This is a genomic window from Seramator thermalis, assembly GCF_004138125.1.
In the GTDB taxonomy this organism is placed as follows: domain Bacteria; phylum Bacteroidota; class Bacteroidia; order Bacteroidales; family Dysgonomonadaceae; genus Seramator; species Seramator thermalis.
Window position 1 is genome coordinate 115,344 of record NZ_RXHS01000002.1, and the last position, 115,343, is coordinate 230,686.

The window sequence follows — 115,343 nt, forward strand, 5'->3', positions numbered from 1 at the left end:
ACAACACTAATCCATTTGTTTTTATTTGTCGGAATAAAAATGATGTAGATAAGAATTACTCTCCACCCAATTTTTTATTCCCGCACAAAGAATATAAAAAACCTATTGAAGGAAAGCCTAATTCATTTTACACATTCACTGGGTTTAAATATTTTAACATTGAAACGATTTACCCTTATTCAACTGAAAATGCAAAAGCTACTCAGTTCTGCAAAATAATAAGAAAAGGGAAAGATTGGTCTGCTCTTCATGATGGCATTTATGACAATCTTCTTATTCCAATGATTAAATGCTTAGATTTTTATAAAAAAGAGGATTCTTCGATGATTAGAAATACAGAATGGAAAAACTACGTTGTATATTACCCTATTATCGTTTTAAACTCTGATTTATACTCAATAAATGCCAATGTAGATACAGAAACTATAAATAAAATAGACTTCGTTCATTTTACAAGAGAAATAAATTCCAAGAAATTGAAAGATAGATATTTAGTTGATTTTGTAACAAAAGAAGGTTTGCAAAATTATATCGAAAATAATATTTCCTACTTCATGGATATGTTTGTTAAAAAAATGACAGAGTCTGTATAGTTTAATTTTTAATTCATTACATGATCAATGAAAACACTCGCATTAATCATAGGAAACAACGAATATCACGAGGGAGCAAAATTAGCGAATGCGATTAATGATGCGACCTCAATTAATCAGGTTTTTGAAAGACTTGGATTTGATGTAATTTCAAAGTACGATTGCACAGCAAGTGATTGTTCTGATTTACTTGCAGATTTTGAAAATAAAATAGCAAACTACGATGCTTCTATTTTCTATTTTGCAGGACATGGATATGAGTTAGATGGAGAAAATTATTTAGCTTCGATTGATTGTCAAATTCCCCCTTCCGATAAATATCATGCTGGGCGAAACAGTATTAGATTAAGTGAAATTTTAGATATATACAAGAAAAATACTAATAAAATTAACATTGCAATAATTGATGCATGCAGAAGGGCTTTTGATAGAGGCGGAAATGCTACTTTAGCTCCAATGTTTGCACCAAAAGGTACTCTTCTCGCTTTTTCCACATCTCCTAATGAGGGAGCAAGCGATGAGGGTTTTGAGGGGCATAGCGTTTATACAGGTGCACTCTTAAAATATATTGGGAGAGAACATCTTTCTGTAGAAGAATTATTCAAAAAAGTCCGCAAAACTGTTTATGCGTTAAGTGAAGGAAAGCGGACAACATGGGAACATACTTCGTTGATTAATGATTACTATTTCAATACAGGACAATTAGTTCATTCTATTGCAATTCCATATGATGATAAGGTTGTTAAAGATATTGATTATGGAGAAACTGATGAGTTTGGCAATCTTATAATGGATGTAAGGTCACAGAATTGGAACAAACAAAACCCAGCATTAGACAAACTATTATCAATACCTGCCAGTCAATTAAACAAAAATCAATTATTTATATTAGGGAGAAATATTCTTCAAGCAAGTGGTGCTGCTCGCAGTGCGGTTAATTTTATGGAATCAATAAGCACAAACATATCAAAATACTCTATAGCTGGGGAAAATCATCTTTTAAATGGAATTCTTTTTGAGATATATTTTAATGCACATGGCGAATTTAGAAAGGAGAAAACAAAGAATTATTTTTTGCAAAAGATATTGGCATTAAGAAAAAGCGTAAATTTAAAATCATCGTTTGATTTTATTTCCAAGTTATTAGAAAATACGAATTACAAATTGATATACATACCTAAATCATCAGATGAATATATAGACATTAATGTTGTTTCATCAACACACAACACCACAAATGTAATAGGCGAAGATATTGCGTATCAGGTAATAAGTAGCATTACCTATGACGGATTAGATATTACAAAAAAAATAGAGAATTATAATGTTACTGGACTTAACGAAAATGGATTAAAGCAGGCACTTGCTAATTTTTTTACAGCACCAGAAGGATTAATCCAAATTCACAGCAATTTAGAATTAAAAAAAATAGCCTTTATAAAGGCTATAACAGAAGAAATAGATTGGTAGAAAACACAATCTATATTTCGGTTTTTTGCTTCTTTTTCGACCGCTCAGGCTCACTGTAAAAAGAAGTCGGGCGGAAAAACCGCCCGTCCTTGTTACTCTTGTTTTTTAGAAAGCCATTCATCCCGTTCTTTCCGGCATTGCCCCAATGATTTGGCGACCGTTGAGAAAAGTTTCCCATCCGTGTGTCGGTAATCGTATTGGTAGTATTCCGCCCCTCTGAATGCTCCTGCAATAAAGGTGGTGTAGTTCTCTTTTCCCTGCTCACAAACGGAGCAACCATTCTTGTTAATTGAATTTGTTTTCATTTTTATGTCGTTTTGTAGGGCGGATTGCTCCACCCTATGGTTATTATCGTTCTACAATCTCTAAGTTTTCGTTTTTCAAGAATTTCCTGCCACATTCGCAAATGACGTGAGTATCAGTTATGCGAGTAATAACTCTTGTGATACTTTCAATGCAGATATAGGGCTTTCCGTTAAAAAAGCCATTTTCTAAGTCGCCCGAAATGTGGCAATACTTGCCGATTAAATTTTCGTTTATTTCTTTTGTTTTCATATCTATTGCTGATTAAAAAAATGATAATTGTATTGCCTTACGTCCTGTGATTTCATCAAACAGGTTCTTCGCTTGTTTCAAAACGGATAAGGTGTATTTGTCGGTCTTACTGCTGTCCCGATTAAGCCCTATCATCATTTCATTGAGGGCAGAGGTAAGGCAGTCTTTCCGATTGTCGAAAATTTTACCCCATACGCCCAAGCCGTAACCTGCTCCGCCTGTGCTGTAAGAATAACTCATTCCGTATGTCCATTTGCCGTTTAAGCCCTTGCCCAGTGTGATATAATTGCTAATTGCCCAACCGTCCCTATGTGGAAATTTTATTTCTTCACGCTCCAAAAAATCGGGTCTTTCCAACCAACCGTATTCGTTAAACGCCTTTTTGGTAAAACCGAACAGCAAATGTCGTTCGTACTCCCGTTTGTTCATCAATAACTGGCGTGGGCTATCTCCAAAACTCTCGTATTCCTTGATTATAGCCCTGTCGTTCCGTCTTAATGCGTTCAGATATACGGCTGCATTGTGGCGTTCTGCTCGGCAGAAATTGACTTCCTGCATTTGTTTCAGTTTTTCGTATGCTGATAAATCTTTGTATTCCATAACTTTTGATTTTGTGGGGCAGAAAAAGCTCTGCCCCTTGTTATTACTTAATCCAATCCGAAGTAACAGGCTAAACGTTGTTCCTGTGATTTTGAAAAAATCCAACCTGCCAAATTCTTACCGTTGAATGTCAATCGGCTGTTGAAGCGTCCGCCCATTGCCTTGAGTTCGTCTTTTATGGCTCTTGTTTCCCCGAATACCGCTACCGCTTTGGCTGAATACTCTACCAATGTGCAACCGCCTTTGCTTTCTGTCGTTGGTTGATTTGTTTGCGGCTCTTCCTCTTTGTTTGGTGTTGCTGTTGGTTTACCGATATGGATATTTTCTTCGCTCCCTGCTGTGTATGCAAAATCCTCAATCGTGCGTTCACGGTTATATACTGGTACTTTCTCGATTATCCAACCGCTGTACTTGCTTTCGCCCAAATAGTAACCGTTGCCCATGCTGTATTTCTCACGGTGTTCGTAATCCTCGTTAAACTCGGCTAAATAGGCGGTTTCTTCTAAATTGGGTGCGTGTTTACGCATTTCGGAAAACAAGTCCCTTTTGTGCTTGGAAAAGCCTATGATAACCGTCCGTTGTGTGCTGTGTGCGTAATAGTCGGTCATTCTATCGCTATCGTCCTGTTGGAGACGTGCCACAATAACCGCCTGTGCATCTTCGGGAAATATCTCGGCAAAGCGTTTCCGTCCGATTTCCCGTACTTCTTCCACTCGTTTGCGTTCCTGTTCGGCTTCGGCGTTCTCTGCTTTTTTCTGTTGTTCTGCTTCCTGAAGAAGTATTGCCACCTCAAAACTGTCCATAAATTGAGGGTTCTCGCTGTCGTAATAATAACCGATACCGAATTTTTCTTTCAAGGGTCGGATAATGTCGGCAGTCTGAAACTCCTTTGTCCGCAGGTTTACCAATTTGTAGGCAATGCCCCATTGATTTTTTGTAATGTCATACACTACATACCTGTCGTAGCTGTAACCCTCCATTTGGATAATCTGCCCCACCTCTACCACTTGTTTGGCTCGGTCGATTTCCTTGTTTGCTTCTAATAAAAATACTTTGCTCATAACTTTGAATTTTAATGATTTACAAAAACGAGAAAAGAAAGAGAATAAAGAGAATTATAGCCCCTAAACCCACGAAGAAGGAGAGGATACCCCGAATAACAGGAAGAAAGAGATACAAGCCCACCAACGCCCAAATAAACCCTGTTCCCCACACGGAAAACCCCAAAGCCACTAATGCGATTTTTACCACCAATTTTATGCTAATTGGAAGGTTACTACCTTGTTTCCTATTTTTTACTATACTTCTCATAATTTCTGACTTTTTTTTTATGCCGTATCGGTGAGGTGTACTGACCTATGTTTCGGGATACTTAAAAGGTCGGCTAAAATCCGCCGAAGACAAATTTGGGGGGAATAAATACGCTCGCCCGAAGAATGAGGGAAAGAGGAAGATTTTTTCAACAACAATTTGGCGACAGGATTGCCGAAATACCTTTGTATCCTGAACATGGGGCAAAAAGTAACCTCTTAGATACTCGCTAATGAGGAAGAAATTATACCCAAGAGAAGTGTAGTAAAAAGAAATTTGGTCGGATACTTTGCGTTTATCATTGTAAAACGCAGATTTCCTTTGCCTGAAAAGGAATACAATTAAGGACTTGCAGAAGTCCTCAATACTTAAACATTAAAAATGATGATATATCTTACAAAATCAGTATCTTTGCGAAGTAAAACATGATAGTATAATTGTAGAAATCAAGATTCTACAATTCATATATATAACATAACGTTCGCTGAACGTCTCGATATAGAAAACTGGTAATTTTCAATCGGAAGAGGCTGATGCGCAATGTTCATGCTATACATTGTATAGCGTGGACTTGCCTGTTTCTTCCAAGGGCGTACCAGTGCCTCTATGTCGGAATGGTGTGAGTTCCACGCTTCTTTTTTGTCTGGCGAATGTTCTTAAAAGGAGAATCATTAAATAGAAAGGATTAAGGACATGAGAAAATTGAAATTGTACATCACGGCATCCTATGATGGTTTTATCGCTCCGCCTGACGGCGATTTAGATTGGTTAATCGGCTATCCCGTTCCCTCAAAAGAGAATCATAAAAATTTTGTAGATTCGGTCGATACCGTTATAATTGGCGGTAGAACTTACTGCAATATGCGCATAATGGACATTCTCTGGCCATACGGGGATAAAAGTGTCCATGTTGTTACCCGCAATCCGATGATGGAAAAGGAAGGCGTGAATTTTATCACGGAAAATGTCATTAAAGCCATTTCTAAATTAAAAAAAGAAAACGGAAAGGACATTTGGCTCGTTGGCGGTGCGGAACTGACAGCAATGCTGCTTGATGGCGACTTGATTGATGAAATGATAATTACGTATATTCCCGAAACGCTTGAACAGGGAATATCTTTATTTACCGATAAACCCGAAGAAATGGGCTGGGCGTTGAAAGAGGAAATTCCATACGAAAATAATGCCGTTAGAAAAACGTATCAAAAGACGCTGCAATACGCTTGATAACAGAAAAAGCCTGCTTCATTTCAGAAACAGGCTTTGTTGCATTAAAATTGGATTCGATTATTTGGCTCTTGTTTTTCCGTAACATTTACTTCCGTCGGGAGATAAATAGAAATCAAATGTTTCTTCAACGAGAGTACCCGCAAGTTGGATTGAATACTTACACCGTACTATTTTCGCAAGTACATCACTCGCATTCCGGTTGTCGTATCCCCGCAGGTTATCCGGCGCAAGGTTTTTAAGCGAATCTATACGGACATTCATCACGGCAATATCAGCATTATACTTGTCAATATCGCTCTGTTTTTTGGTTTTAGCCAATAGTTCTTCACTCATTTTCTTGGCAAGTGAAACACGGTCAATGATAAGCTGCTTATCTTTCCTAAATTCATCGGTAAGATAAGTAATACTGTCGGCAACTATAACAGTACCATGTTCGTTCATCTCAACAATTTTAAAATTGAGATTTTCTTTTGTGTCGCTGCCTTTCAGTAGATAATCAGTAATGGGTTTTTCATAGTTGCTCTTTGACGAATTAGAACCACCGCAGGAAACCATTAAAACCGCAATGAATAAATAGATTGTATTTTTCATAACTGAATGTATATTACTGTTTGACTTAATTTAATGTAATGGCAGGGAGTTTTGATGAGAGATTATACACAATCAAAACATCTGCTTCTCTTTTGGGTTTCGTTCGGGTAAATTCGCTTAAAGCCGTCATTACCCATTCTCTGAACGCTCGTGCTTCAAATGACGCTATGCGATAACTGACAAAAATTAATGCTTCCAGATTGTATAATGTCATTTCGCACTGGCGACCGTTGTGCTCGTATTTGTGTATTCGGGTTACATTTTCTTCCCGCAATAGTCCTGATTTGAATATAGACCGCAGGTTATTACCGACCGAACTAACAAACACATTGAATAAATCAGCTATCTCGTGCTTTGTCATCCAAAGGGTGCAATTTACGAGTTTTGCTTCAACAATAAGCTGATTTTCACTATTTTCTTTGATTTTGATATATCCGTGTTCCATAATCTCATTATTCTTCATCTTGTTGTACATTAAAACCTATACGTTTTCGGGGCTTGTTTTCAAGTTCCTTTTGCGAAGCCAGTTCGGTAAGAGCCTGATAAATGTCGCTGAACTGCATATTGGTTTCTATCATAAAATCCTCCAACTTTCGGTTTAACTCCGCATAACCGAGTGCGTATTGACGCAAAGTTACGAAAGCTCTGATAATTGAGATATTTACTTGAATAGCCAAAGGGCTGTTCAGCACACTCGAAAGTTGGGCAACCCCTTGTTCGCTAAATGCGAATGGGGGATAGCGGCTACCGCCCCAACTTGAGGTGCCAAAATTGCACCTCAAGTCTTCGTTCTCACTTTCCGTCAGTTCAAACATAAAGTCTTCGGGGAAGCGTTCTATATTACGCCTTACAGCACGTTTCAGATTTTTTGTTTCTACCTGATACATGTCTGCCAGATCAAAATCCAAGAGGACACGAATCCCTCTGATTTCATAAATCTTGCTTTGAATGATTTGTAATTCCATGATATTGTGCTTTATTGATTAACAGCTAACTTTTGTACTTTCATCATCGGTTTGAATGAGAATGCTTCTTCTTTTTCAAACGTATTAGCCCAAAGAGAAGATTTTTCTTCTTCTGAAAGGCTTTGCCACATAAAGGAAATACGTTTCACTCTTTCAGGGTCATTTGAAAGGGTAGTAGGGAGATTGAATAACGCCATTTTTTCGCCCAAAGAAAGGCACTCGAAATGTTTATCCAAATTAGATTTGGACTTAACCTTTTTTTCTTCCATTTTTTCAGCAAATGAAGCCATATCATTGCTGACCTTAACATCTGTAATTCTTGCGTAGATTTGGGTCGTTTTGATATTCGTATGCCCCAACATTTTTGATACGCTTTCGATAGATACGCCTTTGGTCAGCGTAAGGGTCGCAAACGTATGTCTTGCAAGGTGATAGCTTAAATTTTTATCAATTCCACAGACTGTTCCGATTTCTTTCAGGTATTCATTCATTTTTTGGTTGCTCATGACAGGAAGTACCTTTTCGTCCGGCAATTTGCCTGAATATTTTTCTATAATTTGTTTTGGGGTATCAAGTAGGGGGACATTATAATTAACACCCGTTTTTTCCCGTTTTCCCATAACCCACAATCCGTCATCGAAAGAAGTACGGATGTTGGATTGGCGCAAGTTCTTTACATCTATATAAGCAAGTCCCGTGAAGCAACTGAAAATAAATATGTCTCTTACCCTTTCAAGGCGTTCGGAAGCGAATTTCTTTTGCATGATAATATCTATCTCCTGCTGTGTTAGGTAGCCACGATCTGTTTTCTTGAAACGTATCTTGAAGTTGGCAAATGGGTCAATATGAATCCAACCGTTGTTTTTTGCCATGATAATGATAGTACGGAAACGCTGAAGGAACTTTGCGGTGGTATTTTCCTTGCAGTTGCAGGTGGTCATCAAGTAAATCTCAAAATTGTGCAGGAACATATGATTTACCTCTTTTAAGGAAATGTCCGATACATGATAATACTCCTTAATGAAGCCTTCCATACGTTTATAAGCGACTTCATATTTTTGGAGCGTTTCTTTGGATTTGCTTATGCCGACCAATTTAGCAACATCGTCATTGTGGCGTTGGAATAATTCAAGGACAGTTTGGTGCTTTACTTCAATGCCCAAAAAGATATTCTTAACTCTTTCGGCATTGACGTTATTTTCCTTCGTCTGCAATTCGTGATATACATTATGAATACTTGTTTTTATGGTATTCAGTAAGGTATTGACTTCAACGGCTTCGTTAGATTTGCCGATTGCGACACCTGCTTTTGCATCCCAAATATCGGGATTGACATTTACTTTCGTGTTAAAGCGGCACGGTTCTCCGTCGATGGTAATGCGACACATAACAGGATAAGTGCCGTCTGCTCTCTTTTTGTCTTTCTTTACATAGAAAAGAATGCGAAATGTACTTTTCATAAACTCATTTTTTAATGTTACAAAATTACTGATAACTATCTCAAAATGAATTTTATGCACTGTGCCAAATCAGGACAACTCCCTGCCAATTCTGGACAAACTGTACCCCCTTCGCTTCGATTAACTGTACCCCCTTGCGTTTTTTCGGAAAGGGGGTACAGTTTAGGTTAGCTGCTTTGTCGTATTTTGTCTTTTTCTTGGCTTTCGACTAAGACAAAATAAATAGAAAAAGCCCCTCATATTCACTGAATATGAGGGGCTTGTCTTACTTTTGGCTGCTCTTGTCTTAGAGCCTCTGCGGTATGGACGGGACTCGAACCCGCGACCCCCTGCGTGACAGGCAGGTATTCTAACCAGCTGAACTACCACACCATTGGCTATCATTCCCGGATAGCGAGCGCAAAGGTAAGGAAATTTTTGTATAGACAAAAATTTTATCTATATTTTTTTCTGTAAAAAATTATTTGCTTCCGCCATTTGGAAAGCATTTGTTTCTTTATTTAGTCGGAGTTGTTTTCTGAAGAAGGCATCAGCCATTCATCGAACCATCTTTTGAATTCACGTTGAAACAAGATTCCGTTTTGAGGTTTCGAAATCCAATGATTTTCGTCAGGGAAAATCAACATTCGTGAAGGGATATTGCGCATTTGTGCCGCATTGAATGCCATCATCCCTTGCGAAGCAAGTATGCGATAATCGAGCTCGCCATGACTGATCATAATTGGGGTATCCCATTTATCAACGAAAAGGTGAGGAGAATTTGCATACGTACGCTGCGCTATCGCATTCGATTTATCCCAATAAGGGCCACCCATGTCCCAATTGGCAAACCACATCTCTTCGGTTTCGAGATATTGGGCTTCGAGATTGAAAATGCCGGCATGGGCCCAAAATGCTTTAAATCGTTTGTTATGATGTCCGGCGAGCCAATAGACAGAAAAGCCCCCATAACTTGCTCCGGTACATCCCAAATGATTTTTGTCCACATAAGGTTCTTTGGCAAGCGCATCGATGGCAGAAAAATAATCTTTCATATTCTGCCCTCCATAATCGCCACTAATTTGTTCGAGCCATTCTTGGCCAAAACCGGGTAATCCTCTTCGATTGGGAGCTACTATGATATATCCGTCAGAGGCCATCATCTGCATGTTCCATCGATACGACCAGAACTGACTGACCGTGTTTTGAGGTCCGCCCTGACAGTATAATAAAGCCGGATAAACCTTAGTTGAATCAAAATCGGGTGGGAAAATTACCCAGGTAAGCATTTTTTTACCATCAGTAGTCGGAATCCAACGCTCTTCCACACGCCCCATCTTGAGTTGATCGAGAATATCTTTATTTTCGAACGACAATTCTGTGGCTTTGCCCGAAATAATATCCACGGAATAAATCTCGTCGGGTTTGGACATCGATTGCCGTTTGGCAATCAATTTGCCTTGCCCACCCAATGCTACGGAAAGATAGTCGTGCTGCCCCTGTGTTACAGGCTTCACTTCTTTCGTTAAAAAGTCGGCAACAAAAATTTGTGTTTTAGCTTCGACACAAGCTATCAGATAAATATGCCGGCTATCATCAGCCCATTGAATAGCATCGGTGTTATAGTCGAAATTTTCGGTAACGTATGTTTTCTGCCTTGTTGCCAAATCCATTACCATTAACCGATTTTTATCGGCTTCATAGCCATCACGTTCCATGCTTTGCCAAGCAAGATATTTCCCATCGGGTGAAAATCGCGGATTTGTGTCGTAACCCATCATCCCTTGAGTCATATTGGTTGTTTTGCCGGTTGCTAAATCATAAAAATAGATATCGGAATTAGTAGAAATGGCGTATTCCTTACCCGTTTTTTTTCGACAAGTATAAGCGATAATTTTTCCGTCCGGACTCCAGGCAAGTTGCTCAATGCCTCCCCAAGGAAGCATGGGCGATTCGTAGGGTTCACCTTCGAGCAAATCTTTTATATTCTGTAATTTTCCGTTTACAACATCCGCAACAAAGGGATGAGGAACTTCAGTAACCCACTGATCCCAATGTTTATACATCAAATCGTCTATAATGCGGCCCGATGCTTCAGGCAGATCGGGATAACGAGCAGATACGGGTTGTTTAATCGTCACATTTTTCACAAATAAAACTTTCTTTTCGTCAGGCGAAAACAAAAAACCATCAATTCCTTTTTCATCTTCGGAAAGTTTGGCAAGATCGCCTCCGTCAAGATTCATCGTCCAAATCTGCGAAGTGTCTCCTTCGTTACTCAAGAAAGCTATTTTTTTGCCTCCATCGAGCCAGCAGGGATTGCTTTCGCGCGAATTTGTATGTGTAATTTGTTTTTTATTGGATCCATCGGCATCCATCACAAAAAATTCGGGATTGGTTTTGTTTTGCTGAATACTAACATAGGTTACCTGATACAAAATCTTCGAACGATCGGGTGAAACCCGTACATCCCCTATTCTGCCGAAACTGTAGAGCACCTCGGGCGTCATTAAACCATTTTCGATTTTTGGAACAGATTTTCCTATTATTTCGGATTTTCCGCTTTTGCCTTTTTCAGATTGTTGCGTACATGAGAGCAATGCTCCTCCTGTTATTATTCCTGCCATGAGAATTGTTTTTACTTTCATAAAAATATAGATTTTGGTTTGTTTGAATGTCTAAAATTATTGTGCTGAAGCAATTTTGCCGTCAATCAGATGAATGGTTCGATCGGTAATCGATGCCAATTGTTCATCGTGCGTAACAATGACAAATGTCTGATCAAGTTTGTCGCGAAGTTCGAAAAAGAGAGCGTGAAGTTCGGCTTTGTTATCACTGTCCAGACTTCCCGATGGTTCATCGGCAAAAACCACACGCGGACGATTAATTAACGCCCGAGCGACGGCTACGCGTTGTTTTTCGCCCCCTGAAAGCTGTGCGGGTTTATGCTCCATTCTATCAGTCAAACGCATGAGTGATAGCAACTCTTTAGCATTTTTTTCGGCTTCCGATCTTTTGGCGTTTCCTATCAACGCGGGAATCATGACATTTTCGAGTGCTGTGAATTCAGGCAGCAATTGATGAAATTGAAATACAAATCCGATATGCTGATTGCGAAAATCCGACAATTTTTTTTCGCTCAACCGGCTCAAATCAATTTCATCGATCCAAATTTTTCCTGAATCAGCTTTTTCCAAAGTACCCATGATCATGAGTAGAGTTGTTTTTCCGGCCCCACTCGGACCTACTACCGATATAATTTCACCTTTTCTAACTTCCAAATTGATTCCCTTGAGCACTTGCAATGCTCCAAAACTTTTATAAATCTGTTCAACTCTTATTATTTTTTGCATGATTGCCGATCAATGAGTAAAATGAGTGTTATAAAACAACACGAAGATAATGAAAAAACTGCTCTTACGACGTATCTGAAAAATTTTTCTTTTTCAGGATATTTAGTGAATATTAACTGATGCATTCTTGCAATTTCTGTTTTTGATATCGTATATTTGCCGGAAATAAATTATTTGAAACGAAACTAAATTACAATGATTATGAAAAAAATGATTTTATCGGCTACTCTGTTTTTTGCTCTTTCTTCATTAGCAGGAGTTATAGCTCAAGATAACAAAACAACTCAGAAGAATGATAAAGCAAAAACAGAGTGTTGTCAAAAGACCGATGGTGAAGGAAAGTCCTGCTGCGACAAGAAGAGTGAAGAGAAAAGCAAAGAATGTTGTTCAAAAAAAACTTCAGATAATAAGGAGCAGAAAACCGCTACAAGCACTCCTAAAAAATAAACTTTTTCATCAATTTTATAGAGGTTGTTTACATCAAAGCAAAGTTATGTAAGCAGCCTTTTTTTATATTAAGACGGATTACTATGACTGACTTATCGGGTTTTCGAAAAGAATATATTGGGAATGTGCTTTTAGAAAGTCAAATGGAAAGCAATCCGATGCTTCAGTTCGAACAGTGGATGGAGGATGCAATCCGATTCGGAATGCCCGAACCCAATGCCATGATCCTTGCCACATCCACCCCTGAAGGAAAGCCATCAGCCCGATGCGTACTTTTGAAAGAATCGAATGAACGTGGTTTTGTGTTTTTCACTAACTATCGGAGTCGTAAAGGAATGGAACTGAATGCCAACCCTTTTGCTGCATTGGTTTTCGACTGGCACGAAATGGAACGTCAAATTCGTATAGAGGGACGCGTCGAAAAACTTTCTAACGAAGAATCAGACCTATATTTTCATTCTCGCCCTGTTAGCAGTCAAATCGGTACATGGACTTCACCTCAAAGCCAAATAATCGAAGACAGGGAGACATTGGATAATTCATTTCGTGAATATGAAAAAAAACTAATGAATAATCTACCAATTCCTCGTCCCTCACATTGGGGCGGATTCATTGTCATTCCCCAGTTGATTGAATTTTGGCAAGGTCGCCCCAATCGATTGCACGATCGCATAGCTTATTACAGAAATAAAGAAATCTGGCAGATGAATCGTCTTGCTCCCTAAAAATGGCTACAGTCGCGGCATTTTCAGAACCACTTCTTCCGTTTGAAATAAATAAGCATGAAAATGGCAATGACTATCATCACTCCCCATAAAACAAAATAGCCGTATTTTGTATGCAATTCGGGCATATTGTCGAAATTCATTCCGTAAACGCCGGCCAAAAAGGTGATCGGAATGAAAACAACCGAAAAAATTGTAAGTACCGCCATAATATCATTCAGTTTGGTACTCATGGCCGAATGGTAGGTATCGAGTTCATCGTAAAGCACTTCGCGGTAATAATCGAGCATCTCGGCAGCCTGATTGATATTTTCCTGCAATTCACGATAATGTGTTCGATTTTCGTCCTGAATGTAATCGGTATCCAATTTCACCAAATTCATCACCATCTCTTTGGCCGGCCTAATATCCCGCCGCAAATTGTTAAGCTCCCGCTTAAAAATATTCAGAATACTCAGCACGTCCTTACCCGTAGCATTCAATACAAGCCGTTCTTCGAGCGTCTCTACCTTCTCGCCGTAAACGCCCAAAATATAATTATAATGATCGATGACGACATCGAGCAGTGCAAAAGCCAAATAGTCCGATCCGCCGGTTCGAATTTTGGTTTTATGTTTTCTGATGCGTTCACGAACCGGATCAAATAAATCGCCTGCCTCCTCCTGAAACGAAATAAGCAATCGATTCATTACCAAAAGACATAAATTGTCCACTTTTACGATATTCGACTTTTCGTCGTATTCCAACATTTTTATCGAAGCAAAAATTCCGTTGTCAAAATCTTTAATTTGAGGTCTTAGCGAAGGATCCATCACATCGGACATAATGTTGGCCGGAATATTGAATAGGGCAGAGATTTCGCGCATGACAGCTTCATTGTGCAACCCATCAACATTTAACCATGTTGTAGAATCGGAATCGACAAATTCTTTCAATTGCTCTGTCGATTCGATATTTAACTCGCGAACTTCATCGAGTTTTATGTCGAAAACCGTCATGCGTATTTTCTCACCTCGCTTTTCGCCCCGATATTTCAATTCATAAGGCGAAAGTCCGATATATTCTTTTCGTTTGGAATGTGAGTTGGACATATTTTGGGAATTAATAAATGCAAAGATAAGTGATTGCGATTATTGTGAAGCCGAAAGTCCATGAAAAAACCGTCTCGAATGGGAGACGGTTCCTTTTATAGAAATAAATGAAAAAATCATCATTCGTTCTCATCCAAAAGGATATGCATAATTTCGCAGGCCGATTTGGTAACAGGACTACCGGGCCCAAAGATGGCTGCTACTCCGGCTTTATAGAGAAAGTCGTAATCCTGAGGTGGAATTACGCCTCCGGCAATAACAATGATGTCGGGACGACCAAGTTTTTTCAGTTCTTCGATCACTTGCGGAATCAAGGTTTTGTGACCGGCAGCAAGCGAAGAAACGCCCAACACATGCACATCGTTTTCAACGGCTTGACGAGCGGCTTCTGCAGGAGTTTGAAACAAAGGTCCCATATCTACATCAAATCCACAATCGGCATAACCGGTTGCAACTACTTTAGCACCACGATCATGGCCGTCCTGCCCCATTTTTGCAATCATAATTCGAGGTCTGCGGCCTTCTTTTTTCGCAAATTTGTCGGTGAGAGCACGTGCTTCTTCGAGCAGTGCGTCTGATTTCGATTCTGATGAATACACTCCTGAAATTGTTCTAATTACGGCATTGTATCTGCCAACTACTTTTTCGCAAGCATCCGATATTTCGCCCAATGTAGCGCGAACGCGTGCCGCTTCTATCGAAAGTTCGAGAAGATTTCCTTCACCCGTTTCGACACATTTGGTGATGGCATCGAGTGCTTTTTTCACGGCATCGTTGTCACGTGAAGCTCTAAGAGCTTTCAAACGTTCAATTTGCTGTTTGCGTACTTCGGTGTTATCCACTTCCAAAATGTCGATAGGCTCTTCGTGATCGAGACGGTAGCGATTGACGCCGATAATAACTTGTGCTCCCGAATCGATACGAGCCTGAGTGCGAGCTGCAGCTTCTTCGATGCGCATTTTCGGAATTCCGGTCTCGATGGCTTTAGCCATACCGCCTAGCTTTTCGATTTCCTGAATCAAATCCCATGCCTTGTGTGCCAGTTCGTGGGTAAGCGTTTCTACGTAGTACGAACCTGCCCATGGATCGATTTCTTTGGTGATGTAGGTTTCTTCCTGAATGTAAATCTGGGTGTTGCGGGCAATACGCGCCGAAAAATCGGTCGGCAATGCTATTGCTTCGTCAAGAGCATTGGTGTGCAGCGATTGGGTGTGTCCCAGAGCGGCAGCCATAGCCTCGATACAGGTACGTCCGACGTTGTTGTAAGGATCCTGCTCGGTGAGCGACCATCCCGATGTTTGGCTGTGAGTGCGCAAAGCCATTGATTTTGGATTTTTGGCACCAAAACTTTTTACAATTTTTGCCCACAACAAGCGAGCTGCTCTCATTTTGGCTATTTCCATGAAATGATTCATGCCGATTGCCCAGAAAAACGACAGACGGGGAGCAAATGCATCAATATCGATGCCGGCATTGATGCCTGCACGCAGATATTCGATGCCGTCGGCCAATGTATACGCCAATTCGATATCGGCCGTAGCACCTGCTTCCTGCATGTGATATCCCGAAATGGAAATGGAATTGAATTTCGGCATCTTTTGTGACGTAAATTCAAAGATATCGGCGATAATTCTCATCGAAAAATCGGGCGGATAAATATAGGTATTGCGCACCATAAACTCCTTGAGAATATCGTTCTGAATGGTTCCGGCCATTTCGTCGAGTTGAGCACCTTGTTCCTGAGCTGCAACGATATAAAAGGCAAGAATTGGAAGAACAGCTCCGTTCATCGTCATCGATACAGACATTTTGTTGAGAGGGATGCCATCGAAAAGCACTTTCATATCTTCAACCGAACAAATGGATACACCGGCTTTGCCTACATCGCCTACCACGCGTTCATTGTCCGCATCGTAACCACGATGTGTAGGGAGGTCGAAGGCAACGGACAATCCTTTTTGTCCCGAAGCCAAATTACGACGGTAAAAGGCGTTCGATTCTTCAGCAGTCGAAAATCCGGCATACTGACGAATCGTCCACGGGCGCATAACGTACATCGTAGAATACGGCCCACGTAAAAACGGAGGAATGCCTGCAGCATAGTTGAGGTGCTCCATGCCTTCCAAATCTTCTTTTGTATATACAGGTTTCACCGGAATTTGTTCCGGAGTCAGCCAATCGGCTTTGATCTCATTTTTCTCGGCCCATTCGGCAGCATTCGTTGTCTCAAAGCCGGCCGATTTAATGTCGATGTTGTTGAAATTAGGTTTCATAAATTTTATTTTATCTTCCTCAAAAGAGGAGTTTGATGTTATTTCAAAAATTGTAATTCTGCCCTTTCGCGAGATTAACTCACAATATCGGGAACAGCACGAATACCGAAACATCCCACAAAGCATGTGAAACGATCAGTGTTACCAGATTTTTATTGTATTTATAAAGCAAGCCCCAAAAAATTCCGCATACCAGCGCCGACATGATGAGCATGAAATTGAACGACCAGATATGCACCAACGTGTATATTAAAGCTGTAGCTATCATAGCGGTCCATCCTCCATATTTTGGTTCGAGCGATCGCTGGATGTATCCACGCCAAAAAATTTCTTCGGCAGGACCTACAAGCAGAATGAGCAGTAACCCGAGATAAAGTTCGTTTTCGCCTTCTTTCATTTGATAGATGTTTGCTACCTGACCGGCCGCAAAATCAAACATCAATTTCGAAAGAATATCTCCGATGTAAAAAATGCCATATAATACAACGGCCGAACCTATACCAATGAGAATATCCTTAACAGAAAAAGAAAACTGCCGCTTGAGATTTTCGCCCCAAAAGTAGCTCATCGAAATGAGGACTAAAGCCGAAAAGCCCATCGTGATCCAAAAATTGACATGATCTTTCGTCCATGGCGAAAACATGACGAACCACAAAAGAGCAGCAGTAAATGCGGCAAAAATAACTTTTTTCATAATACGGGTGCAATAAAGTTGGCAATGGACAATAATAAACTAAATATCAGCACAAGTTGCGCCGAATTGGCATCCAAATCTTTAATCAGTTCGGGCTTTTCGACCTCTGCCGTCAACATTAGCTTTATATTCTTCATTTCGATTGGGGCTGAAAGAAAAACGATAAGGGTAAGAGGATGAAGCATACCGAGAACGACCATTACAATAATGCCTAAATATGCTCCGACAGCCAATACAAGATATTGAATTTTGGATTTTTTTATTCCCATTACCATAGCGCGAGTCTTGATGTTGGCTTTACCATCATCACGAATGTCGCGCATATTGTTTGAATGAAGAATGTTTACCACTAAAAAGGCAACCGGAATATTAAGGAGCACGGTGTTCCACATCAATTGATCGGTCATCACAAATGCCGTTCCTAACCCGATTAACGGGCCATAAACGATAAAAATGACGAAATCGCCTAATGCGGCAAACTTCAATTTATAATAGAAATAAGTGGCTAACGCGCCGATAAATCCAATCCAAAGCAGTTCTACACCCGTTTTGGCAAAGAGAAACAATCCAAGTGCTATCCCAATAAAAAGCAATATGATTCCGAAGCGAAGTATGGTTTCGGGACGAAAAATTTCATCAACCAACATACGGCTCGATCCGAAAGATTCCTTACGATCGACCCCATGCCGATAATCAAAATAATCGCTTATCAGATTGCCACTTGCCTGAAAAATTGCCGCTCCCAAAAATGCGAGTACTCCATATACCCAATTTATATTTACCATCAATTCGTTCCGCACGAAAAAAAGGTAAGAAATGGTAATTAATGCGGGCATTGTGGAAGCGGGAAACGACCACGGACGTGTTGCAATTATCCAATCCTGTATGTTTTTCTTTCCGCTCATGCTTTTTATTTTATCCCTAACAAAGTATTAAACATTCTCAATGTTTCGAGTATATTACTGCGAACATTGATGAAATACTCAATACCCTTTGCTTTGAGTTCTTCCATGCATTCGGGAGCTCCGGCCACAACAAAAATTTCCTTTCCGCCTTTGATCAATTCAAAAGCTTCAGGAGCCAGAGCGGCATATTCATCGTCGCTCGAACAAAGAACAACGATATCGGCATTTTTTTCGCGTGCGGCATTAATTCCATCTTGCACTGTGTTAAATCCAAGATTGTCGATAATCTCATAACCGGCACAGCCGAAGAAATTGCTCGAAAATTGTGAGCGTGCCGAGCGCATAGCCAAATTGCCAATGGTAAGCATGAATACTTTCGGGCGTTTGCCGGAGCGTTCGGTTGCCAATCGCAACGTGTCAAAGGGATCGGACAAACGAGTCATGTTAAGTTTCTTAAGCTGAGTATTCTCGCCATTGCTACACCCACATGAATGATCGTCCGACTTCTGCATTTTTTCAGCCATCGATTCCGAAAAATTAGGATATTGATTTGTTCCAAGCAAAATTTCCTTTCGATTGGCCAAAGCTTTTGCACGAGCCTGTGCAGAAGTATCAATGGCATCCTGTATTTTGCCCAATTTCAGTGCCTGATAAAAGCCGGTCTCTTCGGTTTCGAGAAAGAGCTTCCAAGCTTGTTGGGCAAGTGAAAATGTCAGATTTTCTATGTAATACGAACCGGCAGACGGATCGGTGATTTTATCGAAATGCGATTCCTCTTTAAGCAACAATTGCTGATTTACGGCAATTCGTTCCCCAAATTCGGTAGGTGTTTCAAATGCTTCGTCAAACGGACGAACCGTGAGCGAATCTACAGCGCCAATGGTTGCCGACATCGATTCGGTTTGCGTGCGAAGCATATTAACATAAGGATCGTATATCGTTTGATTAAATTTCGAAGTAATAGCGTGTATATTCATTTTAGCGGCACATCGGCAAGTGCCGTCGGGTGCCTTGTTATCGCAATCGTTGGGACATACCGGCTTGTAAGCATTTACGATTTCGGCCCACAACCAGCGTGCAGCACGAAATTTGGCAATTTCCATAAAATAATTGGAACCAACCCCAAATTCAAATTTAATTTTTTTGGCTGTTAAAGTCGGGTTCAATCCTTTCTCTACAAGAGCACTTAATACCTGATTCCCATAAGACAAGGCATAACCCAATTCCTGATAACTATATGCACCGGCATCGTTGAACATGTTTCCGGTAATCGAGATTGCTTTGAATCGAGGCAGTGGAGCAGCGATTTGCACCATTTCGGCAGCCTGTTCCACCCAATCAGGAACGTCCTGACCTTTTTTCAGAATTTTTCTGAAAGGATCAAACTCGATTGATCCAAAACATTTCATTACATCTACATTGCGGGAAAGAATGTAATTTACAACTACTTTTGCCAGTTCAACCGTTCGACTGATGCACGTTTTGAAGTTCAATTCTACTTTTTCGGGTGAAATTCCGTCGAGAAGTGTTGCAATGTTTTCGATCGAAATCGCATTTTTAGGAATGTGAAATCCAAGCGAAGTGACGCCTCTTTCAAGCAGCTTTAATGCCTTTTGATTGGCTTCGACAAAGTCTTTTACGTCAATTTCGTGACGAACATACCAGATGTTGTTTTTACGCGTGCTTCGCACATAGGGGAATTGGCCCGGCAGATTGTCGAGCCATGAAAAACCTTTGATGTTTTCTTCCCGATAAAAGGGATTTACATCAAAACCTTCGTTCGTTCTCCATACCAATTTCTTCTGAAAATCGGCGCCTTTGAGGTCGGCAGTGATTTTCTCCATCCACTCCTGCGTGGAAACGGGAGGAAATTCGGTAAAGAGTTTTTCTCTCTGATTACTCATAATTACTTGTTATTTATTATATTGGGTTTCTATAATAGCTTTTTGTCCGCTTCCTGAACGATTTCTTAAGAAAGTGAGTGAAATCATTCTATTTCAGCACTCAATGAAAGCGCAAAATTACGACAAAATGTTTAGTTAAAAAAACGTTTCGAGAGTTTATTCCGGCCAAAATGAGATTCGAAAATGTGGAACTTTGACAAATCGATTTTCTCATTAAAAAAATCTTATTAGCGAGAAACACATACAAAAAAATAAGATGAATTTTAATCGGTTTTTAAATCTAATGAATTGAGCTCGATGAGAAGTTCTGCTATTCGTTCTATGACGGCTTTTGCATAGCGTCCTCCCTTTTCGCCGGTTGATTTTTTAGGATTTCCGATTCCTGTATCCCGGGTTGTGTAACTCCAGTTTCGGGGTGCCCATCCGGTTTTTTTGTTTAGCTCATTAACCGGCCAAAGACGGGCATTGCCTTCACCTGCATTTTCGAGTTTCACCCATTCGGGATGATAATAAAGCATGACGGAAGTTTCTTGTTCGCCGGCATGTTCGTCGGGAAATTCTTCGAAATAATCGGTTGTTGGGATGAAATCGTACCAATTCGCGACAACGATAAAAAAATCGGGATAGACTTTTGCCAAGTCGCGAACTATAGATTTGAAGCTGTTGCCCCCGTGCCCGTTCACGATAACCATTTTGCGAAGACCTTGCACATAAAGCGAATCTATGATATCCGAAAGAATTGCTTTTTGGGTTTCTGTATTGGTATGTATGCAAAACGGCAAATTCCATTGGCCGGGATTTTGCGAGCCGAAATATACCGGAGGCATTACCATATTTTTCGTTCCTGATTTTTCGAAGGCGAGATTTGCACTGTCGACGGCTATTTCGTACGAGAGGATGCAGTCTGTAAGATAGGGTAGGTGAAAATTGTGTGGTTCTATGGCTCCCCAGGGGAGAATTGCTGCATCATATCGATGCGATTTGATTTCGCCCCAATTGCTGTGAGCTACGTCAAGAAAGCTGAGATTCGAATCTCGTTTCATAATTTTTCAATTTTATTTATGAGGTCGTTCGGGAATAAAGTCGGGCGACAACAGTCCGTTTGAAATGCAGTAAAACGTAAGTCCCGAAACGGTTTTTATTCCCGTTTTGGCAATGATATTTTTGCGGTGTGTCAACACCGTATTAAGACTTATATTGAGCCGGTCGGCTATCTCTTTATTCAAATAACCGGTAGCTATAAGTTTCAAAACTTCTTCTTCTCGTGGAGTAAGTTTGATTTTCTTTTCCTCCAAATTTTCTTTCGGAGCGTTTGCCGAATGCTTCAAAACATCCAATTCTTTTTCGTTAAGTTCTTTTAGTTTAGGATCGAGAATTTTTGTTTTCAATCGATTATGAATGAATAGATCTTTCTGCAAACTGTTGATCGAAAAAATCACGGCATAACATAAGTTCTGATTGCAAGAGGCAGAAACAAGCCTGATAAGAATATTTTTCAAATCGTTCAACAATTCATGCGGATAATCCACTGTCCGACTCATTTCTTGCTGAAGAAGCAAAGTAAGTTCCGTTTTGAATTGCAAGAATATCTCATGCAACAATTGCAATTCTTTATGATCAGTTCCGCCACTAACGGCAATAAGGGCATTTAGATGTTTCTCGATATTGGGAACAGAATCTCGAATGTAAGATTCGGCGGTATGTTCGAAGTATTCGATTACCGGATGAATCGCGAATGACGAAAGTTTTTTTTCCGGAAAATAGTTTTCGTCGATATACACATTAAATAATGTAACAATAAAATCGGCGTTCAATTGGTTTGCCTCGCAAAGCTCCTGAATCGTTTTGTCGCCTACACCCAAATGAATTCCAAATCGTTGAGCTACGGGAATCAATTCGATATGTTCCGATAAAATATCTGCCAGTATTGCATTTTTGGTAAGTGTCGTCATATTTTTATCGCCGCTATTTTCGGCTAAAAAAGCCTTTTTCGTTTGTATTCTTTGCGAAAATGTTTCAGTGTTTCAATCGGATGAACGAACAGCATACGAGGTCCGGAGAAACGCATTACTTCTTTTATGCGTACTTTCATATCTCGTCTGTAGCAGTGAATGGGGCAAGTATTGCAGGTGGGTTTGTTATCGCCGTAAGGACAATGTTCGAGCCTCGATTGTGCATAGTTTTTTAGTTCCTCACATTCATAACATAACGTGTCTTTATTGCCGTGTTTGGAACGACAATATATGTGGATCATGATAGTTACAACTTTTTTTCCCGATTCGTTCATGCCTATTATGACAGAAGTAAATGTAAAAATGGTTTGTTCGAAATTTTCGCGCAACCCAATTTGAGATTATTTTCTTTGCTCCTATAAATATGATAGATGAATAAATAACAACAACCCGTTATCTTTTTATGGATACTCGGGTTGTTGATTAATGTGCAGATATCCACAAATCTATTGCTTACCCGATACGCTAACGTTTGAGTCGATTTTCGAAATAAGCCCTTGTAACACATTACCCGGTCCGAATTCAACGAAATGGGTCGCGCCATCGGCAATCATGTTACGAACTGACTGCGTCCATTTGACGGGAGCTGTTAATTGTGCAATCAAATTAGCCTTGATCACCTTAGGATCAGTTTCGCCAATCGTAGAAACATTTTGATAGACAGGACATGCGGGTTTCGAAAACGAAGTAGATTCGATAGCTTCGGCCAATTCTTGACGAGCCGGTTCCATCAGTGGCGAATGAAATGCACCTCCCACTTTAAGAGGCAATGCTCGTTTTGCCCCTGCTTGTTTCAACAATTCGCAAGCCTTTTCAATTCCTTCCAATGATCCTGAAATGACGATTTGACCGGGACAATTATAATTGGCCGGTACAACCACTTCATCAACGGATGCACAGATTTCCTCAACCTTTTCATCGGGAAGTGCAAGGATTGCAGCCATTCCCGAAGGTTTTACTTCGCAGGCTTTCTGCATTGCCAATGCACGTTTGTAAACCAGTTTTAGTCCATCTTCGAAAGATAGAGCACCGGCTACGACTAATGCCGAAAATTCGCCTAATGAATGACCTGCAGTCATGTCGGGTTTGCCGGAATCGTCCGATGTAAGGGCCAAAATAACGGAATGAAGAAAAACGGCCGGTTGGGTTACCTTCGTTTGACGCAGATCTTCTTCTGTTCCGTTGAACATAAGATCTGTAATACGAAATCCTAATATTTCGTTCGCTTTTTCGAACAATTCTTTCGCCTTCGGCGACGATTCATATAGCTCTTTCCCCATACCCACGAATTGGGCGCCTTGGCCGGGAAAAACATAAGCTGTTTTCATTCAAATTTGTTTTAGTTGATTTAATCTTACTGACGTGCAAAAGTAATCATTTTTTTATACTTTTGCTGCCAAACCTTCAATAGTTTGTGATCAATATCAACATTTTGAGCCAAATAACAAAAAACAACCATCGATTTGAATGATGGTTGTTTTTCGAGAAATACAAAATATATCCTATCTTACTTCCCATCCAAGCGCGCTTGCCCCTAAAACGGCTGCATCGCTTTCTTTAAGTTCGGAGAAGAGAAGCTTAACTTTGTTTCTGAAAATAGGGAGCAAATTTCTTTCCATGCTCTCGTGAATGGGATCCATGATGAGATCTCCGGCTTTGGATAATCCGCCAAAAAGGATAATTGCTTCAGGACTCGAAAACGCGACAAAATCCGCGAATGCTTCGCCAAGCATTGATCCTGTGTAATGGAAAATTTCCTTTGCCAGTTCGTCTCCGGCATTGGCGGCTTCGGCAACATCTTTTGATGTGATGTCTTCAACAGGAATATTTCGAAGTAATGTTTTTGCATCCGGTCGGATTTCGAGGTATTCGCGTGCAGTGCGGGCAACGCCCGTAGCCGAAGCATAAGCCTCTAAACATCCCGTACGGCCGCAACCGCACAAGCGTCCGTTGTTTCGGCGCATGATTACATGGCCGAGTTCTCCTGCAAAACCATCATGACCGTAAACAAGTTGTCCGTTCACGACAATTCCGCTTCCAACTCCCGTCCCAAGCGTAATAACAATGAAATCCTTCATTCCGCGTGCGGCACCATAAGTCATTTCGCCAATTGCAGCTGCGTTGGCATCATTTGTTAATGCTACGGGTATGCCTGTACGATCTTCCAACATTTGTGCGAAAGGTATCACTCCTTTCCAGGGGAGGTTTGGCGCAAATTCGATACTTCCGGTAAAATAATTACCGTTTGGTGTGCCTGCTCCGATTCCCTTAATTTGATCTTTGGTAGTTGTTTCAGAAATCAAATCATTGATAAGCTCGGTCAGTTCGTCCAAATAATTTTCAACATTGACGTGTTTTGCGGTTTTGATGCTGCCGCCTTTTAATATTTGTCCTCGCTTGTCTACGATGCCTACTACGGTGTTTGTGCCGCCTACATCGATACCTACTACATAGGGTTTATCCATGATCATTTTTTTTGTTAGAAAGTTATTCAATGAAATTAGTGTTCGCAAATATACTCTTTTTATAAGAAATTATTTGATAAAAACGAAATATTTCGCCAATGGTGAATTTATTTGTTGTTGTTTTGCCGAAAAAATCAGACTCGATATGATTAACGGTAAATTCGCCATCAAGAGTTTTTTCGACCAAAACTGTCGTTGAAAAATGAAATTATTGTATATTTGCCAACTCCAAAAACTAATTCTAAACATATAAGAAATGACGTTTAATATCATTGTGTTGGCCAAACAAGTGCCCGACACCCGAAACGTGGGAAAGGATGCCATGAAGGCCGACGGAACTGTAAATCGAGCCGCTTTGCCCGCAATCTTCAATCCTGAGGATTTAAATGCCTTGGAACAAGCTCTTGAAATTAAAGATCAATATCCCGGATCTAAAATTACCGTTTTGACGATGGGACCCGGACGTGCAGCCGACATTCTGCGCGAAGGTTTGTTTCGGGGTGCTGACGATGGCGTTTTGCTCACCGACCGTGCTTTCGCCGGTGCCGATACGCTGGCCACATCCTATGCGTTGTCGATGGCTATCCGCAAAATCGGAAATTTTGATATTATTATTTCGGGTCGTCAGGCTATTGATGGCGATACGGCTCAAGTAGGTCCTCAGGTGGCCGAAAAGCTCGGGATTCCACAAATCACCTATGCCGAAGAAATTTTGAATATCGGCAACGGAAAAGTTCGCGTGAAAAGACGTCTCGAAAATGGGGTCGAAATTGTTGAAAGTCCACTGCCGGCCGTTGTAACTGTTAATGGTTCTGCACGTGCTTGCAGACCTCGAAATGCCAAATTGCTGCAAAAATACAAACACGCGAAAACCATTACCGAACGTCAGAACGAAAACATCGATTACATCGATATCTACAGCAGTCGTCCCTATCTCAATCTCACCGAATGGAGCGTGGTAGATGTCGATGCCGATGTCAAACAGTGTGGTTTGTCGGGTTCGCCTACCAAAGTGAAAAAAATCGAGAATGTAGTTTTTCAGGCGAAAGAAAGCAAACGCCTCACCGACAACGATTACGACATCGAAGAGCTCGTTAAGGAACTTATCGAAAATCACATGATCGGCTAATGCCTTCTGCGAAGTGGAATTTTCTTACAGTGTGTATGCGTTTTCATTTTGGAGCATCATAATCCGCACTGACTCTGCTTCGTAAATCATTTCTTATTTTTTAAAATAAAAATCGAATTAAAATATGAACAATATCTTTGTATATTTGGAAATTGACGAAGGTGTGGTAGCCGATGTAAGTCTCGAACTGCTCACTAAGGGCCGTTCGCTGGCCAATCAGTTAGGCTGCAAGCTCGAAGCCATTGCTGCAGGCGATAAATTGGACAGCATCGAAAAACAAGTTTTTCCCTATGGCGTTGACGTGTTGCACGTGTTTTATGATTCCCGCCTTTCGCCTTACACAACTTTACCCCATACCTCTATTTTGGTAAACCTCTTTAAGCAGGAAAAACCGCAAATTTGCTTGATGGGAGCTACCATCATCGGTCGCGATTTGGGCCCGCGTGTTTCATCAGCACTCGGAAGCGGACTGACTGCCGATTGTACTTCACTTGAAATCGGGAACCACGAAGAAAAGAAACTCGGAAAAGTTTACGAAAATCTTCTTTATCAGATTCGTCCCGCTTTTGGTGGAAATATTGTAGCCTGGATTGTCAATCCCGATCATCGTCCGCAAATGGCAACCGTGCGCGAAGGCGTGATGAAAAAGGAAATTTATGACGCCAATTACAAGGGCGAAACTGTAGAACATACGGTGAACGATTATGTGAAAGATACGGATTTTGTAGTTTCCATTATCGATCGTCATATCGAAAAATCGAAAATCAATATCAAAAATTCGCCAATTATTGTTTCAGGAGGATATGGTGTTGGTTCGAAAGAAAATTTCCAATTGCTCTACGAACTTGCCGATCTGCTCGGAGCCGAAGTCGGAGCTTCGCGTGCTGCAGTAGATGCAGGATTTGCCGAACACGAACGTCAAATCGGACAAACCGGCCTTACCGTTCATCCTAAAGTGTATATCGCATGTGGTATTTCCGGACAGATTCAGCACATTGCCGGAATGCAGGACAGTTCGCTGATTATTTCTATCAATAGCGACCCGAATGCACCTATCAACTCGATTGCCGATTACGTGATTACCGGCGAAATTGAAAAGGTGATTCCGAAAATGATCAAGTATTATAAGAAGAATTCAAAATAAAAATCGTTAAGAATCGAGAAATGGGAAATAAGAAGCGATAAGAGAAGAATGGAGCATTTTTCCCGACTTTCATCTTCTAGTTTTCCGGTTCTTAAAAAAATAATTCAAGCTATGCCAAACTTTTATACCGATACGCCACAATTCAAACATTATCTTCAGCATCCGCTGATGAAGCGAATTGTAGAATTGAGAGAACGCAATTATGCAGATGCCGAAAAATATGATTATGCACCTATGGATTTCGAAGATGCAATGGACAGCTACGACAAAGTCCTCGAAGTTGTGGGAGAAATTTGTGGTGAAATTATTGAGCCTAATTCCGAAGAAGTGGATCATACCGGACCTACTCTTTCGAATGGAAGAGTTACTTATGCTCCTCAAACACAGGACAATATCGATGCTCTCAACAAAGCCGAACTGATGGGGATGGGGCTTCCTCGACGTTTCGGGGGACTCAATTTCCCGATGGTGCCCTACATGATGTCGGCAGATATCGTTAGTCGCGCCGATGCAAGTTTTCAGAATATTTGGATGTTGCAGGATTGTGGCGAAACCATTTATGAATTTGCCGATGAATCGCAACGCGAAAAATATTTGCCACGCATCGTCAAGGGACAAACCATGTCGATGGACCTTACCGAGCCAGACGCCGGATCGGATTTGCAGGCTGTGATGCTCAAGGCAACCTATAACGAAGCCGAAAAGCAATGGTATTTGAATGGCGTTAAGCGATTCATCACCAATGGCGATGCCGATATTCATCTGGTGCTTGCCCGTTCTGAAGAAGGCACGAAAGATGCGCGCGGCCTTTCGATGTTTATTTATGATAAAAATAGTGGTGGCGTTACGGTGCGCCGCATCGAAAACAAAATGGGTATCAAGGGCGCGCCTACCTGCGAATTGGTTTTCAAAAATGCCAAAGCCGAATTGGTAGGTACGCGACGTATGGGACTGATCAAATATGTGATGTCGCTCATGAACGGAGCTCGTTTGGGAATCATGGCTCAGTCGGTAGGAATTTCCGAAGCTGCAACACGCGAGGCGTACAACTATGCCATCGAACGTCGCCAATTCGGGAAAGCTATTATCGAATTTCCGGCCGTTTACGAAATGCTTTCCAATATGCGGGCCAAAACTGACGCTTCGCGTTCGATGCTTTACGAAACCTGCCGATTCGTGGATATGTATAAAACACTCGAAGATATTTCGCGTGAACGCAAACTCACGCCCGAAGAAAAAGACGAATTGAAATATTATTCGCGTTTGGCCGATGCATTCACTCCTCTCGGTAAAGGTATGACCAGCGAATATGCCAATCAGAATGCTTACGATTCTATTCAGGTGCATGGTGGTTCGGGCTTTATGAAAGATTACAAATGCGAACGCCTCTATCGCGATGCCCGCATTACCAACATTTACGAAGGAACTACACAACTGCAGGTCGTTGCAGCCATTAGGCACGTTACTACCGGCACTTACTTGCAACGCATTCGCGAATATGAGGCAATGCCTGTATCGCCCGAATTGGAATCCCTCAAACGCACCTTGTCGAAAATGGCGCAAATGTATGAAAAGCTGGTCGAAATCGTAACTTCGCCTAAGGATGAAGAATATCTCGATTTTCATGCACGTCGTTTGGTAGAATGTGCCGGCCATATTATTATGGGACACTTACTCTTGCAGGATGCGAATGCTGATCCCGAAATGTTTCGCAGATCAGCCGAAGTTTATATTCATTACGGACAAACCGAAGTTATCAAAAATTACAATTTCGTTACCAAATCGCGCATCGAGGATATGGCTTACTACAAACCTGATCTGAACGAAAATGCCTGATCCCGAATAGTTTTTGTAAATTCGGTTTCTACTATTCAATAAGAATAAATCATCATAAGTGGCGGCATAAAAAGTCGTCACTTTTTTTGTCGGCGTATTTTCATTATTTTTGTGGAAAGTTTAGATAAACATTCGGTATGTATTTTCGCGACGTAATAGGATTGCACGATGTGAAACGACAACTTATCGACTCCGTTCATCGGGGATTTGTTCCCCATGCCCGTATGTTCTACGGGCCCGAAGGAGTGGGTAAGCTGCCGTTGGCTATTGCTTATGCCCGCTATCTCAATTGCCAAAATCCCGGAGAAAATGATGCCTGCGGCAAGTGTAGATCCTGCATTCAATTCGATAAGTTTGAACATCCCGATTTGCATTTTGTGTTTCCGGTGGTCAAATCGAAAGTTTCCGACGAGTATTTACCCGAATGGCGAGAATTTCTCTCTCAAAATGTTTATTTCAATCTCAATAAATGGCTCAACTTTATTGATGCGCAGAATGCGCAGGGAATGATTTACGCCAAAGAGAGCGACGAAATTATTCGCAAACTCAATCTGAAAGTGTATGAGGCAAAATACAAAATCATGATTGTATGGTTGCCCGAAAAAATGCACGAAGCCTGTGCCAACAAACTGTTGAAGATGATCGAGGAGCCACCCGGAAACACCGTTTTTCTGCTGGTTTCTGAGGATTTGGAAAATGTGCTGCCAACCATTCAGTCGCGTTGTCAACCGATTCACATTCGGGCTATCGAACACGATGAAATGCTCCAAGCTATTCGTCAACATTATTCTCTTTCGCCCGAAGAGGGCTTTTCTGTAGCACATATTGCCAATGGCAGTTTTTCGAAAGCTGTCGAAATTATTGAATCCTCGGACGAAACAAAAAGGTTTTTCGAATTGTTTGTTTCAATGATGCGCGCTTCTGTATCGCGAAACATCAAAAACGTGAAGACGGTTGCCAACGAAATTGCCGGAATCGGTCGTGAAATGCAGAAGAGTTTTTTGCAATACTGCCTGCGCATGTTCCGCGAATATTTTATCAATAATTTCAACGAACCGCAGATGGTTTATCTTAATAGCGACGAAGCGGAGTTTGGTGTACGTTTTTCTCCTTTTGTCAACGAGAGAAACGTGGAAGCTCTCAACGATGAGTTTTCGCTTGCCTATCGGCAAATAGAGCAAAACGGCAACGCAAGAATTATTTTTCTCGATCTTTGTCTTAAGGTTACTGTCTTGCTTTTAAAATAATTTCATACCTTGCAACGGTTTATCGAAACTCTTTTTTCAACCTTTTCCCGATAGCGGGAAACTCAATATAAATTTTTCAAATTATGGACAACGAATTCAATTCTTATGATTTTTCGGACGTTGTGCCCGAAAAGGAAACTACGATACGCAACACTAAGTGTTGTCACGGATGCACCCGACATGCCAATAAACTTCATACCTACGACTGGTTGCACGATTTTCCCGAAATGCAGGCTGCGACCGATATGGTTGAAGTTCAGTTTAAAAATACGCGAAAAGGTTATTATCTCAATAGCAACAAACTCGATCTTCACCAAGGCGATATAGTTGCAGTAGAGGCTTTTCCCGGGCACGATATCGGGACAGTTACGTTGACCGGTAAACTTGTGGAATTGCAAATGAAGAAAAACAATTATCGCGAGGATGTCAATGGCGGTGTGAAGCGAGTGTATCGAATTGCTCGGCACAGCGATATAGAAAAATATGAGCAGGCAAAAGCCAAGGAGCATTCCACGATGATTCGTTCGCGTCAGATAGCCGAAGAGTATGGCTTGCAAATGAAAATTGGCGATGTGGAATATCAGGGTGATGGCAGCAAAGCTATTTTTTATTATATTGCCGATGAGCGAGTCGATTTTCGCCAACTTATCAAGGCGCTGGCTGCCGAGTTCAAGGTCAAGATCGAAATGAAACAGATCGGTGCACGACAAGAAGCCGGTCGAATTGGCGGAATCGGACCATGTGGTCGCGAGTTGTGTTGCAGTGGATGGATGTCCAATTTTGTTTCGGTTTCAACCTCTGCTGCTCGTTATCAGGATATTTCTATCAATCCCCAAAAGCTTGCGGGACAATGTGGCAAACTCAAGTGTTGCCTCAATTATGAAGTGGATGCGTACGTCGAAGCACAAAAAGGTTTGCCGTCGCGGGAAATTGTGCTTCAAGCACAAGATGGGGATTATTATCATTTCAAAACCGATGTTTTTTCGGGTATGATCACATATTCGTCCGACAGACATAATGCTTCCAATCTGGTTACGATTCCAAAGGAACGTGTATTTGAGATCATTGCAATGAATAAGAAGGGTAAAAAGCCCTTAAAGTTGGAAAGCGATTCTCCGGATACACAATCCAAACAATCTTCTTTCACGAACGATCTTCTGGCAGATCAAAGCATTACTCGCTTCGATAGAGAGACTGGACGGAAGCCGGTCAAACGGAAAAAGCGTAACAAAAGGGATAATTCTCTTTCTTCGGAGAGTCAGAATGGGCAAGATTCTTCACCCGATGAGAAATAGTTTTTTGTCGTTATTGATAATATTTTTAATCGTTCTGTTGGCCGGTTGTGGTCAACAGAACGATATTTTTCGGTATCATCATATTCCAAACGGACGCTGGTCGAGCGATCAGACATTGGTCTTTATTTTCGATAGTATTTCCGACAAGGGGGATGCTTATCGAGTGGACATTGAGTTGTCCTTTTCCGATTTTTATCCTTATCGGAATCTGTATCTTACCGTCGGACGTAATCTCAATGATTCGGTCATGCATATCGATACATTGCAGTTTGCATTGGCTGAGGCCAACGGAAAATGGCTCGGAAGCAGTGCCGGAAGGCTTCATCAAATCACCTTGCCTTATTTGCAGCATGTTCGTTTCGATTCGGGGAAAACTGTTCGTTTTACCATTCAGCAGGCTATGACCGACAATCCATTGAAAGGGATCGAAAAGGTTGGCATCCGAATTTCCGGCGAATGATTGCAGTTTCCCGCTATTTTCCCCTCAACGTCCAACTATCTTCAAAATCTGATGTTCGCACCTCCCGATAGCCAAAATCCGGCTTGCGGAATATTGCCTAAATCGATGTATTTCTTATCGAAAATATTGTTGGCATCCACAAAAAAGCTCATTTTCTTCCATTGATAGGCTATTTTTGCATCGAGCACCGAAAATGGTTTGAAATGTACCGTTTCGGCCGGTTTCAAATCTACGTATCGCACATAGGTGCCGACACGGTCTTGCCAACGAAAATTCCACGAAAGGGACAAATTCTTCACGATTTCGTGTTGCAAACTTGCCGTGAATTTGTTTCTCAGACAGTTTAACGCATAATTAGAGATCAGTTCGTCTTTCAGCAAATTTTGACGGATATGCATATATCCGATCGAGAATGTTTGCAATGGTTGTTGTGAACCGAGCCATTCGGCCAAATTCAAGTTCACTGATGCTTCGAATCCCGTTTTGTCGAGTTTCGTATGATTGCGCGATTCCCACAAGGCATCCGGCGATGTTTTCACCCAATCGATCAGGTTGCGGCCGCGCATGTAAAATGCGGCCAAATCCGTTCTGAATATATTTTTTCGGTAATGCAGGCCTACTTCGAATGCCTCCGATCGTTCGGCTTCGAGGTCGGTATTCCCGATGTGTGTTTGGGTAGTGTAATAGAGTTCGGTGAAAGTTGGCATGCGAGTGGCAATGTTCCACGAAGCATAGAGTCGGAGTTCGCTTATTGGCCTGAAAGAGGCGTTGATAGCCGGATAAAACGAGAATTGATCGGGTAGGGCAGTGTTGTGGTTCAGCAGTCCTCCCACCGATAGGGTGTAGCGATCGAAAACAAAGTGATGTTCGGCAAAAAAACTGATATTCGTGCGATTATCCGAAAGCGTATAGTTGTCGATGGAGTCGCTCATGGCTTTTCCCAGCACATTGCTTAAAATACCTTCGTTGCGCATTTCTGCTCCAAAACTTGTGATTCCCAGTTTTGAAGCATATTGCATATTGAGATTGGCGCCAAAAACATCGCTTCGATGATAGTTATGTCCTTTATACCACGCAGGAATGTTGGGCGTGCCATCCCTAAAGAGTTGAAACGTGTCGTAGTGTCGGCTCCAGTATATTTGTGGCATTAGCTTCAACTTGCCCGTCGATTCTCCTTTCACCGAAAAGAAAATGCCTTTCGTATCGTCGAACTGATGAGGATATGTTGCCGAATAAAAGGTATTGGCTCCATATTTTTTATCGTTAAATCCGGCTTGAATGTCGATAGCTGCATCGTTTGTTCTGAATTGACTTTGCCAAAGTACATTGGCAATTTTGTAGTCGCTGTTGTCCATATACCCGTCAGAACGCTGATAACCGGCCGAAATAGTGTTCAACCAGGGTTGCGATTTTACGGCCAATCGTGCTTCAGCTTCGGCCAGTGCGTGCATACCGGCACCTGCTTCTATGAAAGCGTTGGAATGCGCATCTTTTTTGGTTATGATATTGATGCCGCCGGCAAAGGCGCTTGCACCATATACGAGCGATGAAGGTCCCTGCACGATTTCGATATGATCGATGTCCGAAAGATTGATGGGAATGTCGAAACTGTAGTGTCCGGTTTGTGGATTTGAAAGGTTAACGCCGTTTAGCAGAATGGCTACCTGATCGAAAGTGCCACCTCTAAGCGAAATGTCGGCTTGCACGCCATGCGGACCTCGTTGCTGAACATCTACGCCGGCAATATGTGTCAGCAAGTCCTGAATACTGCGAATGGGCGCTCGCTCAATATCAGCGGAAGTAATCAGAGTTACCTGCTTTGATGCCAGATTGAGCGGCAAATCGGCTTTCGTGGCAGTAACCACAATTTCATCGAGTTCCACCTCTTGAAGTGTGTCAGGGGCGATTTGTAATTCCGATTTTTCTTTCGGGTTCACCGAGACAGCGTGGGCGCTCGCCAAAGCACATCCCGATAAAACCCCGATCGTTACGGCTTTACCTAAACTGTTGAAAACACTGAATTTTTTGCGTGCAAATCGTTTGAAACGAAATGCCATGCCTGGTGATTTAATACTTTTTCTCATAACTTCTTCAATTAAAAAAATGTGAGTAAAATTTACAGATTATCAATAATTTATTCCTTATTATCAATTACTTTGGTGTTCTGAATGATAGCACACCGATGACACTGATTATACGGGCTAACGCCGATAAATCCGTTCCCATCTGTAACATCCGTGTAATTCGTGTTCTATTCAATAGCACACCTATAACACTGATTTGTGCGGAGTAATACCGATAAATCCGTTCCCATCTGTAACATTCGTGTCGTCCGTGTTCTATTCAATAGTACACCGATAACACTGATTATACGGGCTAACACCGATAAATCCGTTCTTATCTGTAACATCCGTGTCGTCTGTGTTCTATCCAATATACAGCACACCGATAACACTGATTATACGGATTAACGCCGATAAATTCGTTCTCATCTGTAACATCCGTGTATTTCGTGTTCTATATAATTTATCTATATCATCGATGTTACATCCTTTTCCTATCATTCGTAAATATTTTCCTTTTAAATTCCGGCCTTTTCCCAAAGTTCAACAATAAGCCTATTTCCTTATCGGTTGCCTTCAAATAATTGATAAGTTGCAGCTCATGCTCTTCAATCAAACACTCGGCAGCCTTTAGTTCTATAATAATAGTATCTTCAACAATGATATCGGCAAAATATTCACCTACAACACTTTCTGAGTAATATACGCTGATCGGCCGTTGTTTTTCGGCATATATTCTCTGTTTATAAAGTTCGACCATCATCGCATTTTCATATACTTTTTCAAGAAACCCAAAACCAAGTGTATTATAAACGGTATAAAAACAACCCAGTATTTTGTTTGTAAGCTCTTTATGTAATATTTCGTCCATAATTTATTATTTCCATATTCTGCCAATAACATTTGTCTCCGTGTTTTGAATAATAGCACACCGATAACCCTGATTATACGGATTAACGCCGATAAATCCGTTCTCATCTGTAACATCCGTGTAATTCGTGTTCTATCCAATATACAGCACACCGATGACACTGATTTGTACGGATTAATACCGATAAATCCGTTCTTATCTGTAACATCTGTGTCGTCCGTGTTCTATTCAATAAATTCAATAAATAGCACACCGATAACACTGATTATATACGTATCAACACCGATAAAATGTGTTCTTATCTGTTCTATCTGTGTTCCCCTCGCAAACTTTTCCTCTTCCAATTCACATAATCAAATTCCTTGTGTTGACAAATTTCGCCAAAGTTACTTCAGCCATTCAAAATAATATTAACTGAGAGCCGTAAAATTTCGTCAAACTTGACGAAAAAACTTTTTATTCGGTTAAATAATTCATAATGGCTCACGAGTTTTTCTCGCACTCGTCTGACAAAAAGAATGATTGTCTCGCTATTTTCCCTGTTTTTACCTCCGACGCTCCTCCCAGTCTCCTCCCAGTCTCCTCCCACTCAACCATTACCTTCAATTATAGAAGTCGGTGCTTCCAACAGAAATTGACGGTTCGAGATAATTTTCACATTTTTCGTATCCTTACCCCTCTGACAAAATGGCATTCACCTTTCTCGAGAATCAGATGAGCTCTGAATCGAGTAGGGAGGATATTTTCTTCAAGGTTTGGGCGATTTATTTCGTCCCAAACTTCGTTGGCAAATTTTACCAATTCTTCCTCAGAGTAATCCGCATAACGGTGAAAATATGACTTCGGATCTTGAAAAGCCGTCTGCTGAAGTTTCTTGAACCGATCGATATACCATTGACGTAAATCTTTTTCACTTGCATCCACATATATTGAAAAATCGAAAAAATCGGAAACGAATACTCTTCGTCGTGGTTTCTTATTCATCGGAACTTGCAACACGTTAATACCTTCAACAATCAGAATATCCGGCTTTTGAATGATTTGCACTTTGTTGGGAATCACATCGTAGTACAGGTGCGAATATACGGGCACTTCCAATTCATCGCGTCCCGATTTTACGCTCGCCAGAAACGATAGAAGGCTCTTGGCATCGTAGCTTTCGGGAAAACCTTTTTTGTTAAAAATACCTCGTCGTTCGAGTTCGGCATTCGAAAATAGAAAACCATCGGTTGTTATCAATTCAACTTTCGGGTTTCCCGGTGTCATCGACAACAATTTTTGGAGCACGCGTGCCGTAGTACTTTTGCCTGCAGCTACGCTCCCTGCAATTCCGATGATATAAGGAATTTTCAGACTATTGTCTTTGAAAAACTGATCGCGTTCGTTGTGAAGGTTTTGGTAGTGCGTAAGATGAATTTGCAACAGACGCACCATTGGCATATAAATTTCTTCGATTTCTTCGATCGTCAATGGTTCATTGAGTGCCTGCAATTGCGTGAGATCGATTCCCGTAACGGGGAACATGGGATGTTCTTCGAGTTTGCTCCATGCTTCACGCGTAAAACTTCGAAATGGCGAATAGGTAACCTCGTAGGTTTTGTTCATTGGTTTCTCGTTTTGTGGCGTAAAGTTACGGAAAAAGGAATTTACACAAAAAAACCGATAAGCATTTTTTAGCTCATCGGTTTACTCGAATAGTATAGGTGCGTAGTTGTCTCTCTTACATTAAATCGATACTTCGTTTGATGAAGTCGCTCAGAGCTTCGCCTTTCAGCATTCCGTTCGAAAGAAGCGCCAAGTCTATCATCTGTTTCAATTTTTTATTTTCCGAAGCATACGCTTTCATGTCGTCTTTTTCCCTGTTTTCAACTTCGTTTATCACTTGTTTGATGAGTGGGTGATTTACATTCAGTACAACCTGAAACATGTCGGGCATTTCGCCATAAAAAGCCATTCCCGGCTGCATAGCCGACATTTCTTTCATCCGTCGCGAAAATTCGTTTTGGGTGATTTGTACCGGCTTGTCATTTTCGCTTAATGCCTTGAAATCGACATCGAATTCAGCTTTTGTAACTGTTGGCAGTAACGATTTTACGGCTTCCGTCATATTTTCTTTTTGCTTGTCAGTCAACTCTACGTTTGCCACATCCTCCTTTTGAATGAGATGATCAATCGTATCGCTATCCACTCTCACGAAGCGGGTTTTTCCGAATTTTTGCTCGATCATTCCCATCCAGTGGATATCGAGTTGCCCATCCATAATCAATACGTCGTAGCCCTTGCTTTTAGCTGCATCGATGTGAGCATACTGATCGTCCTTGCTATTGGCATAAAGATAAACCAATGTCCCGTTTTTGTCAGTTTGTGCCCCTTCGATGAGGGTTTTATATTCATCGAGGGTAAAATATTTATCGTCGATATTTTTTACAAGACAGAAATTCACTGCTTTCTCGTAGAATTTGTCTTCGGTCAGCATTCCGTATTGTACGAAAAGCTTCAGACTATCCCATTTCTGTTCGTATTGTGGCCGGTCTTTCTTAAACAGTTCTTCGAGTTTATCGGCTACTTTTTTGGTGATGTGATTCGATATTTTCTTGACGTTGCTATCGCTTTGCAGGTACGATCGTGATACATTCAGCGGAATATCCGGAGAATCGATTACGCCGTGAAGCAAGGTCAAAAATTCGGGTACGATGCCTTCCACCGAATCGGTTACGAATACCTGATTGCAATAGAGTTGTATTTTATTTTTTTGCAGGTCGAGGTTACTCTTTATGCGCGGGAAATAAAGAATTCCGGTGAGATGAAACGGATAATCTACATTGAGATGGATCCAGAACAGGGGTTCATCCATGCTCATCGGATAAAGTTCGCGATAAAATTTCAAATAATCTTCGTCTTTCAGCCCTGCCGGTTTTTGTTTCCATAAAGGATTGGTATCGTTGATGACATTATCCTCATCCGTATCGACATATTTCCCGTCTCTCCAGTCTTGTTTTTTCCCGAAAACAATAGGTACGGGCAAAAATTTGCAATACTTGTTGAGCAAATATTCAATTTTTTCTTTTTCGAGAAAGTCTTTGTTTTCGGAATCGATATACATAACAATATCTGTTCCGCGATCGGCTTTGTCTGCCGCCTCAATTTTGTATTCGGGAGTGCCCTCACTGGTCCATTTTACGGCTTGCTCGCCCTCTTTGTATGATTTTGTAATAACTTCTACCTTTTTGGAAACCATGAAAGTAGAATAAAATCCCAGTCCGAAATGGCCTATAATGGCATTAGCATCCGATTTATATTTATCGAGAAATTCATTTGCCGACGATAAGGCAATTTGATTGATATATTGATCTACTTCATCGGCTGTCATGCCGATTCCGCGATCGGAAACGGTGATGGTTTTTGCCTTTTTGTCCACCGAAACACGTATGGAGAGATCGCCTAACTCACCCTTGAATTCACCTATGTCCGCCAATGTTTTGAGCTTTTGAGTAGCATCTACGGCATTTGAAATCACTTCACGCAAAAATATTTCGTGATCACTGTAAAGAAATTTTTTGATGATGGGGAAAATATTTTCTGTAGTTACCCCGATTTGGCCTTCTTTTATCATAGTTGAAATGTTTTTTTGTTTCTGTGTTAAGCTTTTGCAAATAGTGTGCCATTCGGTTTTCGAATTCTTCTTGATCTCGAATTAATTCTATTTGGGTATTTATTGAGGCTCAATCGGTTAACTTAGTTTGTTAAATTCGAGTTTTTGTAGTGTATTTTCTGTATTTATAATTTAGATCCAATTTAAATTACAAAGATATTTAAAGGTATTTGAATAATTTATCTGCTATAATTGTATTATAAATAAAATCAATCGTTAATAAAGGGTGCTTCTTACGCTTAATTATATATTTAAATATCAGAATATCAGGAATAAATAAACTGTTAAATTTTTATTAACACTATTTAGGCGTTTTAAGATAAAAAACAGTTGGGATATTCGGAAATATATATTATCTTTGTTGAGGATGAAAGAAAAATGAACAGCGAAAAATCATTTTTTCTTGATTCAATAACACAAAAAAACATGTCTTATGAAAGCAAATGATTCCTTCGAAAACAAGCTTCTTGGATTACAGGACAACATGCTTAATTTTGCCTTAACTTTAACTGCGAATCGCGAAGAAGCAAAAGATTTGATGCAGGAAACTACACTTCGTGTATTGGACAACAAGGAAAAGTATTACGAAAACGTGAATTTTAAAGGATGGGTTTTCACCATCATGCACAACATTTTCGTAAACAACTATCGAAAAGTAGTGAGAAGCCAAACCATTATCGACAAATCGGAAAATTTATATCATCTCAACTTGCCTCAGGATTCGGGCTTTGATACTCCTGACGGAGCTTACACTATCAAAGAAATAAACAAAGCGATTAACAGTTTCACGGATGAGTATAAGATTCCATTTTCGATGCACGTTGCAGGCTACAAATATGAAGAGATAGCCCAGCATCTTGGCCTTCCCATCGGAACTGTCAAAAGTCGAATCTTTTTTGCACGCAAACGTTTACAGGAAATTCTGAAAGATTTTCGTTACTACAAAGAAATTTAAAACGTAATATCCCGCGTGATGACTGAAAGCGTCAATTTGGCGCTTTCTTTTTTTGCTCCTTTTGTCCAAAATTCATTTATAAACCCTACTCCTAATCGGCTAATAATAATGAAAAAGACACGAAAATTTTACCCGTTGTCGGCAAAGTTTTTAGTTAAATTCAATTTTTTTGTTTGATTATTTATTTAGACCAATATCTTTGCAAAATATATCATTTTCACACTCGTTTTTTATGGGCATAGATTTTTTCAAGCGCACGAGCTACCAAATCTCGAAACTGATAACTCGAAAGTATAGCACTTCATTTTCTTTGTCCGTTTCATTGCTCGACAACGCCGAACGCGACGCTATTTATGGCATTTATGGTTTTGTGAGGCTTGCCGATGAAATTGTCGATACCTTCGATGCTTCTTTCGATCGTAAATATCTTTTGGATAAACTGAGGGAAGATGCTCAATATGCCATTCTACATGGAATCAGCGCCAATCCGATCATTTTGTCGTTTGCCGATACAGTCAATAAATACAAAATCGATTGGTCATACATCGATGCTTTTTTGCGAAGCATGGATTATGATTTGGTAAAAACGGACTACAGTACTCGGGAAGAATTGACAGACTATATTTATGGTTCGGCCGAAGTTGTGGGTTTGATGTGTTTGAAAGTTTTTTGCAAAGGGGATGAAACTTTGTATGATCAACTTTTCAAGTACGCCAGAAGTTTGGGGTCGGCTTTTCAGAAAGTTAATTTTTTGCGAGACATTAGCTCCGATACCAACGAGTTGGGTAGGATTTATTTTCCGGAACTCACGCAATCACATTTGAACGAAGAAGTTAAATCTATCCTCATTCGTTCCATCGAGCAAGATTTTGCTCATGCCAAAATTGGGATAGACCGATTGCCCGGAAATGCAAAAATTGCCGTATTGCTGGCATATCGTTATTACCTGAGTTTGCTCGAAAAACTGAGAAAAACACCTGCCGATCAGATTTTGCATCGACGTATTCGAATATCGGATACAAAAAAAATGCTTATCCTTTCGAAAGTTATTATTTCTAACAAATTAAAAATTGCATGATAATCAATCCTGGCGACTTGGTTGTTCTGGTTGACGAAAACGACAATGAAATTGGCTTGATGGAGAAACTTCAAGCTCATACTGTCCCGGCTTTGCATCGGGCTGTTTCGGTATTTATTTTCAATTCGAGAAAACAAATGCTTCTTCAGCGCCGAGCCGAAAGCAAATATCATTCTGCGAGCTTGTGGACCAATACTGCCTGCACGCATCCTTATCCGGGTGAATCCAATTCTGTAGCTGCTGCTCGACGATTGAAACAGGAGATGGGGCTCGAAACCGAATTGAGGGAGATATTCCGTTTTATATATCGGGCCGAAGTGGGGAAGGGGCTGATTGAATATGAATACGATCATGTTTTTATCGGATTTTCCGACGAATTACCCAAACCTAATCTCAACGAGGTATGTGAATATGAATATATCGATCTTGCGGATTTGAAAGAAAGATTGCAGAACGATCCCAACCGGTTTACCGTGTGGTTTCGCAAAATAATGGATGAGTTCTCGACTCATTTTCAGGAAACTTCAGAAATTAAATCGGCCATTTAATCGTCATACCTTCATATTTCGAATTTATGGAATGGAACATCTTCCCCAAAAATAAAATTCCTCTTGGAGAAGTTAAGCGATTCGTTTTACTGTTTTACGCCATTGGCTTAATTGGTTTTATTCTGCCTTTCTCGCGAGAGATTTTCTCGGCCATTACGCCATTTGCGATGTTGTTGGGGATTTATCTGCTCGCCGTTTATCATACCGATTATAATCGCAAAGCGATGATTGCATTTTCAATCATTTTTTTGCTGGGATTTTCGGTTGAGGCCATTGGCGTGAATACGGGAGCAGTTTTTGGAAGTTACACATACTTAAGTGCAATGGGAATAAAAGTATGGGGTACTCCGCTCATTATCGGACTCAATTGGCTCTTCCTGAGTTATACGGCTACTTCCATCCTCGATGAAGCCAAATTGCCCGCTTGGACGGTGTATTTTTTAGCTCCTTTGCTGATGGTCGCTTATGATTTTTTTCTCGAAAAATCGGCTCCGGTGCTTGATATGTGGTATTGGTACGGTGATACGGTTCCTTTTCGAAATTATGTGGCATGGTATGTGATCGGTTTTTTGTGCGTTGCGATTTTGAAGATGTTTGGAGTTAATACGCAAAATATCCTGTCCAAATTATTGTATTTTGTCCAATTTCTATTTTTTGTGCTTTTGTCGATAATTGTTTGAGAGAAATATGCTCGAAGCAAAACATCATTTCTTTTTCTATCCATTTTTTCAACATTATTCAAGCTGGAAGATTGGACGAAATTTTCACGAAGTGAAAGTGATCGGGGCATTTGAAGATCAACAACTTCCGATTTTGCTTCTGGCAAACCATGTGAGTTGGTGGGATGGCTTTTGGATCATGAATCTCGATGTAAAGTTGCTGAAGCGGAAATTCCATTTCATGATGCTCGAAGAGCAATTGCGCAAACATTGGTATTTTAGACTGAGTGGGGGATATTCGGTGCGAAAGAATTCGAAGAGTGTTATCGAATCTTTGCAATATACAGCCGATTTGCTTCAAGATTCGCAGCATATGGTCTTAATGTTTCCGCAAGGGAAAATAACATCTCTCTATCAATATTCTGTTGATTTTGAGAAAGGACTCGAACGTGTGTTGCAAAAATGCAAAAATCCGATACAGATTGTTTTTTTGGTCAATCTGACCGAATATTTTGTGAACCCTAAACCCACGTTGTTTATGCACATTCAATCGTATGAAGGAGAGAACGATTTTACAGCTGTTCAAACGGCGTACAACGCCTTCTATCATTCGGTTTTGATGTATCACCAACAAATTTACTACTGATGAAATTTATAGCTTGTTTTGTGATTTTGGTTACGTTTATTCAGTTCGTAAACTCGCTGATAAATGCCTTTTTGCCGGAAAAACTGCGGCCGTCGGGCAAAAAAAGTTTTTCGCACAACGAGATGGTTTCAATCCTGATTCCCGCTCGCAACGAAGAGGCACATATCGGAAATTTGCTCGGCGATATCGAGAGACTGACTTATAAAAATGTGGAAGTTATTATTTACGATGACGAATCAACCGACAGAACGGCAGAAATCGTAAACGATTTTGCGCTGCACAATCAATACATTCGACTTGTAAGTTCGGAAAAATTGCCGGAGGGATGGCTCGGTAAAAATCATGCTTGTCACGTATTGGCATCGCATGCTAAGGGTGATTACTTTTTGTTTGTGGATGCCGATGTGCGGCTTAAAAATTCCGTAATCGAAGATTCTATCGACTTTGCAGGCGAATATCAGACCGCATTGCTCTCGGTTTTCCCTAAGCAAATTATGCTTACATCCGGTGAAAAAAAGAGTGTTCCGATCATGAATTATATTTTGCTGACTTTACTCCCATTAGTTTTTGTCCGCAAGTCGCCTTTTTCATCTCATTCGGCTGCAAATGGTCAATTCATGTTTTTTCGTTCTTCGGTTTATCGGAAATACGATTTGCATCGGGTATTCGGAAATTCACCTGTGGAAGATATTGCCATTTCGCGTTATCTGAAAAGAAAACGGGAAAGAATTGCATGTCTGGTTGGAGATGAAAGAGTGCAATGTCGCATGTACGGCGGTTATGAAGAAGCATTAAACGGCTTTTCGAAAAATGTACGGATGTTTTTTGGCAATTCCGCGTTTCTGGCATTTATTTTCTGGTTTGTAACTACGCTCGGTTTTATACCAGTGGTGGTTTCGCATTTCAACTTCATTGTCCCGGTTTTGTATTTTACCCTTTATTTGACAACCAAAGTGTTGGTTTCGCTCGTCAGCAGTCAAAGTGTAGTCGATAATCTGAAATATATGTTGATGCAGCATCTGTTTTTAATTCAGGTAATTATAAAATCTGTTTCTTCATCACATTCTAAAAATCTTTTATGGAAAGGTCGAAAAATTTATTCCTAATTTTTGTTTGTATAGCTTTCAGTTTTCATTCTAAAGCTCAAAACAATCCTCAAATTTATCAGGCATTTATTACCGGAAATATGAATTTGTGGAAAGCTACACTTGACAAGTTGGAAGCTGCTCCGCAAAAATCGGATAAAGAACGTCTCGATTTGATCAATTATTATTATGGATACATTGGCTGGAGTTTAGGTCAGAAAGAAAACAAGAAAGATGTGCAAATGTTGATGAAAACTATGGAGAATCATCTTGAGACTTTGGAAAAGAAAAATTATGCTCCGTCGATGGTTTATTTTTATAAATCGGCATTAATCGGTTTCGAAATCGGCTTGCACAACTACAAAGCGCCTCTCATCGGCAAAAAAAGTTTGGATTTTGCCGATCAAGCGCTAAAAAAAGATCCTCAAAATCCGTTTGCCTTCTTGCAATTGGGAAACATTAATTATTATACGCCGCCTATTGCGGGGGGTTCAAAGCAGAAAGCATTGGAGAAATATTTACAGGCGCTTGCACTGGCAGAAGCAGGAAAATGGCAGATCAGGCAAAATTGGAATTATCTGAATCTTTTAGCAACGCTTGTCAACGCTTATTACGAGATGAAAGAATATCAAAAAGCAGCGGCGTTTTGCCAAAAAGCACTCGAAGCCGAGCCTGAATTTGAATGGGTGAGAAATACGCTATATCCACAAACTTTAAAAAAAATCAATTCATAATTTATGAAGAATACGAAAAAAGTATTGATTGTCGGAACCGGCATGGGCGGTCTGTCCACCGGATTGCGATTGGCATCAAGAGGTTTCGACGTTACTTTCGTCGAAAAATATCGTCAAGCCGGCGGGCGATTGAATCAAATCAAACAGAATGGTTTTACATTCGATACAGGTCCGAGTTTTTTCACCATGCCGTATGAATTTGAAGAACTTGTAGCAGATTCCGGAATTAAAATGCCATTCGCTTTCACCGAACTCAATCCGTTATACACAGTTAATTTTAATGGAAGTGATCGAAATTTTTTGCTGTATAAAGATTTACAGAAACTCACCAAGCAATTTTCTGATATTGAGCCCGATTTTCAACGGAAATTCACTGCTTATCTCAATAAAAGCGAGGCATTGTATAACGATACGGTGGATATCGTCATTAAGCGCAATTTTGATAATATCCCGCAGTATCTGCGATCGCTCATGCAGGTGAACCCCAAGCATATCGATGTACTCTTTCGAAGTTTTTGGCAACAAGTCGGACGTTATTTCGATGCTAAGGAGAGCCGTCAGATTATTTCGCTCATCGCGTTTTTTCTCGGGCGCACCCCGTTCGACACCAATGCCGTTTACACGTTGTTATCTTATATCGAATTCAAACACAAGGGATATTATAACGTTGAAGGTGGCATGTACACGATTGTTTCGAGTTTGTTGTCGGAGCTCGAAAAAATGAATGTGAAGTTTCACTACAATACCGAAATAGTCGATTTTGAAGCTCGCGAAGGTAAATTGATTTCGTTGATCGACAAAGATGGGAAGAAATGGAATGCAGATATTTTTGTAATTAATTCCGACGCAGCTTATTTCAGAGGAAAAGTGCTGAAAAGAAATAAGTTTTCAAATGAGAAATTGCAAAAAATGAGTTGGACAATGGGTTATCTGACATTTTATTTGGGTGTCGATACGAAATTACCGCAAGTGGACCATCATAATTATTTTTTAGGAAATAATTATGAAGAGTATGCCAAAAATGTGATGCAAAATCCCGGAACGCTCGAGAAACCATATTATTATGTAAATGTAGTTTCGAAATACAATCCCGATTGTGCTCCTGTGGGTAATGAAGCCCTGTTTTTTGTGTGTCCTGTACCGAATCTTTTGTACAAAACCGATTGGGTGGACAAAGAGGATATTATTGATAGTATCGTTGCCGATTTTTCAAAAAGAATACATCAGGATATTTCGAAAAACATTGTTTTCAGAAAAAGTTTTACACCGGAAGATTGGCAAGATCGTTTTAATCTATATAAGGGTGCCGGGCTGGGATTATCGCATGCCATGAACCAGATTGGAGCTTTTCGACCGAAAAATGCCGATGAAGAATTCGACAACACGTTTTACGTGGGCGCATCTACAGTGCCGGGTGCAGGACTGCCGATGGCCATCATCAGTTCGAAGCTCGCAGTGGAACGCATCTTGAAAGCTGCAAACGAATAGTGATTTGCCCGAAAGTTGTTGGTTATAATTTGAGAACTATCAAAAGAAAAGAGGGAAAAGACTTCGAAATCTTTTCCCTCAGCTTTTTGTCATCAATTATTTCAAGTCGTATTATTATTTCACGGACAAATCGACCGGATTTTTCACCTTTTCTTTCAAAAGAGCAAATTCGAGAACTTCACGTACATCATTCACATAATGAAACTTCAGTCCTTTCAGGTACGAAGGCTTGATTTCTTCGATATCCTTTCGGTTTTCTTCGCTCAGAATAATGTCTTTGATACCTGCACGCTTTGCAGCCAGTATTTTTTCGCGAATTCCTCCAACGGGAAGCACTTTGCCGCGAAGCGTAATTTCGCCCGTCATTGCCAGGTTGGCTCGTACTTTTCGTTGCGTATAAACCGATGCCAGCGAAGTTATCATCGTAATACCCGCTGAAGGGCCATCTTTGGGAATTGCACCTTCGGGAACATGAATGTGAGTGTTCCATTGTTCGAAAACTTTTGGATCGATCCCTAACTCATCGGCGTGCGAGCGGATATATTCCATTGCTAACATGGCCGATTCTTTCATCACGTCTCCCAGATTGCCGGTGAGTGTCAGCTTTGATTCTTTGCCGCGACTCAGTGAGCTTTCCACGAAGAGAATTTCACCACCAACGGCTGTCCATGCCAGGCCGGTAACCACACCGGCATATTCATTGCCCTGATACCGATCTTTCGTATAACGCTGTACGCCTAAATATTCCTTCAAATCCTCCGGTTGCAGCTGAGCTGGATAAGGTTCGTTGGTGGCAATCTTAAGCGCTACGCGACGCAACACTTTGGCTATTTGCTTGTCCAATTCGCGGACGCCCGATTCGCGAGTATAGTTTTCGATCATCAGTTCGAGCGTTTTTTTCGGAATCGTGAATGCGTCGAGAGGTATGCCGTGATTGGCCATTTCCTTCGGAAGCAGGTGGCGGGCGGCAATTTCTATTTTTTCTTCGGTGATGTATCCTCCCACGTTAATCAGTTCCATACGGTCGAGAAGAGGTTGCGGAATGCTGTTCAAATCGTTTGCCGTAGCAATGAACAGTACTTTCGACAAATCATAGTCGATGGAAAGATAATTGTCGTGGAAAGCCGAATTTTGTTCCGGATCGAGCACTTCGAGCAATGCCGAAGATGGATCGCCTCTGAAGTCGTTCCCGATTTTATCCACTTCATCGAGCACAAAAACGGGATTGGATGAACCGGCTTTGGCAATATTCTGAATAATACGTCCCGGAATTGCCCCAATGTAGGTGCGACGATGACCACGAATTTCGGCTTCGTCATGCAATCCTCCCAGCGAAATGCGGACGTATTTGCGGTTGAGTGCTTCGGCAATAGACTTTCCGAGTGATGTTTTGCCTACGCCCGGAGGTCCGTAGAGACACAAGATTGGCGATTTCATATCGCCTTTTAGCTTTAAAACGGCCAAATGCTCGATGATGCGTTCCTTTACTTTTTCCATTCCGAAGTGGTCACGATCGAGAATCTTCTGAGCATTTTTCAGGTTGAAATTATCCTGCGTATATTCGTTCCAAGGCAGCTCGAGAATCGTTTGCAGGTAGCCATATTGCACGGAATAGTCAGGCGATTGTGGATTCAGTCGCTCAAGTTTCTTGACCTCTTTCTCAAAAGTTTCGGCTACGTCGGCATTCCATTTCTTCTCTTTCGCCTTTTTGCGAAATTCGTCGATTTCGATTTGCTGAGTGTTTCCACCCAATTCTTCCTGAATGGTTTTGAGTTGCTGTTGCAGGTAATACTCCTTTTGTTGCTGACTCAAATCTTCGCGGGTTTTCATCTGGATATTCATTTTCAGTTCCAGAATTTGTATTTCGCGGTTGAGTATCATCAACAAGCGGTAAGCCAAATCTTTTTCGTTGTCGATGTTCAGCAATTCCTGTTTTTCGCGGTTGTTGATGGGCAGATTGGTCGCGCAATAGCTCACCAGCATATTCGAAAATGATTCGTTTTGAATGGTCGCCATCAGCTCTTTTGGCGGCTCGCCCAACATATTGAGCATCTGAATCATTGCATCGCGTATGCTGTCCAGAATGGCTTTATATTCCTTATCGTCGTCGGCTGCTTTTATGGTGTCCCGAATTTTGTAAGTTGCCACGAAAAACGGATCTGTTTGAACCATTTTGGTCCATTCGAAACGTTTTTTGGCCTGAATGATAATGCTCAAATTATCGTCGGCCAATTCGATCACCCTCAAAACTTCGGCAATGACGCCAATATGATAGAGGTCGTCGGGCTCGGGATTGTCAATGTCAGTGTCTTTTTGGCATACCAGGCCGATATATCGATGTTTTTTACCGAGAGAACGAACCAGATTCAACGATTTGCTTCGTCCGACCGAAATGGGCAAACCACTTCCCGGAAAGACAATCGTATTGCGCAATGGCAGAATAGGAATAGTTTCCAACAGAACCGATTCGTCCAATTCACTTCCATCGTTAGAAAAATCACCTGTTATGAACGACACAACGTTCTGATCCGATTCGTCACTTCCCTGTGTATATAATTTTTTTGGTAACATATTTTTCCTTCTTGAATTTTTCTTCTTTAAACTCTTTCAAACAATCTTACGTTGGATTTTCGATTACATTTGCAATGTTTTTGAGTCTTTATTCCAAAATTCGTGCCAAGTTTATAAAGTACGGGAAATGTCAAACAGTTATTTTCAATTTAAGCAATTTGTTGTCCATCAAGATCGGTGTGCCATGAAAGTTGGTATCGATGGGGTTTTGCTGGGAGCTTGGACAAACGTGGAACATGCACACCGAATTTTGGATATTGGCACAGGAACCGGTTTAATATCTCTCATGCTTGCTCAGCGGAACGCAGATGCTTCGATTGTGGCCCTCGAGATAGATGAGGACGCGGCCGATCAGGCAGAAGAAAACGTTCGTTTTTCACCATTTTCGGAGCGAATTGATATAAGACGGATTCCTTTTCAGGAATTTTCGGCAAAGTCAACCCAAAAATTCGATCTTTTGGTCTCTAATCCTCCTTTCTTTGCCGATTCATTACGTTCCCCCGATCATTCACGTTCGCTTGCCCGACATTCGGACACGCTTAGTTTGGAAGAATTATTTTGTGGAGCGAAACAAATAGCCACCAAACATGCCCGGTTTTCGATAATCATTCCTTATTTGCAGAAGCGGCGAAGTTTGTTTGCTGCAAGCGATTTTGGTTGGCATCCTGCGCGTATAACCCATGTTTTCTCTTTGTCTCATTCCAAATTTCCCAAAAGGATACTCGTCGAATTCACGAACGATGTGCCCGATCTTATTTTCGAAAACGAATTGACCATCGAGATCCGGCCAAAAGAATATTCGCCTGCATATATCGATTTGGTGAAAGAATTTTATCTGTTAAGTTCAACTTAGAAGTGCAATTTTTTGCGGAAAGGTTGAGCCGTTTTTTTCTATTTTCTATAGTTTATTCGTTCTATGTTTCCGTCGTATTTGCGTCGTACTTGCGTCGTATTTGGTTCGAATGATTTTTTATTTCTATTTTGTCTTTTTTCATGAGTGCAAAAACTATATTTCTCGATATTTCTACTATCAACTCAATTCTCAAAAATAATCACAATTGCGAGATTATTTGGAGAACAACATTCAGATCGACGTTATATCTTAAAAAAGTAAGATCAGAACCATGATATTTCAAAAAAATATAAATAACCGATTTAATTTTTCCTCTGTAAATCGACAAAAAATAGTAATTTTGCCTCTTTATTTCAACCATCATATATCAATTAACGGATGAAAAGTGTAAAAATCAAGGATAAAGAGTTCGAGCTCTTCATTCAATCCAACGAAATAGAAAAAAATATCGAACGGATTGCCCACCAAATCAATCACGATCTCGCGGGAAAAAATCCCATCTTTGTGGCAGTGCTCAATGGTGCATTCATGTTTGCAGGCGAACTCATGAAGAAGGTTTCGATACCGTGTGAAATTACATTTGTGCGTTTGGCCTCCTATCAGGGAACTTCGAGTACCGAAAAGGTTAAGGAAGTTTTGGGATTGAATGAATCCATCGAAGGACGTACAGTCGTCATTGTAGAAGATATTGTAGATAGTGGAAATACGATGGTGTCACTGGTCGATGAACTTGGGTTGCAACATCCTCTGGAAATAAAAATCGCTACATTATTATTTAAGCCGGATGCTTTGAAACGCGATTTGAAACTCGACTATGTTGCGATGGAAATTCCGAGTGATTTTATCGTCGGCTATGGACTCGATTATGATGGATACGGACGAAATTTGAATGATATCTACAAGCTAAAATCCTGAGTTTCGAAATATCTTAAGATGTTATCCTTCAATTGTTTCAGGTCGATATGGTAAAAATTGGAATGGGTGCGTTTTGAAAATGTTTGTTTTTTTTAAGGTTTTGAGCTCAAAAGAGAAGGATATATGCTGTTTTTTTTAAGAATTTTATTCGCGAAAAACAACGTGATAATAAAAAAATACCTATTTTTGCAACGAAAGACAGAAATCGAGAATTAATTGACACATAAAATATCAAACAATGGACAAAGACGAAATCAAAAAAACACCGAGGGCTAACATTGAGAACCAAAAAGATACGGCGATCCTTATGGGAATGGTATTGGCATTGGCTCTTGTGTTTGTAGCTTTTGAGTGGTCAACGAAAACCAGCAAAGTGGATCTATCTACGGTAGTTCAGGATGTTGTGGCTGAAGAAGAAATAGAAATCACCCGTCGTGATCCAACTCCGCCACCGCCACCGCCACCTCCTGCACCTGAGGCTCCTGAGATTATCCAGGTAGTAGATACCAAGGTCGAAACCCGTATCGATATCAATATGGAAGACGATCAAAGTAAGGCTCAAATCCAAACTTATACACCGCCCCCACCACCCAAAGAGAGAGAAGAAGAGGAAGAAGAAATTTTTGTGGTTGTTGAAAATCAACCCGAATTCCCGGGTGGTCAGGCAGCTATGATGAAGTTCTTGAGCGAAAACATCAAATATCCTGTTATTGCTCAGGAGAATGGCATTCAGGGGCGTGTGATTTGTAACTTCGTGGTCGAAAGAGACGGTAGTATTACTGATGTTCAGGTAGTTCGTGGTGTTGACCCTTCTCTCGACAAAGAAGCCGTCCGCGTGATTCAATCGATGCCGAAATGGAAACCCGGTATGCAGCGTGGAAAGCCTGTGCGCGTCCGCTTCACACTACCTGTTGTATTCCGACTCCAACAATAAAAAATATTTTTACAAATCAATGAGTAAAAGCTGCTTTTGTAATTAAAGGCAGCTTTTATTGCAAAACACGACTTATTTGCCGATGATCTACAAAATCTCCGCTTTAGAAAAAATAATCAACGATTCTATTCAAAATCTCTCATTCGAAAAATCTCCAAATACTTTGTTTGAACCAATCAGGTATATTTTATCGTTGGGAGCGAAAAGAGTTCGACCGGTGTTCACACTTCTCGCAGCAAATCTTTTTTCCGAAGAAGTTGATCATGCTATTTCTCCCGCATTGGCGATCGAAATATTTCACAATTTCAGTCTCTTGCACGATGATTTGATGGATCGTGCCGATTTGCGGCGAGGACATGCTACTGTGCATACAAAGTGGAATGAAAATACGGCTATTCTTTCGGGAGATGCAATGCTGATTGAGGCTTTTTTGCAAATAGCCAAAGTATCTTCCGAAAGGTTATCCCAAACCTTCGACTTGTTTTCTAAAACGGCTCTCGAAGTATGTCGGGGACAGCAATACGATATGGATTTCGAAACGCGTACAGATGTTTCTGAGGATGAATACATCGAAATGGTGCGTTTAAAGACTGCTGTACTTATTGCCTGTGCGCTCAAAATTGGCGCATTGGTTTCGGGTGCTCCCGAAATAGATGCTGACCTTTTGTATCGCTTTGGGATAAATATCGGAATTGCCTTCCAACTTAGGGATGATTTGCTTGACGTGTATGGAGACAGTAAAACTTTTGGCAAAAAAATTGGAGGAGATATCGTTTGCAACAAGAAAACTTTTCTACTCATCAAAGCACTCGAAAAAGCCAACAACTCTCAACGAAAAGAACTCGAAAAATGGTTTAACGACGCAGATTCTGATTCGGATGCCAAGATTGAAGCTGTTCGAAATATTTATGATGCTCTCCATTTGAAGACCGTTTCCGAAAATATTATCGAGCAATATTACTTGATGGCGATGGATTGTTTCTCGAGTATCGATGTTCCCGATTGGCGAAAGAGTGAATTACTGACTATGGCTGAGAATTTAATGTACCGGGAGAAATAGATCCGGTGAAACGTTAGAACATGTTTTGAAAAATGCCTTATCGACGATTACCAAATACCGATCTTGCTCGCATTCGTGCTTTGAAAACGGCTGTCCAAAAAAGCTCCGGCGAAGAGTTTCGACAGTCGTTAATCGATAACAAAACATTATCTGAAGCCGAAACTTTGCTTTTGCTCTTCGAGCGTAAATGCAAGCAATATCGTCAATACTACGAAATCTGGGTTAAGGCAGGAAAACAACTTCAACTGAAAGCAAAAAATGCGCGAATATATTTGTCGCATTTCATTCAGGTTTTATATATGTGCGTGATACGTTCTGAAATTAAGTCAGAGCAACTTGCTTTGTATGGTCTTGAAAACCATAACTTAATCGTACCCGAGTTAACATCCAACGAATTGCTTCTTATCTGGGGCAAAAAAGTGCTGCAAGGCGAAGAACTACGAACTGCCAAAGGTGGTGTTCCAATCTTTAATCCTTCCTTGGCTAAGGTAAAAGTTATTTTCTCTATCTTCGAAGAAGAATATGCCAAACAAACAGTTCGTCATCAAAATACTTTGCGAGCACTGAAAGAGGTTGAAGCATTGAGAGAAGACGTTGACAGGGTGATCTGCAACATCTGGAATCAAGTAGAGAAATATAACGAGAAAAATACACTCGAGGATCGCCTTCGGAAAAACAGAGAGTATGGCATCATATATTATTATCGAAAGGGAGAAAAATCATAGAAATGAATCTGATAGATACACATTCGCACCTTTACGAACCTGATTTTTCAGAAGATTTGTCGGCAGTAGTGGACAGAGCGCTTGGCGCAGGTGTGAGCAAAGTACTCCTACCCAATATCGACGACCAATCGATTGATCGATTGAAAAAAACTTATCGGGAAGATCAATCCTTTTTTATTCCGATGATGGGTCTTCACCCATCAAGCGTAGATATAAATTGGGAAAGACGGTTGGAAACCATTTATGGTGAGCTTATCTCCGAAAAATATATTGCCGTTGGTGAAATAGGTATCGACTTGTATTGGGACACTACTTATGAAAAAGAACAAATTTTCGTTTTCGAAGAACAACTCCGATGGAGCATCGAAAAAGAGCTGCCGGTTTCAATTCACTCCCGCAATGCAAGCCAAGAGGTATTGCGAAGCATACGGAAGGTTGGTGCGGAGAAACTCAAAGGAGTATTTCACAGTTTCGCCGGAACTTTTGAAGAGTTGTCGGAGATACTTCAATTGCCTAATTTTTACGTTGGAATAAACGGAATAGTTACGTTTAAAAATTCAAATTTGGCCGAAACACTCCGACACTGCCCGATCGAACGTCTTGTAATAGAAACGGATGCACCTTATCTTTCTCCGGTTCCTTTTTGCGGCAAAAGAAACGAGCCTTCTTATATCAGTGCGATTGTCAACAAATTGAGTGCAATATATAATTTAGAACAAGAAGAAATTGCAGAAATTACAAAAAAAAATGCCGACAAACTTTTCCAAATTTTTTTATGGTAAAAGAAATTTTTTTTTCTTTGTGCTCGAAAATGTTTTATTATTTATAAATAAGAGAAAACAAAGAACGATATTAGATTTAAATCTATATTTTTGTATCCGGAATAGCATGTGAATGAAATAAATTTATTAATTTGCACCCGTTTTCATAAAATCTCCCTCAGGAGAGATGCTCGAGTGGTTGAAGAGGCACGCCTGGAAAGCGTGTATACGTCAAAAGCGTATCGCGGGTTCGAATCCCGCTCTCTCCGCTAAGGCACTCAGCACTTAAAAATGACATAGAAAGAAATAGAAGCTAAACAAAAACAATAAATTCATTAAAAACAAAACAAAACAAAATCATTAATCCTAAAAAATTAAACACACAATGAAAAAGTTATTTGCAATTTTCGCCATTTTCGGTATGATGACTGTAGGTCTGCCGTCGGTCATTTTAGCTCAAGACGCGACTGCCCCTGTAGATTCTGCTTCACAAACCACAGAAGTTCAAGCTCCCGCCGAGAGTTCCCCTGCGGAAGCTGAAGCAATAGCAATTGCGGAATCTAATGGCGGTTTACATCAAGCTCTAAAAATCAAATTCATCGAAGGTGGAGCAGGTTTCATGAGCTCAATTGCTATCGTATTTATCTTAGGTTTGGCTTTCGCCCTCGAAAGAATCATTTATCTTAGTTTGGCAGATGTTGATCCCAAAGGATTGCTTTCAAAAGTTGGAGATGCTCTCGCACAAGGTGATATTGAAGGTGCCAAGAACATTGCGCGCGACACAAAAGGGCCGATCGCATCCATAGTCTATCAGGGGTTGCTGCGTATAGATCAAGGACCTGATGTTGTTGAACGTTCGGTAGTTTCTTATGGAGGCGTTCAAAGTGGTTTGCTGGAAAGAAATTTGTCCTGGATCACATTGTTTATCGCCATTGCTCCATCTCTGGGATTCTTGGGAACGGTTATCGGTATGGTGCAGGCTTTTGACGATATTCAGAAAGCCGGCGATATCAGTCCTACCATCGTTGCTGCCGGTATGAAGGTTGCTCTTATTACGACGGTGTTTGGTCTTATCGTTGCTATTACTCTTCAAGTATTTTATAATTACATTCTGAACAAACTTGAAGGAATCCTCAACAAAATGGAAGATGCATCCATTACTTTCCTCGATCAAGTAATTAAATACAACGGTAAAATACAAAAAACTTTGATAAATCATGGCAGTAACGAAAATACACAAAACTTCCAACAGGGTTTTATACATCACAATTGGAATCACGCTTATTGTAGTAGCCTTGTTCTTTTTGGGAGGTAACGTATCGGCAGAAAAACAACTGCCTCAGTTAGTCGGGTTGCAAGAACCACGCAATACCGATATCCTTATTTATTGGATTTATGCATTACTTTTTGCTACAATCGTAACGCTTCTTTTGTTTGCTATTTCGGGTTTCTTTTCAACTCTAAAAACAAACAGAAAAGGAGCTATTGAGTCATTGTTGGTATTATTAGCAATGCTTGCTTTATTTGGAATTACCTATACAATAGGTAGTGGCAAACCACTGAATATTGTGGGATATACAGGGCCGGATAACGTTCCAGGTACACTCAAAATGACCGATATGTGGATTTTCAGTATCTATGTCATGCTGACGTTGGTCATTTTGGCTATCGTATTTACTCCGTTATTAAGTAAATCGAAGAAAAAGTAAATAATTATTGATAAAGTTATCCCCTTAAGGGGAAGTAAAAAAACAAATTAAAAATGGCAAAAACGAAAAAAAAGGTTCCCGGGCTTAATTCGAGCTCAATGGCCGATATTTCATTTCTTTTGCTTATTTTCTTCCTGGTGACTTCTTCGATGGATACTGACACTGGTTTGGCGAGACGTTTGCCTGCGCCACCTCAGGACGAACAAAATCTTCAAGAAATGGAAGTTCAAAGACGAAACTTGATGGTGGTATTGGTAAATAGCCAAAATCAAACAATGGTCAGAGATCAGTTGGGCGATGAATGGTATGCAAATATCACTGAAATGGTTGGTAGAGGTGGAAAAGTAGGATTGAAGGACAAAGTGAAAGAATTTGTAACAAACCCAAACAACAATCCAAACTTGCCCGAGCTCATTGAACAAGATTTTGGAGAGCCTATTGGGCGAGTAATGACAACGGCTGATCACGTGATTTCACTTCAGAATGATGCCACTACCAGTTATAAAGCATATATTGCTGTTCAGAACGAATTGGTAAAAGCTTATAACGAATTGCGAGAAGAAGCGGCGCTCAAGTACTTCAACAAGCACTACGCCGATTTGCTTCCCGATCAACAGGAGAAAATCAATAAGCTTTATCCGCAACGTATATCGGAAGCAGAACCCAAAAATTACGGAGGAGGAAATTAATATGGGAAAGTTTAATAAGTCTGGTGGCAGAACAATGCCTGAACTGAACACGTCCTCGATGCCCGACATGATTTTTGCGATATTGTTTTTCTTCATGGTTACAGTAACAATGCGATCGGAAGAATTGCAAGTGAAATTTAAATTACCATCGGCTTCTGAAGTCCAAAAATTGGAGAAAAAATCGCTTGTGACCTATATTAATATTGGTATTCCCGTTGATCCGAGACTCGGAACAGGGACTCAGATGCAGTTGAACGACAAACTCGCAGGGATAGACGATATTCAGGATTACATTGCTCAGGAAAAAGCAAGTTTGAATGAGGCCGATCAACAGTTTATGACTGTTTCGATTAAGGCAGATGAAAATACCCGAATGAAGTATATAAGCGATGTCAAGCAGGCATTACGAAAAGCTTACGCCCTAAAAATCAATTATTCGGCTCGAAAGGCTGAGAATTAATCGGAACATGGGTACATAATAAAAAAACCAGATCGTTTTGATCTGGTTTTTTTATTATGGTTTTCCTTTTTTAATCCATTCCATTACATTGGCCGGAGCTCGTTGAGCTAAAAGTTCCTGTTTCATGAAATCCATGTATGGTGCTACGTGAGTAAAAAATCGGTAGTAGCCTTCGCAAAGATAATTCAAACCAGGCTCACCGTATCGATCATTTACGAACCGATTTTTGGGACATTCTCCGTAACAAGCAAAAAGCATATCACATTCTCTACATTGTCGCGGCAGTTTATCAAATTTATCGTTGCCGAATTTTAGCTGTTGATCTGAATACATCATTGAAGTAAGTGTTTCGGAATAGATATTCCCCAACTTATATTCCGGGAATACAAAATGATCACAAGAATACACATCTCCGTTGAATTCCATAACGCCTGCATGTCCACATGTTTTGGCCATTGTGCATAATCCAGGTTGTTCGCCCACCCAATTGGCAAGGGTAGAATCGAATATTTGCACGAATGTTTTACCCACGTCTTCGCGAACCCATTCGTCGAATATGGCACACAAAAAATTGCCCCATTGTTTGGGTTTGATACTATAAGGCGCAAGGTCAGCATCTTTTTCGGATGCCGTAGCTGTAGCTAATGTCAAGGGTGAAGGATGACGGTTAATCCTCTCGACAATGGGTGTAAATTGCAGATATTGGCAACCGATTTCCTTGAAAAAATGATAAAATTCTAATGGATAGTCGGCGTTATAATCGTTTACTACAGCCATGCAGTTAAATTCCACATCGTATTTTTTCAGTAATTCAATGCCGTGCATCACTTTAAGAAAAGATGGACGACCCATCTTGTCTCGGCGATACTCGTCGTGGAATTCTTGGGGACCATCGATAGAAATTCCAACGAGAAAATTGTTTTCTTTAAAAAACTTACACCATTCATCCGTGAGCAGAGTGCCGTTTGTCTGAATAGAATTATCGATTTGTCTGCCGTTCGCATATTTTTTTTGTAAGTCAAGGGCTTTCCGATAAAATTCGATCGGACGCATCAATGTCTCTCCTCCATGCCAGGTAAAAAGCACTTGGCCCATGGTTTGCGACTCCAGATATTCTTTTACAAATCTCTCCAAGAGCGTATCGCTCATTACTCGATGTTTATTTTGCGAGTAGAGTTTTGTTTTTTCAAGATAATAACAATAATCACAAGCAAGGTTGCATGATGAACCGCAGGGTTTCAACATTACATATAATGGTTTTGAGAAAGGGGCAAATGTAGTCATATAGATTTTATTTATAGTTGAAAGATAAACCTTTTGTTTTTAAACATAGTTAAAAGGCAGAAAAATGATTACTAACAATACAAATTTAATTGCAATGGAATTAAAACAAAAATTTTTGCACTCCGGTTTATTATTTTTAAGAGTCGCATTGGGTATCTCCATCTTCTTACATGGAATACCTAAGATGATGGGTGGAGTTGAAACCTGGTCATATTTAGGTAGTTCGATGTCCTATTTCGGAATTACGTTTGCTCCTGCTTTTTGGGGATTTTTAGCGGCCTTTGCCGAGACTGTTGGCGGAGTTTTATTGGCACTCGGATTGTTTTTTCGTCCTGCAGCTATTCTCCTTGCCGGAAATATGACAGTAGCTCTGGCAACTCATTTGTTTGCCGGCGATAATTTCATGGTTTATGGTCATGCTCTTGACCTTTTGATTGTTTATATTTCACTGATATTCATCGGAGCCGGAGAATATTCTCTCGACAAAAAGTTTTTTCCAAAAATCGCTTAGAACTGCTTTTTCGCAGTTTTCCCCAAAGCCTTTTCCTTTTATCCAGGGGATAAGGCTTTTTTTACAACAAAAAAAAGGGTAAGCTTACTATATCGCGCCGCTACAACCAATTACCCTTGCTTCGGTCAAGACCTGGGGGATTCGTTGGGAGCTGGCCGTATAGGACTTACCCGAAAGCAAAGATAGATATTTTTTTGTAAGCTTCAAAAATTAAAATAGATTTTTTCCTTTTAAACCCTTTGTTTATCTTTGTAAGAGATAAAGAATACAACCCGCCGGGCGATGTATAATAAATAAATGTCTTTATTATGAACCTTATAGATCGATTTATTTCGTACGTAAAAATTGATACACAATCTGATGAAAACAGTGATCAGACTCCAAGCACCTCAAAACAGTTTAATTTAGCCAAAGAGCTGGAAAGAGAATTAAACGATATTGGTCTTTCGGAAATCTCACTTGACAATAATTGCTACCTGATGGCCACTCTTCCCGCCAATACTCACAAAAAAGTTCCAACGATAGGATTTATTGCCCATCTCGATACAAGTCCGGATATGAGTGGCCAAAACGTAAAGCCACGCATCGTGAAAAATTATGATGGCAACGATATCATTTTAAACGAGGTATCGAATATCGTTCTTTCGCCTAACGATTTTCCGGAATTGTTGAATCATAAGGGCGAAGATTTGATTGTTACCGACGGGAATACTTTACTCGGTGCTGATGACAAAGCCGGTGTTGCAGAAATTATGACAGCGATTGAATATCTTTTGGATCATCCTGAGATCAAACATGGTAAAATTCGTATCGGCTTTACACCAGATGAAGAAATAGGTCGTGGTCCGGATAAATTCGATGTCGAAAAATTTGGTGCAAAATGGGCTTATACGATGGACGGGGGAGAAATTGGCGAGTTGGAATACGAAAATTTTAATGCTGCTTCGGCCAAGATTTCGATTCAGGGACGAAATGTACATCCGGGTTATGCTAAAAATAAGATGATTAATGCTCTGCATATAGCTAACGAATTGGTGTCAATGCTTCCGGCGAATGAACGGCCCGAATATACCGAAGGGTATGAAGGTTTTTTTCATCTCACTTCTATACAAGGTACTGTGGATGAAGCTACTGTTTCGTATATCATTCGCGATCATGATCGGACAAAGTTCGAAAATCGAAAGAAACAGATGGTAAATGCAGTGAATTTTTTGAACACGATTTATGATCACCGCATCAAGCTCGAGTTGAAAGATCAATATTACAACATGCGTGAAAAAATAGAGCCTGTGCCTCATGTGATCGATTACGCATTTCGTGCGATGCAAGAGGTTGGCGTGACACCAATTGTACGACCTATTCGTGGAGGAACAGACGGAGCGCGCTTGTCTTTTATGGGCTTGCCTTGCCCAAATATATTTGCCGGAGGCTTGAATTTTCACGGGCGTTATGAGTTTATTCCTATTCCTTCTATGTACAAAGCTGTTGACGTAATAGTAAAAATAGCCGAATTGGTAGAAAAAGATTGCAAATAAACAATTTATGTCATATCGGTAGAAAATTTTAAATCGATAATCTTTTAATTATAAGATAATTATGAAAAAAACACCCTTTACAGATTTCCACATTGCTCTGGGAGCAAAAATGCATGAATTTGCCGGTTATAATATGCCGATCGAATATTCGGGAATTATCGACGAACATTTGACGGTAGTCAATTCGGTAGGCGTTTTCGATGTTTCGCACATGGGCGAATTTTGGGTTAAAGGTACAAAGTCGTTTGATTTTGTTCAGAAAGTATCGAGCAACGATGTTGCTTCCCTGTCGGTTGGGAAGGCTCAATATACGTGTTTTGTGAACGAAAACGGTGGAATTATCGACGACTTTCTTCTATATCATTACGAGCCCGAAAAATATATGCTGGTGGTGAATGCGGCCAACATCGAAAAAGATTGGGCTTGGTGTCAGAAACAGAATACGATGGGTGCCGAAATCGAGAATGCCTCTGATCACACGGCGCAATTGGCCGTGCAAGGGCCTAAAGCCAAAGATACGCTGCAGAAACTTACCGATGTCGATCTTTCTTCCATTCCGTATTATTCTTTTGTTACAGGGAAAATAGCCGGAGTGGACAATGTCATTATTTCCAACACGGGATACACCGGCGCCGGAGGTTTCGAGCTTTATTTTTATCCCGAGTTCGGGAAACAGATATGGGATGCTATTTTCGATGCGGGGAAAGAATTCGGAATAAAACCTGCCGGCTTGGGTGCACGAGATACCTTGCGCCTCGAAATGGGCTTCTGCCTCTACGGTAACGACATCGACGATACGACAACGCCGCTACAGGCTGGATTGGGGTGGATAACGAAATTTGTGGATGGAAATAATTTCATAGGTCGTGAAGCGCTCGAAGCTGAAAAAGCAGCCGGCATACCTCGCAAACTTTGTGGCTTTACCATGATTGACAAGGGTATTCCTCGTCATGGATATGAAATAGTGAACGAGCAAAATGAAATGATCGGCAAAGTAACATCGGGCACCATGTCGCCTGTTTTAAAAGTTGGAATAGGTCTAGGCTATGTGAAACCCGAATATGCCAAGCCCGGAACACCCATTTATATCAATATCCGTAACAAACCCGTTAAAGCAGAAGTTGTAAAACCGCCTTTTAGGAAATAGCCCTCTCTTCATCGGTTTTCGAAAATCGAAAAATGAACATTGCCGTAGCTGCGTTTTTCGACAAATAAGGGCAGATCGGAAAAATCGACTGATTTAGAATGCTCCATGATAAATATTCCTTCCGGTTGCAGCAATTGTTTTTGCAGAATAATGAGGGGTATCGTTTTGCCCTGAGGAAGATCGTATGGAGGGTCAGCGAAAATAAAGTCAAATTTTTCGTTCGTTAATTGGAGATACTTAAATACATCGGTCTTTAGAGGATATAACTCTTCAGCATTCAGTAAATCTTTTGTTTTGCAAATAAACTGATAATGAGTAGGATTTATCTCGATGCTCGTTACCTGTGGGCAGCCACGCGACACAAGTTCAAAGGCGATGCTTCCTGTTCCCGAAAAAAGATCGAGGGCAGTGGTTTTTTCCCATTCGATCCGATTGTTCAGGATATTGAATAAGCCTTCTTTGGCAAAGTCAGTCGTGGGACGAGCTTTCAGATTAGGTGGAACTTGTATTCGACGAGATTTGTATTTACCGCTTATTATTCGCATATAATTCAGTCATCAGGTCAAGAGGTATTTGTTCACGGTTTACTTCTCGGAAAATCGTATTTGTTTGGATGTCGAGTTTCGACGTGTTTCTAATATGTTTTTTAAGCGTATCGAGTACTTCCATGTGCATTGATATATCTCCGCATGCATAGAGCATATCATTCGTCTGATCAAGACGAAGCTTTTCCCAAACCCCAAAGAGATAATAAAGTGGATCGGACGAGTGTTCTATCGGAAAAGTATTGATTGATAGGAGTTGCTGCTTATGAAAACAACAAACGTCGAGCATCCGATTGTGGAAGTTGGCCAAACAATATTTTTCGTCCTCTACGACATCTGCAGAAGTGGAGAAAAATCGGATCAACGTGGCGGCATGATGCGTAAATACCGGATTGCATAAGTTGCGTGAGAGAAAATAGTACAACTCCGGACCGATGTCGAATAACACATGGCATTTGATTTCGGCTATTTCGTCCGAAATTATTTTCCCTTCATTGTCTTTCACGTTGAAATCGAAAAACTTGTCCGATTGTTCGGCGTCAAAAAAATGATCCGGAACGATCGTGTATTTAGGAGAAACGATGGTTACACGTGTATGGTGGAAGGGTAGTGTGAAAAAGTTGTAGTCGAATATCAGTTTTTTAATGCTTTCGTTATAAGAGAAATGATCTCTAAAAGTTGTTTCCTTATAGAAAAAAACTTCGGGATCGGATGGGCAATAAAGAGCAAAAGAAAATCCACCCGGCAATAGCCGGATGGATAGATTGTATTTTTCGGACGAAGATAAATCGATATTTTCGGGTAAAAACATGATTTGATACTTTTTCGACCGGAAAGTTATTCCCAGTTTCCTGCGTTGTTGTTGGCAACAGTGAGTGATCCGACCTTCAACCCCGGATAATTGCGATCACCCGGACGATCTAACACTTCCTGAATCTTTTGTCCCAACAGTTTTTTGTCCAGATCTCCCAAGAAGGTCGTATATGGAGTTTTGGCTTCGAATACCTGAACGGGATATCCTGAAGCAGTTTCGAGTACTGCGGTTCCCATTTCAAATTTTGCGCCGTTCCCGTAAGGTACGTAAGGAAGTGAATCTGCCAATGTTTTGGGACGATTTGGGAAAAGAACCTCGAATGCAGGAGCATAAATAGAATCACGTCTTAGTTGTGGACGGTTGTTTTCTTCATCCCACAGTCCGGCCGCACGAATAGCTTTTTCATTGCCGGTGCGAATGATTTGCATCGCTTTTTCTTCCGTCATTCCACTTTCGAGCTGTTCTTCCGTCAAATCGCCATAACGACTGAGGGTGACAACCTTCCCGTTTTTTACGAAATCTACCAAACTGTCAAAACTCGCCGTATATCTACCATTTACATCGCGGAAAGCGACTTGAGATGTACGAATGTCAATCAATCGTTGAATGACAGCTTTTTCGCGTTTTGCTACTTCTCTCTGAAACTCGATAGGGGCTTGGATACTTCTCCAGCAAAGAAACCCTAAAAGTAGGATGGCGGCAATCAGAATCGCCCTTAATACAACTTTCATGGACTTGTTCTTTTTAATTTTATGTTTTGTGAATTTTGATTTTCTGAATTTCGACTACAAATTTAGAAAAAGAATAATAAATGTACTATTTTTACGGAAAAAAAACAGAGAAAAAATGATAAATCGATTTTTTATCGATAAAATCAGTGCGAATTTTGCTTATACATTCACAGAGGATCAACGTAAAGCTATTGAAAAAATTGTAGATTTCCTCTTTTCAAAAGATGATGACCATATATTTGTTCTGAAAGGTTATGCCGGCACCGGCAAGTCTTCACTGATTGGAAGTTTGGTTAAAACGATGAATGATTTCGATCAAAAAACAGTGTTGCTGGCACCAACCGGAAGGGCAGCTAAAGTGTTTGCCGGATATGCCGGACAACAAGCTTCAACCATTCACAAAAAAATCTATAGACAACAAAGGGTGACGGACGCCGGCTCACGTTTTAAACTGTCCGAAAACCTTCACAAGCACACTTTGTTTATCGTTGATGAAGCATCAATGATTAGTAACGAGTCGGGTGAATTTTCGATTTTTGGATCGGGACGTTTGCTCGACGATTTGGTTGAGTATGTTTATTCGGGTGTTGGTTGTCGTCTGTTGTTTTTAGGTGATACCGCTCAACTTCCTCCCGTTATGCAGGAAAATAGTCCTGCACTCGATCTGCCTACCTTGCAATCTTACGGATTGAGTGTGACGGAATGTATGCTGACCGAAATTGTTCGACAGGAAAAAGTATCCGGTATTCTTTTCAATGCTACCATGCTTCGTAATGCCTTGCGCGATGAGGCAGTGGACGATTTTCCGAAGTTGCGCCTGAATTCATTTCACGATGTGAAAAAAATCGGTGGCGGCGAACTAATTGAAGAAATATCCGATGCTTATCGTCGCGACGGAATTGAAGAAACTATTGTAATTTCGCGATCCAACAAGCGTGTGAATGTTTTCAACAACGGCATTCGAAATGCTGTGCTCTATCGCGAAGAAGAGTTGTCGAATGGAGATTTGCTCATGATCGTCAAGAATAATTATTTCTGGACAGAAAATTTTGAAGAAACCGATTTTTTGGCCAATGGCGAGTTTGTGGAAGTTGTACGCATTCGCAATACGGAACAAATGTACGGTTTCAGATTTTGCAATGTGCTTTTGCGACATAGGGATTACGGAATCGAATTCGAAGCAAAAATCAATATGGATGTCCTCCACACCGAAGTGCCGGGTTTGACTCGTGAACAAAATGACGCATTGTATGCTGCCGTGTTGGAAGACTATGCCGATATCGTTCACAAACGCGACCGTTTGAAGAAAATAAAGGAAAATCCATATTTTAACGCGTTACAGGTCAAATATGGATATGCCGTTACCGGCCACAAAGCACAAGGTGGTGAATGGAAAAATGTTTTTCTTGATGTTGGCTATATCGATAGATCCTATATGAATTCATCCTTTTATAGATGGCTTTATACCGCAATCACACGCAGCTCGCAAACATTATACCTCGTAAATTTCCCAAACGATTTGATTGCTCTTGCCAAATAATTGCTACTTTTGCATCGATTAAGCAATTGAAACTCGGTCGCAAGATCGCAAAACAATACTCGTGTTGGACAAGAAAAAAGAATATTCGAATCTACTCCTGTCAACCGTCAGACGGTTGGAACAGAACGTTGAATCTTCAATAAATGAAGATGTGTTTTCGTTTTCATTCTTCAAAGAGTCTTTCGATCAAACCGAGAAAATTATGCGTTTGCTGCACGAACTCGAAAATATGCAGGTGGACGAAATGAAAATGCAGATGGAGAAATTGGTGAAATTTCTTTCCGAAACCGAAAACAGAATGCAGGATAAATCGATTGATCGGCAAGAAGAAAAATATAATAATGAAGAGGAAAAGCCGGGTGAAAAAAACTCGAAAGTTGACGATCGCTCAAATCAGATTATAAAACCGGAACTTTCATCCGATTCAACACATCAGCACAATAAATATGCGGAGAATATCGTTTTTCCTCAATACATGAAGCCGGAAAATCGAAAGGCTGATGTTGATGCCGTTTCCGTTTCTCCTAAAAATATTGAAAGCGCCAAAGAAACAGGTGATGCGTCCATAAAATCATTCAACGAAACGATTGGAAAGGAACCTGCCGTTATCGATCTGAAAAAGGCCGTCAGCTTAAACGATCGTTTTTTGTTTCAACGTGAGCTGTTTGGTAATAGTCGAGATGCAATGAATGATATGATTACCAGATTGAATTCTTTTGGTAATTTTAATGAAGCCGAAAAATATCTGAAAGAAAACACTTCGTGGAACTTCGACGATTCTGTTGTACAAGATTTTTTGTTTGCTATCAAAAAAGGCTTTGAATGATCAATCAGTCGTTTATCGAAACCGGATATTTTTTATGGGAAAATTAATACTGGTGCCAACCCCGGTGGGTAATATCGAAGACATGACCTTGAGAGCAATCAAGACCCTCAAGTCGTCTGATTTGATTTTGGCAGAAGATACGCGCACGAGTGGTTTCTTGATGAGACATTTCGAGATTGAAACGCACCTTCAGTCGCATCACAAGTTCAACGAACATCAAATGCTTCCACAACTCGTCGAACGACTTAAAGGAGAAATTACGATTGCTTTGATTACCGACGCCGGTACACCCGCTATTTCCGATCCCGGTTTTCTTTTGGTGCGCGAATGTGTGAAAGAGGGTATCGAAGTAGAATGTTTGCCTGGTCCTACGGCTTTTATTCCGGCTCTTGTTGTCTCCGGCATTCCTTGCGATCGTTTCGTTTTTGAAGGTTTTTTACCTCAAAAAAAAGGACGGCAAACGCGAATGAAAGAGTTGGCCGACGAAACCCGAACAATGGTTTTTTACGAATCGCCCTTTCGAGTTGTGAAAACATTGGCTCAATTTGCAGATTTTTTCGGTGAAAATCGTTATGCGTCGGTTTCGCGAGAAATTTCAAAAAAATTCGAAGAAACCGTTCGCGGCACACTTTCGCAGTTGATTGCTCATTTCTCTGAAAATCAGCCCAAAGGAGAATTTGTTATTGTTGTGAGTGGAAAAGAAAATTAAATTGACGTATTATAGCATCAAATATCGAAATCGGATAAACATTTTAATTGTTAATTCGTTGAATAGTGTAGTGAATAAGTACATAAAAAGAAATAGTAAATAACCAAATAAGTGAAGCAGACAGGCGTTAGATTCATAAAAATTGATGTTGGTTTCACGAAGAATTACAAATAATACAACAATATGAAAAAAGGATGGATTTTATTTCTTAGCATGGGATTGATATTCTCGTGCACAAATGTGAAGGAATCGAAAGAGTATAAGGCACTTGAGGCCGAGCGCGATTCTCTATTGCAGTTGACGGTTACGGCTGATGCCGAAGTTGCGGAAATGATGTCGGTAATTAGCGATGTGGAGGCTAATTTTGACAAGATCAGAGAGGCCGAAAAGTATATTTCGACACAATCATCGCAAAGTGGCGAGATGAGCCAGGATACAAAGCAGCGTGTGGAGGATAATTTTAAAATGATAAACGAAATTCTTCAAAAGAATAAAGCTCAACTCAATTCGTTGAACCAGAAGCTGGCCGGTAGCAATAAACAGGTGGCTGCGCTCAAGAATACCATCGAGCGCCTTAATCGCGAAATGCAGGAAAGTGCTGCGCGCATCGATGATTTACAAACCGAACTCGCCAAAAAAGACATTGCTATTGCTCAATTGTCGAGTGATATTTCTTCACTCGCCGAAGAAACACAAACACAGGCTCAAACTATTCAGGAACAAGACAAAACCCTGCATACAGCCTATTACGTTTTTGGGACTGCCAACGAGTTGAAAGAGCAGAAAATTTTGTCAGGTGGCTTCTTGCAATCGACAAAAGTGATGAAAGACACCTTCAACAAGGACTATTTTCTGAAAATAGATATTCGTGAGGTTACACAAATTCCACTGTATGCAAAAAAAGCCAAACTTTGGTCCACTCATCCCGAAGGAACGTATGAGTTTGTGAAAGGAAGTGACGGAAATCTTACTTTCCATATCACGGATACGCAACGTTTCTGGAGTCTGACCAAGTTTTTGGTGATTGAAGTTTCATAGGATTTTTCCAAAAAAATAAAATTAGTTCGCGGAGCGACTTTTGCACTGCCTGTTTCACAAGGCGGAGAGTGAAGCCGCTCCGTAATTTTGTTGCAGTGATGAAATATAAGAATCTGTTTATCGATCTCGACGATACGCTTTGGGATATTCACCAAAATGGGAAAGAATGTCTCGAAGAAATTTTTAGCGATTATCGTTTCGATCGGTTTTATTCCACGTTCGACGATTTTTATAATGTTTATATGCCCTCAAACAATCATTTGTGGGGATTATACCGACTCGGTCAAATCACGAAAGATGAATTGATTGTCGAGCGATTTTTAGTTCCGGTGCGTCCGTTTGGTATCGATGATCCTGAATTTGCGAAGAAACTGAGCGACGATTTCCTCGAACGAACGACCCACAAAACCGGACTTGTGGAAGGGACAAAGGAGTTGCTCGAATATTTAAAACCGAAATATCGAATGCATATTCTCTCCAATGGTTTTCGAGAAGTGCAGTATAAGAAAATAGAAAATTCGGGATTGCGTCCCTATTTCGACAAAATCATTCTTTCGGAGGATGCAGGCAAAAACAAACCTCATCCCGACATGTTTACGTATGCCCTCAAAAATACCAATTCGCGACGTGATCAGACGTTGATGATCGGCGATAGTTGGGATGCCGACATTGTTGGCGCCCACAACAGTCGCATCGATCAGATATGGTTTAATCCTTCGGGAGCAGGAGCGGTAGGTTTCGAACCAACTTTTACAGTGAAATCGTTGAGCGAGATAAAAAATATTCTATAAACGCACGGTTTGTAGGGATTATTCTTTCTTCGCAATAATTTTGTTAATCAATCGACTTTCTTCATGATTTTGGAAGCTACAGAACCACAATTCTGTCTTATTAGGATACTTTTGCAATTTGCCGAATGACCATTATTCTGCTGCATTATAGGGTCTCCCTTTTGCGGAACGACCAATCGCTATTCGAAAAGGTTACCGGACTGTTAAAGGAACGATAATTTTCTGCCGAAAATTACGACTTGTTATCACGAGGAACGGCTTTTGTGCACAGACAAAACCTACTTTTCGCGCTGAGGAACGACTTTTTACCGGTAAAACACCCCTTCCGCAGGATGCGGAGTGACCTGTTTTTACCGTTTTGCCCACTCCGCATTGCGAGGAACGACCTTTTACTATCGAAACAACTCACTCCGCAAAATGCGGAACGACCTTTGTCCTCCTAAAAAGGTTATTCGGCGTTAAGACGAACGACCTTTGCTCGCAGACAAAACTCACTCGTCGCCGTGAGGAACGAGTTTTGTGTCTGCACAAAAGCCACTCTCCCTTAAAAATAGTTATCGAAAATGGAGAAACATTGCATAATTTGTTAACGAAGCGGGTCATGTAAATCGTAAAAGGTCGGTCGTCAAAGTGAAAAGCGACCATTTTGGGTTCACAAATGCCATTCCGCATTTTGGAAAGTACGTTTTGTGTGAACACAAAGGTCACTCGTCAAAATGGAAAGTGACCAATATTATGACACAAAACCTACTCGTCGCGTTATAAAGTGTAAAAAGTGATATAAAACAGCCGTTTCAACTTAACGACTATATCCAAATGTGAATGAACGTGAACATATTTACGAATTAAAAAGAATGTGATATTAAATAAATATTGATGGTTATTTTCAGTAATTAACTATGTTTTATGAGTGAAAAAGTTTGATATGAATTTATACGGGTAAACGTGAAAACACTATCTTAAGAGGTCGCAACTTTTCTGCTCAACTCATGTTTTTTGCTCAACTCATGGTGTTCATTGACTTTTGCGAGTTTGCCCCAAACCCCACGTTTTTTTGCCTTGATGCCAAAAAGATCAAGACTGCATCTCCAAAAAATAATGTACAATGTATAATTAAGAATTGATAATTAAAGAAGTAAAGAAATTTAGAATTTAGAAATGGGAATTGTGAATTGATAATTACAAATAAGTTGAATTCAAAAGTTGTGAGCTTGTAGCTGCTTGTTCGCTAAAAGACAAACAACTCTCCGTCAGCTGACGGATCAAACAGCTTGTCTTTTGCCCGACGGAACGCTCTCTGCGCAGATCGGGTACCCCGATGATGTGATGAGGTCGAGAAATTAATTGCTAATGTAAAATAGGGAATGGAGAAGGAAGAGCGGAATTGTCGTAATAAGCCGGCTATCCGTAATTCATGAGGCACCCTCAATTTTATCTACTCACTCTATTTCAGATAGAACCAAGAAAACGAATCGATTTCGAAAACTTGTTTGATCCGAAATGTCATCATCGACTAATCTATACATCATCAAATCGGCAAATTATTTAGCCTCTTTTCAGTGGCATCGTCATACAGCGAGGGCCACCTCCGCCACGGGGAAGTTCGGAACCTTCGAGCGTGATCACACATTTGCTTTCGGCGTTGATATCGTATTTGTCATTGATGATATCCCACGCCGAAACGATTTCGTATCCATTCTTATTCAACTCTTCCAGTGTGTGAATATTTCGAGCGTATGAAATGACTTTACCGGGTGCCAATGCCAAAAAGTTGGCACCGCTATGCCATTGTTCGCGTTCCTGATCCCAATCGTCAGATTTACCGCCGCAAATGATCGGTTCGATTTCCATTCCCAGTTTTCGCAGAGCGGTCGGAATATTGGCAACGGACGATATCTTGGTTACCTTTCCGTTATCGATTTGAATATGGACGGTTCGATAGGGAGTGTTCCCCAAAATGAGAGGGCGATATACCATTGCCGTATTGGTATCGAGCATCGTGAAAACCATGTCGAGATGAATAAACGATTCGGGACTGTCGGGCAGTTGCTGGACGATGATGTGTTTTTTCGCCGGATCATTTTTGCACAACTGCTGAATCAGCAGGTCAATAGCTTCCGGACTTGTGCGAACGCCGCTTCCTGCCAACAAAATATCGTCGCGAAGAACAAGAATATCGCCTCCTTCGATTTTCACCGTCGGATTGTTTTGCGAGACATCGTACATATTGATTTGGTTCCCTTCGAAAAACAAATCGCTTTCGAAAATGGCATTCATGATGAGCGATTCGCGTACGCGGACGGCATTCGCCATTTTGCAGACAAGTGCATTGTTGCCGATCACTCCTGCCGGATCGCGGGTGAAATAAAAGTTATAAAGCGGTTTGAGGGCATAATACTCGTCTTTCAGAAAATCGGTCAAACTTTTGATCTGCAACGGAAGGCCTTCAATCAATACTTTGGCCGTTTGTTGAGGTGTCATTTCGAGCAGAAAGTCCAAGTAATCTTCAGCCTGTTCGGCAGCACATACTTTCCGAAGCAACGAAAGTTTCATCTCGTGGTTTTCCAGCACTTTCTCCAATAGCTGCGCAACTTCAACCACGGTGGAAGTCTTTTGCAGCACGCCTTGCAGTTGTGCGTATTCCCTTTGAGCAATCGAAAGGTTGAGGATGTCGCTATACAAAGCCCGTTCGGCATATTTCGGGGTCATGTTTTCGACTTCGGGACCCGGATAATGAATGAGTACCGCTTCCAATTTGCCTACTTCCGATTGGATATTCAGTGTGATTTTTTTCTTTTCTTTCATCGATTATAAAATATTAGATTCGCAGGCAAATATACTAAAAGTTTGTTGATTTTTCAGATTCTCTCTTTTCGAACAAAAAAATCCCCTGCCTTGGTAAGGCAAGGGATAACGTCAGTGTGTATGGATTTTTCATTATAGCGGTTTGATGCTGATGGCATATCCTCCGCCCGGAGCGCAATAAAGCGACAGTTTCGATTTGCTCGAAACTTTCATTTTCTTTATTTGATAAGCTTGAGGATTGGTTTTGTAGTTTGCGTCCTTCGCATCGGAATAGATGGTGGCTTCGTATGTTGTGTTTTTGGGGAGAAAATCGAACACAATATTAGAAGTGCGGGCGTCGTAGCCGTTGGTGTTGCCCACAAACCATTCGTTTTCACCCTTGGCCTTACGGGCATAGGTGATGTATTGTCCGGGCTCGGCTTCGAGCACACGCGTTTCGTCCCAGTCAATCGCCACGTCCTTGATGAATTGGAAAGCATCGGCAAAACGCTCGTAGTTTTCGGGCAGGTCGGCTGCCATTTGCAGCGGACTATACATGGTAACGTACAATCCCAATTGGTTGGCAAGAGTTACGTTGGCATGCGAATCATTTTCGGGATTGATTTTGGCAATATCCATTTCGAAAATTCCGGGCGTGTAATCCATCGGACCGCCAATTAATCGTGTAAAAGGAAGAATAGTCGTATGATTGGGTTTGCTTCCGCCAAAAGCCTGATATTCCGTTCCTCGAGCCGATTCGTTTCCGATCAAATTCGGATAGGTGCGGCATAGCCCTGTCGGTCGAACGGCTTCGTGCGCATTGACCATGATATGATGTTCGGCAGCTTTTTGCACGGCATACAGATAATGATTGTTGATCCACTGTCCGTAGTGATGCTCACCCCGTGGAAGTATATTGCCCACATAACCACTTTTGACGGCATTATAGCCGTATGTGTTCATCAGAGCGTATGCTTCTTCCATGTGTCGTTCATAGTTGCGGGTTGATGAAGATGTTTCGTGGTGCATCATCAGCCTCACGCCTTTACTGTGGGCATAATCGTTGAGTGCTTTCAAATCGAAATCGGGGTAGGGGGTTACGAAATCGAATACATAATCTTTCGACTTTCCGAACCAGTCTTCCCAACCAACGTTCCAACCTTCAACGAGCACCTGATCGAATCCGTTTTCGGCTGCAAAATCGATATATCGACGCACATTATCGTTGTTTGCGCCATGTTTGCCATTGGGCTTAACTTTGGTGTAATCCGTTAAATCCAGTTTAACGCTTGGCAGATCACAATAAGCCCATGTACTTTTTCCGGTGATCATTTCCCACCATACGCCAACGTATTTCACCGGTTTGATCCACGAAGTATCTTCGAGTTTGCATGGTTCGTTCAAATTGAGCGTAATGCGCGAAAGCAGAATGTCGGTGGCCTTGTCGCTCACGATGATCGTTCGCCAAGGTGATACGCATGGGGTTTGCAGATATCCTTTCCGTCCCTGTGCATCGGGCGTGAGATGCGATTCGAAAACGAAATTTTTATCGTCCAGATCGAGATGCATACATGAATAGTCCACAAGCGCAGCTTCATGCAGATTAATGTATAAGCCGTCGGCTGTTTTCATCATGAGCGCCGTTTGCACGCCGGTAGGCGAAAACGGAGTTTGGGAGGCGTTGGGTGTGATGGCTTTTTGCATCAGGCTGCGTATTTCGGAAAGATGCGAAGTCGTATAATCGTATTCCTGCGTATCGTAATCGCCCGGAATCCAAAAAGCCGTATGATCGCCCGTCATGGCAAATTGCGTGCGCTCTTCTTTGATCACGAAATAGGTCAGTTCGGATTGTTCGGGAAATTCGTAACGAAAACCCAGTCCGTCGTCAAACAATCGAAACCGCACAATCATTTTTCGTTGGGTATTCTCTTGCTGAAGCGTTACTGCCATTTCGTTGTAATGGTTGCGGATTTTCGATTCTTCGCCCCACACAGGTGTCCATGTTTCGTCGAAAGAGGAGGTCTGCGTATCGATAATCGAAAAATTGTGGATCAAATCGGGACTGTCAAACAACTCCAATCCCATTTTGGAAGGTTTGATTACCGTTTTTCCTTTATACGAGAGTTGATAAGTTGGTATGCCGTCATCAACAGAAAATAGGACCTGTAACTGTCCGTTGGGGGACGAAAGTGTTTGTGCGTTTGCTTTCAGCGTGAACAATGCGCAGAGCGAAAGCAAGCAAAGAAAGATTTTTTTCATCTGCTATTTTTTCTTCTAAGTTTTATGATATGAATATTTTGTTAATCAAAAACTGGTGTACATTTTGAAACTGTTTGCCGGCAGCGTAATACCATCCATTGTGGTGGATGAAACGTCGAGGCTTTCCGACGGATTCATGTAATTATTCCATGTTCCGGTTTTTGGGAATGTAGTTGAGGTAGTGATAGCTTCATTCGTGAAATTGCCGATCACCACCACCTGTTTGGCATTGCCAAACGATGACAGTGTCAGAAATCGGCCTTTCTCCCAATCCGATTCGGATACTTTCCAACTCATGGTTGCCGTCGAATTGAAAAGTTCGGGGTTGTCGTTTCGGAATTCGATCAGCTTGGTGTACGTGTCATACAATTTTTTTCGCTCAGGCACATTGAGATAATCCCATTTGACCGGTTTTTTGCCCGTGCGTCCGTTATAGTCGATGGATACGTCGTAGCCCATTTCTCCGAATTGCCATACCATTTTCGGACCCGGAACGGTGAAAAAGAAGGCCGCATTGGCTTCAAGTTGCGACATGCGTGCACCGAGATCGGTTTTCAGAATGCCGTTGCCCCATTGCGTTTGCTTGTATCCGGCACGTTCTTCGTCGTGACTTTCCATATACGATACCAAACTATTCGCAGGACGTGATGCGGTTCCATAATACGCCGGAGAAATATCCGAATTATCAGTCTTGTATCCCATTGCCGATTGGCAATATTGCCAATTTACGTTTCGCCATACCATCATTCCGGCATTGGACAATTCGGTTTCTTCCCTGTCGTCGGCAAAATGTTCCAAAATAACAAAGGCATCGGGTTTTACGGCTTTGATAGCAGTATTGTAATCTTTCAGGATGGCAATGCGTGAAGCATCGTAATTGGCAGCAGTGGCCTCAGTACTCGATTTCTGCGTAAATCCCTTTGACAAGTCGAACCGGAAGCCGTCGACCTTGTACTCCTCCAGCAAAAACTGCAAGTTGCGTTTCACAAATTTGCGCACCAGTGGCGATTCGTGATTGAAATCGTTGAAAACACTGTAGGGGTGTGGTGCCGTTACGTTGAAATACGGATTGTTGGCAGCAGGTCGGTTGTTGACCGAATCCCACCACATTTTCGCGAATGGATTGTTTCCCGTAGCGTGATTGTATACTACGTCGAGGATGACGGCCATGCCGCGTTTGTGGCACTCGTCGATGAATTGTTTGTACATCTGGTCGGTTCCATAGGCCTTGTCCATGGCGAAATAAAAACAGGGATTGTAACCCCAGCTGTCGTTGCCGTCGAATTCCTGCACCGGCATCAGCTCGATGGCCGTTACACCCATCGATTTCAGATAATTGAGATTTTGCAGAGCTCCGTTGATATCACTTGAGGTGGTGAAATCGCGTAACAGCATTTCGTAAATCACCAGATGATCCACCGCCGGAGGCGTGAAGTCGGGTACTTGCCACGAATAGTTATCGGGTTGGATTTTAAATACAGATACAATTCCGCTTGCTCCTGCGGACGGATAGGTTTTGTTGTCCGAATAGGTGGACGACGGAATATACGGATCATTTGCCGGATCGAGAATCTTGCGCGAATAGGCATCGGCAGTTCTCACTGTTTCGCCGGTATTCTTCTTGAGCACATACTGGAAAGCATATTCCTTTGAAGGATCCAGCCCTGAAATCGTGAGCCACCAAAATCCTGATGCATCATCGCGATTCATCATCGATTTGTCGTCGTCAGTTTGTTGCCAGTTGTTGAAATCACCTACAACGTAAGCGTAATCGTAACTCACGCCATTTTTGTCCTTGTCATACAGCACGAAAGTTACCGTTGAATTGTTGATCACGTTTATTCCTTCTATCAAGCCGGCAGGCAATGGAGTTTGCTTCGGCGTATCAACATTAGGCGTATTGTCGCTACAAGCCCATGCCAAACACAGCCACAAGAGCGAAAAAAGAATCAGTTTATTATATTTCATATCCCACAATTAATGCGATTATATTTCGAAAATCATAATTTGGCGCGGCGACATAACCAATTTATCGGCAAACTGAATTTGCTGACCTGATATGATGTCGTTAGCCGTTTTTCTGTTCTTAATAGATTCTGTGTACCGACCAAGGTCAATCGAAGCTTCTTTGGAAGTTCCATTCATGAAAACGACGATGCTTTTGTCGTTCAGATAGCGTTCATACACATAAACTCCGTTTTGCGGCACGTAGTGTTTCATTTTGCCTTTGGCAAGAATTTCGTTGCCTTGACGCCATTTCAACAACTTTTGCATGAAGTTGAACGCTTCGTTTTGCAGTTCACTTCTGCCTTCGGCCGTAAATTGATTGACCGAATCATCCGGCCAGCCGCCCGGTACATCTTTGCGAATATCGCCATCACTTTTGCTCTTGTTTCCATTCATCAGCAGCTCCGTTCCGTAATAAATTTGGGGAATTCCCGGAATGGTGAGCAGAAAAGTAATTCCTTGCTTAAAGCTGTCGAGATTTTTCGGCATTTCGGGCAGAAAACGATCGGTGTCGTGATTGTCGAGAAACCGCAGCACGTTGTAAATATCGGGATAAACGTAATCCGTAGTCATGTGTTCGTAAATATTGCGCAAGCCGCCTCCCCATTCTCCGGTTTCTTCGAAAAAAGCGGAATGAGCCAGTCCCATCAAGCGGAAATCCATGACAGATTTCAATTGGGTATTTTCTTTATTGTTGAGTTTGCTGTTTTTTTGCCAAAAAGCCGTGCCAACGGGATTGTTGTACCATGCTTCACCTACGATATTGTAATTCGGGTACTCCTTTTCAATAGCCCGACACCAATCAATCATCATCTGATAGTCGGCATAGGGGTAAGTGTCCTGACGTATGCCGTCCACACCCGCATATTCGATCCACCAAATACTGTTTTGAATCAGATATTTGGCAACATGTCTGTTGCGTTGGTTGAGGTCGGGCATGGAAGGGACAAACCAACCGTCGGTCATTTGTTTGGTATCGTATTTCGATGCATACAGATCGTAATAAACCTCTTTCACATGGGTGGTTTGCACATAAGGATCGAGGTTGTTGAACCAGTCTTTCGAAGGAATATCCTTCATCCATGGATGATCGCTGCCGCAATGATTGAAAATCATATCCATCACCACCTTCATGCCTTTGGCATGAGTATCTTTGATAAGTTTTACATACTCATCGTTGCTTCCGAATCGCGGATCGACGCGATAATAATTGGTAGTTGCATATCCGTGATACGAGCCGCCATCCATATCGTTTTCGAGCACAGGATTTAGCCAAATGGCCGTAACGCCCAGATTATGAAGATAGTCTAAATGATCGGAGATACCTTTCAAGTCACCTCCATGACGTGCGTTTGGATCGTTGCGATCTACTTTGTAGGGCATGCGCATCGACAATTGGTCATTCGTAGGATCACCATTGGCAAACCGATCGGGCATAATGAGGTAGAGTACATCCGATGAGTCGAACCCTTTTACATTCTTTCGCGATGGGTCGCGTTGTTTGAGTTCGTAATGAATGGTAATTTTCTTTTTGCCGTTGGTGAAAACAATATCGAACGTTTCGGGAATGCTTTTCGAGATGTCGAGATAAAGCAATTTATAGTTTGGGCTTTCGAGCGCCACCGACTCTTTCAGATAAACATGCGGCGAAGTGATCGTTGCCTTGTAATCGGCTATATTGCTGCCGTAAACCAGCAACTGTAATTCGGATTCCTGCATGCCGCTCCACCAGAAGGCCGGCTCGATGTTTATCTGTTGGGCACTGAGTTCAATGGATAAGAAAAGTAAGAGATAAAAATATATTTTTTTCATACTGAAAAAGCTAAAAAAGTCAGAAGCTGCCATTTTCAACAGCTTCCGACCTTTCTCGTATTAATCTAATTTGTTAGTTGATTGACCCTTTATTGTCATCGAAATGAAGTGTAATAATCTGACCTGCGGTACCTGGAACGGCGGCCTGGTCGCCACCATCGTTTCGATAGATGATATCGGTGCCAAACACATTGAATTCGGCATTCCACCAATCAGGAATCCATGGATGAGAAACGTACATGCGAATATTGCCATTCGCTTTCAACGGCGGCGATACAAGAGTCTTCGCAGTATTATCGGCAGTGAACTTATTTGCTGCCACGTCTTTATCCCAGCCTCCAAAAGCATCGCCAATTCCATAAACTGAAGCTTTTACGACAGAAAGTTTTTTGGCATTGTTTCGCAAATCGAGAACTATGGTGTACATTCCCGATTCCGCAACGGACATATTGCCTCCACTGTTCGATACGGTTCCGCCGTTTGGATCAAATTCAGTTATTTCACCAAAGCCCAAGTTGGGATCGCTCCAATTGGCATTTGATACTTTGAATCCTTTTCCTCCTTCGAGGTAAAGAATTTTCCAATAGATTCCCACATTTTCACCTCCTCCGGCAAGTTTATGCATTTCGGCAGCGGCATGCGTTCCGGGTGAGTCCCATCCATAAGCAGTAGCATCACCAACCAAATAGACATTTTCAGGATAAGTTGGAGGAATAACAGGGCCACCAATCAATACATAGGTTGCATTGAATGTTCTTGATCTTAAATCATACTGTATAGCAAATTCGAATTGGCCGCCGAAAGAGGTTGAGAAATTTGCGCCGCCGGGTTTAATTTGAGATAGAGAGTTTTCAATCAAAGGGGCTGCAGAAGTTCCTATGTTGCCCAAGTCAGTAAAAAGACGAGCTGTTGTGCCATCCGATACATTTACATAATTTCCCCAATCACCGCCATATCTGAATTTATATTCGCCGGAAGTCAGATTAACAGTTCCTTTCCAAGTTACGGTAAGTTTTCCATCGAAAGTCGGCGTATCAAAAGGCGTTTCAGCATTCCAACCTTGAGCAGTTGCTGCTCCGATAATCCCATAATTGACAGGAAGTATATTGATCTCTTTCAGGCTGGTATTTACGACAATAAAATAAAATCCGTCTTGATCGACTTTAAGAGGAGTGGCATCTTGTACGAGAGAATATACGGCAATATTATTTGTTTTTTTCACCTCGTCACCTTTACCATATTTGACAACTTGATTGAGATCGGTTGCGATGGAAATGGTGAAATCGCCATCGGCGTTGAGCCAAGTGTATATACCCACTAATTCGGATAGACCATCAGCATTTCCATCTAACGGAAAAACTTTAAGAGCGGATGCCGGAGCTTCACCACTATACATGGTTGCCGAACCCGTAATATATGTACCGGGTTGAACATCCGTGACTATGGTCCAGTTTTCGTTATCGCTACAATTCGCAAGGAATGGGAGCAATAAGAATACGAGATATTTATATATATGTTTCATATTTTTTTGATTTAAACGTTTGAATTAGTATCCCGGATTTTGAGTTAGGTTAGTATTTAACGACAAAACATCTGCCGGAATTGGGAAAACAGTTTTAGTAGGAGCTGAAGTAGGTCTATCCGATATCGGTTGAGTATATTTTCCGAATCTGATTAAATCCTGGCGACGCCAACCTTCCCAAGCAAGTTCGAGCAATCTTTCGTCCAAAATATTGTCGAGTGTTGCTACCCGTGAAGAAGCGCCCGCTCTTGTTCTGACTTTACCCAAATCGTCGTCTCCACTTTGTCCCATACGAACCAAAGCTTCCGATTTCATCAACAATACGTCGGCATAGCGGAATAGTACCCAATCGTTATGTGGAAGTTGTCCGGCAGCCTGGGCAGTAGGATCTGTTTCGTATTTTGCCATACGCGCTCCTGCCGTCTTCTCGAAAGTCGTTCCACTAACATCCAATGCGATTGCATCGGGTTTGTATTCCAAGTCGGCATCGCCGTCTTTGATGAAGTTTCCGTCCGGCCCTTTCACTTTGCCTGTGAAATATGTTTTTCCCATACGTGGGTCTTCAGTGCCTTTTCTGAAGATAGCTAATGCTTCTTTCGTAGCCGAAGAACCATTCCAACCATCTTGCGAATAAGCTTTGCCGTGTGCGTAGTGACGCGAACGAACCAAATTCATGTTACGTGCCGTGAAATTTATCGGATCCATCGGTATCACAAAGATATTTTCTTTGGATGATTCGTTGCTGATGCTGAAATTCGCTGAAAAATCGCTTTCGAGCTCATATCCGAGAGCCGTAATAGAATCGCAATAGGCAACCGTAGCTTCCCAGGGGGTTTTCGTTGCCCCGTTAATAGTAAATGTGGCTGTTCCGTTTGGAATTCCGTTATTGTCCGTCCAATCGTCATCAGCATAAACCTGTGCATTTAAGGCGAGCTTGGCCATCAGGAAAAATGCGACGGGTCGTGTCATTCGCCCGTAGTATTCTCCGGTTTTCGAACTGTTTGCTGTCGAAAGATATGGAATAGACTCCTGCAATTCTGTGACCACGAAGTTAAATACTCCCGAGCGCGTAGATTGCTGAACGTCAGATATCTGAGTCGTAGCAGTTTCCACAATGGGTACGCGTCCAAACAAATCCATCAAGTAATAGTAGTACATGGCACGCAATGCTCTTATTTCTGCTTTGTAAACTGGAAGATAGGTGTTTTCGGGATCTTGCTCGATAAGACTGTTTAATTTGTCGAGAGACATGTTTATTTTTCCGATTACGCGATATAGATAATTCCAGCTGTTTAAAATAACAGAATTGTCGGATTTCCAATTGTGTTTGAATAAGTCTTGCCATAGGCCTCCATCGAACCAGTCGCCACCACGCGTGGGAAGCATCACTTCATCTGCAGTAAAGGTATTTAAGTCGTAAATGCCCCTATCCGTTCCGGCTAATCCGTTACCTCCACCGGATCCGCCAATTTCCGTATATAAGTTGGCGACAGTGTTCAGATAGATGAGCGAAGGACTTTTATAAGCTTCGTTTTCAGGTAACTGGTCGATTGGAGTTTCATCCAATGAGCACCCGAAAAGAGCGAGTGAAAATGAAAGTATTAAACTGTATTTTAAAAGATTCCTTTTCATGATTTGGTGAGATTTAGAAATTAATACTTAATCCTAAAGAGTACGTACGTGTCAGCGGATAGAATTGTTTATCGTCAAGTCCAAGTGAGCCGTTGACAGTAGTGCTGTTAATCATCGGCGAAAGGCCGGAATAGTTTGTGAACGTATATAAATTGTTCACAGAAGCAGTAAGGCGAATACTGTTAACCCAGTTTTTTATTTTTTCGACATCAAAATTATATCCCATAGTAACATAAGCAATATGAACATAATCTCCTTTTTCCAACCAGTAATCGGTAACTGTGCTGTCAAAAATTTTCTTTTCGGGAGCATCCGGTAATACATTATATGTTGGAAAAGTATTCATATTCATATAAGAGAGAGAGGTTCCATTATATATTTTGTGTCCAAAAGCACCATTTAATTGAGTTTGAATGTCAAAGGATTTGTATCTAAAATTGATATTAGCGCCCATCAATACTTTCGGCATAGCCTGACCTGCAAAATAGCGATCTCCGCCATCGTTCAAATTAATATTTGGATCATCATCCAAATTGAGTAGATTATAGGTGTAACTTCCCAATCCGTCGTTAATCAACCCATTTGATTTAGGTAAGTAAAACACTCCCAACGGTTGTCCTACAACTTGATAAGTAACATAAGTATTGCCTCCCTGAAATCCCGCACCATTGATACGGGCGAGCTTCATATATTCTGCAGCATTTAATTCCTGACCCATATATGTTCCACTGAGTGACAATAACTTATTCTTTTGATAAGCTACGTTGCCAGAGATGGTAAGATCCATATCTTTGCTTCTTATGGGTGAATAACCAACAGTAAATTCTAAACCGCTGTTTTCCATTTCTCCCAGATTGGCTAAAAGCTTAGGATGAACGAATGGGGGAACAGGAACATCATAGTCATACAACAAATCTTCGGTTCTCGAATAGTAGTAGTCTATGTTGGCTGTTAATCGGCGATTCATAAAAGCCATGTCAACTCCGACATCGAACATATTTTTCGTTTCCCATTTCAAATCCGGATTTGCATTTCTGTTGTAGCTATAAGTTACAGTTGGAACTCCGTTAACTGAAGTTATACCTGAAGGGCCCATCAGCAAGAGAGAATTATATGCACTAATAGCATCCTGATTACCGGTTCTACCATATCCGGCTCTTAATTTGAATTCATCGATAGCATCGATATCTTTCATGAAATCTTCTTCACTCATAACCCATGCAAGCGAAGCCGATGGGAAAAATCCCCATTTATTATTTTCTCCTAATTTGGATGATCCGTCAAAACGAATATTAACGGTTGCTATGTAACGATCTGCATACATATAATTAACACGTCCCAAAAATGAACTTAAATTATATCCGTTTTTATAAGACGAAACATCTCCATACTTCACAATTGCCCCTGCTGCCAAATTGTTGTAAAGAAAATAATTGGTGTCGAATCCTCGAGCATTTGCTGAAAATCCTGTGTAATCATATTTCTGACCTTCAACAAGTGCTAATGCATCTATGCGATGTCGCTCAACAATCTTTTTGTAGTTCAGGCTCAAATTTCCCATAAGGATATTGCTTTTGTTCTGTCCACGATAAGCTTTTCCTCGTCCTTCACGAATGCCAGCCTTAATATTGGTAGGAATATAATTCAAATTTTCTTTTGCATTATATGTGTATGAACCAAATGCACTGAAATTTAAATTTTCATTTATATTCCATGTCAAACGACCGTTGGTTGCAAGATATGCGTTATCTTCGCGGTCGTCAATTGTCAGACGGCCTAAGGGATTGTCCACTTCATTGGCATTAGGATCTTCGGGCCAACTTCCATCCTCGTTTTGCATTGCAGGAAGAGTAGGATTGAATGAGGCTGCAGAATAGAAAGTCTTTTGATAGTCGTTTACGTATCTACTTTCCTTTTTAGAACCAAATACACCGATATCCAACTTTAATTTGTTGTCGAATAATAATTGACTACCGTCTATTTTAACGGTATAGTTTTGCATCCCGTTGTTTTTGATAATCCCTTTTTGATCGATAATTCCGAGAGATGCTCTGAAGTTAGTCTCTGCCGTACCACCGCCAAAAGAAATTCGATGATTCTGGGTGTAGCCTGTTTGGAGCATTTCTTTCATAAAATTAGTACTTGCTCCTCCGTCGAGAGCATTCACATAACCGCCATCTATAACCGCCTGCCTGTAGCCTTCAGCACTCAGCATGTCGATTGTTTTATAAGAGTCTTCTATTCCGAAAGTTCCCTCATAATTGAGAATTTTCGTGCCGGCTTTTCCTTTTTGAGTTGTTACTACAATTACTCCACTGGCACCCCTTGAACCATATTGGGCTGTTTCGGAGGCATCTTTTAAGATAGTGAAACTTTCAATATCCCCTGGAGATAAGGCATTGAGAAGTCCTAAATCGCCAAACATACCATCGATTACAACCAGAGGATCATTACCCCCTGAAAGAGAAGTTGTACCGCGTACACGAATAGAGCTTCCTGCAGTTGGGTCTCCTCCGGTCTTCTGTATGTTGACACCGGCAACTTTGCCTTTCAAGGCATCTAATGGATTGACAACCACACCCGCATTCATGTCTTTTTGACTCACTTTTTGCACAGCTCCCGAAATGGTGCGTTGACTTCCGGTTGCATACCCAATCACTACCACTTCATCCAATACTTCTGTATCTTCGTGTAGAACGATTTGGATGTTTGTGCGATTTTCGATGGGGACAACCTCCGACTTGTAGCCAATGTAGCTCACTTCAAGTACACCATTGCCGGGGGCTTGAAGTGAGAAATTGCCATCCATGTCCGTAGCCGTTCCCACGGTAGTTCCCTGTAAAAGAATTGTGGCTCCGATGATCGGTTCGCCGTTCACATCTCTTACCGTACCTTTCACGTTTGTTTGGCCGGTTTGGGCAATTGCCGAAACAGCCATCAATAGTCCTATCATTGACAATAAGACTGTCTTCATACTTTTTTTGAATTTTAAAACCATGTTACTAGCGTTATTAGATTACTGAATCAAATAATTTCATTTTCTCTGTATTTAGAATTAGTACTCAATTTAATATCGCAATGAAGGCTAAAATGTTTCATCATTCTATTAAACTTTACTTTCGTAACAAATGTATGGGGAACAAAGTTATCAATATGAAAAAAAAATGATAAATCGTCATTTTTTAACATGCAATCGTTTGCACTCAAATGATGAGTGTAAATAATACTATTATAGATATTTGTCTTTATTTATTGTTCAATGGATATAAAGAGTTTTGAACATTTGATAACCTCTCCCGACTTTCAAAATGATTCGTTTCGGTTTCTTTCATCTTGTTCAGTCTAAATTTATCTGTGATAGATATTTCATAATTTGACCATTTTGTGAGAAATAGAATGAGATTATCTCAATTTATTTTTAGATTGATTCATAAAATAATCTCGGCGGTTGGTATTTAAATATTTGATATATAGTATTTTGAAAATTATCAAATGGGTGTTGATAACTTTTTTGAAAAAAATGTGTAGAAATGTGGGGGAAAGTGGATTATTTTGTACTTTTACGACGTTGAAAGTTGTAAATCAATGATAAAATAATTTATAGAATGCAGTTTTTGGGAAATATGGAAGCCAAAACAGATGCCAAAGGACGTGTCTTTGTTCCGGCATGTTTTCGGAAAACCCTGCAAAACGCAGGAGAAGATTATCTTGTGCTTCGTAAGGATATTTTTCAGGACTGTCTTGTGTTGTATCCCGGTTCGGTGTGGGAAAAAGAAATAGAGGCACTGCGCCGCAGATTGAATAAATGGAATAGTGATCAACAGCAGATTTTCAGACAATTTGTGCTCGATGCAGAACGTATAGAAATAGACGCCAGCGGCAGAATACTCATTCCGAAACGTTATCTTCAATTGGTAGGAATCGATACAGATGTGCGATTTTTAGGGGTGGACGATACTTTTGAGATATGGGCGAAAGAAAAACTCGAAAAGCCTTTGGTTTCGCCCGAAGAATTTTCGACAAAAATTCAGGAATTAATGCAGTAGAAATATTTTTTTGTAACTCATAAAATGGCAGACACATATCATACACCGGCTTTGCTTGTCGAAAGTATCGACGGACTCGATATCAAGCCCGACGGAATATATGTAGATGTTACTTTCGGTGGTGGCGGGCATTCGCGTGAAATACTTTCGCGATTAGGGCCTAATGGCAAATTGTATGCATTCGATCAGGATGCGGCTGCTTACGATAACCGCATCGATGATCCGCGTTTTGTTTTTATTAGAGGAAATTTTCGCTATCTCAGGAATTTCATGAGATATTATGGAGAGAATTGTGTGGACGGGATTTTGGCCGATTTGGGCGTTTCATCTCACCATTTTGATAGTCCCGGTCGCGGTTTTTCTTTCAGATTCGAGGGCGATCTCGATATGCGGATGAATCGATCTTCGACAAAGAATGCAGCAAAAATTCTCAACGAGTATCCCGAGAATCAGCTTTCGTCGATTTTTTCGCGATACGGCGAATTGAATAATGCGGGCAAAATAGCTGCAGCAATCGTTCGTTCCCGAGATATTCATCCGGTATCTACCATAGAGGATTTCGTAAAGATTCTGGAACCATTCACTTTCAGGGATAGAGAAAAGAAAATTCTCGCGCAAGCATTTCAGGCTTTGCGTATCGAGGTCAATGATGAAATGGAAGCTCTCCGAGAGATGTTGCGTCAATCGTTGCAAATACTCCGAAAAGGAGGGCGAATGAGTGTTATCTCCTATCATTCACTCGAAGACCGAATGGTGAAAAATTTTTTCCGATCGGGCAATGTCGAGGGAAAAATTGAAAAGGATTTTTTTGGAAATGCGTTTACTCCTTTTGCTCTTGTCAATCGAAAGGTTATTGTTCCGCGCGAAAGTGAACAACAAAGTAACCCTCGGTCGAGAAGTGCAAAATTGAGAATTGCAGAAAAAATAATCGAATAAACTTTTTTGTTTATGAAGCTTGATCGTATCCGAAAGTCGTTTGTCCACGTTTTTGGAGGAAGCGTGCTGACCGAAGGTGTTTTTGTGAGAAATTTGCGTTTCATCATCACGCTGTTGTTCATCATGTTTATCTTCATCAGTTATCGTTATTCCGTTCTGAGGAAAATGGCTGAAGTGGAGTCACTCGAACGTCAGTTGAAAGATGCAAAATACGAAGCCCTTTCCATTTCGGCCGAACTCACCAAGGCGAGTCGTCAGTCCGAAATCGAACAGCGTATTGCCAGGGAGGGTCTTGATCTAAAGGTTTCAGATCAACCTTTTTATGTGATAAAAGCCGATAAACAGAAAAAATAAAAACTTGTCTGAGGATGGAACAGCCAAATAAGAAATTGGAAAACAAAGGTGTTATGTCCCGCTATGGACTAATCGTCACTTTTTTAATTCTTTTTTCCGTTATGATCGTGTTTTCGGCCGGAAAAGTAATTTTTTCTGACGAAGGCAAAAAATGGCGTGAAGTTGGCGAAAAGGAAACGGTAATCAAAGATCGCGTGATTCTGCCCACACGAGGCAATATTTATACCTGTGACGGTAAACTTTTGGCTACGAGTGAACCGCTTTACAGTATTTATATGGACTTTTGGGCCGACGGCATGCAAAAAGATACACTCGAAAAATATGTAGGACCTCTCTCGAAAGCATTGGCAAAAAAATTTCCCAGTCGTTCGGCAAATCAATATCGAAATCTGATCCTCAGCGGATGGAAACAACGTGAGAAGGAAGAACGGCAGATCGAAGATTATCGGTCGCGTGGAATCGACAAGAAAGTTACCCTTCGTTCGCGCTATATTCGTATCATCAAAGAAGATATTTCGTATGTCGATCTTAAGGAAATTCGTACTTTTCCTTTTTTTAATTTTCGTTCAAATAAGAGCGGACTTATCGCTGAAGAAAAAAATGCCCGTCAAAAACCTTTCGGAAATTTGGCAACACGTACGGTAGGTAGTGTTTATAAAGATTTGGAAAAAGGTGGGGCAAGTGGATTGGAGCTTAAATACGATTCGTTGTTGCGGGGAGTTCCCGGTGTGAAAAATCGTCAGAAAATTCAGGGTAAATGGATTGACGTAGTCGAAATTCCTGCTGAAGCCGGTTGCGATGTGGTAACGACGCTCGATGCCTCTATTCAGGATATTACCGAAAAAGCCCTTCGGGCAAAACTGATCGAAACGGATGCAGAATCGGGAACAGCCATCATTATGGAAACAAAAACGGGTGAAATAAAAGGAATTGCAAATCTCGATCGGGTTGCACCCGGAACTTATTACGAAGGCAATCCCAATGCTTTTTCGTATATGAACGAACCCGGATCGACATTCAAGACTGTAACCGTGATGGCGGCACTCGACGACGGACTCATCACCCCGACAGATTCTTTTTATGTTGGCAACGGGTTGTTTCAATACAATGGGAAGTGGGTGAGAGATCATTATTGGCGTCAGGGCAAGGACAGAGGATACCTTACCGTTGCCGAAGGACTTGCTGTTTCGTCGAATGTGGTGATGAGCAAAATTGCGCTTAAGGCTTATGAACATAATCCTCGAAAATTTGTGGAAGCCATCGACCGTATCGGTTTGCGCAAACAGCTGAAGTGGGACGTGCCTCTTAATGGAATCGAGGGGACATCTGTGATCCGGTATCCCGACGATAAAAAAAATTACTGGTCGAAAACCACTTTGCCCTGGATGTCGTTTGGCTACGAAACGCAAATACCTCCTATTTATATATTGATGTTTTATAATGCTATTGCCAACAATGGGAAAATGATTCAGCCTTTCATCGCAAAAAGTTTTATAAAAGACGGGAAAGTGATTAAAAACATAGAGGCAAATGTCGTGAATCCGAAAATATGCAAAGACACCACGCTATCTCAAGTCAAGAAAATGCTTGAAGACGTAATTACCGAAGGAACGGCAAAGGTTGTGAAATCCGATTACTTTACCATAGCGGGTAAGACGGGAACGGCTCTCATTGCTTCCAACGGCGGATACGAAAATTATTATGTGTCGTTTTGCGGATATTTTCCCGCAGAAGATCCACAATATACATGCTTTGTCGGAATTCGCAAACCTAAAGGGCCTCCATCAGGAGGCGGACAGGCCGGAACCGTATTTAAAGCCATTGCCGAACAAACATTCATGCGAAATGTCCGATTGACGCCGGCCGATTGTAAACCCGATTCGTCGTTGCAAAAGCTGCCGCCTGTGAAAAACGGAAATTGGAAAAAGAGCGAAACCGTTTTTGAGGCATTGGGGTTGAATAAATTCAATTTTTCGCCTGCTACGGATTGGGTGCAAATCCGGCTCGATAGTCTGCAATATTATCCCAAAGAACTTTCAATAAGTGGAAAAAGCGTTCCAAATGTTTTGGGAATGGGCGCTCGCGATGCGGTATATTTATTGGAGAAATCGGGTATGCGTGTGAATCTGACAGGAGCCGGAAAAGTTACATCGCAATCTTTTGCACCGGGTACGCGAGTGAATAAAGGGACAACTATCAGTATTGTTTTACAATAAAAAAATCGAGGTATGAATCTTAGCCGTTTAATTGCCAAATGCAATGTGATCTCTATCAAGGGAGATGCCGAAGTGGAAGTGAAATCGATTACATCCGATTCGCGTCAGGTGCAGCCGGGTGCATTGTTTATCGCGGTCGAAGGAATTTGCACCGATGGACATTCCTATATTGGCAAAGCCATCGAGCAGGAAGCGGCCGTTGTGGTTTATGACAAACCGGTGATCGAAGAATATTTTTCACGTGTTACGTATGTTCAGGTCGAAAACAGTGCAATTGCTCTTGCGCTCATTGCTTCCGAATGGTATGGCAATCCGTCCGAACGGCTTCAATTGGTGGGCGTTACCGGAACGAATGGCAAAACAACCGTTGCCTCACTGCTTTATGGGATGTTTCGTCACCTCGGCTTTCGTGCGGGTTTATTATCTACGGTGTGCAACTATGTGAACGACGAAAAATATCCCACCACGCACACCACGCTCGACCCCATTACACTCAATTCTTTCTTGCGAAAAATGGTAGACGCTGGTTGCACGCATGCTTTTATGGAAGTAAGTTCACATGCCATTCATCAGAAGCGGGTGCACGGATTGCATTTCGCAGGCGGCATATTCACCAACCTCACTCAGGATCATCTCGACTATCACAAAAACATGCTCGAATATCGGAATGTGAAGAAATCGTTTTTTGACAGTCTTCCGTCCGAAGCTTTTGCTCTGACTAACATCGACGACAAAAATGGTCAGGTGATGGTACAGAATACCAAAGCAAAGATATACACCTATTCGGTGAAAAATATGGCCGATTTCAAGGCGCGTATTTTCGAAAAACATTTCGAGGGCACTGATATCGAAATCGACGGCAAACATCTCACGGTGCAGTTCGTTGGCGTTTTCAATGTTTATAACCTGCTGGCCGTGTATGGCGCAAGTCGTTTGCTGGGTTTGGGCGAAGAGGATGTGCTTAAGACGCTCTCTGTGCTCAAACCGGTGGCCGGTCGTTTTCAAACCCTTCATTCACCAAAAGGATTTACGGCTATTGTGGATTATGCGCACACGCCGGATGCCATCACCAATGTGCTCAATGCCATCCATGAAGTGCTCGATCGAAAAGGATCGGTCATTACGGTGGTGGGCTGTGGAGGCAATCGCGATAAAACCAAACGCCCCATCATGGCACGTGAGGCTGTGAAATTGAGCGATAAGGTGATATTTACTTCCGATAATCCCCGATTCGAGGAACCCGAAGATATCCTTAACGATATGCTTGCCGGACTTTCTGAAGAGGAAAAAGCCGATACACTGACTATTGTCGATCGGCGAGAAGCGATAAAAACGGCTTGCGCGCTGGCAAAAAAAGGTGATGTTGTGCTCATTGCAGGCAAGGGACATGAGGACTATCAGGAGGTGAAGGGTGTGAAGCATCATTTCGACGACAGAGAAGAAGTGGAAAAAATATTTAAACCGTAAGTTGGAATATTCATTGACAGGATAAGTACATTGGATTAAAAAATCAAATCATCGCGTTATGTTGTATTATCTTTTTAATTATTTGGACAAATTCGATTTTCCGGGTGCGGGGATGTTTCACTACATCATGTTTCGCACGGCAATGGCAGCACTGTTTTCATTGCTCTTTTCGATTGTAGTGGGCAAGTGGATTATCCGCAAATTGCAAGCAAAACAAATTGGCGAAACCATTCGCGATCTCGATTTGGAAGGACAGTACAGCAAGCGTGGAACACCTACGATGGGCGGTATCATCATCATTCTTTCCATTCTGACATCGATTCTTTTGTTTGGTAAACTCGAAAACATCTACGTTATTTTGATGATTGTCAGCACGATTTGGCTTGGAGCTCTGGGATTTACCGACGATTACATCAAAATATTCAAAAAGGATAAAAAGGGATTGAAGGGAAAATATAAAATTTTGGCACAAATTGGATTGGGACTGATCATTGGCATTACATTATATATGAGTCCGAACGCGGTGATGAGGGAGAACACCGAAATCAAGGGCACAGATTTTGTAGAGCAGGCCGAATTTAGAGGTGGAGAGATAAAATCGACCAAAACGACGATTCCCTTTGTGAAAAATAACAATTTCGATTATCGGTCGCTCGTATCTTTCATGGGCGAATATGCCGATGAAGCGGCTTGGATTCTGTTCATAGCCGTCGTGGTTCTGATTGTTACGGCTGTTTCCAACAGTGCCAATCTCACCGATGGGCTCGACGGGTTGGCTTCGGGCTCTTCGGCCAGCATCGGCGTGGCACTCGGATTGTTGGCTTACGTTTCGGGACGTGTCGATTTCGCCTCTTACCTTAATATAATGTATATTCCCGGAAGCGATGAGTTATTGGTTTTTGCAGCTGCTTTTGTCGGAGCGACGGTTGGATTTCTTTGGTACAATGCCTATCCGGCGCAGGTTTTCATGGGCGACACCGGCAGTCTGACGCTGGGCGGATTGATCGGCGTTTTTGCCGTGCTCATTCATAAAGAGTTGCTGTTGCCCATATTGTGCGGCGTGTTCTTTGTCGAGGCGCTGTCGGTTATCGTGCAGGTTACCTATTTCCGATATACAAAAAAGAAATATGGTGAAGGGAAACGCGTTTTCAAGATGACGCCTTTGCATCATCACTTCCAAAAGCCGGGCGACGGCAGCATCGATGCCCTCATTCAAAAGCCGTTCAAGGCACTTACCGAACCTAAAATCGTTACTCGATTCTGGCTCGTGGGAATGATTTTGGCCGTGCTGGCACTCGCTACGCTGAAAATGCGGTAAAAGAGAAGTAAGAAATAAGAAATAAGAAATAAGAAATAAGAAATAAGAAATAAGAAATAAGAAATAAGAAATAAGAAATAAGAAATAAGAAATAAGAAATAAGAAATAAGAAATAAGAAATAAGAAATAAGAAATAAGAAAGGAGTATTATAATGTCAATTTCATCTTTTCAATCGTTGATTGTTTGGCAAAAAGGTCATGAACTTGTATTGGATATCTATAGAATGACCAAAAGTTTTCCGGATGACGAGAGGTTTTCGTTAATTTCCCAAATAAGAAGGTCATCTTTATCGATAACGGCTAATATTGCAGAAGGATATCGAAAGATTGGGAAGAAAGACAAACTCCGTTTCTTCAATATATCCCAAGGTTCATTGGCTGAGACATTGAATTATATTATTCTTTCATACGATTTGGGGCTTATTTCGAAACTCGATTACTTACAATACGAAAATCAGATTGAAGAAGTTAATCGACTATTGAACGCTTATTGTTCTAAAATAGTAAATGATTCAACTAATGGAGAAGCAATTTCTTCTAACTTCTAATTTCTAAATTCTGACTTCTTTAAATAAGAATTTTCAATTATGCATTATCAATTAGTTATTCTGGGTGGTGGCGAAAGTGGCGTGGGGGCAGCCATTTTGGGAAAAGCCAAAGGATTCGACGTGTTTTTGTCGGATAGCGGAAAGCTTGACGACGAGCACCGGCAGACACTGATCGATTATCATATCGATTTCGAGGAAGGAAAACATTCCGAAGAAATTATCTTGGAGGCAGAGGAAATAGTGAAAAGTCCCGGAATACCCAACAGCGCACCTATCATGCAAAAAGTGATAGCTCGCGGCATTCATGTGGTGAGCGAAATAGAATTTGCCGGACGCTATACCGATGCCAAGATGATTTGCATTACCGGAAGCAATGGAAAAACTACCACCACGAGTCTGATTTATCATATCTTGAAGTCGGCCGGTCTCAATGTGGGACTGGGCGGAAACATCGGGGCTAGTTTTGCCCGTCAGGTGGCTGAGCAGCATTTCGACTATTACGTGCTCGAATTGAGTAGCTTTCAGCTCGATAATATGTACGATTTCAAAGCCGACATCGCCGTGCTCATGAATATCACGCCCGATCATCTTGACAGGTACGATCACGATATGCAGAAATATGTGGATGCCAAAATGCGCATCATTCGCAATCAGGCCATCGACGATGCATTCGTTTACTGGATGGACGATCCGATTGTTACCCGCGAAATCGAAAAACTGAAACCTGAAGCTACGCTTTATGGATTTCGCGAACATAAGGACGATCGCGCCTGCGCCTATACCGATAATCACAAAATTTATATTCATACCGGAGATCATATGTTTACGATGGATCAAGAGTTGCTTGCACTCGAGGGAACGCACAACCTCTACAATTCGCTGGCATCGGGCATCGTTGCCAAACTGTTGGATATCGACGACGCAAAGTTGCGCGAATCGCTCAGCGATTTCAAGGGAGTACCGCATCGACTCGAAAAGGTTGCTACCGTGCGCGGCGTGCAATATATCAACGACTCCAAAGCCACCAACGTCAATTCGTGCTGGTATGCCTTGCAGAGTATGCGCACCAAAGTGGTGCTCATCCTGGGCGGAACGGACAAGGGCAACGACTATTCCGAAATAGAAGGCCTGGTGAAGGAAAAGGCGCGCGCCCTGATTTTTTTGGGAGTGGACAATTCGAAACTGCATGCCTTTTTCGACGGCAAAGTGCCCGTCATCGAGGAGGCCAAATCGATGGAGGAAGCCGTGAGCAAGGCCTATCGGCTTGCCCAAAAAGGCGACACGGTGTTGCTCTCGCCTTGCTGCGCAAGTTTTGATTTGTTCAAAAACTACGAAGATCGCGGCGACCAGTTCAAGGAGTATGTGCGCAGATTGTAAGGCTGGCTACAAGGGGCGATGAGTTCTCCGCACGATTCGGAATTTTATTGTCCCGATTGCGATCTATTCATCACTTATAAGATAATGCAGGTAAAACAATTTAATCAGAATACAAGATATGTCGAATAAAACTGAAATATATAGCGATGACGACGATTCCGACATCATGAGTGCCGAACTTGCGTCGTCCGAACCCGGATCAAGGGTTTCGTTCTTTTCAAAAGTGTTTAAGGGCGATAAGGTGGTGTGGGCTATATTCATCATTTTGTGTGTGATATCTGTCATCGAGGTGTTTAGTGCCACCAGCACCATCGTTTATCGTCAGCACAACCAGTGGGGGCCGATTTTGCGCCATATCATGTTTTTAATCGGCGGTGTGGGCATTATTCTCCTCATTCACAACATTCCCTACCGATATTTTTCGTCGCTCATTTTCATACTCATCATTTCCGTCATTCTGCTCATCCTCACGCCGGTGATTGGCACCACCGTCAATGGTGCCGAACGGTGGATTTCCATTTTCGGATTCACCATTCAACCTTCCGAAATTGCCAAAATATCGCTTATCGGTACGATTGCTTTCCTGCTGAGTAAACAAAACGGCGAAAACGATTCCACGCTTTTCAAATGGATGGTTGGGCTGATGGTGGTGGTTTGCGGCATCATCGCGCTCGACAATCTCTCGACTGCCGTGTTGCTGTTCGGGGTATGTTTTTTGTTGATGTTCATCGGACATGTCGAGCTCATTCGCTTGGCCAAGTTGATGCTCGGAATAGCACTGTTTGCCGTTCTGTTGGTGCTGATGCTGAAAATAATGCCCGCAAGCTGGACGGAAAAAGGGCCACTGAGCCGTGCCGAAACATGGAAAAGCCGCATCGACAATTTTGGCTCTCACAAACAGCAGACCGAAGAATCGTATTTCACCATCACCGACGACAATTATCAGGTGGCACATGCCAAAATAGCCATTTCCAACGGCGGACTATTCGGGAAATTTCCCGGCAATAGTACCGAGCGCGATTTCCTGCCACAGGCTTATTCCGATTTCATTTATGCCATCATCATCGAAGAGTTGGGTCTTCTGGGCGGCGTGTTTGTGTTGCTGCTCTATGTGGTGTTGCTCATCAGGGCGGGAATGATAGCGCGCAAAACACAAAAACTCTTTCCCAAATATTTGGTGTTGGGATCGGCACTCATTTTGTCTGTCCAAGCATTTGTCAACATGGCCGTCGCTGTCAATCTCATTCCCGTCACGGGTCAGCCTCTCCCGCTCATCAGCCGAGGTGGCACATCTACGCTCATCACCTGTGCCTATTTCGGATTGATATTGAGTGCCGACCGTTTCGGAATGGGCAAGTCGAAAAAGAAATCTACCGATGATGAGGCTGCTGACCATACCGATGATTCCGATCACGATACTCCCTCGGAAACAAAGCCCGATGACGTCGTTCGCGAACCTGTCGGCCTCGAAGACAATGTGGAGTTCGAGATTATTCATGTGTAATATAAATCCGTGATTTATTGATAGCTTTACTAATCTGTCTGAGCTTTGCATTAGTTTCATGAAACGAATAGATTTATCTGTTAAACAATTTATTTTATGAAAAAAATAGCGCTTATTTTAGCCGTCTTATCGGTAAGTATGAAGATCTTTTCGCAAGCAGAAAATAATTTTGGTATGCACGTCGAGGTTGGATACGCATTTAGTTTGCCGAAAGGAGGAAATGCTAATTTTAATTATCATGGTCTGAATATTTTGGGTATGCCGGGATACCATGTATCGGAAAATTTATTTACAGGGGTTGGCATTGGCTTATATGATTACCGATATAATCCTACTATAGTGGGAGGAACGATGGATGTGGATTTTATTTCGGCTCCGATATTCATTCACGGATTATATTCATTTTTTATATATCCGAAAATTAAATCTTATGTGGGTTTAAAAATTGGATATGGTATTGTTTCCGACAAATTAAATTATACGATGGAGAATCCTAAAGCCGAATGGCAAATGGAAGCATCGGGAGGGTTATATTTGTCTCCTTCGATAGGAATTCTTTATTCATTGAATAAAAGACATATGCTTTCGCTTGGACTGTCATACGATATGCAGCAATACCGGTTGAAGAAAACGGTGGAAGCCTATGGAACTGATAGCGACGAAACAAATTCGGCTCTCGCCGTGAAAGTAGGTTGGCTCTTCTGACAATATCGAATTACGTTATTGGTAAGATATATGCTGACTTCGTGATGGAAACGCTGAGGAATACGAACATTCGAAACTCTTAGGTGGCTTTGCAGACGCGCAAAGCCCCCGAACAGGGTTAAACAAGTACTTTGCAGACATGCAAAGCACCCGAACAGGGTTGAACAAGTACTTTGCAGACTTGCAAAGCACCCAAACAAGGTTAAACAAGTACTTTGCAGACGTGCAAAGCACCTGAACAGGGTTGATCGAATGCTTTACTGATCCGAAATGCATTTGGTTCACCTTAATAACCGATTTGGAGAAGCGATGATCATTCTTTACGAAAAGAACTTGTATTTCAAATAATATAAATATATTTACTGAATATCACCAAATTACAATTATGGGAATAAAAATTTCAAACTTAAGGATGCTGACACGTTGGGAAGCTTACCAATTGTTGGCCGATGCTCTCGTTTTTGCCGAGGCTGCAAACCAATCTTCTTCCGAATTATACAAAACGGCATTAGAAAAGCTGAAAACCAAGTACGACGCTTTCGACAAGGCTCTTGTTCAGGAGCGTAGTGCTGCCCCCGAGGGATTGATTGCCGCCGACGAAGCACGCGATTACGGCATTCGTAAACTTTATGCGCTGGCAAGTGAGTATGCCGATTATCAATTCGATGCACAGCGGACTGCCGCTGCTGCTGCCGTTTTGCAAGTTTTCAAGCCTTACGGCAAAGCTTCTGAAATTGTTCGTTTGCGTCAGGACAGCGAGACCGCCGTCATCACAAACTTGTTGCAGGAACTTGACAAGGATGAAATCAAGACATACGTGTCGCTGTTAGGCTTGGATGCACTTATCGATCACATTCGTCAAAACAATGCCATCTTCGAACAATTGCAACAATCGCGACGCGACGAACAATCACAATATGTCGTCGGATTATCAAAAGCCATGCGCGACGAGGCGCTCGATGCGTTTCGCGCTTTTTGCGAAGCAGTGAATGCACTTGCTCTTGTGGAAGGCGGGGACAAGTATGCCAAACTCATCGGACAGCTCGATACCCTTATCAGTGATTATCGAAACAAAGCCTTGCAGCGTCGCGCCAAAAACGATGCTTCCGAAAAGGACGATGCAGCGGCACAGAATGAAGCAAAATAAGTTCGATTTTGTCGCATAATTTCAAAAGACGGCAAACATATATCGTGCCGTCTTTTTCTTAACTTTGTACGAGGTTTCAAAACAATACAGTCAACAAGTATGAACACGCCCGATTCTCAACTTCGGCCTTCGCGGCCTCTTCGCATCATCGTGAGCGGTGGCGGAACGGGAGGGCACATTTTTCCCGCCATATCCATTGCCAATGCCGTCAGGGAACGATGGCCCGATTCCGAAATTTTGTTTGTGGGCGCCGAGGGGCGCATGGAGATGGAGCGTGTGCCGGCTGCCGGTTACCGCATTATCGGATTGCCGGTCGCGGGATTCAACCGGAAAAATCTGCTGAAAAATATTTCCGTTCTCTTCAAATTATTGAAAAGTGTGAGGGCGGCTAACAAAATCATTGCCGATTTCCGTCCCGACATCGCCGTAGGCGTTGGCGGTTACGCCAGCGGGCCCATCCTCAAGGCCGCTTCTTCGAAAGGCATCCCTACGCTGTTGCAGGAACAGAATTCTTATGCGGGAGTTACCAACAAAATGCTGGCCGAAAAGGCTACGACCATCTGTGTGGCCTACGAAGGGATGGAACGCTTTTTCCCGAAAGAAAAAATCGTGCTCACCGGCAATCCCTGTCGTCAGGATCTGGTGATTTCGGAGGAAAACCGACGTCTGGGATACGAATTTTTTCACCTCGATCCTTCCTGTAAAACCATTCTGATGGTGGGTGGAAGCTTGGGCGCACGAACACTCAACGCCAGTTTGGTGGCAGCATTGCCCGATATCGCGCGTTCCGACGTGCAGGTGATTTGGCAGTGCGGCAAGTATTACTACGAAGATATGTCGCGATTGGAGCGCGAGGGTCGTTTGCCGGCCAACGTACGCCTCTACGATTTCGTTTCGCGCATGGATTATGCCTATTCGGTGGCCGATTTGGTGATTTCGCGTGCAGGTGCGGGCTCCATTTCCGAATTGTGTTTGTTGCAAAAACCTGTCATACTGGTGCCTTCGCCCAATGTGGCTGAAGATCATCAGACCAAAAATGCCCTTGCTCTTGTCCGTAAGGATGCTGCTATAATGATTTCGGATGCCGAAGCTCCGGCCAAACTTTTTGCTACGGCCCTCAGCCTTGTGCACGACGATGATCGGCTAAAGGCAATGAGCCTAAATATCGGACGTCTTGCTCAGCGCGACTCGGCCAAACGCATCGTGGACGAAATCGAAAAAATACTGATAAGCAGGAAGGCTCCGGAAGATAGTATGTTGAAGTGAAAATCGGATATCAACCGAAAAAAATAAATTGGCAAACATCATGGATTTCGAAAATATATACTTTGTGGGCATAGGGGGAATAGGGATGAGCAATCTTGCCCGATATTTTTTGTCGCAAGGCCGTCGGGTAGGGGGTTACGACCGTACCCGTACCGATCTTACCGAAGTCTTGCGGCGCGAAGGTGCGTTTGTTCACTACGAAGATAATATCGAAACCATTCCATTCGAATTTCTGGACAAGAGCGACACGTTGATTGTCTATACTCCGGCAGTTCCTTCATCGCATTCCGAACTGACCTGGTTTCGCCAACAAGGGTTTATCATTATGAAGCGTGCACAAGTGCTTGGCGAAATCACAAAAAACAGTCGTTCCGTCTGCGTAGCCGGCACTCATGGCAAAACCACCGTTTCGAGCATGATTGCCCACACGCTTCATCAGTCGCATGTCGATTGCAACGGCTTTTTGGGCGGCATTCTCAAAAATTATGACAATAACCTGATTTTGTCCAAGCGAAGCGACATTACCGTGGCAGAAGCCGACGAATACGATCGTTCGTTTCATTGGCTGCATCCTTGGATTGCGGTCGTTACATCGGTCGATCCCGACCATCTCGATATTTACGGCACGCCTGAGGCCTATCGCGACAGCTTCGAGCACTTTACTTCGCTTATCCGTCCCGAAGGGTTTCTGATTATGAAAAAAGGCCTCAATATTATTCCTCGCTGTCACAATTCGGTCCGCATTTTCACTTATTCCGAGTCCGAAGGCGACTATCATGCCAAAAATGTTCGCATTCGCGACGGAGCTATCAAGTTCGATTTTGTAGCTCCCGATTTAGTCATTCCCGACATTTGCCTGGGTGTGCCCGTAAAAATCAATATCGAGAACGCCGTTGCCGCTTTAGCTGCTGCCACGCTTGCGGGCGTTACGCCCGAAGAGGCACGCAGTGCCATGACATCGTTTGCCGGGACCAAACGACGCTTCGATATTCGACTCAAAACCGATAAAGTGGTTTTAATCGACGATTATGCCCATCATCCCGATGAACTTTCCGCATCGATCGAATCCATTAAAACTTTATATCCCGACAAAAAAATAACGGGTGTTTTTCAACCACATCTCTACTCGCGCACCCGCGATTTTGCGCCCGAATTTGCCCGAAGCCTTTCAAAACTCGACGAGGTGATTCTCCTCGACATCTATCCGGCGCGCGAAGAGCCGATCGAAGGGGTTACCTCCAAAATCATTTTCGACCGAATTGACAACGAGCGTAAAATTATGTGCAGCAAGGCCCAATTGCTCGACGTGTTGCGCAACCGTCCCATCGAAGTGCTGGTAACGCTCGGTGCGGGCGATATCGACCGCATGCTTCCCGATATCGAAAAAGTGTTGAAAGAGAAATGAAAGCGAAGTTTTGTCGATGGGCATAATTTTGTAAATTTGCAGTCGTAACTATCTTTTGATGAAAAAGTTTTTAATCATATTCGCATCCTTGCTTGTAACAGGATATCTGATTTTTGCGATGATTTATTTTCACGATACGTCGGGCGATCAGGTATGCAATTCTTTCGAAGTGATCGTGAAGGATAGTTCCGATACCCATTTTCTGCTTCCCGATGAAATCAGACAATTGATCAAAAACAAAGGTCTGAATCCCATCGGAAAACAAATGAAGGACATCAACACACTCGATATCCGGCAAGCGATTCTGACCAATCAGATGGTGAAATCGGCCGAAGTATATCCGGCTCAAAACGGTTCGATTATAGCTGTCGTTACGCAACGATTGCCTGTGTTGCGCATCATGTCCGATGCCGGAGACAATTACTATATCGACCGCGATCGCGAAAGAATGCCTACTTCCATTCATTACAGTGCTTATGTCCCGGTTGCAACCGGTGCAGTGAGTGAGGAATTTGCCAAAAATCAGCTGTTCGATTTTGCGGAATATCTGCAAAATCATCCCGAATGGGATGCATGGATCGAACAAATAGTGGTTACCGGCGACGATCGTGTGGAATTGATTCCTCGTGCAGGCGATTTTCGGATCGTATTGGGAACATTGGATGATTATGAGAAAAAACTCCGGAAATTTTCTGTTTTCGTCGAAAAAGGGTTGAACGTGGTGGGCTGGAATCGCTATTCGGTGATCAATCTTTCGTATGACAAACAGGTTGTTTGCACGAAAAAATAAATCATATAAATTCTCTTCGAAAAACTTCGAAGTGAGGATGAAAACAAAATCGATGTTGGGGTGTTTGAATTTACACTTATTGCAATGTCGTTGAAATAATAATTATGATACAAACAGGATTTGTTGCGGCTCTTGATTTGGGAACATCCAAAATTAAGGGCGTCGTCGGACGCATGAACGAAAACAATGTGATTTCGGTGCTGGCATGCGAAACAGTTCCGTCCAAGCAATGCATACGTCGGGGCGTGGTTTATAATGTCGAAGAAACCGGCGCGAATGTAAAAAAACTGATCAGTATGCTCGAAAATGTTATCGGACGCAATATTGCCAAAGTATATGTATCCGTTGCAGGACAATCGCTTCATACAATACCTTACCGAACTTACAGACAGCTCTCGTCTTCGGGCATAGTTACTGAAAATGTGATTAATCAACTCAATGACGAAGCACAGAAATTCAAACCGGATTTGTCGCGAAAATATGCCATTGCCGATGTGGAATATTATGTGGACAGAAAACCCGAAAAAAATCCGGTGGGCATTACTTGTTCGATGGTTGAAGCAGAATACCAGATGTTGGTGGGACGTCCTAATCTGGTGGCGAATATCGAAAAAGGGATTGTAGAACGCGCCAATGTCCGGATTGCAGGATATATTGTAGGTGCTCAGGCTTCTGCGGCTATTTCGCTTAACGATGACGAAAAAGAATTAGGATGCGTTTTTATCGATTTTGGGGCAGGAACAACCACCGTGTCTATCTATAAAGGTGGAGTATTGCGAAGAACGGTTGTTATTCCTTTCGGTGGAAAAACAATAACCAGAGATATTTGTGAGCTTAATTTTACAGAGACGGATGCCGAACAATATAAAATTAAATTTGGTAAGGCTGTCGATGGCTCCGATAATTCCCTTTTCTCTCCGTTTTCGTCTAAGTCGGATATCGATTTAGTGGAGCTCAACAAAGTTATCCGGATGCGCTTGGACGAGATCACAGCCAACATCAAGGAGCAAATTCGATTGTCGGGTTACGAAGGCCAGTTAGGAGCCGGCATTGTCATCACCGGTGGTGCTTCACAACTCAAGAACCTCGATCTGTATTTGAAAGAAAAATTCAATATGCCGGTTCGCAAAGCATCTGCCAAGAAATCATTTGTCAACAATGCTCCCGAAATAGCAAATGATCCCTCTTTTACCCAAGTATTGGGATTGCTGTTGTTCGGAACGGAAGATTGTGAAGTTGTCGAAGTGGAACCGGAAGGAGAAGAACCGGAATCGCAGACCAAATCCTCAAAGAATTTATTCGGCAAACAATCGCATCGTAACGAAGGAATAAAAACTCCCAAAAAAAGCAAAACAGATAAGAATAACAAAGGCATTAAAACCACATTGGGAGGATTTTTTTCGAGCATGTTTTCTGAAGAAGAAGACGAATAAAACAATACCAACAGATAATTTTTTTCGACCAACTTATGGAAGACAATATATTAGATTTTCAGTTGCAAAGTCGCACTAACGCTATCATCAAGGTGATCGGTGTAGGCGGTGGCGGGGGTAATGCCGTAAATCATATGTATTTGCAAGGCATTCACGATGTATCTTTTGCTCTCTGCAATACCGACAACCAGGCTCTCATGAAATCACCTGTTCCGGTGAAAGTGCAGTTGGGACAAAATACAACAGGGGGGCTTGGAGCAGGAAATAAACCCGACATTGCTCGTAAGGCTGCCGAAGAAAGTATCGATCTGATTCAGGACTTGCTGAGTGACGGCACCCGCATGGCTTTTATTACCGCCGGTATGGGTGGAGGCACCGGTACGGGAGCAGCGCCGATAGTTGCCAAAGTTGCCAAAGATATGGGAATACTGACTGTTGGTATCGTTACAATACCGTTTGTATTCGAAGGGCCTCGAAAAATTGTGCAAGCACTTAAAGGAGTTGAAGAGATTGCTTCCAACGTCGATGCTTTGCTGGTGATCAATAATGAGCGATTGCGCGATATCTATCAGGATCTGACCATGCTCAACGCCTTTGCAAAGGCCGACGATATGCTCGCCACTGCAGCCAAGAGCATAGCCGAGATTATCACTGTTCACGGACATGTAAACCTCGATTTTGCCGATGTCAATACTACGCTCAAAGATGGGGGCGTTGCCATCATGAGTCGAGGAATGGGACGAGGAAAGGATCGGGTGAACGAAGCCATTCACGATGCTTTGAATTCGCCACTTCTGAATAACAACGATGTGTTTAGTGCAAAGAAAATCCTGATCAATATTTCTTTTGGAGAAGAAAGCCCTTTGATGATGGAAGAAATGAATGCGCTGCACGATTTCATGTCGAAGTTTAGCCGCGAAATTGAAGTAATCTGGGGAACGGCTGTAGAAGAGGATTTGAAGGAAGATGTGAAGGTAACATTGCTCGCCACCGGATTTTCTATCAAAGATGTTCCCGGAATCGAAGAGCATCGCCTGGCTGAAAGTAAGGCTGAAGAACTGGAACGAAAAATACGCGAAGACGCTCAACGCGAACGCGAAAAACAAGATGCTTTGCTCATCGAAAAATATTATGGGAAAGAAGGACTTAAAACCCTTTCGACTGCCAATTTCCAACTCGATCCTTTTGTGTTGAGCATGGATGAGTTGGATGACGATAAAATTATTGAAGCATTGGAGCGAACGCCGGTGTTTAAGCGGGAACGCGACTTTAATCCGCGTACCTATTTTGCTGAGCCGCATTCGCCTTCAAATTCATTATTCGATTAAAAACAAATAAAATACGTAGTTATGAACTTGTTTGATACAATTAGCGAAGAAATTAAGAAAGCAATGCTTGCCAAGGATAAAGTTCGTCTGGAAGCGTTGCGCGGTATAAAAAAAGAATTTTTGGAAGCCAAAACAGCCAAAGGAGCAAATGATGAATTGTCGGACGAGACTGCTATAGCTATTCTCCAGAAAATGGTAAAGCAACGCAAAGATAGTGCCGATATATATACTGCGCAGGGCCGGCCCGATTTGGCTGAAGATGAAATTGCACAAATCAAAGTGATTCAGGATTTCCTGCCTTCCCAACTTACAGCGGAAGAATTGGAGGCTGCCGTTAAAAAAATTGTTGCCGAAGTAGGAGCTACTTCGATGAAAGATATGGGCAAAGTGATGGGCGTTGCTACCAAAGAACTTGCCGGCAAAGCCGAAGGGCGAGCTGTTTCGGAAATGGTGAAAAAATTGCTCGCTTGAATTTGTTCATACATCCTGTGCAGCCCGGCGCAATTGAAAATTTATTTAAAACTGCTGCGCAGGATGATGTTTTTATCATTTCGCTCTTTATACGTAAATCATTTTGCGTGTCATTCCCCCATCGACAATGAAATTTTGTCCTGTGATAAAACTATTAGCCGGGTCGAGCAGGAAAAGTGCCATTCGGGCAATATCCAACGGGTTGCCTACGCGCCCTGCAGGATGTTGAGCATGATCTTCACGGGTGAGCTTTTCCGGTTTAGCTTTCGAACTTTTTTTTATGGCCGATACATCTATCCATCCCGGACTGATACAATTGACACGTATATCGGGTCCAAGACTGATTGCCATGGAATGCGTAAGGGCATAAATTCCCCCTTTGCTTGCCGAGTATGATTCGGTATCGGGCTCTGATTGAAATGCCCTGGTCGAACACATGTTGATGATGCACCCGGTACTTTCTTTGAGATATGGAATTAAAAACTTGCTGCACAAAAATGTTCCGGTGAGGTTGGTGCTGATCGCACGATTCCATTCTTCCAAAGTGAGTTCGCTCATGGGCTTGAAAATAGCAAAAACGGCATTGTTTATTAATCCATATACGGCGTCAAATTTTTTGAGCGAAGCTCTAATCGAAGATCTTACACTTACCTGATTAGAAACATCGGTGATGAAAAATTCACAGTGACGTTTATCGAAATGAGGACGAATTTCTTCCATCGCTTCACTGTCGATATCAAATACGGAAACATTGTAGTCATTTTTTAAAAATTCTTCTGTCATAACTCTGCCGATGCCTTGTGCTCCGCCGGTGATGATGATGTGTTTTCTTGTCATGTCGATAAGTTTATTGTGTTTCGAAAAAAATGGGAAATGCAAACGCATATTCAAAACGAACTTGATTCGGTTTTGAGAATTACGAATGTGATTTCTCACGAGTCGATCCAATATCAATGGAATTCAAAAAATCACTCTTCCGATTTTTTTACAAGTTTGGCAGTATTTGCATCAGTAACACTTTTCAGCTCGGCTTCGAGTTTTTTGATTATTTTTTCCTGATTGTGAATAATGGTAAGGAGTGAGTTTAGCTCTTCGTTATCCACTGTGTCGGGATATTGTGCTTTGACTCGTCCGATGAAATCGCTCAGCACATTCATATAGTTGTTGAAGGCATCATAAGGCGATTGATACGGACTGAACTGACTATGAATAGATCCGTCGGAAAAATGTTTTGTGGACATGTAATAAAAGTGATCACTTGTTTGCAGGTAGAGCCAGTCTTGTTTTAGTTTTCGATCTTCACACAGTCTGACACGTTCGCCATACTTGTAGAGCGTTTCGAAGGCACTTTGTTGAAGCTTGTTCCCCAGCCAGGCGCTCAGGTCACGTTCTTCGTCGGCCCACGAAATGGGATTTGGAACCGAAATAGGTCCCACCGAAGCGTGATTGTCTAAAATTTCGCTCGGAGTGGCAAATTCGATATTTTTTTCGAAAGCAAATCTGGGTAAAGCTTTCATGAATTCGAAAATTCCGGTATGTGAAGGTTGCATGTTGCCGAAAGTTTCGTAATTCATAAATAGATTAATAATTTGCTCCTCCGGAGGAGTAGCCGCAATCCATGCTATAAATTTATCTGCAGTGAGAGGATATTCGCTCCAATTATAGTTCGAAAACCTGAAAGCAATGTCGTCGCTAAAACGCGAGTTTTTCAGCAGCAATTTAAGCCCTGTACTTGTTGCCGATTGGTAAACATAGTTTGGGCTTTTCCATCCGAGTATGTGTTTGGCTCCTTCGGTGATCATTTTTCGATATCCCATTTTGTAAGCAAGATCAGAAATATCGTCTGAATAGATGAGCTCGGTGTTTCGCAAAACCGTAGGTTCTTGACCGAAAAGCAATTTTATTTTCTCGGTATGCTGTTTCACTTGCAGCCGAAATTCAACCGGGTCGATGAGTGATGATAGTGAATGTCCGTAGGTTTCGGACAGAAACTCCACTCCCCCTGTTTTAGACAATTCACGAAGTCCGTCAATTACTTCAGGTGCATATATTTCGAGCTGATCGAGTGCAACTCCGGATATCGAAATAGCCACCTTGAAGCGCCCTTTGTATTGATTGATCAGATCAAGCAACATTCTGTTAGCGGGAATGTAGGAACGTCCGGCGATTTGTTGCAAGATGTCTTCATTGGAAAAATCGTCGTAATAGTAGTGGTCTCTTCCAATATTGAAAAAGCGGTATCTTTTGAGCCTGAAGGGTTGATGGATTTGAAAATAAAAGCAGATTGTTTTCATTTTATATCGTGTTTTATGAAGTTAATACAGAGTTTTGATAAATCTAATGAACAAGTCGGTTGTAGATATCGCGTACTTTTTGTCCGGCATACTCCCATTTTATTTCGTCCACTTCTTTTTTGCCTTCTTCCTTCAAAAATTCGGCCATTCCCGGATGGGTGCAAATCGAATAAATGGCGTCAGCCATAGCCTCTACATCCCAATAATCGGTTTTGATAACATGATTGAGAATTTCTGAACACCCTGACTGATAAGAGATAATACTCGGCACTCCGCACTGCATAGCTTCGAGAGGCGATATGCCGAAAGGTTCGGAGACGGAAGGCATCACATATACATCGCTCGACTTAAGCATTTCATAAACTTGTCGGCCCCTCAGAAAGCCGGTGAAATGAAATTTATCCGCGATTCCTCGTTCGGCAACAAGTTGTATCATTTGGTTCATCATATCGCCACTACCGGCCATTACAAAACGAATATGTTTTGTTTTTTTGAGAACTTGTGTAGCTGCTTCCACAAAAAATTCGGGACCTTTCTGCATGGTAATTCTCCCGAGGAAAGTGACAATTTTTTCCGGAACACCGGCTAATCGCTCAATTGCTTCTATTTCCGGGCTCAACGGCTCGACGGCATTATGCACGGTGGTTACTTTCCATTCGGGTTGATGATAGTTTTCGATCACCGTTTTGCGTGTGAGGTTGCTCACACAAATAATATGGTCGCAATTATCCATTCCGTCTTTTTCGATTCCGTAAACGATAGGATTAGGATTTCCCCGACTTCGATCAAACTCTGTGGCATGTACGTGGATAACAAGGGGTTTGCCGGATATGCTTTTTGCATGAAGCCCGGCGGGATAAGTGAGCCAATCGTGAGCATGGATGACGTCGTATGGGTAAGTGCGAGCGATGACGCCGGCAACGATCGAATAGTTGTTGGTTTCTTCGAGAATATTGTTTGGATAACGTCCTGAAAATTCTATGCATCCCAAATCGTTGGTGTACATATAATTAAAGTCGGCATAAATGTGGTCGCGCAGCCGGTAGTATTCTTCGGGGTTCATGTATTTTCCGAGCCGTTCTTTAACGATATCGAAAGGAACGTCTTTCCACACAATAGGGGTATTGTTTGCTCCTATGATTTTCAGAAAACTTTGATCTTCGTCACCCCAGGGTTTGGGTATGACAAATAGTATTTCCATGTCGGGTTGCAACGACATTCCTTTTGACAAGCCGTAACTTGCAGTTCCTAATCCGCCTAGAATATGTGGAGGGAATTCCCATCCAAACATTAATGCTCTCATCTGATAGTTTCCTTTCCCTTTATTTTCTGATGAAGGGTTAATCGTTGTATTTTTCCATCAATTTTTGTGCTCTCAGCAATTCTGCCACGCTTGTGGCAAAAGAGAATCCTCCCCTTGCGATGAAAGGTGGGTTGGAGTCGTACATTTCGGAGATAGTGCCAATACAGTCGTTTTGCATTTCGGCTTCCATATCTACCATGATTCGGTCGGCAAGCGAAAGTCCGCTTCGATTGAACACTTTGAGGTAGGCTTCGATATATGGGCCGAACAGCCATGGAAAAGCCATTCCGTTGAAATATGCAAATTCTTTTTCCTGAACACTTCCCGAGTAATGCGCTCTGAAATTGCCGCTTTTCGGACTCAATGTGCGGATTCCGCAATGCGACAATAACTCTTTGGTCACGTAATCGATGACCGATTTTTTTTGACTCCTTTCCAACGGGGAATAGTCGAGCGAAACCGCGAAAATCATATTGGGCCTGACATTTGGATCTTTGTACGATCCATCTACATAATCGTAGAGATAGCCGGCATCATTGAGAAACGTGATTACGAATTTGCGTTGAACCAGATAGGACATTTCTCCGTATTTCGTAGTTCTTTCTTGATCGTTTATCAATTCGGCTATTTCCTGTCCAAATTTTAAAGCGTTGTACCAAAGAGCATTGAATTCCACCAAATATCCCGATCGGGGAATTATTGGCCTTCCGTTGAGGGTAGAATTCATCCAGCTTACTGCAACATTGCGTCCATCAGTCGATACGAGTCCGGTTTCTTCATTAACAGTCAGATTGGGATGTTTGTTTGCAAGAATGTAATCTAAAATCGAAAACAGAAATGATGCGTATTTTGATGTAAATATGCTCGGGTTTGCTTTCCGGTATTGCTGGAGCGACCAAACAACCCATAGCAGCACGTCGGGATCATCGATTTGGTGAATGATACTTTTTTCTTTTTTATCTTCCATAAAGTTTACGAGATGAGGAATGGAAGAGTCCATGATTTTTTCGAAATCGCTTACACGATCTACAGAAATGGTTGATCCGGGCAAAGCGATGAATTGATCGCGGGCTCGCACTCTGAACCACGGATATCCCGCTAACAGATATTGTTCGTCGTTCTTAGGTATATAATAAAATTGGTGGCTCGAGTTCTTGAGGCAATTATAAAAGCTGGAACGGGGTGTTCGCTTTTGCATTTCATAATTAAATTCCTCGGCAAGTTTTGAGGTGTCGACCAATATGTCGCCGGCTGATAAGATGATTTCTTCATCCTTTTCAATGGGCATTTCGAAATATCCGGGGACGTATAAATCTTCTTTGTACGTGTCGCCGTTTTGCTGGTCTTGCAGATATTCGATGCCTTTATACCAATCGGGGAAGTACATGAATTCGGGCTTTTTGGTGAATTGGATAAACAACTCCGGATACCCGAAATACATGCAGGTGCTGATTCCGTTTTCGACTTCACGATAGGATCTGTCCACATGATCGTTTTCCTGAGTTAATTGAGATGCGTTACGGAACGCCAAAAATGGTCGGAATCGGATTATTGTAGGTGAGTGAGCGTCGAGCAGACGATATCGGATCATCAGACGATTTTCTTTGGAAGAAAACATGCTTTCTTTTGACAATATCACTCCTCCCACACGATAAATTGTTTTAGGAACACCATCACAGTTAAACTCACGTATGTATTTGTGCCCTTTCGGATTATAATTATCTCCTTCGTATTTATGAATGCCGAGATTGAATTCCGCACCGTGTTGAACAACAGTCTCGTCAATCGATGAAAGTATGACATGATTTTCATCATCGAGATACGGAATGGGCATCACAAGAAGCCCTTGGTATTTGCTGGTATTGCACCCCGATATTGACGTATTTTGGTAAGCACCTTTCCGGTTTGTTCGAAGAACATTCCGATAAAGTGAATATTCCAAATTAATCATCAATTCTTTGTCAAATTTTAAATAGCTCATGTTTTCAACAAATTAGATTATTAACCTTTGCTGTAATTTGATTTTTATCGAAAGATACAAATTTTACACATATCACAAGGAAAAAACCAAAATATTTTAAAAGGATAGCGTTATTATTTCTATTTTTGAGTATCTGTTCAAAATAAGTGCATCAACGGTAAATCAATGTTGAATCCTCAGTTGGCTTACGAAAGAAAACGTTTGTGGCTGGCCATGATACCCTCGGTAGTAATGGTCGTGCTCTTGTGGCTGTTTTTTGTGATCGATGTCTCGGGAATTTTCGGATTTCCGCTCTACCGACTCGGAATACTTCCCCGAGAGGTTCGAGGACTAATCGGTATCTTATTTTCCCCACTTCTTCACGAATCATTTTCGCATCTGCTATCCAACACTCTGCCTATTTTTATGCTGATGTGGAGCTTGTTTTATTTTTATAGATCCATTGCATGGAAATCATTATTGATTTTGTGGATTCTGAGTGGATTTTTGACGTGGTTGATCGGACGTGATTCGTATCATATAGGGTCGAGCGGATTGATATTTGGGTTGATGTTTTTTTTGTTTTTCAGCGGTATTTTTCGCAATTACATTCCTCTCATCGCACTTTCGCTTATTGTGGCTTTTGTGTATGGGAGTTCGTTTTGGAGCATTTTTCCATTCGCTCAATATGTAGATGTTCATCTTTCGTGGGAAGGCCATCTGGCAGGGGCCGTCAGTGGAATTATCGTTGCGATTGTCTTCAGAAATCAGGGGCCTCAAAATCCCGAGAAGATTTGGAATGATGAGGATAATTGGTTCGACGACGAAAGCGAATCTGAAAATCATGCCGATAACGAAAATCTGAATTGAAAGATTCAAAATAACTATTATTTTGTACTTTTGCATTTTCTAAATGTAAGCATATGACAGAAAAGATAAGAGTTGCCATTATCGGCTACGGAAATATTGGACATTATGTACTCGAAAGCCTACTTGCGTCCGAAGATATGGAAATTGCCGGCGTTATCCGGCGTGATGCCACAAATGTTCCTCCCGAACTGAACCCATTTAAAGTGGTTTCGACAATTGATAAACTTCCTGAAGTAGATGTCGCAATTCTGTGTACACCGACGCGAGAAGTCGAGAAATTCGCAAAAGAGTGCCTTTCCTTAGGAATTCGCACGGTCGATAGTTTTGATATTCATGGCCAAATACCCGATTTGAGAAAATCATTGGATGCGACAGCCAAAAAAAACAATTCGGTATCTATTCTCTCGGCAGGTTGGGATCCGGGCAGCGATTCCATTGTCCGCACCTTGATGGAAGCTATGGCCCCCAAAGGGATTACCTATACTAATTTTGGGCCCGGCATGAGTATGGGGCATACTGTTGCCGTGAAAGCGATAGCAGGAGTGAAAGCTGCGCTTTCTATGACTATTCCGCTGGGTACCGGTGTGCATCGCCGGATGGTTTATATTGAGATGGAGGATGGTTACAGTTTTGATGAGGTGGCAAAAGCAATTAAATCTGACGATTATTTCGCTCACGACGAAACACACGTTTTTCGGGTGGAAAGCGTGGATGCATTGAAAGATATGGGACATGGCGTGCGTATGGAACGGAAAGGCGTTTCGGGCTCGACTCAAAATCAACTGTTCTCCTATGAAATGCGCATCAATAATCCTGCTCTCACGGCACAAGTTCTGGTAGGCGCGGCCCGAGCATCTATGAAACAACAACCCGGCGCCTACACTTTGATCGAAATTCCTGTCGTGGATTTACTGCCGGGAAGCCGTGACGAATGGGTGAAAAAATTGGTTTGAACCCTGAAATTTAATTATCTTTGCCAAAATTCAATTTCAATGAACCTTGCACTTTCCATTACATGGGATGTAAATCCCGAACTTTTCACTATTTTTGGACGAGAAATACGCTGGTATGGCCTTTTGTGGGTAATCGGGCTGATTGTGGCAGTTTATATCGTTCAGAAAATTTTTCAAAAGGAAGACCTCCCCGAAAAATGGTTTGATTCGCTTTTTATCTACATGATTGTAGGGATTATTGTCGGTGCTCGATTGGGGCATTGTTTGTTCTACGAACCCGAATATTACTTATCACATCCCATCGAAATTCTAAAAATTTGGGAAGGTGGATTGGCGAGTCACGGCGGAGTTGTCGGAATTATTATCGCCGTGTGGCTCTATTCACGCAAAGTTACCAAACTCAGTATGCTTTGGACTTTTGACCGAGTGATGGTGCCAACGGGTTTCACGGCAGCCATGATTCGATTGGGCAATCTGATGAATCACGAAATTTATGGTGGACCGACGGATGCGCCGTGGGGTTTTCGATTTATAACAAACATAAATGCATGGATGAACGGAGCTCCGCCCGTGTATTCGGAACCGTCGCATCCGACGCAAATTTACGAAGCATTGGCTTACTTGGTTGTCTTCGGCATCACCATGTACATGTATTGGAAGACAGATGCCAAAGATCGCAAAGGCCTAATTACGGGCGTAGGTATTCTGATTATTTTCCTTTTCCGTTTCTTTATCGAATTTATTAAAAATGTCCAAGTGGACTCCGAAATAGCCATGCGCGAAAATACCGGTTTGGTTTTAGGCCAATGGTTAAGTGTTCCTTTCATTATTTGGGGTGTTTGGATGATTTGGTTCGCGTTATCACACAAACCCGAGAAGGTAGTTACACCACATCAGTCGGATTTAAATAGGAAAAAGGCGAAAAAGAAATAGAGAAAAATCATTGAAACATAACAAATGTCTTTGATGATATATACACACGGACAGACTACTAACACTATCCATTATTTATTATGATGTACAGACCAAGAGAAATTAAAAAGAACATTTATTATGTCGGTGTAAACGATCGAAACAAAAACCTCTTTGAAAATCTTTGGCCGCTACCCAAAGGGGTTTCTTACAATTCGTTTCTGATCGAAGATGAAAAAATTACACTTATCGATACGGTAGATGTGTGCTATTCGGATTTGTTTTTTCGCAATATTCAATCCATTATCGGCGAAAAACCCATCCATTACCTGGTTGTAAATCATATGGAACCTGATCATTCGGGAGCCATCGAATGGTTGGTGACCAAATATCCGGATATCCAAATCATAGGCAACAGCCGTACGGCAGATATGCTGAAAGGATATTATGGCGTGACGGACAACGTGATCGAAATTAACGACAAGGATGAAATATCGATCGGGAAAAATACCCTTCGTTTTTATCTCACACCAATGGTTCACTGGCCCGAAACCATGATGACTTATATCCCCGAAACACACGTTTTGTTTTCGGGAGATGCGTTCGGATCTTTTGGAACACTCGATGGAGGCATATTGGATACTCAGCTCAATCCTGAATGGTATGAAGACGAAATGATTCGGTACTATTCAAATATCGTAGGCAAGTATGGATCACCAATCCAGGCAGCCCTTAAGAAATTATCGTCGAATGCTATAGAGACAATTTGTTCCACACACGGGCCGATATGGACGACAGATGAAAATATAACACACGTGATATCGATTTACGACAAATTGAGCAGATACGAAGCGATAGAAAACGGATTGGTGGTTGCTTATGGAAGTATGTACGGACACACCGAACAACTTGCAGAAATCATTGGTGCCGGTGCAGCCGATGCCGGACTAAAAAACATTGTGTTGCACAATGTCTCCAAAACATCCGATTCCGAGATACTTCGCGATATATTTAAATACAACGGGTTGATTATCGGATCTCCGACCTACAACAATAAGCTCTATCCGGGAGTTGAGAACCTGATTTCGGCCATTCAAAATCGAAATCTGAAAAATCGGTTTTTCAGTTATTTTGGGGGATTTACGTGGGCCGGTGCCGCAGCTAAGCATTTAAAAGAATTTTCGGATAAGATGGAATTCGAATTAATTTGCTCACCGGTAGAGATGAAACAGTCTCCCGATGGAGTTACGTGCGATTTGGCTTATTCGTTGGGAACAAAAATTGCCGAACGAATTTTATCCAATGAACCGATCAAAACACAAAAGATTGATTGTCATTAATTTTTTAAAAATATTCTACGGTAATGAGACTTATAATTCAACCTGATGCCAACCAATTGGCCAGATGGGCGGCAAACTATATAGCTGCTAAAATCAACAAAGCAAATCCAACCTCCGATCATCCGTTCAAACTTGGTCTGCCAACCGGTTCATCGCCTCTTGGTACCTATCGGGAACTGATTCGTCTATATGAAAACGGTATCCTTTCTTTCGAAAATGTTGTTACTTTCAACATGGACGAATACGTAGGTCTTCCCGAAGATCATCCTCAAAGTTATCATACCTTTATGTGGAGTAACTTTTTCGGCCATATCGACATAAAAAAGGAAAATGTGCATATTCTCAACGGAATGGCTGACGATTTGGAGGCTGAGTGCGATGCTTACGAGCAAGCGATTCGAGATGCCGGCGGAATAGATTTGTTTTTGGGTGGAATAGGTCCCGATGGACATATTGCATTCAACGAGCCCGGATCTTCGTTGTGTTCGCGAACTCGAATTAAAACGCTGACAACGGATACGATTATAGCCAACTCTCGTTTCTTTGATGATGATGTCAATAAAGTACCTAAAACGGCTTTAACGGTGGGGGTTGCTACCGTGCTTGATGCTAAAGAGGTTTTGATTCTCGTGAACGGACATCACAAAGCCAGAGCTCTGTTTCAAGCGGTGGAAGGCCCTGTAACTCAAATGTGGACAATCAGTGCGCTGCAAATGCACCCCAAAGGAATTATTGTGTGTGATTATGATGCATGTGCCGAACTCAAAGTGAGCACTTACAAATATTTTCTCGATATCGAACACGACAATCTTGATCCCGATTTGCTCCTTTAATCCAACTAACAACTAAATATTAAGGAAGCAGAAGTTATTTTAAATAATTTCTGCTTTTTTATTAACTTTGCAGCGCCTGTTGAAAGCAATTCGTCAGAAAATAATTATCAAAATCAGAAATAAGTTATGCCCGACATTTCCGTGAGAGGTTTACAAATGCCCGCCTCACCTATTCGAAAATTAGCACCGTTGTCCGATGCCGCCAAAGCTCAAGGAGTGAAAGTATATCATCTCAATATAGGTCAACCCGATCTTGAATCGCCCAAGGCTGCGTTGGATGCGATCCGGTCTATCGACTTGAAAGTGCTCGAATACAGTCCGAGTGACGGTTACAGTTGGTATCGGGAAAACTTGGTTAAATATTATGCTGCTTACAATATCGATGTAAAGGCAAGCGATATTGTAATTACGACGGGTGGCTCCGAAGCAGTATTGTTTGCTTTTATGGCATGTCTTAATCCGGGTGACGAAATCATCGTGCCCGAACCGGCTTATGCCAACTACATGGCATTTGCCTTGTCGGCAGGCGCTGTCATCAAAACCATTCCTTCGACGATCGATTCGGGTTTTGCTCTTCCTCACATTTCGGAGTTCGAGAAACTGATAAATTCTCGCACGAAAGGAATTTTGATTTGCAATCCCAATAACCCGAGCGGATATGTTTATACCAAAGACGAGATGGAGCAAATTCGCGATTTGGTGAAAAAATATGACTTGTTTTTGTTTTCGGATGAGGTTTATCGCGAATTTATTTACAGCGAGGCTCCATACGTTTCGGCATTTCATCTGGAAGGTATCGAACAAAATGTGGTTTTAATAGACTCGGTATCAAAACGATATAGCGAATGTGGTATTCGGATTGGGGCGCTCATCACAAAAAACAAATCTCTACACGATACGGTGATGAAATTTTGCCAGGCACGTTTGAGCCCGCCACTTATCGGACAGATTGCGGCTAATGCTTCTTTGCAAGCCGGCGAGGCTTACATGCGGCACAATTTCGAAGAATATAAGAGTCGCCGTGATTTTCTTATTGAACGGCTCAATAAGATTCCGGGTGTTTATTCGCCAATGCCGATGGGTGCTTTTTATACCGTTGCCAGTTTGCCTGTTGACGACGCCGATGAGTTTTGTGCGTGGTGCCTTTCAGATTTTCGTTACGAAGGTCAGACCGTGTTTATGGCTCCGGCTTCGGGCTTTTATGTTACTCCCGGTTTGGGGAGAAACGAAGTGCGTATTGCTTATGTATTAAACAAAAACGATCTCGATCGGGCGCTGATTGTCCTTGAAAAGGCATTGGAGGCTTATTGCTCTTCTCGATAAATATGTGTCAGGCGCAAAGATGAACACCGAACTTTTCATCGCTCGAAGAATTTACAAAGGAGACAGAGATAATAACAAAAGAGTTTCGTCTCCAGCCATTAAAATCGCCATTGCGGGTATTGCGCTCGGGTTGGCAGTTATGATTGTAGCGGTATGTATTATCATCGGTTTCAAAAAGCAGATTCGCGATAAGGTGGTGGGATTTGGAGCGCATATTCAGATCACGAATTTTGATAACAATATTTCCTACGAACATGCCCCTATTGTGTTCTCCGATACTCTCAGAACAATACTCGAGTCCGATCCTGCCGTGCAGCATGTGCAGGGATTTGTTACCAAACCCGGCATCATCAAAACGGACACCGATTTTCAAGGTATTGTGCTGAAAGGAGTAGGGGAGGATTACGATTGGACTTTTTTTAAAAAAAATTTGCTCGAGGGAGACATTATATCTTCCGAGGATACTTCTTCGAATGCCAATCCTGCCATCGTTTCAAAATCTATTGCCGACAAATTGAATCTGAAGCTTGGTGATCGTTTTGTAACCTATTTTGTGCAGGACCCGGTTAGAGCTCGTCGTTTCGAAATTGTGGGAGTGTATAGTACCAATTTTGAAGATTACGACAAACTTTATGTGATTACCGATCAAAAAATTTTGTCTCGATTAAATGATTGGGATGGAGATATGGTGAGTGGTATCGAAGTGTTGGTAAAAGACTATGATCGTCTCGACGAAACTGCACAGAGATTGTTTTTCGACATGTCGTCTTATAAGGATCGGCTCGGAAACTCACTGTATGCGCGTTCGATAAAGGATATAAATCCGATGATATTCAATTGGTTGAGCCTGCTCGATATGAATGTTTGGGTAATTCTCATTCTCATGGTTGTGGTGTCGGGTTTTACCATGATTTCCGGGCTTTTAATCATTATTCTCGAGCGTACGAATATGATAGGTATTCTCAAAGCAATGGGAACAACTAATTTCAGTATTCGTAAAGTTTTTCTTTATCTTTCAGTTTTTCTGATCGGTCAAGGAATGTTGTGGGGAAATATCGTGGGATTAACGATTTGCCTTTTGCAAAGCAAATTTCAAATACTCAAACTCGATCCGGCTACTTATTACCTGACATCGGTACCCATTGAGCTGAATGTGTTGTATCTGATTTTGTTAAATTTAGGCACTCTCCTTGTCTCTTTGTTAATGATGATCGGTCCATCTTATCTGGTCGCAAAAATTACTCCTGCCAAATCTATTCAGTTCGAATAGTCGCCTCATCGTGATTGTCTTTTTTGGTTGTTGAAAAAAAATAAAAGTATTATATTTGTACTTATTAACAAAAAAATAAGTACAGATGATAATGAAACGTCTTTTGGCAGGTCTTTTCTGCCTCCTAACACTCTCTTTGAGTGCACAAAATCCGCTTTGGATGCGATATCCGTCAGTGTCTCCGGATGGTTCGCAAGTAGCTTTCGCTTACAAGGGCGACATTTACAAAGTTTCGATTAATGGTGGAAAAGCTGCGCGCTTGACAGCTAACGATGCCTTCGACAGCTCTCCGGTTTG

The 115,343-nt window shown here is 41.7% G+C and carries 99 protein-coding genes, 2 tRNA genes and 3 pseudogenes (2 of these 104 cut by a window edge); 63 read left to right on the forward strand and 41 right to left on the reverse strand.

From position 1 onward, the window contains the following. Together EJN84_RS02605 and EJN84_RS02610 are read left to right on the forward strand one after the other, a co-directional pair. Nucleotides 1-593: the 3' portion of a hypothetical protein gene (locus EJN84_RS02605; RefSeq protein ID WP_129593978.1), read on the forward strand. It extends 238 nt beyond the left edge of the window; 593 of the gene's 831 nt are visible here — the last part of the coding sequence; its start codon lies off the left edge, out of view; it ends in the stop codon at nucleotides 591-593. A gap of 27 nt (nucleotides 594-620) precedes the next feature. Beyond that, nucleotides 621-2,063 (forward strand): caspase family protein, encoded by a 1,443-nt coding sequence (locus EJN84_RS02610; RefSeq protein ID WP_129593979.1) that lies wholly within the window; start codon nucleotides 621-623, stop codon nucleotides 2,061-2,063. 92 nt (nucleotides 2,064-2,155) lie between these two features. Here the strand turns inward: EJN84_RS02610 and EJN84_RS02615 are convergent, their stop codons facing one another. The 4 genes from EJN84_RS02615 to EJN84_RS02635 all read right to left on the reverse strand — a co-directional run bounded on the left by EJN84_RS02615 (nucleotide 2,156) and on the right by EJN84_RS02635 (nucleotide 4,529). Continuing rightward, complete coding sequence (locus EJN84_RS02615; protein WP_129593980.1) at nucleotides 2,156-2,368, reverse strand: DUF3873 family protein; 213 nt, start codon at nucleotides 2,366-2,368, stop codon at nucleotides 2,156-2,158. A 262-nt stretch (nucleotides 2,369-2,630) separates the two neighbouring features. Then, nucleotides 2,631-3,218 (reverse strand): hypothetical protein, encoded by a 588-nt coding sequence (locus tag EJN84_RS02625; protein ID WP_129593982.1) that lies wholly within the window; start codon nucleotides 3,216-3,218, stop codon nucleotides 2,631-2,633. Nucleotides 3,219-3,265: 47 nt separating this feature from the next. After that, entirely contained in the window at nucleotides 3,266-4,279 is a 1,014-nt protein-coding gene (locus EJN84_RS02630; protein WP_129593983.1) for a fusion protein, read from the reverse strand. Between the two features lie 19 nt (nucleotides 4,280-4,298). Next, nucleotides 4,299-4,529 carry a hypothetical protein gene (locus EJN84_RS02635; protein ID WP_129593984.1) on the reverse strand — a complete coding sequence of 77 codons (231 nt, stop codon included), beginning with the start codon at nucleotides 4,527-4,529 and terminating at the stop codon, nucleotides 4,299-4,301. Nucleotides 4,530-5,222: 693 nt separating this feature from the next. On the opposite strand from EJN84_RS02635, the gene EJN84_RS02640 reads away from it, so the two are divergent. Further along, the gene (locus EJN84_RS02640; protein WP_129593985.1) at nucleotides 5,223-5,756 is read left to right on the forward strand and encodes a dihydrofolate reductase family protein; all 534 of its coding nucleotides are present in this window, start codon (nucleotides 5,223-5,225) and stop codon (nucleotides 5,754-5,756) included. Nucleotides 5,757-5,816: 60 nt separating this feature from the next. Here the strand turns inward: EJN84_RS02640 and EJN84_RS02645 are convergent, their stop codons facing one another. From EJN84_RS02645 to EJN84_RS02675, 7 genes and pseudogenes are all read right to left on the reverse strand, one after another. Further along, nucleotides 5,817-6,350, reverse strand: a complete 534-nt coding sequence (locus EJN84_RS02645) for a hypothetical protein (RefSeq protein WP_129593986.1) — start codon at nucleotides 6,348-6,350, stop codon at nucleotides 5,817-5,819. 25 nt (nucleotides 6,351-6,375) lie between these two features. Further along, complete coding sequence (locus EJN84_RS02650; protein WP_238943905.1) at nucleotides 6,376-6,813, reverse strand: hypothetical protein; 438 nt, start codon at nucleotides 6,811-6,813, stop codon at nucleotides 6,376-6,378. Then, nucleotides 6,803-7,315 carry an ORF6N domain-containing protein gene (locus EJN84_RS02655; RefSeq protein ID WP_129593987.1) on the reverse strand — a complete coding sequence of 171 codons (513 nt, stop codon included), beginning with the start codon at nucleotides 7,313-7,315 and terminating at the stop codon, nucleotides 6,803-6,805. The genes EJN84_RS02650 and EJN84_RS02655 overlap by 11 nt, the downstream gene beginning before the upstream one ends. Nucleotides 7,316-7,584: 269 nt before the next feature. Beyond that, nucleotides 7,585-8,775 (reverse strand): annotated as a pseudogene (locus EJN84_RS02660) (site-specific integrase); the annotation flags it as partial. A 298-nt stretch (nucleotides 8,776-9,073) separates the two neighbouring features. Then, nucleotides 9,074-9,147: transfer RNA gene (locus tag EJN84_RS02665), tRNA-Asp, on the reverse strand. A 128-nt stretch (nucleotides 9,148-9,275) separates the two neighbouring features. After that, entirely contained in the window at nucleotides 9,276-11,402 is a 2,127-nt protein-coding gene (locus tag EJN84_RS02670; RefSeq protein ID WP_129593989.1) for a dipeptidyl-peptidase 5, read from the reverse strand. Between the two features lie 36 nt (nucleotides 11,403-11,438). After that, complete coding sequence (locus EJN84_RS02675) at nucleotides 11,439-12,107, reverse strand: ABC transporter ATP-binding protein (protein ID WP_394343073.1); 669 nt, start codon at nucleotides 12,105-12,107, stop codon at nucleotides 11,439-11,441. Nucleotides 12,108-12,308: 201 nt separating this feature from the next. On the opposite strand from EJN84_RS02675, the gene EJN84_RS02680 reads away from it, so the two are divergent. Both EJN84_RS02680 and pdxH read left to right on the forward strand, forming a co-directional pair. Continuing rightward, complete coding sequence (locus tag EJN84_RS02680) at nucleotides 12,309-12,554, forward strand: hypothetical protein (RefSeq protein WP_129593990.1); 246 nt, start codon at nucleotides 12,309-12,311, stop codon at nucleotides 12,552-12,554. A gap of 83 nt (nucleotides 12,555-12,637) precedes the next feature. Continuing rightward, entirely contained in the window at nucleotides 12,638-13,279 is a 642-nt protein-coding gene (pdxH, locus tag EJN84_RS02685; protein WP_129593991.1) for a pyridoxamine 5'-phosphate oxidase, read from the forward strand. 23 nt (nucleotides 13,280-13,302) lie between these two features. Here pdxH and corA read toward each other — a convergent pair whose 3' ends face one another. The 10 genes from corA to EJN84_RS02735 form a co-directional block, all read right to left on the reverse strand. Then, entirely contained in the window at nucleotides 13,303-14,370 is a 1,068-nt protein-coding gene (corA, locus tag EJN84_RS02690) for a magnesium/cobalt transporter CorA (protein ID WP_129593992.1), read from the reverse strand. A gap of 119 nt (nucleotides 14,371-14,489) precedes the next feature. Beyond that, nucleotides 14,490-16,643 (reverse strand): methylmalonyl-CoA mutase, encoded by a 2,154-nt coding sequence (gene scpA / locus EJN84_RS02695; RefSeq protein WP_129593993.1) that lies wholly within the window; start codon nucleotides 16,641-16,643, stop codon nucleotides 14,490-14,492. A gap of 79 nt (nucleotides 16,644-16,722) precedes the next feature. Next, nucleotides 16,723-17,337, reverse strand: a complete 615-nt coding sequence (locus tag EJN84_RS02700; protein WP_129593994.1) for a CPBP family intramembrane glutamic endopeptidase — start codon at nucleotides 17,335-17,337, stop codon at nucleotides 16,723-16,725. Further along, nucleotides 17,334-18,242 (reverse strand): prenyltransferase, encoded by a 909-nt coding sequence (locus EJN84_RS02705; protein WP_129593995.1) that lies wholly within the window; start codon nucleotides 18,240-18,242, stop codon nucleotides 17,334-17,336. Before EJN84_RS02705 ends, EJN84_RS02700 begins: the two co-directional genes overlap by 4 nt. A gap of 5 nt (nucleotides 18,243-18,247) precedes the next feature. Beyond that, on the reverse strand, nucleotides 18,248-20,146 hold the full coding sequence (gene mutA / locus EJN84_RS02710) for a methylmalonyl-CoA mutase small subunit (protein WP_129593996.1): 1,899 nt from the start codon (nucleotides 20,144-20,146) through the stop codon (nucleotides 18,248-18,250). Nucleotides 20,147-20,409: 263 nt separating this feature from the next. After that, nucleotides 20,410-21,189 (reverse strand): creatininase family protein, encoded by a 780-nt coding sequence (locus EJN84_RS02715; RefSeq protein WP_129593997.1) that lies wholly within the window; start codon nucleotides 21,187-21,189, stop codon nucleotides 20,410-20,412. A gap of 12 nt (nucleotides 21,190-21,201) precedes the next feature. Beyond that, nucleotides 21,202-22,098, reverse strand: coding sequence for a LuxR C-terminal-related transcriptional regulator (locus EJN84_RS02720; RefSeq protein ID WP_101487679.1), 897 nt, complete (start codon nucleotides 22,096-22,098; stop codon nucleotides 21,202-21,204). 23 nt (nucleotides 22,099-22,121) lie between these two features. Next, nucleotides 22,122-22,433 (reverse strand): nitrous oxide-stimulated promoter family protein, encoded by a 312-nt coding sequence (locus EJN84_RS02725; RefSeq protein WP_129593998.1) that lies wholly within the window; start codon nucleotides 22,431-22,433, stop codon nucleotides 22,122-22,124. Between the two features lie 171 nt (nucleotides 22,434-22,604). Then, nucleotides 22,605-23,486, reverse strand: a complete 882-nt coding sequence (fabD, locus tag EJN84_RS02730; RefSeq protein WP_129593999.1) for an ACP S-malonyltransferase — start codon at nucleotides 23,484-23,486, stop codon at nucleotides 22,605-22,607. A 174-nt stretch (nucleotides 23,487-23,660) separates the two neighbouring features. Beyond that, complete coding sequence (locus EJN84_RS02735; RefSeq protein WP_129594000.1) at nucleotides 23,661-24,623, reverse strand: ROK family protein; 963 nt, start codon at nucleotides 24,621-24,623, stop codon at nucleotides 23,661-23,663. A gap of 256 nt (nucleotides 24,624-24,879) precedes the next feature. Here EJN84_RS02735 and EJN84_RS02740 point away from each other — a divergent pair, with 256 nt between their 5' ends. The 6 genes and pseudogenes from EJN84_RS02740 to EJN84_RS02765 all read left to right on the forward strand — a co-directional run bounded on the left by EJN84_RS02740 (nucleotide 24,880) and on the right by EJN84_RS02765 (nucleotide 31,734). Next, nucleotides 24,880-25,752 carry an electron transfer flavoprotein subunit beta/FixA family protein gene (locus EJN84_RS02740; RefSeq protein ID WP_101487682.1) on the forward strand — a complete coding sequence of 291 codons (873 nt, stop codon included), beginning with the start codon at nucleotides 24,880-24,882 and terminating at the stop codon, nucleotides 25,750-25,752. 124 nt (nucleotides 25,753-25,876) lie between these two features. Then, nucleotides 25,877-26,896 carry an electron transfer flavoprotein subunit alpha/FixB family protein gene (locus tag EJN84_RS02745; RefSeq protein ID WP_129594001.1) on the forward strand — a complete coding sequence of 340 codons (1,020 nt, stop codon included), beginning with the start codon at nucleotides 25,877-25,879 and terminating at the stop codon, nucleotides 26,894-26,896. Between the two features lie 111 nt (nucleotides 26,897-27,007). After that, nucleotides 27,008-28,732, forward strand: coding sequence for an acyl-CoA dehydrogenase family protein (locus tag EJN84_RS02750; protein ID WP_129594002.1), 1,725 nt, complete (start codon nucleotides 27,008-27,010; stop codon nucleotides 28,730-28,732). A 137-nt stretch (nucleotides 28,733-28,869) separates the two neighbouring features. Continuing rightward, nucleotides 28,870-29,979 carry a DNA polymerase III subunit gene (locus EJN84_RS02755; protein ID WP_129594003.1) on the forward strand — a complete coding sequence of 370 codons (1,110 nt, stop codon included), beginning with the start codon at nucleotides 28,870-28,872 and terminating at the stop codon, nucleotides 29,977-29,979. 83 nt (nucleotides 29,980-30,062) lie between these two features. Beyond that, a pseudogene (locus tag EJN84_RS02760) lies at nucleotides 30,063-31,268 on the forward strand (PSP1 domain-containing protein); the annotation flags it as partial. Beyond that, nucleotides 31,264-31,734: a gliding motility lipoprotein GldH gene (locus EJN84_RS02765; protein ID WP_165004016.1), complete on the forward strand. Its 471-nt coding sequence runs from the start codon at nucleotides 31,264-31,266 to the stop codon at nucleotides 31,732-31,734. The pseudogene EJN84_RS02760 and the gene EJN84_RS02765, both read left to right, overlap by 5 nt. Before the next feature lie 41 nt (nucleotides 31,735-31,775). On the opposite strand, the gene EJN84_RS02770 is transcribed toward EJN84_RS02765, so the two are convergent. From EJN84_RS02770 to htpG, 4 genes are all read right to left on the reverse strand, one after another. Beyond that, nucleotides 31,776-33,818 (reverse strand): TonB-dependent receptor, encoded by a 2,043-nt coding sequence (locus EJN84_RS02770; RefSeq protein WP_129594005.1) that lies wholly within the window; start codon nucleotides 33,816-33,818, stop codon nucleotides 31,776-31,778. Between the two features lie 460 nt (nucleotides 33,819-34,278). After that, nucleotides 34,279-34,668, reverse strand: a complete 390-nt coding sequence (locus EJN84_RS02775) for a GxxExxY protein (protein WP_101487689.1) — start codon at nucleotides 34,666-34,668, stop codon at nucleotides 34,279-34,281. Nucleotides 34,669-35,322: 654 nt separating this feature from the next. Then, a complete protein-coding gene (gene coaA / locus EJN84_RS02780) occupies nucleotides 35,323-36,273 on the reverse strand; it encodes a type I pantothenate kinase (RefSeq protein WP_129594006.1) in 951 nt (316 codons plus the stop codon). A gap of 115 nt (nucleotides 36,274-36,388) precedes the next feature. Next, on the reverse strand, nucleotides 36,389-38,281 hold the full coding sequence (gene htpG, locus EJN84_RS02785) for a molecular chaperone HtpG (RefSeq protein ID WP_129594007.1): 1,893 nt from the start codon (nucleotides 38,279-38,281) through the stop codon (nucleotides 36,389-36,391). A gap of 472 nt (nucleotides 38,282-38,753) precedes the next feature. Between htpG and EJN84_RS02790 the strand changes: the two genes are divergently transcribed. The 8 genes from EJN84_RS02790 to EJN84_RS02825 all read left to right on the forward strand — a co-directional run bounded on the left by EJN84_RS02790 (nucleotide 38,754) and on the right by EJN84_RS02825 (nucleotide 45,513). Continuing rightward, a complete protein-coding gene (locus tag EJN84_RS02790) occupies nucleotides 38,754-39,275 on the forward strand; it encodes an RNA polymerase sigma factor (RefSeq protein WP_101487693.1) in 522 nt (173 codons plus the stop codon). 232 nt (nucleotides 39,276-39,507) lie between these two features. Continuing rightward, nucleotides 39,508-40,353, forward strand: coding sequence for a phytoene/squalene synthase family protein (locus EJN84_RS02795; protein ID WP_129594008.1), 846 nt, complete (start codon nucleotides 39,508-39,510; stop codon nucleotides 40,351-40,353). Continuing rightward, nucleotides 40,350-40,901 carry an isopentenyl-diphosphate Delta-isomerase gene (idi, locus tag EJN84_RS02800; protein WP_129594009.1) on the forward strand — a complete coding sequence of 184 codons (552 nt, stop codon included), beginning with the start codon at nucleotides 40,350-40,352 and terminating at the stop codon, nucleotides 40,899-40,901. The genes EJN84_RS02795 and idi overlap by 4 nt, the downstream gene beginning before the upstream one ends. A gap of 26 nt (nucleotides 40,902-40,927) precedes the next feature. Next, on the forward strand, nucleotides 40,928-41,581 hold the full coding sequence (locus EJN84_RS02805; protein ID WP_129594010.1) for a carotenoid biosynthesis protein: 654 nt from the start codon (nucleotides 40,928-40,930) through the stop codon (nucleotides 41,579-41,581). A 7-nt stretch (nucleotides 41,582-41,588) separates the two neighbouring features. Then, on the forward strand, nucleotides 41,589-42,206 hold the full coding sequence (locus EJN84_RS02810) for a lysophospholipid acyltransferase family protein (RefSeq protein ID WP_129594011.1): 618 nt from the start codon (nucleotides 41,589-41,591) through the stop codon (nucleotides 42,204-42,206). Beyond that, entirely contained in the window at nucleotides 42,206-43,312 is a 1,107-nt protein-coding gene (locus tag EJN84_RS02815) for a glycosyltransferase (RefSeq protein WP_129594012.1), read from the forward strand. The genes EJN84_RS02810 and EJN84_RS02815 overlap by 1 nt, the downstream gene beginning before the upstream one ends. Then, the gene (locus EJN84_RS02820; RefSeq protein ID WP_129594013.1) at nucleotides 43,285-44,025 is read left to right on the forward strand and encodes a tetratricopeptide repeat protein; all 741 of its coding nucleotides are present in this window, start codon (nucleotides 43,285-43,287) and stop codon (nucleotides 44,023-44,025) included. Before EJN84_RS02815 ends, EJN84_RS02820 begins: the two co-directional genes overlap by 28 nt. Before the next feature lie 3 nt (nucleotides 44,026-44,028). After that, the gene (locus tag EJN84_RS02825; RefSeq protein WP_129594014.1) at nucleotides 44,029-45,513 is read left to right on the forward strand and encodes a phytoene desaturase family protein; all 1,485 of its coding nucleotides are present in this window, start codon (nucleotides 44,029-44,031) and stop codon (nucleotides 45,511-45,513) included. A 114-nt stretch (nucleotides 45,514-45,627) separates the two neighbouring features. Here the strand turns inward: EJN84_RS02825 and lon are convergent, their stop codons facing one another. After that, nucleotides 45,628-48,084, reverse strand: a complete 2,457-nt coding sequence (gene lon, locus EJN84_RS02830; protein ID WP_129594015.1) for an endopeptidase La — start codon at nucleotides 48,082-48,084, stop codon at nucleotides 45,628-45,630. Between the two features lie 127 nt (nucleotides 48,085-48,211). Here lon and EJN84_RS02835 point away from each other — a divergent pair, with 127 nt between their 5' ends. From EJN84_RS02835 to EJN84_RS02885, 11 genes are all read left to right on the forward strand, one after another. Continuing rightward, nucleotides 48,212-48,937 carry a tRNA1(Val) (adenine(37)-N6)-methyltransferase gene (locus EJN84_RS02835; protein ID WP_129594016.1) on the forward strand — a complete coding sequence of 242 codons (726 nt, stop codon included), beginning with the start codon at nucleotides 48,212-48,214 and terminating at the stop codon, nucleotides 48,935-48,937. Nucleotides 48,938-49,315: 378 nt separating this feature from the next. Beyond that, a complete protein-coding gene (gene hpt / locus EJN84_RS02840) occupies nucleotides 49,316-49,852 on the forward strand; it encodes a hypoxanthine phosphoribosyltransferase (protein ID WP_129594017.1) in 537 nt (178 codons plus the stop codon). Nucleotides 49,853-50,090: 238 nt separating this feature from the next. Next, complete coding sequence (locus EJN84_RS02845) at nucleotides 50,091-50,786, forward strand: energy transducer TonB (RefSeq protein ID WP_129594018.1); 696 nt, start codon at nucleotides 50,091-50,093, stop codon at nucleotides 50,784-50,786. 85 nt (nucleotides 50,787-50,871) lie between these two features. Further along, a complete protein-coding gene (locus EJN84_RS02850) occupies nucleotides 50,872-51,846 on the forward strand; it encodes a polyprenyl synthetase family protein (protein ID WP_394343077.1) in 975 nt (324 codons plus the stop codon). Between the two features lie 32 nt (nucleotides 51,847-51,878). After that, complete coding sequence (locus tag EJN84_RS02855; RefSeq protein ID WP_129594020.1) at nucleotides 51,879-52,571, forward strand: hypothetical protein; 693 nt, start codon at nucleotides 51,879-51,881, stop codon at nucleotides 52,569-52,571. Nucleotides 52,572-52,573: 2 nt separating this feature from the next. Beyond that, the gene (locus tag EJN84_RS02860) at nucleotides 52,574-53,353 is read left to right on the forward strand and encodes a TatD family hydrolase (RefSeq protein WP_129594021.1); all 780 of its coding nucleotides are present in this window, start codon (nucleotides 52,574-52,576) and stop codon (nucleotides 53,351-53,353) included. Nucleotides 53,354-53,513: 160 nt separating this feature from the next. Next, nucleotides 53,514-53,601 (forward strand) — tRNA-Ser (locus EJN84_RS02865). Between the two features lie 116 nt (nucleotides 53,602-53,717). After that, on the forward strand, nucleotides 53,718-54,647 hold the full coding sequence (locus EJN84_RS02870) for a MotA/TolQ/ExbB proton channel family protein (RefSeq protein WP_129594022.1): 930 nt from the start codon (nucleotides 53,718-53,720) through the stop codon (nucleotides 54,645-54,647). Beyond that, nucleotides 54,550-55,041, forward strand: coding sequence for a hypothetical protein (locus tag EJN84_RS02875; RefSeq protein ID WP_129594023.1), 492 nt, complete (start codon nucleotides 54,550-54,552; stop codon nucleotides 55,039-55,041). Before EJN84_RS02870 ends, EJN84_RS02875 begins: the two co-directional genes overlap by 98 nt. A 53-nt stretch (nucleotides 55,042-55,094) precedes the next feature. Then, nucleotides 55,095-55,730, forward strand: a complete 636-nt coding sequence (locus EJN84_RS02880; protein WP_129594024.1) for an ExbD/TolR family protein — start codon at nucleotides 55,095-55,097, stop codon at nucleotides 55,728-55,730. 1 nt (nucleotide 55,731) lies between these two features. Beyond that, nucleotides 55,732-56,190, forward strand: a complete 459-nt coding sequence (locus EJN84_RS02885) for an ExbD/TolR family protein (protein WP_129594025.1) — start codon at nucleotides 55,732-55,734, stop codon at nucleotides 56,188-56,190. Nucleotides 56,191-56,244: 54 nt separating this feature from the next. Here EJN84_RS02885 and EJN84_RS02890 read toward each other — a convergent pair whose 3' ends face one another. Then, complete coding sequence (locus EJN84_RS02890) at nucleotides 56,245-57,474, reverse strand: anaerobic sulfatase-maturation protein (RefSeq protein WP_129594026.1); 1,230 nt, start codon at nucleotides 57,472-57,474, stop codon at nucleotides 56,245-56,247. A gap of 94 nt (nucleotides 57,475-57,568) precedes the next feature. Between EJN84_RS02890 and EJN84_RS02895 the strand changes: the two genes are divergently transcribed. From EJN84_RS02895 to gcvT, 3 genes are all read left to right on the forward strand, one after another. Beyond that, nucleotides 57,569-57,985 carry a DoxX family protein gene (locus EJN84_RS02895; protein ID WP_101487102.1) on the forward strand — a complete coding sequence of 139 codons (417 nt, stop codon included), beginning with the start codon at nucleotides 57,569-57,571 and terminating at the stop codon, nucleotides 57,983-57,985. Nucleotides 57,986-58,293: 308 nt separating this feature from the next. Then, nucleotides 58,294-59,520 (forward strand): peptidase T, encoded by a 1,227-nt coding sequence (gene pepT, locus EJN84_RS02900; RefSeq protein ID WP_129594027.1) that lies wholly within the window; start codon nucleotides 58,294-58,296, stop codon nucleotides 59,518-59,520. Between the two features lie 61 nt (nucleotides 59,521-59,581). Next, entirely contained in the window at nucleotides 59,582-60,667 is a 1,086-nt protein-coding gene (gcvT, locus tag EJN84_RS02905) for a glycine cleavage system aminomethyltransferase GcvT (RefSeq protein ID WP_129594028.1), read from the forward strand. Between the two features lie 8 nt (nucleotides 60,668-60,675). Here the strand turns inward: gcvT and EJN84_RS02910 are convergent, their stop codons facing one another. From EJN84_RS02910 to EJN84_RS02920, 3 genes are read right to left on the reverse strand one after another with little or no spacing between them, the layout of a single operon-like run. After that, on the reverse strand, nucleotides 60,676-61,212 hold the full coding sequence (locus EJN84_RS02910; RefSeq protein WP_129594029.1) for an RsmD family RNA methyltransferase: 537 nt from the start codon (nucleotides 61,210-61,212) through the stop codon (nucleotides 60,676-60,678). Beyond that, complete coding sequence (locus tag EJN84_RS02915; RefSeq protein WP_129594030.1) at nucleotides 61,193-62,023, reverse strand: DUF3822 family protein; 831 nt, start codon at nucleotides 62,021-62,023, stop codon at nucleotides 61,193-61,195. Before EJN84_RS02915 ends, EJN84_RS02910 begins: the two co-directional genes overlap by 20 nt. 26 nt (nucleotides 62,024-62,049) lie before the next feature. Then, on the reverse strand, nucleotides 62,050-62,757 hold the full coding sequence (locus EJN84_RS02920; protein WP_129594031.1) for a hypothetical protein: 708 nt from the start codon (nucleotides 62,755-62,757) through the stop codon (nucleotides 62,050-62,052). Between the two features lie 115 nt (nucleotides 62,758-62,872). Here EJN84_RS02920 and EJN84_RS02925 point away from each other — a divergent pair, with 115 nt between their 5' ends. The 5 genes from EJN84_RS02925 (at nucleotide 62,873) to EJN84_RS02945 (ending at nucleotide 67,661) form a co-directional block, all read left to right on the forward strand. Beyond that, on the forward strand, nucleotides 62,873-64,297 hold the full coding sequence (locus EJN84_RS02925; protein ID WP_129594032.1) for an ATP-dependent DNA helicase: 1,425 nt from the start codon (nucleotides 62,873-62,875) through the stop codon (nucleotides 64,295-64,297). Between the two features lie 64 nt (nucleotides 64,298-64,361). Beyond that, nucleotides 64,362-65,123 carry a hypothetical protein gene (locus EJN84_RS02930; RefSeq protein ID WP_129594033.1) on the forward strand — a complete coding sequence of 254 codons (762 nt, stop codon included), beginning with the start codon at nucleotides 64,362-64,364 and terminating at the stop codon, nucleotides 65,121-65,123. A 34-nt stretch (nucleotides 65,124-65,157) separates the two neighbouring features. Next, on the forward strand, nucleotides 65,158-65,832 hold the full coding sequence (gene rsmI / locus EJN84_RS02935) for a 16S rRNA (cytidine(1402)-2'-O)-methyltransferase (protein ID WP_101487087.1): 675 nt from the start codon (nucleotides 65,158-65,160) through the stop codon (nucleotides 65,830-65,832). Nucleotides 65,833-66,015: 183 nt separating this feature from the next. Beyond that, complete coding sequence (locus tag EJN84_RS02940; RefSeq protein WP_129594034.1) at nucleotides 66,016-66,870, forward strand: Cbp1 family collagen-binding glycoprotein adhesin; 855 nt, start codon at nucleotides 66,016-66,018, stop codon at nucleotides 66,868-66,870. Between the two features lie 98 nt (nucleotides 66,871-66,968). Beyond that, on the forward strand, nucleotides 66,969-67,661 hold the full coding sequence (locus EJN84_RS02945) for a YjjG family noncanonical pyrimidine nucleotidase (protein ID WP_129594035.1): 693 nt from the start codon (nucleotides 66,969-66,971) through the stop codon (nucleotides 67,659-67,661). A gap of 1,545 nt (nucleotides 67,662-69,206) precedes the next feature. On the opposite strand, the gene EJN84_RS02950 is transcribed toward EJN84_RS02945, so the two are convergent. From EJN84_RS02950 to EJN84_RS02980, 7 genes and pseudogenes are all read right to left on the reverse strand, one after another. Next, nucleotides 69,207-70,466, reverse strand: a complete 1,260-nt coding sequence (locus tag EJN84_RS02950) for an arginine deiminase (protein WP_129594036.1) — start codon at nucleotides 70,464-70,466, stop codon at nucleotides 69,207-69,209. Between the two features lie 132 nt (nucleotides 70,467-70,598). Further along, on the reverse strand, nucleotides 70,599-72,704 hold the full coding sequence (locus tag EJN84_RS02955) for a glycoside hydrolase family 97 protein (RefSeq protein WP_129594037.1): 2,106 nt from the start codon (nucleotides 72,702-72,704) through the stop codon (nucleotides 70,599-70,601). A gap of 45 nt (nucleotides 72,705-72,749) precedes the next feature. After that, a pseudogene (locus EJN84_RS02960) lies at nucleotides 72,750-74,570 on the reverse strand (alpha-amylase family glycosyl hydrolase); the annotation flags it as partial. Between the two features lie 120 nt (nucleotides 74,571-74,690). Beyond that, on the reverse strand, nucleotides 74,691-76,523 hold the full coding sequence (locus EJN84_RS02965) for a glycoside hydrolase family 13 protein (protein ID WP_129594039.1): 1,833 nt from the start codon (nucleotides 76,521-76,523) through the stop codon (nucleotides 74,691-74,693). A 73-nt stretch (nucleotides 76,524-76,596) separates the two neighbouring features. Beyond that, complete coding sequence (locus EJN84_RS02970) at nucleotides 76,597-78,045, reverse strand: SusF/SusE family outer membrane protein (RefSeq protein WP_129594040.1); 1,449 nt, start codon at nucleotides 78,043-78,045, stop codon at nucleotides 76,597-76,599. Between the two features lie 24 nt (nucleotides 78,046-78,069). Continuing rightward, the gene (locus EJN84_RS02975; RefSeq protein ID WP_129594041.1) at nucleotides 78,070-79,677 is read right to left on the reverse strand and encodes a RagB/SusD family nutrient uptake outer membrane protein; all 1,608 of its coding nucleotides are present in this window, start codon (nucleotides 79,675-79,677) and stop codon (nucleotides 78,070-78,072) included. A 13-nt stretch (nucleotides 79,678-79,690) separates the two neighbouring features. Further along, nucleotides 79,691-82,651, reverse strand: coding sequence for a SusC/RagA family TonB-linked outer membrane protein (locus tag EJN84_RS02980; protein ID WP_238943908.1), 2,961 nt, complete (start codon nucleotides 82,649-82,651; stop codon nucleotides 79,691-79,693). A 631-nt stretch (nucleotides 82,652-83,282) separates the two neighbouring features. On the opposite strand from EJN84_RS02980, the gene EJN84_RS02985 reads away from it, so the two are divergent. The 17 genes from EJN84_RS02985 to EJN84_RS03065 all read left to right on the forward strand — a co-directional run bounded on the left by EJN84_RS02985 (nucleotide 83,283) and on the right by EJN84_RS03065 (nucleotide 101,988). Continuing rightward, nucleotides 83,283-83,723 carry a division/cell wall cluster transcriptional repressor MraZ gene (locus EJN84_RS02985; protein WP_129594042.1) on the forward strand — a complete coding sequence of 147 codons (441 nt, stop codon included), beginning with the start codon at nucleotides 83,283-83,285 and terminating at the stop codon, nucleotides 83,721-83,723. A 24-nt stretch (nucleotides 83,724-83,747) separates the two neighbouring features. Next, nucleotides 83,748-84,659 carry a 16S rRNA (cytosine(1402)-N(4))-methyltransferase RsmH gene (gene rsmH, locus EJN84_RS02990; protein ID WP_129594043.1) on the forward strand — a complete coding sequence of 304 codons (912 nt, stop codon included), beginning with the start codon at nucleotides 83,748-83,750 and terminating at the stop codon, nucleotides 84,657-84,659. A gap of 12 nt (nucleotides 84,660-84,671) precedes the next feature. Then, nucleotides 84,672-85,013: an FtsL-like putative cell division protein gene (locus tag EJN84_RS02995; RefSeq protein ID WP_129594044.1), complete on the forward strand. Its 342-nt coding sequence runs from the start codon at nucleotides 84,672-84,674 to the stop codon at nucleotides 85,011-85,013. 14 nt (nucleotides 85,014-85,027) lie between these two features. Next, nucleotides 85,028-87,229, forward strand: coding sequence for a penicillin-binding protein (locus EJN84_RS03000; protein ID WP_129594045.1), 2,202 nt, complete (start codon nucleotides 85,028-85,030; stop codon nucleotides 87,227-87,229). A gap of 12 nt (nucleotides 87,230-87,241) precedes the next feature. Continuing rightward, complete coding sequence (locus tag EJN84_RS03005; RefSeq protein ID WP_129594046.1) at nucleotides 87,242-88,696, forward strand: UDP-N-acetylmuramoyl-L-alanyl-D-glutamate--2,6-diaminopimelate ligase; 1,455 nt, start codon at nucleotides 87,242-87,244, stop codon at nucleotides 88,694-88,696. Nucleotides 88,697-88,754: 58 nt separating this feature from the next. Beyond that, on the forward strand, nucleotides 88,755-90,014 hold the full coding sequence (gene mraY, locus EJN84_RS03010; RefSeq protein ID WP_101487072.1) for a phospho-N-acetylmuramoyl-pentapeptide-transferase: 1,260 nt from the start codon (nucleotides 88,755-88,757) through the stop codon (nucleotides 90,012-90,014). 152 nt (nucleotides 90,015-90,166) lie between these two features. Further along, nucleotides 90,167-90,562 carry a four helix bundle protein gene (locus tag EJN84_RS03015; RefSeq protein ID WP_129594047.1) on the forward strand — a complete coding sequence of 132 codons (396 nt, stop codon included), beginning with the start codon at nucleotides 90,167-90,169 and terminating at the stop codon, nucleotides 90,560-90,562. A gap of 39 nt (nucleotides 90,563-90,601) precedes the next feature. Next, nucleotides 90,602-91,939 carry a UDP-N-acetylmuramoyl-L-alanine--D-glutamate ligase gene (gene murD, locus EJN84_RS03020; RefSeq protein ID WP_129594048.1) on the forward strand — a complete coding sequence of 446 codons (1,338 nt, stop codon included), beginning with the start codon at nucleotides 90,602-90,604 and terminating at the stop codon, nucleotides 91,937-91,939. 118 nt (nucleotides 91,940-92,057) lie between these two features. Continuing rightward, nucleotides 92,058-93,443 carry an FtsW/RodA/SpoVE family cell cycle protein gene (locus EJN84_RS03025; protein ID WP_238943909.1) on the forward strand — a complete coding sequence of 462 codons (1,386 nt, stop codon included), beginning with the start codon at nucleotides 92,058-92,060 and terminating at the stop codon, nucleotides 93,441-93,443. Nucleotides 93,444-93,539: 96 nt separating this feature from the next. Continuing rightward, nucleotides 93,540-94,148, forward strand: a complete 609-nt coding sequence (locus EJN84_RS03030) for an outer membrane beta-barrel protein (RefSeq protein WP_129594049.1) — start codon at nucleotides 93,540-93,542, stop codon at nucleotides 94,146-94,148. A gap of 385 nt (nucleotides 94,149-94,533) precedes the next feature. Beyond that, complete coding sequence (locus tag EJN84_RS03035) at nucleotides 94,534-95,295, forward strand: DUF6261 family protein (RefSeq protein WP_129594050.1); 762 nt, start codon at nucleotides 94,534-94,536, stop codon at nucleotides 95,293-95,295. A 99-nt stretch (nucleotides 95,296-95,394) separates the two neighbouring features. Next, nucleotides 95,395-96,561 (forward strand): undecaprenyldiphospho-muramoylpentapeptide beta-N-acetylglucosaminyltransferase, encoded by a 1,167-nt coding sequence (murG, locus tag EJN84_RS03040; protein WP_129594051.1) that lies wholly within the window; start codon nucleotides 95,395-95,397, stop codon nucleotides 96,559-96,561. A 40-nt stretch (nucleotides 96,562-96,601) separates the two neighbouring features. Then, entirely contained in the window at nucleotides 96,602-97,966 is a 1,365-nt protein-coding gene (gene murC, locus EJN84_RS03045; protein ID WP_129594052.1) for a UDP-N-acetylmuramate--L-alanine ligase, read from the forward strand. 58 nt (nucleotides 97,967-98,024) lie between these two features. Continuing rightward, nucleotides 98,025-98,756, forward strand: a complete 732-nt coding sequence (locus EJN84_RS03050) for a cell division protein FtsQ/DivIB (RefSeq protein WP_129594053.1) — start codon at nucleotides 98,025-98,027, stop codon at nucleotides 98,754-98,756. A gap of 104 nt (nucleotides 98,757-98,860) precedes the next feature. Beyond that, nucleotides 98,861-100,189, forward strand: a complete 1,329-nt coding sequence (ftsA, locus tag EJN84_RS03055) for a cell division protein FtsA (RefSeq protein ID WP_129594054.1) — start codon at nucleotides 98,861-98,863, stop codon at nucleotides 100,187-100,189. A gap of 35 nt (nucleotides 100,190-100,224) precedes the next feature. Next, nucleotides 100,225-101,517, forward strand: a complete 1,293-nt coding sequence (gene ftsZ / locus EJN84_RS03060; protein ID WP_129594055.1) for a cell division protein FtsZ — start codon at nucleotides 100,225-100,227, stop codon at nucleotides 101,515-101,517. Nucleotides 101,518-101,538: 21 nt separating this feature from the next. Beyond that, entirely contained in the window at nucleotides 101,539-101,988 is a 450-nt protein-coding gene (locus EJN84_RS03065; protein ID WP_129594056.1) for a GatB/YqeY domain-containing protein, read from the forward strand. Between the two features lie 87 nt (nucleotides 101,989-102,075). Here EJN84_RS03065 and EJN84_RS03070 read toward each other — a convergent pair whose 3' ends face one another. The 4 genes from EJN84_RS03070 to EJN84_RS03085 form a co-directional block, all read right to left on the reverse strand. Beyond that, entirely contained in the window at nucleotides 102,076-102,825 is a 750-nt protein-coding gene (locus EJN84_RS03070) for an SDR family oxidoreductase (protein ID WP_129594057.1), read from the reverse strand. A gap of 131 nt (nucleotides 102,826-102,956) precedes the next feature. Next, on the reverse strand, nucleotides 102,957-104,282 hold the full coding sequence (locus EJN84_RS03075) for a glycoside hydrolase family 57 protein (RefSeq protein ID WP_129594058.1): 1,326 nt from the start codon (nucleotides 104,280-104,282) through the stop codon (nucleotides 102,957-102,959). Between the two features lie 43 nt (nucleotides 104,283-104,325). Then, entirely contained in the window at nucleotides 104,326-105,585 is a 1,260-nt protein-coding gene (locus tag EJN84_RS03080) for a glycosyltransferase (protein ID WP_129594059.1), read from the reverse strand. Between the two features lie 37 nt (nucleotides 105,586-105,622). Then, on the reverse strand, nucleotides 105,623-107,566 hold the full coding sequence (locus EJN84_RS03085) for a glycogen debranching enzyme N-terminal domain-containing protein (protein WP_129594060.1): 1,944 nt from the start codon (nucleotides 107,564-107,566) through the stop codon (nucleotides 105,623-105,625). A gap of 165 nt (nucleotides 107,567-107,731) precedes the next feature. Between EJN84_RS03085 and EJN84_RS03090 the strand changes: the two genes are divergently transcribed. The 8 genes from EJN84_RS03090 to EJN84_RS03125 form a co-directional block, all read left to right on the forward strand. Beyond that, nucleotides 107,732-108,415: a rhomboid family intramembrane serine protease gene (locus EJN84_RS03090; RefSeq protein ID WP_129594061.1), complete on the forward strand. Its 684-nt coding sequence runs from the start codon at nucleotides 107,732-107,734 to the stop codon at nucleotides 108,413-108,415. Between the two features lie 53 nt (nucleotides 108,416-108,468). Further along, nucleotides 108,469-109,368 carry a diaminopimelate dehydrogenase gene (locus EJN84_RS03095; protein ID WP_129594062.1) on the forward strand — a complete coding sequence of 300 codons (900 nt, stop codon included), beginning with the start codon at nucleotides 108,469-108,471 and terminating at the stop codon, nucleotides 109,366-109,368. A 39-nt stretch (nucleotides 109,369-109,407) separates the two neighbouring features. Beyond that, nucleotides 109,408-110,301 (forward strand): prolipoprotein diacylglyceryl transferase, encoded by an 894-nt coding sequence (lgt, locus tag EJN84_RS03100; RefSeq protein ID WP_129594063.1) that lies wholly within the window; start codon nucleotides 109,408-109,410, stop codon nucleotides 110,299-110,301. Between the two features lie 83 nt (nucleotides 110,302-110,384). Beyond that, complete coding sequence (locus tag EJN84_RS03105; RefSeq protein WP_129594183.1) at nucleotides 110,385-111,620, forward strand: FprA family A-type flavoprotein; 1,236 nt, start codon at nucleotides 110,385-110,387, stop codon at nucleotides 111,618-111,620. Between the two features lie 23 nt (nucleotides 111,621-111,643). Next, nucleotides 111,644-112,453, forward strand: coding sequence for a glucosamine-6-phosphate deaminase (gene nagB / locus EJN84_RS03110; RefSeq protein ID WP_101487054.1), 810 nt, complete (start codon nucleotides 111,644-111,646; stop codon nucleotides 112,451-112,453). A 126-nt stretch (nucleotides 112,454-112,579) separates the two neighbouring features. Next, complete coding sequence (locus tag EJN84_RS03115) at nucleotides 112,580-113,776, forward strand: pyridoxal phosphate-dependent aminotransferase (protein ID WP_129594064.1); 1,197 nt, start codon at nucleotides 112,580-112,582, stop codon at nucleotides 113,774-113,776. Between the two features lie 19 nt (nucleotides 113,777-113,795). Continuing rightward, nucleotides 113,796-115,046, forward strand: a complete 1,251-nt coding sequence (locus tag EJN84_RS03120; protein ID WP_129594065.1) for an ABC transporter permease — start codon at nucleotides 113,796-113,798, stop codon at nucleotides 115,044-115,046. A 91-nt stretch (nucleotides 115,047-115,137) separates the two neighbouring features. Further along, a protein-coding gene (locus tag EJN84_RS03125) for a S41 family peptidase (protein WP_129594066.1) crosses the window boundary here: on the forward strand, nucleotides 115,138-115,343 show its 5' end (the start). The gene runs 3,025 nt beyond the window's last position; only the first 206 of its 3,231 coding nucleotides appear in the window; it begins with the start codon at nucleotides 115,138-115,140; the stop codon falls past the right edge of the window.

Excerpts from the sequence above, each read along its gene's own strand:
- EJN84_RS02610 (WP_129593979.1), top strand. The coding sequence starts at position 621 with ATGAAAACACTCGCATTAATCATAGGAAACAACGAATATCACGAGGGA.
- EJN84_RS02615 (WP_129593980.1), bottom strand. The coding sequence starts at position 2,368 with ATGAAAACAAATTCAATTAACAAGAATGGTTGCTCCGTTTGTGAGCAG.
- EJN84_RS02625 (WP_129593982.1), bottom strand. The coding sequence starts at position 3,218 with ATGGAATACAAAGATTTATCAGCATACGAAAAACTGAAACAAATGCAG.
- EJN84_RS02630 (WP_129593983.1), bottom strand. The coding sequence starts at position 4,279 with ATGAGCAAAGTATTTTTATTAGAAGCAAACAAGGAAATCGACCGAGCC.
- EJN84_RS02635 (WP_129593984.1), bottom strand. The coding sequence starts at position 4,529 with ATGAGAAGTATAGTAAAAAATAGGAAACAAGGTAGTAACCTTCCAATT.
- EJN84_RS02640 (WP_129593985.1), top strand. The coding sequence starts at position 5,223 with ATGAGAAAATTGAAATTGTACATCACGGCATCCTATGATGGTTTTATC.
- EJN84_RS02645 (WP_129593986.1), bottom strand. The coding sequence starts at position 6,350 with ATGAAAAATACAATCTATTTATTCATTGCGGTTTTAATGGTTTCCTGC.
- EJN84_RS02650 (WP_238943905.1), bottom strand. The coding sequence starts at position 6,813 with ATGAAGAATAATGAGATTATGGAACACGGATATATCAAAATCAAAGAA.
- EJN84_RS02655 (WP_129593987.1), bottom strand. The coding sequence starts at position 7,315 with ATGGAATTACAAATCATTCAAAGCAAGATTTATGAAATCAGAGGGATT.
- EJN84_RS02670 (WP_129593989.1), bottom strand. The coding sequence starts at position 11,402 with ATGAAAGTAAAAACAATTCTCATGGCAGGAATAATAACAGGAGGAGCA.
- EJN84_RS02675 (WP_394343073.1), bottom strand. The coding sequence starts at position 12,107 with ATGCAAAAAATAATAAGAGTTGAACAGATTTATAAAAGTTTTGGAGCA.
- EJN84_RS02680 (WP_129593990.1), top strand. The coding sequence starts at position 12,309 with ATGAAAAAAATGATTTTATCGGCTACTCTGTTTTTTGCTCTTTCTTCA.
- pdxH (WP_129593991.1), top strand. The coding sequence starts at position 12,638 with ATGACTGACTTATCGGGTTTTCGAAAAGAATATATTGGGAATGTGCTT.
- corA (WP_129593992.1), bottom strand. The coding sequence starts at position 14,370 with ATGTCCAACTCACATTCCAAACGAAAAGAATATATCGGACTTTCGCCT.
- scpA (WP_129593993.1), bottom strand. The coding sequence starts at position 16,643 with ATGAAACCTAATTTCAACAACATCGACATTAAATCGGCCGGCTTTGAG.
- EJN84_RS02700 (WP_129593994.1), bottom strand. The coding sequence starts at position 17,337 with ATGAAAAAAGTTATTTTTGCCGCATTTACTGCTGCTCTTTTGTGGTTC.
- EJN84_RS02705 (WP_129593995.1), bottom strand. The coding sequence starts at position 18,242 with ATGAGCGGAAAGAAAAACATACAGGATTGGATAATTGCAACACGTCCG.
- mutA (WP_129593996.1), bottom strand. The coding sequence starts at position 20,146 with ATGAGTAATCAGAGAGAAAAACTCTTTACCGAATTTCCTCCCGTTTCC.
- EJN84_RS02715 (WP_129593997.1), bottom strand. The coding sequence starts at position 21,189 with ATGAAACGAGATTCGAATCTCAGCTTTCTTGACGTAGCTCACAGCAAT.
- EJN84_RS02720 (WP_101487679.1), bottom strand. The coding sequence starts at position 22,098 with ATGACGACACTTACCAAAAATGCAATACTGGCAGATATTTTATCGGAA.
- EJN84_RS02725 (WP_129593998.1), bottom strand. The coding sequence starts at position 22,433 with ATGAACGAATCGGGAAAAAAAGTTGTAACTATCATGATCCACATATAT.
- fabD (WP_129593999.1), bottom strand. The coding sequence starts at position 23,486 with ATGAAAACAGCTTATGTTTTTCCCGGCCAAGGCGCCCAATTCGTGGGT.
- EJN84_RS02735 (WP_129594000.1), bottom strand. The coding sequence starts at position 24,623 with ATGGATAAACCCTATGTAGTAGGTATCGATGTAGGCGGCACAAACACC.
- EJN84_RS02740 (WP_101487682.1), top strand. The coding sequence starts at position 24,880 with ATGACGTTTAATATCATTGTGTTGGCCAAACAAGTGCCCGACACCCGA.
- EJN84_RS02745 (WP_129594001.1), top strand. The coding sequence starts at position 25,877 with ATGAACAATATCTTTGTATATTTGGAAATTGACGAAGGTGTGGTAGCC.
- EJN84_RS02750 (WP_129594002.1), top strand. The coding sequence starts at position 27,008 with ATGCCAAACTTTTATACCGATACGCCACAATTCAAACATTATCTTCAG.
- EJN84_RS02755 (WP_129594003.1), top strand. The coding sequence starts at position 28,870 with ATGTATTTTCGCGACGTAATAGGATTGCACGATGTGAAACGACAACTT.
- EJN84_RS02765 (WP_165004016.1), top strand. The coding sequence starts at position 31,264 with ATGAGAAATAGTTTTTTGTCGTTATTGATAATATTTTTAATCGTTCTG.
- EJN84_RS02770 (WP_129594005.1), bottom strand. The coding sequence starts at position 33,818 with ATGAGAAAAAGTATTAAATCACCAGGCATGGCATTTCGTTTCAAACGA.
- EJN84_RS02775 (WP_101487689.1), bottom strand. The coding sequence starts at position 34,668 with ATGGACGAAATATTACATAAAGAGCTTACAAACAAAATACTGGGTTGT.
- coaA (WP_129594006.1), bottom strand. The coding sequence starts at position 36,273 with ATGAACAAAACCTACGAGGTTACCTATTCGCCATTTCGAAGTTTTACG.
- htpG (WP_129594007.1), bottom strand. The coding sequence starts at position 38,281 with ATGATAAAAGAAGGCCAAATCGGGGTAACTACAGAAAATATTTTCCCC.
- EJN84_RS02790 (WP_101487693.1), top strand. The coding sequence starts at position 38,754 with ATGAAAGCAAATGATTCCTTCGAAAACAAGCTTCTTGGATTACAGGAC.
- EJN84_RS02795 (WP_129594008.1), top strand. The coding sequence starts at position 39,508 with ATGGGCATAGATTTTTTCAAGCGCACGAGCTACCAAATCTCGAAACTG.
- idi (WP_129594009.1), top strand. The coding sequence starts at position 40,350 with ATGATAATCAATCCTGGCGACTTGGTTGTTCTGGTTGACGAAAACGAC.
- EJN84_RS02805 (WP_129594010.1), top strand. The coding sequence starts at position 40,928 with ATGGAATGGAACATCTTCCCCAAAAATAAAATTCCTCTTGGAGAAGTT.
- EJN84_RS02810 (WP_129594011.1), top strand. The coding sequence starts at position 41,589 with ATGCTCGAAGCAAAACATCATTTCTTTTTCTATCCATTTTTTCAACAT.
- EJN84_RS02815 (WP_129594012.1), top strand. The coding sequence starts at position 42,206 with ATGAAATTTATAGCTTGTTTTGTGATTTTGGTTACGTTTATTCAGTTC.
- EJN84_RS02820 (WP_129594013.1), top strand. The coding sequence starts at position 43,285 with ATGGAAAGGTCGAAAAATTTATTCCTAATTTTTGTTTGTATAGCTTTC.
- EJN84_RS02825 (WP_129594014.1), top strand. The coding sequence starts at position 44,029 with ATGAAGAATACGAAAAAAGTATTGATTGTCGGAACCGGCATGGGCGGT.
- lon (WP_129594015.1), bottom strand. The coding sequence starts at position 48,084 with ATGTTACCAAAAAAATTATATACACAGGGAAGTGACGAATCGGATCAG.
- EJN84_RS02835 (WP_129594016.1), top strand. The coding sequence starts at position 48,212 with ATGTCAAACAGTTATTTTCAATTTAAGCAATTTGTTGTCCATCAAGAT.
- hpt (WP_129594017.1), top strand. The coding sequence starts at position 49,316 with ATGAAAAGTGTAAAAATCAAGGATAAAGAGTTCGAGCTCTTCATTCAA.
- EJN84_RS02845 (WP_129594018.1), top strand. The coding sequence starts at position 50,091 with ATGGACAAAGACGAAATCAAAAAAACACCGAGGGCTAACATTGAGAAC.
- EJN84_RS02855 (WP_129594020.1), top strand. The coding sequence starts at position 51,879 with ATGCCTTATCGACGATTACCAAATACCGATCTTGCTCGCATTCGTGCT.
- EJN84_RS02860 (WP_129594021.1), top strand. The coding sequence starts at position 52,574 with ATGAATCTGATAGATACACATTCGCACCTTTACGAACCTGATTTTTCA.
- EJN84_RS02870 (WP_129594022.1), top strand. The coding sequence starts at position 53,718 with ATGAAAAAGTTATTTGCAATTTTCGCCATTTTCGGTATGATGACTGTA.
- EJN84_RS02875 (WP_129594023.1), top strand. The coding sequence starts at position 54,550 with ATGGCAGTAACGAAAATACACAAAACTTCCAACAGGGTTTTATACATC.
- EJN84_RS02880 (WP_129594024.1), top strand. The coding sequence starts at position 55,095 with ATGGCAAAAACGAAAAAAAAGGTTCCCGGGCTTAATTCGAGCTCAATG.
- EJN84_RS02885 (WP_129594025.1), top strand. The coding sequence starts at position 55,732 with ATGGGAAAGTTTAATAAGTCTGGTGGCAGAACAATGCCTGAACTGAAC.
- EJN84_RS02890 (WP_129594026.1), bottom strand. The coding sequence starts at position 57,474 with ATGACTACATTTGCCCCTTTCTCAAAACCATTATATGTAATGTTGAAA.
- EJN84_RS02895 (WP_101487102.1), top strand. The coding sequence starts at position 57,569 with ATGGAATTAAAACAAAAATTTTTGCACTCCGGTTTATTATTTTTAAGA.
- pepT (WP_129594027.1), top strand. The coding sequence starts at position 58,294 with ATGAACCTTATAGATCGATTTATTTCGTACGTAAAAATTGATACACAA.
- gcvT (WP_129594028.1), top strand. The coding sequence starts at position 59,582 with ATGAAAAAAACACCCTTTACAGATTTCCACATTGCTCTGGGAGCAAAA.
- EJN84_RS02910 (WP_129594029.1), bottom strand. The coding sequence starts at position 61,212 with ATGCGAATAATAAGCGGTAAATACAAATCTCGTCGAATACAAGTTCCA.
- EJN84_RS02915 (WP_129594030.1), bottom strand. The coding sequence starts at position 62,023 with ATGTTTTTACCCGAAAATATCGATTTATCTTCGTCCGAAAAATACAAT.
- EJN84_RS02920 (WP_129594031.1), bottom strand. The coding sequence starts at position 62,757 with ATGAAAGTTGTATTAAGGGCGATTCTGATTGCCGCCATCCTACTTTTA.
- EJN84_RS02925 (WP_129594032.1), top strand. The coding sequence starts at position 62,873 with ATGATAAATCGATTTTTTATCGATAAAATCAGTGCGAATTTTGCTTAT.
- rsmI (WP_101487087.1), top strand. The coding sequence starts at position 65,158 with ATGGGAAAATTAATACTGGTGCCAACCCCGGTGGGTAATATCGAAGAC.
- EJN84_RS02940 (WP_129594034.1), top strand. The coding sequence starts at position 66,016 with ATGAAAAAAGGATGGATTTTATTTCTTAGCATGGGATTGATATTCTCG.
- EJN84_RS02945 (WP_129594035.1), top strand. The coding sequence starts at position 66,969 with ATGAAATATAAGAATCTGTTTATCGATCTCGACGATACGCTTTGGGAT.
- EJN84_RS02950 (WP_129594036.1), bottom strand. The coding sequence starts at position 70,466 with ATGAAAGAAAAGAAAAAAATCACACTGAATATCCAATCGGAAGTAGGC.
- EJN84_RS02955 (WP_129594037.1), bottom strand. The coding sequence starts at position 72,704 with ATGAAAAAAATCTTTCTTTGCTTGCTTTCGCTCTGCGCATTGTTCACG.
- EJN84_RS02965 (WP_129594039.1), bottom strand. The coding sequence starts at position 76,523 with ATGAAAAAAATATATTTTTATCTCTTACTTTTCTTATCCATTGAACTC.
- EJN84_RS02970 (WP_129594040.1), bottom strand. The coding sequence starts at position 78,045 with ATGAAACATATATATAAATATCTCGTATTCTTATTGCTCCCATTCCTT.
- EJN84_RS02975 (WP_129594041.1), bottom strand. The coding sequence starts at position 79,677 with ATGAAAAGGAATCTTTTAAAATACAGTTTAATACTTTCATTTTCACTC.
- EJN84_RS02980 (WP_238943908.1), bottom strand. The coding sequence starts at position 82,651 with ATGAAGACAGTCTTATTGTCAATGATAGGACTATTGATGGCTGTTTCG.
- EJN84_RS02985 (WP_129594042.1), top strand. The coding sequence starts at position 83,283 with ATGCAGTTTTTGGGAAATATGGAAGCCAAAACAGATGCCAAAGGACGT.
- rsmH (WP_129594043.1), top strand. The coding sequence starts at position 83,748 with ATGGCAGACACATATCATACACCGGCTTTGCTTGTCGAAAGTATCGAC.
- EJN84_RS02995 (WP_129594044.1), top strand. The coding sequence starts at position 84,672 with ATGAAGCTTGATCGTATCCGAAAGTCGTTTGTCCACGTTTTTGGAGGA.
- EJN84_RS03000 (WP_129594045.1), top strand. The coding sequence starts at position 85,028 with ATGGAACAGCCAAATAAGAAATTGGAAAACAAAGGTGTTATGTCCCGC.
- EJN84_RS03005 (WP_129594046.1), top strand. The coding sequence starts at position 87,242 with ATGAATCTTAGCCGTTTAATTGCCAAATGCAATGTGATCTCTATCAAG.
- mraY (WP_101487072.1), top strand. The coding sequence starts at position 88,755 with ATGTTGTATTATCTTTTTAATTATTTGGACAAATTCGATTTTCCGGGT.
- EJN84_RS03015 (WP_129594047.1), top strand. The coding sequence starts at position 90,167 with ATGTCAATTTCATCTTTTCAATCGTTGATTGTTTGGCAAAAAGGTCAT.
- murD (WP_129594048.1), top strand. The coding sequence starts at position 90,602 with ATGCATTATCAATTAGTTATTCTGGGTGGTGGCGAAAGTGGCGTGGGG.
- EJN84_RS03025 (WP_238943909.1), top strand. The coding sequence starts at position 92,058 with ATGTCGAATAAAACTGAAATATATAGCGATGACGACGATTCCGACATC.
- EJN84_RS03030 (WP_129594049.1), top strand. The coding sequence starts at position 93,540 with ATGAAAAAAATAGCGCTTATTTTAGCCGTCTTATCGGTAAGTATGAAG.
- EJN84_RS03035 (WP_129594050.1), top strand. The coding sequence starts at position 94,534 with ATGGGAATAAAAATTTCAAACTTAAGGATGCTGACACGTTGGGAAGCT.
- murG (WP_129594051.1), top strand. The coding sequence starts at position 95,395 with ATGAACACGCCCGATTCTCAACTTCGGCCTTCGCGGCCTCTTCGCATC.
- murC (WP_129594052.1), top strand. The coding sequence starts at position 96,602 with ATGGATTTCGAAAATATATACTTTGTGGGCATAGGGGGAATAGGGATG.
- EJN84_RS03050 (WP_129594053.1), top strand. The coding sequence starts at position 98,025 with ATGAAAAAGTTTTTAATCATATTCGCATCCTTGCTTGTAACAGGATAT.
- ftsA (WP_129594054.1), top strand. The coding sequence starts at position 98,861 with ATGATACAAACAGGATTTGTTGCGGCTCTTGATTTGGGAACATCCAAA.
- ftsZ (WP_129594055.1), top strand. The coding sequence starts at position 100,225 with ATGGAAGACAATATATTAGATTTTCAGTTGCAAAGTCGCACTAACGCT.
- EJN84_RS03065 (WP_129594056.1), top strand. The coding sequence starts at position 101,539 with ATGAACTTGTTTGATACAATTAGCGAAGAAATTAAGAAAGCAATGCTT.
- EJN84_RS03070 (WP_129594057.1), bottom strand. The coding sequence starts at position 102,825 with ATGACAAGAAAACACATCATCATCACCGGCGGAGCACAAGGCATCGGC.
- EJN84_RS03075 (WP_129594058.1), bottom strand. The coding sequence starts at position 104,282 with ATGAAAACAATCTGCTTTTATTTTCAAATCCATCAACCCTTCAGGCTC.
- EJN84_RS03080 (WP_129594059.1), bottom strand. The coding sequence starts at position 105,585 with ATGAGAGCATTAATGTTTGGATGGGAATTCCCTCCACATATTCTAGGC.
- EJN84_RS03085 (WP_129594060.1), bottom strand. The coding sequence starts at position 107,566 with ATGAGCTATTTAAAATTTGACAAAGAATTGATGATTAATTTGGAATAT.
- EJN84_RS03090 (WP_129594061.1), top strand. The coding sequence starts at position 107,732 with ATGTTGAATCCTCAGTTGGCTTACGAAAGAAAACGTTTGTGGCTGGCC.
- EJN84_RS03095 (WP_129594062.1), top strand. The coding sequence starts at position 108,469 with ATGACAGAAAAGATAAGAGTTGCCATTATCGGCTACGGAAATATTGGA.
- lgt (WP_129594063.1), top strand. The coding sequence starts at position 109,408 with ATGAACCTTGCACTTTCCATTACATGGGATGTAAATCCCGAACTTTTC.
- EJN84_RS03105 (WP_129594183.1), top strand. The coding sequence starts at position 110,385 with ATGTACAGACCAAGAGAAATTAAAAAGAACATTTATTATGTCGGTGTA.
- nagB (WP_101487054.1), top strand. The coding sequence starts at position 111,644 with ATGAGACTTATAATTCAACCTGATGCCAACCAATTGGCCAGATGGGCG.
- EJN84_RS03115 (WP_129594064.1), top strand. The coding sequence starts at position 112,580 with ATGCCCGACATTTCCGTGAGAGGTTTACAAATGCCCGCCTCACCTATT.
- EJN84_RS03120 (WP_129594065.1), top strand. The coding sequence starts at position 113,796 with ATGAACACCGAACTTTTCATCGCTCGAAGAATTTACAAAGGAGACAGA.